Source organism: Geobacillus sp. BMUD (assembly GCF_013096845.1).
Classification (GTDB): domain Bacteria; phylum Bacillota; class Bacilli; order Bacillales; family Anoxybacillaceae; genus Geobacillus; species Geobacillus vulcani.
This window is the reverse complement of the sequence record NZ_SDLA01000011.1, coordinates 1-98,345: the sequence shown is the minus strand read 5'-3', so window position 1 is coordinate 98,345 and position 98,345 is coordinate 1. Positions and strand designations below refer to the sequence as shown.

Sequence of the window (98,345 nt, the reverse complement as noted above, 5' to 3'; positions counted from 1 at the left end):
TGAGTGTCTTATGCTCTAGCGGCGAAGTGGACACGCCTCAAAGAATAAGGATTGCTTGAAGCAGTCAAACTTCTTTGGAAGCCTCCACTTCAAATTTTCGCTAGAAAATTAAGTGGGGGTAGTTCACAAGCGCGGACAGCGGAAGAGTGAGATGCACGAGGATGGTTTGTCGGCAACTGGGTGTGGGCAGGCGCGCCAAGAATCGTATTTGCGTAGGCGGCAGAGCGCTCCATTGAGGGTAGGGTCTTTTTCACCACCACAATCGATATACATGGCGCTGCTTTTGTCGTTTCTTGTTTCAAAGAATGACGAAAACAAAAAGAATAGAACGCTATTCGTCAAAATTTGTTTGCAGATGGGACGAATGGACTATTTACAAAGGAAGAAAAAAACGGTAAAAATAGAAGTGAGGACGGCAGTTTAGAAAAAAAAGAAAATTCAGTTTATAAGGGGACAGCATCATGGTTTACGATGGAATCATTTTGTCGTTGTTGATCGGCTGGTTTCGCGGCGGCAGCTTCAAAGGTTTGGCTCATATGAAATTGCGCGGCGGTTGGTTGTTTCCGCTGTTGTTGGCGGTGCAGATTGTCGTCTTTTTCCTTCAGGAAAACGTGGCATGGATCGCGAAAATGAGCAACGGCATCTTCCTTCTTGTTTATGTGACCGGATTGGTGTTTTTATGGCTCAACCGCCATCAGCCGGGGTTTCCGGTCATCTTCGCCGGCGTCTTGCTCAACTTTATCGTCATGGCCGTAAATGGTGGACGGATGCCGGTGTCCATCGAAGCCGCCCAATTTCTCGGCCGTGAATACATCGAAGCGTTAAAAGCCGGTTTGTACGGCAAGCACCAGGCGATCACATCCGATACACTTCTGCCGTTTCTCGGCGACATCATTCCGCTGTCTCCGCCGTACCCACGTCAACAAGTCATCAGCATCGGCGACGTCGTGATGAACGTAGGGGCGTTCTTGTTCATCCAGCATCTCATGCTCAGTGCGCCGCGGCATCGAGCAGACGATGCTGAGAAAGAAACCACGGCCGCTCCTGCGAATCAATAAAATATGGGGAGGAATTTATTTATGAAATTAAAACAAACTCTTATCAACCTGTTAATTATTGGTTCTGTGATTATTGCTTTGACCTCTGGTATGAAAGTTGTTTGATAACTTATAAACAGAAAAGGTAGTCAATGTAGATTACCTTTTCTGTTTATATTTTTACATATTTTATTACGAGCTTTATTACTTTTACATAATTTTGTTATTTTACGATAAATTTGTATTTGTTGAGAGTGATTATCATGAATAAAAATAAAGTGTTATCTATTGGTAACAGCCCTTATGCTTTTAGGATCTATATTTTCTGTATAACTTTAGTAGGAATTATAATTTATTCATTTCATGTTGATTCCTTATTTTTGCCTTTAGATAAGTGGGTTATGATTTATGTATTGACAGCATCCGTGTTGATAGTAAACCATTTTTTGATTTATCTTCCTCCAAAAGGAAATTCGATTTCTATGGATTCTTCTATTTATCTAGCATCTTTGTTTATGTTTGGCTTGTCCACAGCGTTGCTTATCTTAGGGCTATTCAGTTTTATATATGCGCTATATAGAAGACGGGTAGAATGGTGGAAGCACTTATATAATTTTTCAATGTATAACTTGATGATTACAAGTGCCTATTACACTTTTCTTGAAACTGGAGGGTCAATTGGCACAACAGGTATACGTAATATTCTACCGTATATAGTGGCTTTAATTGTATACTTTTCAGTTAATATTTTATTGTTATGTTTCTATTTTATTTTTTTAGCTAATCAATTATTTAAAGGGGTTCTTCATTTCGGTTTACTAAAGGAAGTAGGAATGACCTACTCTATAACGTTAATCCTCTCATTAGTATTGTTAGTTTTATTACAAACTGAAAAGTATTTCGGGGTTTTTTTGTTTACGATTTTAATAGTGATGTTGTCAATGGCGTTTAGGAAACTTTTATATTTATATCAAGAAAAATCTAATCAGCTAAATCATGATCATCTAACCGGCCTATACAACCACGGCTATTTCAAAGAAACGCTCAAGCAACAGTTTTCTGACTGCAAGATGCTCAAACAGCCGCTGACGCTGGCGTTTCTTGACTTGGACGATTTTAAAAAATATAACGACCGGAACGGTCATTTGCAAGGCGACCGCTTGTTGACGTTTTTTGGGAAACTGTTGCAAAAAGCGGTGGAAGGGACGAATTTCACGGTCGCCCGCTATGGCGGAGAAGAGTTTGCGATTTTAATGCCCAATACCATGAAAGAAGACGCGTACGTGTTTTTAAACCGGTTGCGCAAAGAAGTGAACGATACATATTTTGAAGGCGTCGAGCATATTCCGTATCGCTGCTTGTCGTTTTCGTGCGGCATCGCTGAGATGGAGAAGGATATGTATGAAAGCGAGGAGCTGATTCATCGGGCCGATCAAGCGTTGTATTACGCGAAGGCGCAAGGAAAAAACAATGTGCAATTGTATGACAAGCACAATATGTGCTTGGATGAGATTAAGTTTAAGCAAGATTTGGAAGCGCTCGAGCAGCAAGTGAAATTTTTTCTTTCCAAAGATGTGTATACATATCGCCATAGCAAACGGGTGTTTAAATATGCGCTCGAATTTGGCAGCCGCCTTGACGGGTTGACCGACCATGAGCGGCAGACGCTCATTTTAGGGGCGCTTATCCATGACATTGGCAAAATTGAAGTGCCGCGCGATATTTTAAATAAGAGCGGAAAGCTGGAAAAGCATGAGTGGGAGATTATCAAAAAGCACGTAACGTGGGGGCGCGAGATTGTGGCGGCGGAGAAGCGGTTTGATGATCTGCTTCCGCTCGTTGAGTTGCACCACGAACGATATGATGGGAAAGGGTATCCGTACGGGCTGAAAGGGGAAGAAATCCCGAAACTGGCCCGCATTTTGTGTATTATCGACTCGTTTGACGCTATGACGACCGAGCGGCCGTACCAGCCGACGAAAACGTTTGAAGAGGCGCTTGAGGAAATCGAACGTTGCGCAGGGACGCAGTTTGATCCGGTGTATGCGGCGAAGTTTATCGCGTTTGTGCGAGAGCGCTATTTGCCGCTGGTGGAAATGCAACAATTGGATTAGGAGGAAGGCACTTGCCGATGGCAAGTGTTTTTATTTTTGGCTTTCCGTGAAAATCCCGCGCCGGCAAGCGGTGATTTTCAATCCTCGGGTGGCGGGCAAACCATTGCCCATGGACCTTTCTGTGAAAAATCAAGCGTTGGTGGGCTGTGATGTTCATGTGCTGGGAGTAGAGAGGAACATTTACTTATGGATGAGGTTTTGATCGATTTTGATTGATTAAATTCTTTATTTGATTGATATTGATAGAAAACGAATGTTTTTGATTGATTTTTTCTCCCTCTTGGCATATGATAGAGTTGTAAGCGATATCGCCGATGATCGGAGGTGGGAATGTGCTGACGGAAGAACGCCACCGCCTCATTTTGGAGCTTTTGGCGCAAAAAGGGGTCATCAAGCTGCAAGAGCTCGTTGACGCTACCGGAGCGTCGGAGTCGACGATTCGCCGTGATTTGACGCAGCTTGAAAATGAAAAGAAACTGCGCCGCGTGCATGGCGGGGCGGCCTTGTTGCAGCAGAAACGCGAAGAGTTAAGCGTATCGGAAAAATCGCTGAAATATATCGAAGAAAAACGGCGGATTGCCGCGCATGCGGCTAGTTTGGTGAAAAAAGGAAACTGCATCTATTTAGATGCGGGGACAACGACGTGGGAAATGATTCCGCACTTGGCTGACAAAGAGGTCATCGTTGTCACGAACGGCGTGATGCATGTCGATCGGTTGCTTGAGCACAACGTGACGACGTATTTGATTGGCGGCATGATCAAGCCGAAAACGAAGGCGTTGATCGGTCGCGGCGCCATCGAGTCGCTGCGGCAGTACCGCTTTGACCAATGCTTCATCGGCGCCAACGGTGTTCATTACGACTACGGCTATACGACGCCGGATCCGGAAGAGGCGTTGGTGAAATATACGGCGATGCAGCTGGCGCAACGTGCGTATGTGCTAGCTGACCATTCGAAGTTGAACGAAAGCGCGTTCGCGAAAATTGCCGATTTGCATGAGGCGGTTTTGATTACCGATCAGTTGGATGAAGATTGGCAGCAGTGGTATCAGGCAAAAACGACGGTAGAGGTTGTGACACCATGATTTACACGTGTACGCTCAATCCATCGGTTGATTATATTGTCCATATGGATGAACTGCGCGTCGGTGAACTGAATCGTGCTTTGAAAACGTTGACATTTCCGGGCGGCAAAGGCATTAACGTGTCGCGTGTGCTCAAACGCCTCGGCGTCGACAGCACGGCGCTCGGGTTTGCCGGCGGATTTACCGGCGCGTTTATCGAAAGCGAGCTCCGAAACGAAGGAATCGCGTGCGATTTCGTTCGTATTCCCGGCCCGACGCGCATCAATGTAAAGCTGAAAGCCGGGATTGAGACGGAAATTAACGGTCAAGGCCCGGTGATCGCCAGCGAGGAGGCTATGCGGCTGACTGCGAAAATCGCGGCGCTTTCCGCTGGTGACGTCCTTGTGCTTGCGGGAAGTGCCCCGCCTTCGTTGCCAGTGGAGGTATATGAACAGCTGGCCGCGGAGGCAGCGAAGCGGCAAGCCCGTCTTGTCATCGATACGAGCGGTTCGGCGCTCGAGTCGCTGCTGGCGTATCAACCGTTTCTTGTCAAGCCGAACCATCATGAGCTTGCTGAGCTGTTTGGCGTCTCTGCACTGACGAAAGAAGAAGTCGTCATCTATGGCCGCCGTTTGACCGAGATGGGCGTTCGTCATGTCATTGTGTCGATGGGCGGCGCTGGAGCGTTTTATTTCGGCGAGGAGGCGGAACTGTTTGCCGAAGCGCCCAAGGGAACGGTCAGAAACTCGGTCGGGGCGGGCGATTCCATGGTAGCGGGCTTTTTAGCCGCCCAAGAGAGCGGAAAATCGCTCGAGGAAGCATTCGCCTACAGCGTGGCGGCCGGAAGCGCGACCGCATTTTCCGAGGATTTATGCACGAAAGAAGAAGTGGAAACGCTCGTCGGCCGTGTCCGCATGATGCATTTATAAGAAACAAAGGGGGAGCGCAAAAATGAACATGACCGATTTGTTGACGAAAGAAACGATCATTCTTCAGCTTCAGGCGAAGACAAAGAGCGAAGTGATTGATGAGTTGGCGGCGAAGCTCGCCGAAGCGGGAGCGGTCAGCGATGTCGAGGCGTTCAAACAAGCCATTTGGGCGCGTGAACAACAAAGCACGACCGGCGTCGGCGAGGGCATCGCCATTCCGCACGCCAAAACGGCGGCGGTCAAGCGCCCAGCGGTGGCGTTCGGCCGTTCAGTCGCCGGCATTGATTACGAGTCGCTGGACGGCAAGCCAAGCCATTTGTTTTTCATGATCGCGGCTCCAGAAGGTGGGGAGGAGACGCATTTGCAGGCGCTGGCCCGATTGTCTTCGCTGCTGATGGATGCGTCGTTCCGCGCTCAGCTTGAAAACGCTTCAAGTGAAGAGGAAGTCATCGGTTTGCTGGCGGCAAAAGAGAGCGAAGGGAACGCATCGTCGCCGCAGGCCGCATCGGCTAGCAGCGGCCGGAAGGTGCTCGCCGTCACCGCCTGCCCGACCGGGATTGCCCATACGTATATGGCGGCGGATGCGCTGAAAGCGAAAGCGGCGGAAATGGGGGTGCCGATCAAAGTCGAGACAAACGGCTCCGATGGAGTGAAAAACGCTCTGACCGCGCAGGAGATTGAAGAGGCAACGGCGATCATTGTCGCAGCCGATAAACAAGTCGAAATGGACCGCTTCGACGGCAAACACGTCATTCAAGTGCCCGTCGCCCAGGCGATTCGTCAGCCGGAAAAGCTGATCGAGCAGGCGTTGCGTCAAGACGCACCGATTTATCGGGCGAGCGGCCAGGCGCGAGGCAGCGCGGGAGCGGCGAAGCCGCGCACCGGTTTTTACAAGCATTTGATGAACGGTGTATCGAATATGCTTCCGTTTGTCGTCGGCGGCGGGATTTTGATTGCGCTTTCCTTCACCTTCGGCATTAAAGCGTTTGATCCGAAAGACCCGTCGTATCATCCGTTTGCTAAATTGTTGATGGACATTGGCGGCGGCAATGCGTTTGCGTTAATGGTTCCTGTGCTGGCCGCATTCATTGCCATGAGCATTGCCGACCGGCCGGGGTTTGCGCCGGGGATGGTCGGCGGTTTTCTGGCGGCGAACGGCGGGGCGGGTTTCTTGGGCGGATTGATCGCTGGCTTTCTGGCCGGGTATTTGGTCGTCGGGCTACGCAAACTGTTCAGCCGGTTGCCGCAGTCGCTTGAAGGGATTAAACCGGTGCTGCTCTATCCGGTATTCGGCATTTTCCTCACCGGCGTCATTATGATGTATGTGGTCATCGATCCTGTCAAGGCGTTGAATGAAGGGCTGAAACATTGGCTTTCCGGCATGGGAACCGCCAACTTAGTGCTGCTTGGCGCGGTGTTGGGCGGCATGATGGCGGTCGATATGGGCGGACCGATCAACAAAGCGGCGTATACGTTTGGCCTGGCGATGATTGAAGCTGGCAACTTTGCGCCGCATGCAGCGATTATGGCTGGCGGGATGGTGCCCCCGCTCGGATTGGCGCTGGCGACAACGTTCTTTAAAAAGAAATTCACGAAAGCCGAGCGGGAAGCCGGAAAAACGTGCTATATCATGGGCGCTTCGTTCATTACCGAAGGGGCGATTCCGTTTGCCGCCGCTGACCCGGTGCGGGTCATTCCATCGATTATCGTCGGCTCGGCGGTTGCTGGAGCGTTGACGATGTGGTTCCATATCGGGCTGCCGGCACCGCACGGCGGGATTTTCGTCATCCCGATCGTCAAAGGCAGCGCATGGCTTTATATCTTGGCTATTTTGATTGGTTCCATCGTAACCGCATTGATGGTCGGGTTGTGGAAAAAAGAAGTGGAAGAATAATAGAAGTGGAAGAATAATAGAAGAAGAGGCGTTTCGCCAAAGGCGGAGCGCCTTTTTTGTTATGGAGTTTGCTATTTTTCTTACCAAATTTTCATGACAATGGTCATTTCTCATGATAAAATGAACGGTTGTAAATGAGAGGAGAACCCATGATGAACACATTCTTGCAGCTGAATACGATTTTTATCAGCATATTGATTGAATCGTTGCCGTTCGTTGTGCTCGGGGTGTTTGTTTCCGGAGTCATTCAAATGTTTGTCAGTGAAGAGACCGTACAACGGTGGGTGCCGAAAAACCGCTTTTGGGCCATTGTTTATGCCACGTTGCTCGGGGTGTTTTTCCCTTCATGCGAATGCAGCATCGTGCCGATCACTCGGCGGCTCGTCGCGAAAGGGGTGCCGCTTTACGCGGCGGTGCCGTTTATGTTAACGGCACCGGTCATCAATCCGGTTGTGCTGTTTTCGACGTATATCGCTTTCGGAAGCAGTTGGACGATGGTATTGTGTCGGGCGCTGTTCGCTTGCGCTGTCGCCGCCGCTGTCGGCGCCGTGATGGCAATTCGGCATGAAGGCAGCGAGTTGCGCCATGAGCGGCGTGAGATGCCGATGATGCCCCGTACGTGGAAAGAGAAAATGGTCGGCACCCTGCGCCATACGATCGATGAATTTTTTGCGACCGGGAAGTATTTGATCATTGGGGCGTTCATTGCTTCGGCGATGCAAACGTATGTGAAAACGTCGGCGCTTGTGGCGATCGGCAATGGGAAAGTGGCGGCCTCTTTGGTCATGATGGCACTTGCCTTTGTCCTGTCGCTCTGTTCCGAGGCGGACGCGTTTATCGCCTCGTCGTTTCAAAGCACGTTTCCGTTTCACGCGTTGGCCGCGTTTCTCGTTTACGGGCCGATGCTCGATGTGAAAAATACGCTCATGTTGTTCCAGTCGTTCCGCGCCCGGTTTGTGTGGAAGCTGATTGCTTATATCACGTTGTTCGTGTTTGCTGGTTCGCTATTGATCTAGCAAGGAGGTGGCGGCATGATTCGCATGTATATTTTGCTTGGGTTTGCGTTTTTGTTTTTTCATTTATACATTACTGGAGAGTTGAGCAAATACATTAATATGCGGTATTCGTATATTTCGTTTAGTGCGATGTTTGTGTTTGCTTTTTTAACGATTGTGCAATTTGTGCTGGCAAGCCGCAACGAGGAACCGCGCGATCATGGGGAAGAGTGCTGCGGCCATCACCATCATGAGCCGTCCGCGCGCTGGAAGCGGGCGGTAAATTACCTTATTTTTGTTTTTCCGCTGGCTTCCGCCTTCTTGTTTCCCGTTGCGACGCTAGACTCTGAAATCGTAAAGGCAAAAGGGATTCATGTTCCTGGGATGGCGGCTGACAGCAGCGATCCGTTTGCCCAGCGTCAGTTTTTGCGTCCGGATACGAGCATGTATTATGGGCGGGACGATTATCAAAATGCCATGGAAAAAGAGCTGAAAAAATACGGTCGTCTTGCTCGCTTGCAGTTGAATGATCAAAACTATTTAAATGTCATGGAAACGATTTATCAGTTTCCCGGTGCATTCGCCGCCCGCGACATTGAATTCACCGGGTTTGTCTACCGTGAGGAAACGACGCGCGCCAATGAGGCGTTTCTCCTTCGCTTTGGGATCATTCATTGTGTTGCCGATTCCGGAGTATATGGGTTGCTTCTTCAGTTTCCAAAGACGGTGCCGCTGCAAAATGATGAGTGGGTTCATGTGAAAGGTACGCTATCCACCATGTATTACCAGCCATTTCATATGACGCTTCCGTATGTCAAGGTGACGTCATGGGAGCGGGTGTCCAAACCGAAGGACCCATACGTTTACCGCCAATTCAATGAATAAGAGCGGGCCGCGGACGGAATGGCCCGCTCTTTTCGATAATGTTTCGATCATTCTTTTTACCATGCTTGTTGTTTCTCCGTGGTGACTGCGCCTGTTTGGCTGAACGTATGGTTGAATTGGAAGAGGGCCGTCAACGCTTGGGTGGCATCGATCACCTCGCCGAGCTTCAAGCAAAGCAAGCGCTCCTCTTCCAACCCGCGCCGCCGCCACTCGGTCCATAGGCGGTCGAGCGCCTCTTTCGGCGTGTCATCGGCGAGGCGGAACGCCCCGTAATGCATCGGCACAAACAGGCGGGCCCGGCAGTCCAAAAACGCCTGCACTGCTTCTTCCGGTGTGGTGTGCTGCGGTCCCATAAACCATTCCGGCTCATACGCGCCGATCGGCAAGAGCGCATAGTCGATGGAAAAGCGTTCGCCGATGTCGCGAAAGCCGCGGAAGTAGCCGCTGTCGCCGGCGAAGTAGATGGTGGGGGCGGCGTCTGCCTTGATCACCCATCCGCCCCAGTGCGAGGTGTTCGTGTCCCATAACGTCCGCCGCGTCCAATGTTGGGCGGGAACGAACGTCAAGGACAGACCGCGGAAAGACACCGTTTCCCACCATGACAGTTCGGTGACATGGCGGTAGCCGCGGCGGCGGAATAGGCGGCCGAGCCCCTCGGGCACGAATATGTGCGGGTCGCCGTGCAAACGGCGGAGGCTGCCGAAATGCAAATGGTCATAGTGGCCGTGGGAAATGAGCACAACGTCTACAGGCGGCATCTTATCAAGCGGAACACCGGGAGCCGTCAAGCGTTTGACCGCGCCCATCCAATTCGCCCAGACGGGATCGGTGACGATGGTGATGCCATGAAGTTGAACGACAAAAGTCGAATGGCCGACCCAGCAGAGCTGCGGCCGTCCGTTCGGCTTCTGAAGCCGCTCGTATTGAGGGGGTGAAACATGCGGCACGACATAGGACAAATCTTTTTGTTTTTGTTTCCGCTCCCGCTGCCAACGGCGAAAATCGGCCCATGTTTTGTGCGTCGAGACGCCGTCTAAGTTTTCATAGCGCTTCGCCAACGGTTTCTCACTCCATTTTTTTGCGTTATTATTATTTAGAGTAGCAAACCTTTCTTGCGAAATACAAAATGTTTGCCCAGGCAGGTGGTGGAATGTATGCTTCGTTCGTTTACAATCCGCACAGCAAAGCGGGATGAGATGATCGACATTACTTCATTCGTCGAGGAGACGGTGCGCCAGGCTAACGTGACCGAAGGGGTCGCTGTTGTCTATTGTCCGCATACAACGGCTGGCATCACCATTAACGAAAACGCGGATCCGGATGTCAAGCGCGACATGATGCGCCGCTTTGATGAAATCTATCCATGGGAGCATCCGCTTGATCGCCATATGGAAGGAAACACGGCTGCCCACATGAAAGCGAGCACGGTTGGTGCCTCGCAGCACGTCATCATTCATGAAGGCCGCCTGCTCCTTGGGCGGTGGCAAGGGGTCTATTTTTGCGAGTACGATGGGCCGCGCCAACGCACGTTTTACGTGAAAGTTATTAGAGGATGAAACCATAATTATATTATGTAAATATTAAAATAAGAAAAAACGATGGCTGAATCATATCGTCAGCCAATGGGAGAAAGCATAGAAAAGCCCCGGGCGAATCGTTTGCCCGGGTTTTTCTATTGGCAAAAAGCCGGCTGGCGTCGCAATCTTACGCCAGCGTCGTTAAAATGAGCGGTCCGTTTTTCGTAATGGCGATCGTATGTTCATATTGCGCTGAATACGAGCCGTCGATCGTCCGCGCCGTCCAGCCGTTCGGATCCATTTTGCTTTGCCATGCCCCCATGTTGACCATCGGTTCGATCGTGATGACCATCCCTTCCTTTAAACGCATCCCTTTTCCTTTTTCACCGAAGTGGGGGACATACGGCTCTTCGTGGATCGTCGGGCCGATGCCGTGTCCGGTGAAATCGCGGACGACGGAAAAGCCGTGCGCTTCGACGTACGTCTGAATGGCGTGGCCGATGTCGCCGATTCGATTGCCAAGAACCGCTTGCTCGATCCCTTTATAGAGCGACTGTTCGGTGACGTCAAGCAGCTTTTTCACGTCTTTGCCGACGTCGCCGACGGCGTACGTCCAGGCGGAATCGGCGAGCGCTCCACGCAAATTGACGACAAGGTCGATCGTGACGATATCGCCTTCTTTCAGCGGCTCATTGCGCGGAAACCCGTGGCAAATTTCATCGTTAATGGAAGCGCATGTTGCATACGGATAGCCGCGGTATCCTTTTTGTTCCGGTTTGGCGCCGTATTTGGCCAAAAACGTTTCGACGAACCGGTCGATGTCCATTGTTGTGACGCCCGGTCTGATGCGCTTGGCAATCTCTTGATGACAGGCGGCCAAGAGTTTCCCCGCCTCGTGCATCAATTGAATTTCCCGTTCGGTTTTGACGTGAATCATGCAACTGTCTCCTTTTCCTCGATGTGTTTCGCTTCGATAGTATTGTAGCAAAAAGAACTGTGATGTGAAACCGCGGCGATCCGTTCTGAACTGGGGATCTATTCCAAGATTTCACCCCAAAATAGTATGCGAAAGGGGCGACGAAAGGAAAAGATGACCGAAAAAAAGAAAAGCCCCTTTGATGGGTGGGCATCCAGAACTTCGATATGCTGGTCCTTGTCTGCAAAAGCTTTTACGGCTGGTCTCTGCTATGTCACAAGGCGGCAAACAGCTGTTTTTCTTTATCGGAAATCGCCGCGGAAGAAGGAGACGGTGCGAGCGGCAAATAAATGGACACCGTTGTCCCTTTATGTACTTCGCTTTCGATGAGGATCGTTCCGTTCATCGATTCGACGATGCGGTAAACGACCATCATCCCGAGCCCAGTGCCTTTGGCGCCTTTCGTCGTAAAATACGGTTCGCCAAGTCGATCGAGCTGTTCTTTCGTCATGACGATGCCGGTGTCAGCAATGCGGATGAGCACACGGCCGCTGTCAATGGAGACGAACACTTGCAGGGTCCCGCCGTTGGGCATCGCTTCGATGGCGTTTTTCATCACGTTGAGCAGACATTGGCGGAATTTTTCGCGCTCACCGATGACGGAAAAGGGGGCAAGCGTCGCTTGAATATTGACGCAGCTCATATTGGCGAGCGGGCGGAGAATGTCAATGACCCGCTCGATCTCAAGTTTCACGTTCAGCTTTTCCGGCGTCTCGGGCGCCGGCTTGGCGAACGTTAAGTAATCGGTGATGATCGCTTCCGCTCGATCAAGCTCCTCAATGGCGATGCGCGCATACTGGCGGCGTTTATCGGCAGCGAGCGGCTGCTCTTCGATCAGTTGGATAAACCCACGCGCCGCGGTGAGTGGATTGCGAATTTCATGGGAGATGGAGGCGGCCAAATGGGTGACGGCTTCCATTTTCTCGGCGCGAATCACTCGTTTGCGCAGCGCGATGCTATGATGCATCATTTCCCAGAACGAACAAACGACGAGCATGCTGATGGGCTGCACAAACAAAAAGATGAGTGCCACGGAAGGCGGAGGGGAACCCGCGGCCGCCATCCACTCCGCCATGGCGATGGTCAATAGACCAGAGCCGAAGCTGAGTGAGGTAGCGAGCAACGTGCGCTGTTTGGACGGCATTCGGATGAACCGTTTGGTTAATAAACTGCTCGTTGCAGCGATGGCGATGGAAACGACGGTGGTGACAAAGACACCAGCTCCGCCGAACAGCGCGCGGTAGGCGATCGCCGTAAACGCTAAAACCGTCGCTGCCCCAGCTCCGCCGTACAGACCGCCAAGCCATAACGGAACTTGCCGCAAGTCAAAGATGAAATCACTCTCTGCTCCGACCGGAAGGGTGATGCATAACACGATGACGACGGCGTAACAAATGGTCGGCAAATAAAGGCGGAGCCGTTGTCCTCCCTTCTCCCGATCCATACAGAGGGGAACGAGAAACACCGGCAGAAGGATGAAAAACAAGTTGAGCAAAAAGTCTTTGAAAATATTCAGCATCGCGGCACCTTCTTTCCCATCGTCAAGCTGCATAGGCAGAATTTCTACAAAACTTGCGAATATATTACATTGTAACCGGAAACTGCCCCGCATGTTAAGGTCGAATTCATAGCCTTTTTTTGATATAAATCTTGTTTTTTCGACAAGAGCAGGGAAAAAGAACTATTTTCTATTTATCAGAAAACAACTGTTCATTATTTTTAAATTATTCTGTAATATTTTAATTGTATATATTCTATTGATGGAGGAGGGGTTTTTCTGTCTAAGCGTTCGATCACTTCACTTGTTGCCGCGATGTCCCTCGGCATCGGGCTGTGGACATCTCCGGCGGAAGCACCGAAAGCGGCCAACACCTCCGGCATTCCAGCTGTGAAGCAAGGGGGAGCGATCGATTTTGCGATCGCCAACGACGAGAAGCTGGCGGAGATGTTGAAAAAAAGCGGAACGCTTCGCGCCGATGCGACTCCGGCTGAGGCGGAACAAGCGGTGCGCGACTATTTGCGGCAAAAGGCGGCTCACATGCCGCGGGAGAAGGGGGAATTGTACGAATACGAGAAGAAGCGTGCGGAAGCGCTGCAGGATCAGCAGCGGAAAAACGGCGTGCTGAATGGGAAAGGAAAAAAACTTGGCCAGTCGAAAACAACTTCCGTGCCGTCCGTCCAACCGGAGCCGTGGAACGGAGGCAAGCGAGTCGATCGGGTGCTCGTTTTGCTCATCGAATATCCGGATTTCCCGCACAATCGCATCCAGCCCAATGAAACCGATATGTATTACAAAGACTATACGCGCGAGCACTACGAAGACATGATTTTTGGCGGCGATGACGGCTATTACGAAGGGCCGAACAGCGAGAAACTCATTTCGGTGAAAAAATATTATGAAGAACAATCGGGCGGCAGCTATTCCATTGAAGGAAAAGTGGCGGGCTGGTATCAGGCGAAATATCCGGCCAAATACTACGGCGGCAACGTGCCGGCGCCCGACGGGAACGATGCGAACCCGCGCGCGCTTGTGCGCGAGGCGCTCGCGGCGGCTGCGAAAGATCCGAGCATCAATTTGCGCGAATTTGACCAAGAGGACCGCTATGATTTGGACGGCGACGGCAACACGCGTGAGCCGGACGGCTTGATCGATCATCTCATGATCATCCACTCAAGCGTCGGTGAAGAGGCGGGCGGTGGTTCACTTGGCGGCGATGCCATTTGGTCGCACCGTTGGAATTTAGGATCCGTGTACCGCATTCCGAACACGACGACGGATGTGCCGTATTGGCGCGGTCAACTGGCAGCTTACGATTATACGATCGAGCCGGCCGACGGGGCGGCGGGGGTGTTTGCTCATGAGTACGGCCACGATTTAGGGCTGCCGGATGAATACGATACGATTTACTCTGGTTTAGGCGAGCCGATCGCGTATTGGTCCATCATGTCGAGCGGCAGCTGGGCGGGGCGCATTCCGGGCACTGAACCGACCGGCTTCAGCGCTTGGGCGAAGCAGTTTTTGCAGTCAACTATGCCCGGAAGCAACTGGCTGAGCGGAACAACCGTTGAGTGGAACGAAGTGACACAAAACGGCGTGGAAGTCGTGCTCGATGAAGCGAACACAAAAGGGACGAACAACGATGCCGTGCGCATCAACTTGCCGGACAAAGAAACGGTCGTTACGACCCCGGCCAGTGGTGCTTATGCGTATTTCTCCGGCAAAGGGAACCATTTGGATGTTTCCATGTCCACTGTCATTGATTTGACAAGTGCATCGCAAGCGGTATTGACGTTTGATACATGGTATGCGATCGAGAAAGACTGGGATTACGCCTCGGTAGAGGTGAAGGAGCACGGGGCGGGTGCGTGGACGACCGTCAAAGGAAACATTACAACGACCGACAATCCATATGGGCAAAACCCGGGCAACGGCATTACCGGCGCATCGAACGGTTGGGTGAAGGCCGAATTTGACTTGTCGGCCTATGCGGGCAAAATCATCGATCTCCGTTTCCATTACGTAACGGATGTGGCTGTGTCGGAAGCCGGCTGGTATATTGATAATATTCAAGTGGCGGCAGATGGAACAACCGTGCTTGCGGATGATGCGGAAGGCGGCAGCGCCTTCGCCTTGGACGGTTTCGTGAAAAGCGACGGCATCGTGCGCTCGAAGCATTATTATTTGCTTGAATGGCGCAATCACCGGGGCGTCGATCAAGGGCTGGCTCACATTTTGCGCGGCGGCCGATTGCTGTCGTATGACCCGGGACTTGTCATTTGGTATGTTGACGAAGGATACGACAACAACTGGACAGGCGTTCACCCGGGAGAAGGGTTCCTTGGCGTCGTCGATGCGGACCAGCACACGTTGAAATGGTCGGGCAACACGGCGGCCTCGACGCGCTATCAAGTGCACGATGCGGCGTTCAGCTTGAAAAAAGGCGCACCGTTCCGCGTCGAGATGGGCGGCTCGCAACTGATCGACAACGATGCGTCGCCAATGCCGGTGTTTGATGACAGCCGAACGTATGACAATAAAGGGGCGGCTGACGCCGGACGGAACGTGCCGAATTACGGCTTAAACATTCGCGTGATCGGTGAAAGCGCTGACCGCACTGCGGCGCGCGTGTTGATCTATCGCTGACAAAATCTTGAGGCGCACGGAACGTTTCCGTGCGCTGAATTTTTATCGACATGATTTGTCATCCGCTCGTCGAATTTGTTGATTTTTCTTCGCCCCTTTTTCCGTTGGTCTCTTTTATAATCATATGTAGGAATGTTTGAGAAGGGAGAGCGAATGAATGAAAGAATTGTGCCAACAGCTGTCGGCGTGGATTGCCGAGAAGCAGCCGTTGCGTGTAAAAACCTATCAAGGGGAAGCGGTCGTGCTGCCGGTCAAGTTATACCAGGAAGCCCGTAAATTGTTTGTCTACAACCGTCAAATGCGGCTGATGAATATTCCGTTGGATCGGATCATTTCTGTTGAGCCGACGCGCATCACCGGATCCTTTGATCGCCGGGGAGAGGAAGCTGTCGTACATACTCGCTGAACGGCACGCGCCTTAGGACGCGTGTTTTTTTCATGGCGTTTGAAGCTGTCTATGCCCTACACATTCTTTCGAGGAGGAAGGCAGCCTGTCACAAAGCGCAACGGTTTTGATTGCATAGCCAAACGCCATCTTTTAGAATGGAAAAGATGAACGACTGACCATAGGGGGGATGGACATTGCATGGCAAACGGATTGCCTTGTGCGCCTCACGCAAACTGGATGAAATGACGACTCTTATTGAAAAGCAAGGAGGAACGGCCGTGATCCGCCCGGCGCAAGGGACCGTCTTTTCAAAGGGAAGCGAATTGGGAGAGGAAATGCGAACTGTCATCGCCATGCGGCCGGACTGGATCGTATTTACGACGGGAATTGGCTTTGAGGCGCTGTTGGAAGCAGCCGACAGGGAGGGAATGGATGCTGAATGGCATCGAACGATCAAGGAAGCGAACGTGGCTGCCCGCGGCTATAAAACGGTGACGGCGTTGAAACAAATCGGCGTCACCCCGGTGGCCGCAAGCGAGGACGGGACGACGAAAGGGTTGATTGCTGTTCTTCGCAGGCACGACTTTGCGAACAAGAACGTGGTTGTGCAACTGTACGGCGACACCGCTCCGGCGCTTCGACAATTTTTTCTTGAGCGTGGCGCGTCCTATACGGAACTGCTTCCATACCGGCATGTCGCTCCGGATGAGGAGACGCTTGAGACGCTATACAATGAAGTTGTCGGTCGCGAGGTCGATGCTGTCTGTTTTACATCGGCGATGCAAGTCCGTTTTTTCTTTTCCTTTGCCCGCGAGAAAAAAGAGATCGCCCCGCTGCTTGAGGCGTTCCGCACCGATGTTGTCGCCTGCGCCGTCGGCAAAGTGACAAAAGAGGCATTGGAAGAAGAGGGAGTCCATCGCATCATCGCTCCGGAACATGAGCGGATGGGAGCGATGATCGTGACGCTTGCCCGTTATTTTCAACGATAAGCCCCACTGGGGCTTTTTTTTTTTTTGCTTCAGTGTGTGATATCGCTCACAACAGTCATGGCGCCGCCCACGGTATAATGGAGACAACGCACGGCTCATAAAAAGGAGGAATCGATGATGCATTCATTTTGCCAGATGGGCGGCCCTGAAGGGGTGAAACTATGCGCCGGCCTGGCGCAATTCAAACAAGAACACGGCCGGCTGCGCGTCCAAATGAAGCAGCTGCTTGCCACAGCGGAAGCGATCGGCCAAGGGACAGATGACCGCAACTGGCGTAAGCTGCTCGCCGGGTTAAGGGAAATAGTTGAATCGTTCGTCGCCGCCCTAGATCCGCATTCAGAGCGGGAAGAAAGCGTATTGTTCCCGATGATGGCTCGGTACATCGGGCGGACGACCGGACCTATCGCCGTCATGGAATACGAACACGAACAGGCAAAAGCGCGCCTTTCCATGTTTTTAGAAAAAACCGCCCAGCTGCCGGAGAATATTCTTTTTTGTGGTATAATAGGGAAAACGATCAAAGTTTGAGGGGATTTCGTTGCGATACTCCAGCCATGTCATCGCTACATTATGTCTCGGCGCGGCGGTGTCCGCGCATACCGAGCTGCCGTTTACCGCCGCCTATACGATGGGACTTGCCATCGGCAGCCTTCTTCCTGATATTGACGAGCCGTCTTCGTATGTCGGCCGCCGTTCATTTGGCGTGTCTGGCAAAGTGAAGGAGGCGTTTGGCCATCGCGGCATGACGCATTCGCTCATCGTCTGGGGGGTGCTTGCTGCGCTTGTTTGGCGCGATTCGGCATCGCCATTGGCGGTCGGGTTGGTGCTTGGTTATTTGTTTCATATTATAGAAGACTTTTTTTCCGTTCAAGGGGTGCCGTTGTTTTGGCCGTTTTCGTCCAAGCGGTGGAAAGTGCCGCTGTACCGGACGGGAAAAGGGATGGAAAAAGCATTGGTTGGCGTCGCTTGGATCGGGTTCGTCTATTTTGGCGTCAACGGCTTGTTTCACGAATGGTGGCGGTCATGGTTGTCGATGTGGTAACGGCGCTCGATAAAAAAAGGAAAAAAGAGGAGCGGCGGCGAATATGGTGAAAGGAACGGGATTGACTAGATAAGGGGGAGAGGAAGATGAGCGAACAATACCCGGTGCTCCCTGGCGCCGAGCCGTTTTACGCCGAACATGGGCCGGTCGGGGTGTTGCTCGTGCACGGATTCACGGGCACGCCCCACAGCATGCGTCCGCTCGCTGAAGCGTACGCGAAAGCCGGCTATACCGTTTGCCTGCCGCGCTTAAAAGGGCACGGAACGCATTACGAAGACATGGAGCGGACGACGTTCCACGATTGGATTGCCTCGGTCGAAGGAGGATATGAATGGCTGAAACAACGATGCCAAACCATTTTTGTCACCGGGCTGTCGATGGGCGGGACGCTCACGCTTTATTTGGCGGAACAGCACCCGGAAATCCGCGGCATCGTGCCGATCAACGCCGCCATCGATATTCCGGCCATCCGCGCTGGTCTGACGGCCGGGGGCGAGGTGCCGCGGTATCTTGATTCCATCGGTTCGGATTTGAAAAATCCAGATGTCAAAGAGCTGGCGTACGAAAAAACGCCGACGGCGTCGCTTCTTCAGCTGGCTCAATTGATGGAGCAAGTGAAAAACGAGCTCGGACGCATCACCTGCCCGGCGCTGATTTTCGTTTCCGATGAAGACCATGTCGTGCCGCCCGAAAACGCCGACATCATTTTTCAAGGCATTCCATCGACGGAGAAAGAAATCGTCCGACTCCGAAACAGCTATCACGTGGCGACGCTTGACTACGATCAATCCATCATTATCGAACGATCACTCAAATTTTTCTCCAAGCATGCCAACTAAACACGCGCCTGTTTCCAGCCCGTCCTGTCCAAACAGGGCGGGTCATTTCCTGTTCTGTTGTCGTTATTTTTCTAAAAAAATAGGTGGCTGTTTTTGGCGGCTTGTTCTAAACTAGTGATAGTGAAAAATGATAAAGGAGCTTCATGTTGCATGACGATTGAACAAATTTCGTTGCTCGTTCAAGAAAAGAGAATTATAGAGGCGCTTGACAAAATAAAACCGCATTTGGAAAACGTAGGATTATTCGAGTGGCGGTCGCTCATGGCGTCATGGAATGCGATCGAACCGTTTCGGACGTTCGTCCGGTTGTTTGATTATGCGCTCATGTACCGGCATAGCGGGCTTGTCGCGCGGTACGCCCACCGGAAGTTCAACACGCTGCAGACGCTCGCTTGGGTGTGCGACGAGTGGCTCGAGAACCGCCGGCCGCTCGATGTGGAAGAAGCGCTTGTCCCGCGCCTTACAGAAGCGCTCGAAGGCCGGGTGAAGGAGCCGAGGGAATCGATCGCCCGGGCGGCGTTTGCGTTGGTGCGCGCTTTGCTCGATATGCAGCGGATCGATGAGGCGCGGGAATGGATGGATGTGGTTGCCCGCTATGAGACGGTGCCGATGCATGACAAGTGGGGCTACTTTTATATCGAGACCGGCGACCGGAAGCGCGCCGAACAGGCGGTTCGCGCTGGGATGGATGATCCGGAGCGCGGCGATATGTGCTATTTGTTGCTTTCGGATTTGTACGCTCTGGATGGCCGTCATCAAGAGGCGCTTGCCGTTTTGGAGGAAGGAAAGCGGCGCTTTCCGCAAGTGTTGGCGTTTTACGCTGAGCGTGTACGCCGCCTGCGCGATGTGCGCGCCTACCGCGAGGCGCTCGCGGCGATGGATGAACTTGACCGCCTGAATCCGCTTCATATGCATCGCCGCTATTTTACTCATTTGCGCGCAGAGCTGCATTATCGGCTTGGGGAGTGGGAGAAACTTGAATCGCTTGTGAAAGCGGAGCCGCAGCTTGAAAAAACGCCGTACGCCCGCGCGCTTGGGCGGCAAAGTAAACGGGCGGTGGTGCTGCCGCTTGTGCCGGTCGTGCAAAAGCATAACTATTGCGTGCCGGCGAGTTTGGAAATGATGCTTCGATTGCTTGGATCTCCCCGCACGCAGGATGAAGTGGCCCAACATATTTTTGATGTCCGTGGATCAAAATTGTCCACGACGGTTCGATATTTGGAGGATCTTGGATTTACTTGCCGTTTTTTTATTGGTTCGCCGTTGCGTTGGAAACGGTTGATTGACGAAGGCGTTCCGGTGCTGTTAAGCGTCGATTATGAACAGTCATCGCACGTGCAGGTGCTCTTTGGCTATGACGAGCGGCTCGAGGCGTTTTACGTGCAAGATCCCAATTTATTCGATCCGTTTGTCGTTTCTGAGGACGAGCTTGCCAAATGGTATGCAGGGACGCATTATTTGTCGATTGTTGCGCTTCCCCGGGAAAAAGCGGCGCTCGCCGCCGAGCTCCCCGAAGAGGAAGACCGCTATTTCCGCGAATTGCACGCGTTAGCCGAAAAGATGGATGAGGACGAACAGGCGCATTTCGCCGCGTTTGTCGCCTTTTTGCGCAAGCATGAGCACATCCCGTACACATGGCTGTATGTCATGAAGCATTTTAGCAGCGATGAGGCGAAGCCGCTTGTGTTGGATTACACAGGGCGCGTCTTGAGCGAGTATCCCGAACATAACGACTTGCTGCTGATGGCGGCGAAAGCGTACGTTTACACACAAGAAATGGAGCAGGCTGAAGACGTGCTCAAACGGGTGAAAGGAAAGGCGCAAAGCCCGATTTACCATTATTTGCGCGGCCGAATCGCTTTTTTTGCCAGCCGTTACGAAGAGGCGGCCCGCTATTTTCGCGCCTCGCTCCAGCTTGATACGGACCAACCGGAAGTATGGAGCTATTGGGGGCTTGCCTCGGCGTACGCCGGCCAGATCGAGAAAGGGCTTGTCTCTTCGCGCGTGGCGGTCAGCCTGTATCCAGGCGATTTGTTTATCGAAACGAACCATGGTGTACTGTTGTTCTACGCGAAGCGGTTCGCGGAAGCGCGCGACTGGTTTGACCACCTTGTTCGCCGTGAACGGCGGGATGCCCAGCTTTGGTATGAGCGGGCCCGCTGCGATCAGGAGCTCGGCCGCCGACGCAAGGCGGAACGCGGTTTTTGCGTCGCCAAAACGCTTGACCCGCAGGAACCGTATCCGTATTTGATGTTGGCCGACTTGTATCATGACGCCGGCGATCGGGAAAAAGCGAAAACGGTGCTGGAAGAGGGATTGGCCGCCGCCTGGCGGTTGGCGCCGCTTTACGTCCGCCTTGGCGATCTCTATATGGAGGAAGGAGAGGCGGAACGAGCCGTTTCGTGTTACGAAGAAGCGATCCGCCACGATAGTGAGGACGTGTTCGCCCATCTCGGCTTGGCGGCCGCCCTTGCTGAGCGTGGCGATGCGGAAGCGGCGCGTCGGTATGTAATCGAGCAGCGCACTCGTTTTGCCGACAACAGCGAATATTGCCTCAATGCGGGAAGATGGCTTGTCGCCCATGGCTTCGCCGAGGAAGAGGAAGAGCGGAACACAGCGCTTTCGTTGTTGGAGGAAGGGTTGCGCCTTGCCGAGTTTGATGCGGAAGAAGCGTATGAGTTTTATCTTGAGCTGTTGACAACGCCGATTCTTTTCGAACGCGGACGGACATTTTTGGAGCAGCTTGTGTCGACACGCCCGAAACTCGCTTCGGCCTATTCCGCCCTTGGCGTCCTTTATGAACGGCAAGGACGGCCGTCCAAAGCCATGGATGTTTACCGGGAAGCCGCCGCCATGGGCCATGCGCTTTCCTTCTTCCGGCTGGCGGAGCTGTGCGCCTCGCTTGGCCGCTACGAAGAGGCGAAACAACATTATGAAGCGTGTCTCAAAGCCGATCCGTCGTTCGCCCCCTGCCATTTTCGCTTAGCTGCGCTCTATGAGGCGGAGGGAAACGAAGAGCGGCAGCACGCGCATTTGCTTCAGGCGGTTCGTCTTGCCCCGCTGCGTGTGGATATCGAACAACTCGCAGCGATCATAGAGCCTTCAGCGCTGCTTCAGGCATTGGCCGATGCCCGTCCGCATGCAGGTGAGGCTTGGTATTATGACAGCCTCGGATACGTCTATGAAGCGCTCGGACGCCGCGATCAAGAAAAGACGGCGGTCGAGAAGGCGCTTGCCCTTGCGCCGGATGACCGTGAAGTGCTCCGTCATTGGGCCCGTGTGCTCGGCCGGCAAGGGCGCACGAAAGAGGCGGTCAAGCTGCTTGAACAGCTGATCGCTCGGCATCCTGACGACGAATCGTTGTATCCGGCGTACGTCGCTCTGTTTCCGAAAACGATGCGCGGTTTAGGGAAGCTTCGCCATCGGTTGGAGCGGCTAAAGACAAGCCGCGAGGCGAAAAGCGTTATTTATCGGAACGCGGCCGCCTCTCTCCTTCCGTATTTGGAAGAGGAACGGAACGAAAACGACGAGCCGGTGCGGTGGTGGACAAAAGCGAAAGAATGGATGGGCAGGTTTTCCTTGTTTTCGATCGTCATTGATTTGTATGAGGAGGCGATTCGTCTCAATCCCAGCCATGCGGAAGCCTATGGGCAGCTCGCCCGCCTTTATGCGGCGATCGAGCTGGAGGACGATGCCGTCAAAACGTGGCGCAAAGCGCTTGCCCGCGTTTGGGATCCTTCATTGGCGCGTGAATTCGTCGAACACTTGTTGAAGGCCGATGAGGAGAAAAAGCGCCAAGAGGCCAAGCGGTGGCTTGAGCGGCTAGTGGCTGATGACCCGGACGATATCGAACTGCGCGTGTGGCAGGCGGTCGTTTGGCTTCAAGAAGGGCAGCACGAGAAAGCTGAGCGGCAGCTGCAGGAGATCGTGGCGGAAGAACCGCTCGCCCGTGAGGCGCTCATGTTGCTTGGCGAACAGTATCGGGAAACGGGGCGCGTTCAAGAAGCGGCGTCGCTTTGGGAGCGCTACGCTGATTGGTACCCCGAGGACGAAGAATTTCATATGCACCTGGCGGCTGCTTATGAAGCGGCAGGGTTCATCGATCAGGCGCTCGCGGCAATTGAACGGTGCGTCCACGCGGCTAAAGATGCTCGACTTCGCTATGAACGAGCCCGCTATCTCGCGCTGCTTGGGCGCTTCGATGAGGCGAAGCAAGAGCTTGAGGAGGCGTTAGCGGCCGATGAAAGCGGAGAGCTTGCCATGTTGGCGGCTGACGAACCGGTGTTTCACCCCTTGGGGAGAACGTGATGGATTTTTGCTTTTCTTTTGATGGAAAGTTTGTTATCGTTATGGGAAGAGAAGAACCGTCGGATGAAAAGGAGGTGGACGCATGGAAGCGCCGATCGATTTGCTTGTCTATATGTCGCTTGTCGGCGCGTTATGGATCATCATGAAAGGGCATATGGGCGCGCGTCGAATGGCGGGTTCGCTGTTTTATGAGCCGGCATTGGCTGCGGTTCGCGAGCATGAAGCAGAGGGAGGCGCCAAACGAGCGGTGCTTCCATCGCGCCCGCTGTTTTTGCCGCAGCGGCGGAAAATCCCGATTCGAGAACGAACAAGCCGTGCGGATGAGGATGGAAGGCCCTTTCCTTTATGATGAAACGGCATGATTTTGCAACATGATATAAGGGAGGGCTTTTCATGAAAAAATGGGTATTGGTGCTGCTTGGCGCGGCGTTGCTTCTTTCCGGCTGCAACCGCAACGAACCGATCGACGAACATAGTCAAGGCATTTGGGACCATTATTTTGTCTACCCGATGTCAAAGCTCTTGTTGACGCTTGGCCATTGGTTTGGCGACAACTACGGCATCGCCATTATCGTGCTGACGCTCATCGTCCGGTTTTGCTTGCTGCCGCTCATTTTGAAGCAGTTCCGCGCATCACTCGCCATGCAAAAACTGCGTCCGGAATTGTTGAAGCTGCAAGAAAAGTATAAAAGCAAAGACCCGGAAACGCAGCGCAAGCTCCAGCAAGAAATGATGCAGCTGTATCAAAAGCACGGCGTCAACCCGGCGAGCGGCTGCCTGCCGGTGCTCATTCAAATGCCGATTTTTATGGCGCTCTATTACGCGATTTCGCGGACGCAGGAAATTAAAACGCATTCGTTCTTATGGGTCGAGCTCGGCCATCGCGATCCGTATTTCGTTTTGCCGGTTTTGGCGGCGTTGACGACGTTCATCTCACTCCGCCTGTCGCCATCCATGGCCGAAGAACAAATGCCGCAAATGGCGATGATGTCGTACATCATGCCGGTGATGATCTTTATCGGCGCCAGCTCCGTTCCATCGGCGCTGTCGCTTTATTGGGTCGTCGGCGGCTGCTTCTCGATCATCCAGTCGCTCCTTTTGCGCAGTCAGCTGAAAGCGGCGAAAGCGGCGGAAAACAGCTAGCACACTAGCCAACATCCCCTGTTTGCTTTCCAAACAGAAAAGCAGGCAGGGGATATGTTTGTTTCTCGCCATAGAAAGGTTGGTGAACATCAACGGTTTCCTTGATCGATGAGTGAACGTGGCAAAGCAGCGCCGATGCTACAAGAATGAGGCTAGGAAACGGACGGTTCTTTTCAATCACTGACCTTATCGTGATGCGATGAGAAATCGCTGCAAAGATGATTCGGACAAAAAGCCATGAAGTGAGGGAAGCCCGTTTAGCCGCATGGCCCCGCTCGTTGATGACTTCTGCTTGCCCAGATTTTGCATGCTGGAGTAGAGTAAAAGTATAGCAGCGTCAATGTACAACCTAAACTCGTTTGTTAAACAAATACACGGGAGGGATGTTGATGGAGAGAGCACTTATCATCATCGACTACACGGGTTTCGCATCGTCGTTCACCAGCGGGCGGTGGCGAGTTTTGACCCGGCGGGACACGAATGGGCGCTCCGCCATTTTCGCCATACGTTGGGCGCGGAAATAGTGGAATAATGGAGAAAACATGATAGAATAGACGATGAACGTTCTCTTTTGCTGCGGCGCAGTCATTCGTTGTTGGAGGTTGCAAATTCATGAAAAAATATGCCGACGACAGTCTGATGCTTCATACGGACTTATATCAAATCAATATGGTCGAAACGTATTGGGAAGATCGTATGCATGAGCGCCGCGCCGTGTTTGAGGTGTTTTTCCGCAAGCTGCCGTTTGGCAACGGCTATGCGGTGTTCGCTGGGTTGGAGCGCGTGATTCAGTTTTTGCAACAGTTCCGCTTCTCTGACAGCGACATCGACTATTTGCGCCAAGAACTTGGCTACCGTGATGACTTTTTAGACTATTTGCGGACGCTTCGCTTCACCGGCACGGTCCGTTCGATGCGTGAAGGGGAAGTGGTGTTTGCCAACGAACCGATTATGCGCATTGAGGCGCCGCTCGCCGAGGCGCAGCTCATCGAAACGGCTATTTTAAACATCATCAATTTCCAGACGCTCATCGCCACGAAAGCGTCGCGCATTAAGCATATTCTCGGGGACGAACCGGCTTTGGAGTTCGGCAGCCGGCGGGCGCAGGAGATGGACGCCGCGCTTTGGGGCGCGCGCGCAGCGTATATCGGCGGGATTGAGGCGACATCGAACGTGCGCGCCGGGAAGCTGTTTGGCATTCCGGTCGCCGGAACGCACGCCCATTCGATGATTCAAGCGTATCAGGATGAATACACCGCATTTTTGAAGTATGCACGCCGCCATAAAGATTGTGTCTTTCTTGTCGATACGTATGATACGTTGAAGTCGGGGGTGCCAAACGCCATTCGCGTCGCCAAGGAGTTGGGCGACCAAATCAACTTTATCGGCATCCGCATCGACAGCGGCGACTTGGCCTATTTGTCGAAGGAAGCGCGGAAAATGCTCGATGAAGCTGGATTTCCGAATGCGAAAATTTTTGCCTCAAACGATTTGGACGAAGATACGATTTTAAACTTGAAATCGCAAGGGGCGAAAATCGATGTCTGGGGGATCGGCACAAAGCTCATTACCGCGTACGATCAGCCAGCGCTCGGTGCCGTGTACAAAATGGTGGCGATCGAAAACGAACAGGGAGAAATGGTCGATACGATCAAAATCAGCGGCAATCCGGAAAAAGTGACAACCCCGGGGTTGAAGCGGGTGTACCGCATCGTCAACAAAATCAACCACAAAGCGGAAGGCGACTACATCGCCTTAGAGAGCGAAAACCCGCAGCAAGAAGAACGATTGAAAATGTTTCATCCAGTGTATACATTCATCAGCAAATTCGTCACCAATTTCGAAGCGCGTGATTTGCATGTGACGATTTTTGATAACGGACGGCTTGTGTATACGTCGCCGCCGCTTCCGGACATTCAGGCGTATGCGAAAGAAAGTTTGCGCTTGTTTTGGGAGGAGTACAAACGGACGCTCAATCCCGAGCAATATCCGGTCGATTTGAGCCAGGCGTGCTGGGACAATAAGATGGAAAACATCCGCAAGGTGAAAGAAACGATCGCGCGCATGTCGACGAAAGAGTAACCGGCCGCCGGGCGCGGACAAGTCGAAAGGCGGATCGGCGCTCGCGCGACAGGCGGCGATTGGATGGTGAACCCACCAGGCGTCTCGCTGCACCTCGTTCTCGGCTTGTGGAGCGGCGGATGCGGTGGCAAAGGAAAACGTGTCCCGCGGCGAGGCGAGGCACGTTTTCGTTCATGATGAGGAATGTTTGCTTGCCAGCTGTTTGTCGAGTTCATCGACAAGAGCAGTAAAGTGGCGCAAGACGCGCTCGATCGGTTCGGGGCTTGTCATATCCACTCCGGCCCGCTTGAGCAGACGGATCGGGTCATCGGATGCGCCGGCGCGCAAAAATTGTTTGTACCGCTTTACCGCTTCGCCGCTTTGATCGGTTTTGATATCGCTCACAATGGCGTGCGAGGCCGCGAGCGAAGTGGCATATTTGTATACATAAAAGGCGTCATAAAAATGCGGAATGCGCAGCCAGCCGCGCGCGGCGCCGGGATCGGCAGCGTACGCCGGGCCGTAATACGTTTTGAGCAGGCCAAGCCAAAGATCGTTCAATTCGTCCGCTGTGAGACTGCCGCCTTGGCGCACCTTGTCGTGAATCATTCGCTCAAATTCGGAATACATCACTTGCGTGTACAATGTGCCGCGAATTTGCTCGATTTGTTCGATGAGCAGGCGGAGTTTTTCTTCTTTTGTTTTCGCCTGTTTGTACAAATAATCGAGCATGAGCCATTCGTTCGCCGTTGATGCCACTTCCGCGGTGAAAATCGAATGGCCGGAATAATGGTACGGCTGCGCCTCGTTCGTGTACACGGAATGCATGGCGTGTCCAAGTTCGTGGGCCATCGTCAACACGCTGTCAAGCGAACCGTTGTAATTGAGCAAGATGAACGGATGGGTGTCATACGCTCCGGTGTTATAGCCGCCCGTATGTTTTTTCGGGCGCGGGTAGACGTCCAACCATCGTTCTTGAAACGCACGGTGCACGTGGCGAATATAGTCGGCGCCGAGCGGCTTGAGCCCTTCCATAATGAGCGTCTTGGCCGTTTCAACAGGAATCGGCTTCATTGTTTCACTGACAAGCGGTACGTACAAGTCATAGCTATGGACGCGGTCCAGCCCGAGCGCGCGCCGCCGCAGTTCGACATAGCGGTGAAGCGCCGGCAAGTGGCGGCGGGTGGCGGCGATCAAGTGATCAAACACTTCCTTCGGTACGTCATCGGCGGCAAGGGCGGCGGCGAAGCCGGACGGATAGCGGCGAACGTTCGCATACAATTCATCCGCTTTGACCGAGGCATACAGCGTCGCGGCTGCGGTTTGTTCCAGGGCTTCATAGCTTTTGGCTTTGGCTTCAAACGCCGCTTTTCGATAGCGGCGGTCCGAGTGTTCAAGCATGGCGGCGTATTGATCGTCGGTCAATGTCACCGTTTTTCCGTTCGGCATCTTGACAGACGGCGGCTCATAATCGCCGCGGGCGGCGTGGTCATAAATGTTCTCCGCTTCGCCGAGCGCCGGCGATAGTTTCGCGAGCAGCTGTTCTTCGCGTTTCGTGAGCGTATGCGGTTTTTGTTCGCGCAACTCATGGAAGTAATAGCGGTACGCCTTCAGCGGCTCGCTTGTTTGCAGCTTTCTGAGCGTTCGCTCCGGGAGGGCGAGCAGCTCTGGCTCGATAAACGCTGTTTTCGCCGCATAGTGGGCGGCGAGCGCTTCCACTTTTGCCCCGAGCCGCGCGGCCGTCTTGTCTTCGATGTTCAAGTCGCGTTTTAAATGGGCGTAAAGCGACAGTTTTTCGAGCTTGCGGGCCGTTTGTTCGTTGAGGGCGAACAGTTGGGCGATTGTCTTGGCATCGTCAAGCTTCCCTTCAAACGCCGCCAGTTTCGGCAAGGCGTTTTGCACCGCCTGATAGTCGCGCATCCACTCGTGCTCGGATGGGTAAATGTCAGCTACATTCCATTCGTATGCGGTTTCGGCGGCCGATGTCGGCCATGGGGAGGTCAAAAGAAGCCCGGCGGCGAGCCCAAGGAGCCAGCGCTTCATATTATCACGTCCTTTGCCTGTTTTCCTCTTGTTGGTAGTATGCGCAAGCAGAACGATTTTAGCCAAAAAAAGAAAGGGAGACGATCCATGGAACGAATCCGTTTAGCAGACGATTTGACTTTTTCTCGCCTGATTCACGGCTGTTGGCGGCTCGCCGGCTGGGGCTATTCGGCCGAGCAGCTGCTCGGGCTCATCGAATTTTGCCTTGAGCGAGGCATTACCACGTTTGACCATGCTGATATTTACGGCAACTACACGTGCGAATCGCGCTTTGGCGAGGCGTTGGCGTTACAGCCAAGCTTGCGCGGCCAGATTGAGATCGTGACGAAATGTGGCATTAAGTTGCCATCGAAGTACGGAATGAAGTCGTACGATACAAGCAAAGATCATATCATCGCTTCGGTCGAGCAGTCGTTGCGGAATTTCCGCACCGATTATATCGATGTGCTGCTGATCCACCGCCCCGATCCATTCATGAACCCCGAAGAGGTGGCCGAGGCGTTTTTGCGGCTGAAACAGGATGGAAAGGTGCGCCATTTCGGCGTCTCGAACTTTAAACGTTCGCAGTGGGAAATGTTGCAGTCGTATTTGCCGTTTCCTCTCGTGACCAACCAAATCGAAGCATCGGCGTACCGGCTCGAAAATTTTGCAGACGGCACAGTGGATCTTTGTCTGGAAAAGCGGGTTCCGCCGATGGTGTGGTCGCCGCTCGCTGGTGGAGCGATTTTTTCCGCTGACGATGACCGGGCGGTGCGTCTGCGCGGGACGCTTGAACAAGTGCGGGGCGAAGCGGGCGCTGCGACGATCGATGAAGTGCTGTATGCGTGGCTTCTCGTTCATCCAGCGCGGATGATGCCGATTGTCGGATCGGGAAAACGAGAACGCATCGAGCGGGCGGTGCGGGCGCTGTCTTTGCCGCTTTCCCGCGAGCAATGGTTCGCCATTTGGCAAAGCTCCATGGGGCATGAGGTGCCATAAGGGGAGAAGCCGATGAAAGTCATTATTGCGGAAAAACCGGACCAAGGGGCGACGCTCGCCTCGATTTTTCAGACGAAAAAACGGCAAGGCTATATCGAAATTTTGCCGAATGACTTGTTTCCGGATGGGGCGTATATGACATGGGCGATCGGGCATTTGTTCCAGCTCGCCCCGCCCGAGCGGTACCGCCCGGAGTGGAAACGGTGGACGCTCAACACGTTGCCGATCGTCCCGGAACGGTTCGAGTATGAGATCGAAAAAGCGAAGGCGAAACAGTTTCAAGTGATTAAGGAGTTGCTGCGGAAGCCGGAAGTGACGGAAATCATCCATGCGGGAGACGCCGGGCGCGAGGGGGAGCTCATTGTGCGCAACGTGATCCGCCTGAGCGGCGTTAACAAGCCGATCAGGCGGCTTTGGCTGTCATCGTTGACCCCAAAGGCCATTGCCGAAGGATTTCGCCGCCTGCTCGATGAGCAGACGACGCGTCCGCTCTATGAAGAAGCGTATGCCCGCGCCTGCGCGGATTGGCTCGTCGGCATGAACGCTTCGCGCGTGTACAGCCTGTTGCTGAAAGAGCGCGGGATGAACGATGTGTTCTCCGTCGGGCGCGTGCAGACGCCGACCTTGGCTCTTATTGTCCGGCGCGAGCGGGAAATTGAGCAGTTCCGCCCTGAGCCGTTTTGGGAAGTCGTCGCTTCGTTTGTCATCGGCGATAAGCGCTATGAAGGAAAATGGACGGATGAAAACGGTCAAACGCGTCTCAAGGACGAGGAGATGGCGAAACAAATCGCGGCCTTTTGCCAAGGAAAACGAGCGGAAGTCGCCGACGTCCGCACCGAGCGGAAAACGTATCAGCCGCCGCTGTTGTTCAACTTGTCGACGCTGCAGGCGACAGCGAACAAGCTGTACCGCTTCTCGCCGAAAAAAACGCTCGATGTGCTGCAATCGCTCTACCAAAAAGGAATCGTTTCGTACCCGCGTTCTGATTCGATGCATGTGACTAGGGGAGAGGCGGAAACGTTCCCGGCCATTTTGCAAAAGCTGTCGTCGTTTCCGGCGTACGCTTCGTATTTTCCGCTGCCGCGGCCGTCGATTTTACAGAATAAACGTTATGTAAACGAGAAAAAAGTGACCGACCACTACGCGATCATCCCGACGGAACAGGTCGTTGACCTGGAGAAGCTGTCGGCCGACGAGCGAAAAGTGTACGATTTAGTCGTCCGCCGCTTGATCGCCGCCCACCACCAAGCGGCGGTCATGGATTATACGACCGTCACGACGTTGGTTGACGGTCGGGCTCGCTTCGTTTCGAAAGGAAGGCAAGTCGTTGAGGAGGGGTGGCGCACCGTCATCCGTCCGCATGAGGAGGAGAAAGATGCGGTGCTGCCCCCGCTCGAGCGGGGCGAAGCGGGGGAGGCGGCCGCTGTCAAGGTGAAAGAAGGGAAAACCGAGCCGCCGAAACGGTATACGGAAGGCGAACTCATCACCTTGATGAAAACGGCGGGAACATTTTTGGACGACGAGGAGCTGGAAAAAGTGCTCGCCAAAACGGAAGGGCTCGGCACGGAAGCGACAAGGGCGGCGATCATTACGATGCTGAAGGAACGAAAATACATTGAAGTAAAAAATAACCTCGTCCATCCGACGGAAAAGGCGAAAGTATTGATCGAGGCGCTTGGCGGCACGATTCTCGCCTCGCCGGAAATGACAGCGAAATGGGAGCAGCGCCTAAGCGAAATCGGTGAAGGAGCGGCCTCGCCCGCCGCGTTTATGGAACAGGTGAAAAAGCTGGCGCAAAAAGTGGTCGCTGACGCCATCGCCGCCGCCCCAGCTTGGAATTTCAACGGGGTCGACACCGCCTCGATCCAGCGGACGAGAACGAAAAAAACGATCGGTGAGAAGCTCGGGCCGTGCCCGCTTTGCGGAGGGACCGTCATCGACAAAGGAACGTTGTACGGCTGCGACCAGTACGCGAAAACAAAATGCTCGTTTACGATCTCCAAACGCATTCTCGGCAAATCGATTTCGGCGGCCAATGTGAAAAAGCTGCTGGCAAAAGGAAAAACCAATGTCATTAAAGGATTCAAAAAAGGCGGAAAAACGTTTGACGCTGTCCTTGTGTGGGATGAAAACGAGAAGAAATTGTCGTTTCAGTTTCCGAAGCGGTAATGAAGGCAACAGAGGAAGTAGGGGGCGGGGCGCTTGGCCCAAGGGCGGACCGATGGCGTCCCGCCTTTTTTGCGGGTTACTCCGTTTGCGGCTCTTGAATCCGTTCCATCAGCCGCTCCGGCTCGCTTGGCGCGGCAAAACCGAACCGCTCATACAATCCGTGCGCGTCTTTGGTCGCGAGCATCACCTTGCGGACCGCGGCGACATCGGGATGGGCGAGCACGCATGACAACAGCCATTTCCCGAGCCCATGCCCGCGGTATGCTTCATCGATGAACACGTCGCAGAGATAGGCGAATGTCGCCCCATCGGTGATGACGCGCGCCATGCCGATTTGTGCCTCTTCATGAAAAAGAGAAAAGCAAAGCGAATGGTCGAGCGATTTGACGATCGTTTCCCGGCTGCGCTCATTCGCCCAATACGAGCGAGCGAGAAAGCCGTATACGCGCTCAAGCTGCACGCGACGGCGGTCCGTTGTCACGGTAAACGGTCCGTTTTGGTAGTCGATGATCGTCCACATGATCCGGCCTCCTTTTTCATAAATGATACACCGAATCGGATCAGATGGAAACGATTTTGTTTTTAAACAATAATAATATTATGTAAACTAAAATCCCGGCCGTCTCCCTGAAGGCTAGTCAATGGTCGGGCGGCCGGCGGCAAGCGGCGATGCGAGCTGGGCGGTCGGGATAGTCGGTAAAGATCCCGTCCACGCCCATGGCGCATAGGCGCGCCAGATCGTGCGGCGCATTGACGGTATAGACATGGACGATGAGCCCGCGGCGATGGGCGGCGCGCACTCGCTCTTTGGTGACGGCCGAAAGCGGCAAGCCGATGCCATCGGCGTAGGAGGCGATTTGTCTCAGCCGTTGATCGTTCCAATGTTGCGCCTCCCTTCCGTCGATCAATTGGATGAGCGGAATGCCGCGCGGAATGAGCCGGCGCAGCGCCTCAAGGCTTTTTCGGGAAAACGATTGAAACATGACGCGGTCGGGGCGCAACATGTGATGGCTTTGCAGCAGGTGCGCGACGGCCTTTTCGATGCCGGGCTGTTTCGTTTCGATGTACAACGGGGCTTCCACACGCTCCGCTTTCAACAGCTGAATGACCTCATCAAGCGTCGGGACGCGCTCGCCGGCAAAGCGCGGAGCAAACCACGCCCCAGCATCCAACTTTTTGAGCTCACGAATTGAAAAATCGCTGACCTGCCATGGCGATCGGCGCGGATAGACTGTTTCGGCATTTGTCGTCCGGACGAGTGTGGCATCATGCAAAGCAACGAGCTTCCCGCCTCGGGTTGCCCGCACATCGACTTCGATATAGTCCGCCTGCATGCGGGCGGCGAGGCGGTAGGACGTGAGCGTATGCTCCGGCGCGTGTCCGGATGCGCCGCGGTGAGCGATGATGATCGGTTTCGGGGCGACGGACGGCTGTGCAGCGGTTGATGCGGCGAGGCCGAGCGGCAGGCACAATAACAACAACACATGAAGCCATTGGCGGAGGGCGGCGGTTCGGCGCAACGTCGTTCCCCCCTTTCTGTTTTGCATCATAATGCCCGGATGCGGCAGTTGTAAAGAGTTGGTTAAAACGTGCGGAAAATGCATCTGTATTTTGCCGCATGCAGCAAAATGATATTCGTTTTTTGCGCATAAAGAGCCGATTGGTGCTCCATACTATAAATGGCAATCAACGTTGGGCTATAGCCAAGCGGTAAGGCAACGGACTTTGACTCCGTGATGCGCTGGTTCGAATCCAGCTAGCCCAGCTGAATGGCCGGACGGGGCGGCATTCGCCACGTAGCCGGCAGGCAGAAACGGCTTCCGCCATGTCGTGCGGGGCCGTTTTTTCGTTCGCCGGACAGCGGGAACGAGCAAATACTTTCAACGTCCGGTTGTCTAGCAAGACTCCACATCCGATTTTCGAATATAAACAGCGCCGCAAAAAAAGGCGTAGTCGGCAGGACTTTGGCGAATGGCGGCGAATGCAAAAAGGGAAAGGGGAGAGCGACAATGAAAACAGCCGATTTATGCGATCAATTTTTAGACGAGTTGCAAGTATGCGAGTTGCCGTTCCAATCATATGGCGGAAAACAGATGTTTTCCGGGCCGATTGCGACGGTCGACGTGTTTGAGGACAACGTTCTTGTCCGGGAAGCGCTCGAGACCGTTCCAGCGGGGACGGTGCTTGTCATTGACGGAAAAGGGTCGCGCCGCGCCGCGCTATTAGGCGACCGGCTGGCGCAAATCGCTTGCGAGAGGGGGCTTGCTGGCGTCATCATCCACGGCTGCATCCGCGATTCAGCGGAAATTGGCGCCATGCCGATTGGAGTAATGGCGATCGGCACATGTCCCGTGAAAAGCAAAAAAGAAGGAAAAGGCGCCCGCGACGTTGTGCTCGAGTTTGGCGGCGTGCGCTGGGAGCCGGGCGCATACGTGTACGCCGATGCGGACGGCGTTGTCGTCGCGCGCGAAGATTTGTCAGTCAAAAATGGTTGACGGACGCCCCTAGGTTGTACTACGATGAAAACGGATGCTTGTTCCATGACAGTGTAGATATGGCGAAGAACAAACAAGGTGCCTAAGCCTGCTTAGGGGCTTGGGTGAAAAGGGAAGCCCGGTGAAAATCCGGCACGGTGCCCGCCACTGTGATGGGGAGCTTTGCGGCAGCAAGTCACTGAAGGATGCTTCGGGAAGACGCCGCCAAGCGATGATCCTAAGTCAGGAGACCTGCCTTGTTTGGATCGGACGGATGCCTACGGGACTATAGGCAGACGTGCGGGAGAATGATGGCTGCATAAGGCCTGTTTGGGTCGTTTATGACTTTTGTATACATTTTTCTGCACCTCTGCTGTAGAGGTGCTTTTTCTTTTGCCTGAAACCTGCCCGTCTGTCTGCATCTGAATTCTATCATTCTAGCCAAAAGGGGGGATTCGATGGCGACGTGGGACTTAACAGGGATGAAGCACCATGTGTTCATTTGCAACGGGGGGACGTGCCTCCGTCATGGCGGGGATGACGTCACATTGGCGGTCCGTGAAGAGATCACCCGCCTCGGGCTGGATGACCTCGTTCATACGACACGAACGCGCTGCAACGGCCGCTGCCAGGACGCGTGCGTGATGATCGTCTACCCGGACGGCATCTGGTACCGGCAGATGACGCCGGAGAAGGCAAAAGAGGTCATCCATCGCCATTTGCAAAGCGGCGAGCTGCTTCGTACATGGGCGACGTATGAATATTGTGAAGACGGGTTGGCCCGTCTTGACGGGACGGAGTCGGTTATTGGCATTCAAAAGAGGAGGATGTAATGATGGAATGGGCGAGTTATGCAATGTTAGCGATATTTCTCGGCATGCGTCATGGGATGGACAGCGACCATGTTGCGGCCATTGCGGATATGGTCGGAAGCGAGTCGCGGCGAAGACAGCAGTTGGCACTCGGAATCATGTACGCTATTGGACACGGAGCGATCGTGTTTGTCATGGGGATGGCGGCACTCGTAGTTGGTGCTCGGCTTCCCGAGTCGTCAGCCGCCGCCATTGAGCTCTTAGTTGGTGGTACGCTTGTGCTGCTTGGCGGGATGATGCTTTTTTCTCTTTTTCGGCGGGGTGAGGTGAAAAGCCGGTTTCAGCTCCTTTATGAGTTCGGCTATACGGTTACTCGATGGTTGCGGGGAGGGAGAGAAAGGGGCAGTTGCCGTCCTTTTTCGCATGTTGGTTGGGCTGGCGCCTTGATCATCGGCATCATTCATGGCATTGGCGTCGAAAGCCCGACCCAGCTAGCCATTATCACCCGCGCAGCCGGAAAAGTGCATGTGAGCGCCGCTGCCCTTCAGCTTGGGCTGTTTGTCGCCGGCCTGCTCATGGCGACGATGGCCACAGCGGCTGGATTATCATGGGGATTTTGGAAAGCAAAACAACGGGAACGGCTGTTTTATGTCCTTGGTGCGGTCACAGGGATTTACAGCATATGGTTAGGGATGTCGATGATAATCGAGATATGGAGAGGGGGGCTGTAAAGTGAGCGGCAAACTGCTCATTGTCGGCTTCGGCCCAGGCAGTGTTGACCATATGACGAAGCGGGCCCGCGAAGCGATTGAAGAAAGCGACGTCATCATCGGCTATAAAACGTACATCGAACTGGTGCGCGACTTGATTGTTGGCAAGGAAATCATCAGCACCGGCATGACCGAAGAGGTGAGCCGCGCCCAAGCGGCGGTGAAATGGGCGGAGCGCGGCAAAACGGTCGCCGTCATTTCCAGCGGTGACGCCGGGCTGTACGGCATGGCGGGACTTGTCTACGAAGTGCTGATTGAAAAAGGCTGGACGAAAGACGATCCGATTCAAGTGGAAGTCATCCCGGGCATTTCCGCCATTCACTCGTGCGCCGCTTTGCTTGGGGCGCCGATTATGCACGATGCATGCACGATCAGCTTGAGCGACCATTTGACGCCGTGGGAGCTGATTGAAAAGCGGCTCGAAGCCGCGGCGGCGGCCGATTTTGTCATCGCGCTTTACAACCCGAAAAGCGGGCGGCGCACTAGGCAGATTGTGGAAGCGCAGCGCATCCTGCTCCGCCACCGGGCGCCGACGACACCAGTCGGACTAGTGAAAAGCGCGTACCGTGAGCGGCAGCAGATCGTCCTCACCGACTTGGCGCATATGCTTGACCATGAAATCGGCATGTTGACGACGGTCATTATCGGCAATTCGACGACATTCGTTCACGATGGGCTCATGATCACGCCGCGCGGCTACCAGCGCAAGTATCAACTAACCGCGGCCGTCCAGCCGCTCAAGCCGCATGAGCGGCTGCGCAAAGAAGCGGAGCCGTGGGCGCTTGACCAGACGAGACCGCTGAAAGATGAGGACGAAGGAAGCACGGAGGCGCCGAGGGCATCAGCGTCGTCCAAGGAGGCTGTCCTCGCCGGGGGCAGTCAGGAGGATCGTGCTTTCACCACCTGGGCCACCGCGGTTCGCCCCTCGGTTGTTGCCACGGTCGCGAAGGAGGCCGAGCCAACGCCGCCGGCTTCCGTTTTTTCGAATTTTTCCACATCGCTCGCCAACACAGCAGAACGGCAGCCGGCCGCCGCGTCAAAACGGGTGAAAGAAACAGCCGAAGACGCGCTCGCCGCTTTAGAGAGACGGAAAACAAGACAGACAGCCCCCGTGCTGTTCGAAGCCGCCGTGAGTCCGGGCGTGGCCAATAAACAGTTCACTCCGGAACAGCTCATGGTGCTCGCGGAAGTGGTAGGGCCGGATGGAAAAATGACCTACACACCCGATCATTATATGAAAATCGAACGGGTGACGGAAGATCCGGATGGACTGATCGCCCGGCTCGAGGCCGCCGGACTGATGGTCATGCCGATCGGTGATGTGCTGACGGTGAAGGCATGTGATTTTTGCGACGGGGAGAAAAAAGACGCCATTCCGTACGCGGAGGAATTGGCGCGGCGATTGGGCGGCATGGCGTTGCCGAAAGAGTTGAAGCTCGGCATCAACGGCTGCGGGATGGCGTGCTATGGCGCGGTGCGCGAAGACATCGGGCTTGTGTATCGGAAAGGGAAATTTGATTTGTTTTTGGGTGGAAAAACGGTCGGCCGCAACGCCCATCCCGGCCAGCTCGTTGCGGAAGGCATTCCTCCGGAGGAGATGGTGGCGGTTGTGACGGACATCATTGAGCAGTACAAAGAACACGCCCATCCGAATGAACGATTTCATAAATTTTTTGCCCGTGTGAAACAAATCGGCCGCTTTTCGCACGAAGAGGCCAAGACGGCGACGATGATCGAAACGCCGGCATGCGGCGAGTAACCGTCAGATTGAGCGACACGAAAGAGAGGAGAACGAACATGAGAGCTATTTTGTTTGTCGGCCATGGAAGCCGCGACCCGGAAGGGAACGAGCAAGTGGTGCAGTTTGTTGAGCGGCTGCGGCCGCGCCTTGCCGCTTCCTTTCATGTCGAAACGTGCTTCCTTGAATTTGGCCGTCCGTCGATCGGCGAAGGAATCGAACGTTGCGCCGAAGCCGGGGCAACGGAAGTGGCGGTTCTTCCGCTCATTTTATTGCCGGCTGGTCATTCGAAGCTGCATATCCCGGCGGAAATCGACGAGGCGAAAGCACGCTACCCGCATATGGTGTTCCGCTACGGCCGCCCCATCGGCGTTCATGAGCAGACGTTTGTGATTTTGCGCGAACGATTGCAAGAAATCGGCGAACGGCCGGAGCAGCCGGACGACGGAACGGCGGTCATTTTGCTCGGCCGCGGCGGAAGTGACCCGGATGCAAACAGCGATTTGTATAAAATCGCGCGCTTGTTTTGGGAACAGACCGATTATGCGCTCATTGAGCCGGCGTTTATGGGCGTGACCACCCCGTCGCTCGATGATGCCGTCCGCCGCTGTTTGGCTCTTGGAGCGAAACGGATCGTCATCTTGCCGTATTTTTTGTTCACCGGCGTGCTCATCAAGCGGCTCGAGCGGCAAGTGGCGCAGTACCAAGCTGAGCACTCGCATATCTCATTTGCGCTTGCCGGCTATTTCGGCTTTCATCCGAAGCTGGAGGCGATCGTGCTTGACCGCCTCAACGAGGTGCTCGGCCAAGCGGTGGCGATGAATTGCGATGTCTGCCAATATCGGCTGCACGCCGCCCACCATCATCACCACCATCACCATCATTAAAGGAGGAAAGCGTCGATGATTTTGATGTTAGCCGGAACAAGCGATGCCCGCGAATTGGCGGTGATGATTCGGCATGCTGGCTATGATGTCGTTGCGACGGTCGTCACCGACCACGCGGCCGAACAGCTCCGGTCGGCTGGCATTCGCGCCCATGTCGGCCGCTTGGATGCGTCCCAGCTTGCCGAGCTGGCCCAAGCTGAGGGGGCCAAAGCGATCGTGGATGCGAGCCATCCGTTTGCCGAAGAAGCGTCGAAAAACGCCATGCAAGCGGCGGCCGCTGCCGGATTGCCGTACATCCGCTACGAACGGCAGGCGTCCTCGTTTTCATCCGAGAAGGTGACATTTGTCGACAGCTATGAAGAAGCGGCTGACTTGGCGGCGGAAAAAGGCGGCGTCGTGATGTTGACGACCGGCAGCAAAACGCTCGACATTTTTGCCGCGAGGCTCATCGGGCGGCCGAACGTCAAGGTGATCGCGCGGATGCTGCCGCGAAAAGACAATCTCGACAAATGCGAGCGGCTCGGGTTTTCCCAAGAGCAGATCGTCATGATGCAAGGGCCGTTTACAAAAGAGCTCGATCGGGCGCTCTACCGCCATTTCGGTGTCACGGTCGTCGTCACGAAAGAAAGCGGCAAAGTCGGGTTTGTCGATGAGAAAATCGCCGCCGCGGAGGAGCTCGGCATCGAGGTCATCGTCATCCGCCGTCCGCGGTTGCCATACGGCATCGTACACCACGATTTTGCCGGCGTGCTCGAGGCGTTGAAGCAGCACGCGCCGCTTCCAACCGTGTGAAGAAAGGGCTTCTAGCGGCCGCTCATGCAAGCGATCATAAGGAAGAAAGGAGAAAATTGGAATGGAATTCCATACCACATTTCGTCCGGCGACGGTGCAGCCGGAACAAATTGAAGCGCGCAGCTTTCAAATCATTGACGAAGAGATCGGCGAGCATTCGTTTACGGAAGAACAATACCGAATCGTTCAGCGCGTCATCCATGCCTCAGCTGATTTTGAGCTGGGAAAAAGCCTCCTTTTCCATCCGGATGCCATTCGTTCAGGCATTGACGCCATTCGCCAAGGCAAGCCCGTCGTCGCCGATGTGCAGATGGTGCAAGCTGGCGTCAATCAAGCGCGCCTTGCGAAATTCGGGAGTTCGGTGCGCGTGTATATTTCCGATGAAGACGTCATCGCCGAAGCGAAGCGGCTCAATACGACAAGGGCGATCATCGCCATGCGCAAAGCGGTGAAAGAAGCGGAAGGCGGCATTTTTGCCATCGGCAACGCGCCGACCGCGCTGTTGGAGCTCATTCGCCTCATCAAAGAAGGAGAGGCGCGGCCCGGATTGGTAATCGGCTTGCCGGTCGGATTCGTTTCGGCGGCGGAATCGAAAGAAGAATTGGCGAAGCTCGATGTGCCGTTTATCACCAACCGCGGCCGCAAAGGAGGAAGCACGGTGACCGTCGCCGCCTTGAACGCTTTATCGCTGCTGGCCGAGCGAGCGTGACGCACGATGGAAACAAAAAAAACACTGCGTGAAGGGTATACGACCGGATCGTGCGCAACAGCCGCCACGAAGGCCGCGCTCAAGGCGCTTATCACGGGCGAGGCCCAGACGGAGGCGACGATCCGTCTGCCGATCGGGCGGGTGGTGACCTTTTCGCTTGCCTCTTGTTCGTTCAATGGTGAAACGGCGACGGCGGCCGTTGTGAAAGACGGCGGCGATGATCCGGATGCGACGCATGGCGCGCTCATCGTTTCCACTGTTTCGTGGACTTCGTCGCCGGGCGTTCATATCGATGGCGGTGAAGGGGTCGGGCGCGTCACCAAACCCGGCTTGCCGGTGCCGGTCGGGGAAGCGGCGATCAATCCCGTGCCGCGCAAAATGATTCATGAAGCCGTCAACGAAGTGCTCAAGCAACACGGCATCGACCGCGGGGTGAACGTTGTCATTTCCGTGCCGGGCGGCGAAGAGATTGCGAAAAAAACGTTGAATGCTCGTCTTGGGATCATCGGCGGCATTTCGATTTTAGGGACGCGCGGCATCGTCGTTCCGTTTTCCACTGCCGCTTATCGGGCGAGCATCGTGCAGGCGCTTCAAGTGGCGAAAGCGAACGGCTGTCGCCATGTCGTCATTACGACCGGGGGGCGGAGCGAGAAATACGCCATGCAAGAATATCCCCATTTGCCGGAAGAAGCGTTTATTGAAATGGGCGACTTTGTCGGGTTTACGCTCAAACAATGCAAACGTCTTGGCATTAGGACGGTGTCGATGGTTGGGATGATGGGAAAATTTTCGAAAGTCGCCCAAGGGGTGATGATGGTGCACTCGAAAAGTGCTCCGGTTGACTTCGGTTTTTTGGCAGCGCTCGCTCGACAAGCCGGGGCTTCCGAGGAGCTGGTTGACGCCGTGCGAGGGGCGAATACGGCGGCGCAAGTCGGCGACATGATGCAAGAAGCCGGTTGCACGAAGTTTTTCGAGTTGTTGTGCGCGGCGTGCTGCCAGGCGGCGCTCAACGAAGTCGGAGGTGGTCTGACGGTGGCTGCGTCCATTTACACGATGAACGGACAACGATTAGGAAAGGCGGTGCTGTTGGATGGCGACGATGAAGTTGATCGGAGTGGGAGCTGACGGGCCAGCGAGCCTTCCCGATCTATATCAGCGCTGGATCATGGAAAGCGAGCTGCTCGTCGGTGGCGAACGGCAGCTGGCGATGTTTCCGGCATATCAAGGAGAAACGATCGTGATTCGCAGCGGGCTGAGCGAGCTCGTCGAGCGACTCCGTCATGAGACGCGCCGGACGGTTGTGTTGGCTTCCGGTGATCCGCTCTTTTATGGAATCGGCAGCTATTTGGCCGGCAAATTGCCGATCGACGTGTATCCGGCCGTCAGCTCGGTGCAATGGGCGTTTGCCAAAATGGGGGAATCATGGCAGGATGCCGCGTTCATCAGTGTGCACGGCCGGCCGTTGACTGGACTCGCCCAACGCATTGATGGACAGCGCAAAGTGGCCATTTTAACCGATGAGACCAATTCGCCGGCTGTGATCGCCCGCTACTTGCTTGAATACGGCATGACGGAGTATGAGGCGTTTGTCGGCGAGGAGCTCGGCGGACCGAATGAGCGTTGCCGGTTTTTCAAGCTAGAAGAAATGGTGGAAGCCGAGTTTCTTCCATTAAATATAGTCGTGCTGCGGAGGACGGCGCCCAGTCCTTCTTGGCCGCTCGGCATTGAGGATGACGAGTTTTTTCAGCGCAAACCAGACAAAGGGTTGATTACGAAAAAAGAAGTGCGCGTGCTCAGCTTGAGTGCTTTGCGCTTGCGCCCGGACAGCGTCGTCTGGGATATCGGCACGTGCACCGGTTCGGTGGCCATTGAAGCGGCGAAAATCGCCCGCGACGGGGCAGTGTTTGCGATTGAAAAAAATGAACACGATGTGGAGATTTGCTGGCAAAACTTGCGCAAATTCCGCGTTGACATCACGCTTGTGCACGGCAAGGCCCCTGATCGGCTTGATGAGTTTGCTGACCCGGATGCCATCTTTATCGGCGGCACGTCAGGCGCGATGGCGCCGCTGTTGGACGTCTGTGCGAAACGGTTGAAGAAAAACGGGCGCATCGTGATCAACGCGGCGACGGTTGAGACGCTTGCCGAAGCGGGCCGCGAGCTGCGCAGCCGTGGGTTTCATGTTGACATCACGCTCGCGCAAGTGTCGCGAAGCAAGCCGATTTTAGAGTTGACGCGTTTTGAGGCGCTCAATCCGGTGTATATCATAACAGCCAAGCGGGAGGGAGACGAATGACCGGCACGTTGTACGGCGTTGGCGTCGGCCCGGGCGATCCTGAGCTCATGACGGTGAAGGCGTATCGCCGCCTGAAAGAAGCGGACGTCATCGCGTATCCGAAAAAGGGACGGCAAAGCAAAAGTTATGCGGAACAAATCATTGATGCGTATTTTGCCCCAGAGGAAAAACGGCGTCTCGGCTTGCATTTTCCAATGACAAAAGACTCAGCAGTGCTTGAGCCGAAGTGGAACGAGGCGGCGGACGCCATCTGGTCGGAACTGGCGGCCGGACGCGATGTGGCGTTTGTGACCGAAGGCGATCCGCTGCTGTACAGCACGTTCATCCATTTGATGCGCGTGATGGAACAGCGTTATCCAGAAGCGCCGATTGAAGTCATCCCAGGGGTCAGTTCGGCGAACGCTGCCGCCGCTCGGCTGCGTCTGCCGTTGGCGGATGGGGATGAAACCGTGGCGATCGTGCCGGCGCGCGATGATTATGAGGCGATGAAAGCCGCCCTTCTTCGACACGATTGCGTCGTTTTTTTTAAGGTGGCGAAAGTGATCGATCTCCTGATCGACTTGCTGCGCGAGCTCGATTTGCTTCAGCGCGCCGCCGTCATCACGAAGGTGACGTCCGGCGAGGAAGTGGTGTGGAACGTTGAGGAATTGGACGGCGCGTCGCTGGAATATTTGACATTGATGGTGGTGAGAAAGTGAAGCTGTATATCGTAGGGGCGGGGCCGGGAGCGCCGGACTTGATCACCGTCCGCGGCGCCGAGCTTTTGGCTGCGGCGGATGCCATTTTTTACACCGATTCGTTGGTGAGCGAGGAATTGATTGAACGCTACCGGAAGCCGGATGCTGACGTTTTTCATACCGCCGGCATGCATTTAGAAGAAATGGTCGCGGCGATGGTGGAACAAGCGAAACAAGGCCGGCTTGTCGTGCGTGTTCATACCGGTGATCCATCGATTTACGGGGCAACGCTTGAGCAAATCGCTTTGTTGAAAGAAGAAGGAATGGAAGTGGAAATCGTCCCCGGCGTCAGTTCGGCGTTTGCCGCCGCGGCAGCTGTGCAGTCGGAGCTCACCGTCCCGGAATTGACGCAAACCGTCATTTTCACCCGCGCTGAGGGGCGGACGCCGATGCCGCCGCGCGAGAAATTGCAAGAACTGGCCAAACATCATTGCACCCTTGTCCTCTTTTTAAGCGCAACGTTGGCAAAAAAAGTAAGAGCGGCGCTCCTTGAAGCGGGCTGGAGCGGTGAGACGCCCGTCGTGATCGTCTATAAGGCGACGTGGCCGGATGAGATGGTGATTCGCTCTACCGTTGCCGCCATGGCTGACGATATGCGGCGCCATGGCGTGACGAAACACGCGATCATGTTGGCCGGTTGGGCGCTCGATCCTCATGTTCATGAGCGCGGTTACCGTTCGAAGCTATACGACCGCACGTTTACGCATGGATACCGGAAGGGGGAGAAGTAAGGTGGGCACTGTTGCCGCCAACAACGAAAGAAACGGCGCCTATGCCGTCGTGGCCATTACAAAACACGGGGTTGAGATCGCCCGACGTCTTGGCGGTGCTCTTGCGGGAGCGGACGTTTATTATACGGATAAATTCGCCCGCGGCGATGAAGCCAAGTATGGGATCCGCCTGTTTTCCGGCAACGTTAAGACGCTGCTGCCGGAACTGTTCGCCCGCTACGACGGCCTTATTTGCATCATTTCGCTTGGCGCCGTCGTGCGGATGATCGCCCCGCTCTTAAAAGACAAAAAGACCGATCCGGCGGTTGTTGTCATCGATGATAAGGCGGAGCATGTGATCAGCGTGCTGTCCGGTCATTTAGGCGGGGCGAACGACTTGACGCGGCGCGTCGCTGCGATTCTTGGCGCCCGCCCGGTGATTACGACCGCTTCTGACGTGCAGCAGACGATCGCCGTTGATTTGTTCGGCCGCGAGTTTGGCTGGGAATGGGAGTCGGATGACAAACTGACGCCGGTGAGCGCTGCGGTCGTGAACGAAGAGCCGGTGGCGATCGTGCAAGAGTCGGGGGAACCCGATTGGTGGCCGGAGGGGCGGCCGCTGCCGAAAAACATCACCGTGTACGGCTCAATCGCGGAGGCGCTTGCCGCTCGTCCGGCGGCCGCGCTTGTGGTCACCCATCGTCTGCTTGAGCCGGAAGAAGAGGCGATTTTGCAAAATGGTGTGCTGTACCGCCCGAAGGTGATCGCCCTTGGCATCGGCTGCAACCGCGGCACATCGGCTGATGAAATCGAAGCGGTCATCCTCGAGACGCTCAATGAGCTGCGTTTTTCGCTCAAAAGCGTCAAAGCGCTGTGCACGATCGACCTGAAAAAAGACGAGCCTGGGCTTCGCGAAGTTGTCGGCAAATACGGCTGGGAGTTCGTCACGTACACGCCAGAGGAGCTGAACACGATGCCGATCGAAGCGCCGTCCGAGACCGTCTACCGCTACACCGGCGCGTATGGGGTGAGCGAGCCGGCGGCGAAATTGTACAGCGGGGCCGAGCGGATGGCGCTCGTGAAAAAGAAATCGGGCAATGTGACGATTTCGGTGGCGTTGATTCGCCATGGACGAGGAAAGGGGAGCGAGTCATGCGACGATTGGTCATCGCCGCCCCGGGAAGCGGCGCCGGCAAAACAACGGTGACGCTTGGCTTGATGGCGGCGCTGAAGCAGCGAGGATATACGGTGCAAGGGTTTAAATGCGGTCCGGACTACATCGACCCGACTTACCATACGGCGGTCACCGGCCGGCCGGCGCGCAACTTGGACAGCTGGATGATGGGAAGCGAAGCGGTCAAAACGGTGCTCGCCAACGGCTGTCAAGGAGCGGATATCGCCATCATCGAGGGGGTGATGGGGTTGTTTGACGGGAAACAGCCGCTCTCCGATGAAGGATCGACGGCGGAGATTGCGGTGCTGACGAAAAGCCCGGTGCTGCTTGTCGTTGATTGTTCCGGCATGGCCCGCAGCGCTGCCGCCATCGTCCGCGGCTTTCAGACGTTTCGTCCCGATGTGCACATTGCTGGCGTATTTGCCAACCGTGTCGGCAGCGAAGGGCATTTCCGGCTCGTCAAAGCGGCGGTCGAGCAAACGTGCGGAGTGCCGGTCATCGGGTTTCTTACGCAAGACGAAGCGTTGGCGCTGCCGGAGCGCCATTTAGGGCTTGTGCCGTCGGTGGAGCGCGGCGAGCTGGATGCGTTTTTTGCCGAACTGGGCCGGAAGGTTGCACAGGCGGTCGATTGGGATGCTTTGCTTCGCATCGCCGACGCCCCGCTGCTTCGGGAGCCGCGCCCGCTCTTTCGACCGGTCCGGCGCTATCGGGTGCGTCTTGCTGTCGCGAAAGACGCCGCCTTCCATTTTTACTATCCCGAAAATCTGGAGATGCTTTCTGCCTGCGGCGCGGAGCTTGTCTACTTTTCCCCGCTCGCCGGCGAACCACTTCCGGATGGGGTGAACGGCTTGTACATCGGCGGCGGGTTTCCGGAAGAGTTTGCCGCCGTGCTTGCCAAGCAAACTGCGGTCAAACAGTCGATCCGCGCCGCCATCGAACGCGGGGTGCCGACGCTCGCCGAATGCGGTGGGTTTATGTTTCTCACGGAACAGCTTGTCGCGACGGACGGCACGGCCTATGAGATGGCCGGCGTCATTCCGGGGCGGGTCGTGATGAAAACGAAGCTTGCGGCCCTCGGGTACCGTGAAGTGCACGGAAGAAGAGGAAACTTTCTTTTGTCGGAAGGGGAGCGGGCGCGCGGCCATGAGTTTCACTATTCCGTGTACGAACCGCGGGGCGAGGTGCCGTTTGCCTACGAAACGAGCGGCCGGAAAGGAACAAAACCGGATGGTTATTTGGCGCACCGTCTTGTCGCCGGCTACGTCCACTTCCATTTTGCGTCCGCCCCGGCGATGGTCGAGCGGTGGCTCGCCGAATGTGAGAAGGTGACCGCCAATGGGTAAGGCGTTGCCAATCATGTTTCAAGGCACTCATTCCGATGCCGGCAAAAGCGTGATCGCCACCGCCTTTTGCCGCCTGTTCGCCCAAGACGGCTGGAAGACGGCGCCGTTCAAGTCGCAAAATATGTCGTTAAACTCCTATGTGACGCCGGACGGGAAAGAAATCGGGCGGGCGCAAGGCATTCAAGCCGAAGCGGCTGGCGTGCCGGCCCGCGCCGAGATGAACCCGATTTTGATTAAGCCAAGCCGCGAACATGAAGCGCAAATCGTTGTGCTCGGCAAACCGTACGGCAATATGCAGGCGTTCGCTTATCGGAACGAGTTTTTCCATCAAGGGCTGGTCGTCATCCACCAGTCGCTTGAAACGTTGATGAACGAGTATGACCGAATTGTCATGGAAGGAGCGGGAAGCCCGGCGGAAGTCAACTTAAACGACCGCGAGCTGGTCAACATGCGCATCGCCCGTCTCGCCAACGCCCCGGTCGTGTTGATCGGCGATATTGAGCGGGGCGGGGTGTTCGCGAGCCTCGTTGGGACGCTGGCGCTGCTTGAGCCTGAAGACCGAAAGCGGGTCATTGGCGTCATCATTAACAAGTTTCGCGGCGATGTGGCGCTATTGCAGCCGGGGCTTGATTGGTTTGAGCAACATACTGGCGTGCCGGTGCTCGGCGTCGTCCCGTATTTGCCCGATTTGGCGATCGATGCTGAAGATTCGCTGGCGCTTGAACGGTTTGCCGCATCGTCCGACGATCATAGGGCGATTGATATTGCGGTGATCCGCTGTCCGAAAATCGCCAATTTCACCGACATCGACCCGCTGTTGGCAGAACCGGACTGCCGCGTCCGGTTGGTGACGCACGCCGCCGAACTTGGCGAGCCGGATGTGATCGTGCTTCCCGGCAGTAAAAACACGATCGAAGATTTGATTTATATGAAAAAACGGGGGCTCACCTCCCGCATCGTGTCACTTGCTAGTGAGGGGAAAACAAAAGTCGTCGGTTTATGCGGCGGCTACCAAATGCTTGGCGCCGTCATCCGCGATCCATATGGAGTGGAAACGCCGCTTCCGGAAGTCGCGGGGCTCGGGCTGCTTCCGGTGGAGACAACGCTCGAGCGGACGAAAATCACGGTCCGTTCCGAAGGAGTGCTTACATGGGAAGGCGAGCGATTTGCCGTGCAAGGATACGAGATTCATATGGGCCGCTCGGCGCCGCTTCCTGGTTATGCGCCGCTCATTGAAGCGGATGGCCGCCATGAAGGGGCGAAGCGCAGTGATGAGCGGGTGCTGGGCACGTACATGCATGATTTGTTTCATAATGATGCGTTCCGCACCGCGTTTCTCAACAGTATTCGCCGCCACAAAGGAATCGCTCCTTCTGGCGTCCGGCTCTTTCGATCGCTCAAAGAAAAGGCGTTTGACCGGCTTGCCGCCCATGTCCGCGAGCATGTCGACGTCGGGCGGATCGAACAGATGATGCGTCAATTTCAGCAACAATGAGCGATATGGAAAACGATCATTGCGGTATGGATGAACGGGCGAAACTGACCGTTTTTACAGGACCTGCGAGCGAGAAAGCCCGCTCCTTTAGGGGTGGGATGAAAGCGAGCCGTTTTCTTATAACGGTATTCTGTAATCGCCGCAAGGAGGTGAATCCATGACCACGATCACACGTTCGGTCTCCCGTCGCGCTAAGGCGTGACGAAGGAAAGCTGCTTTTTCGTTCCCACAATCATAGACGAGAAAGGAGGAAGCGCATATTCCCGCTTGATGGGGAATATTGTGCGTTCATGATGAATGTTTCAATCCCACCGATCCGCTGCGAAATGGTTGAACAAGCGCGTGCCTATATTGATCAATTGACCAAACCACCCGGCAGCCTTGGCCGGCTTGAAGAAGTGGCGGCTGAGCTCGCTGGCATGACCGGGGAGCTTCTCCCGCGCGTCACTCCGCCCGGAGTGCTTGTGTTTGCGGCCGATCATGGCGTCACCGAAGAAGGGGTGTCTGCCTATCCGGCCGAAGTGACGGCACAAATGGTGCACAATTTCGCGAATGGCGGAGCGGCGATCAACGCCTTCAGCCGGCAAATCGGCGCGTTGCTTCAGGTGATCGATGTCGGTGTCGCCGCACCGATCGCTGATGAACGCGTTATTCAGAAAAAGGTGCGCCCAGGAACAAACAATTTCGCCAAAATGGAAGCGATGACGACGTCCGAGGCTGAACAGGCGCTTTCCGTCGGTTATGAACAGGCGGCGTCCATCATTGAACAAGGCGTCCGCACGCTCATTGTCGGCGAGATGGGCATCGGCAATACGACCGCCGCGAGCGCCTTATTGGCTGCGTTGACCGATGAGCCGCTTGAGCGCATCGTTGGCAAAGGAAGCGGGATTCGGGAAGAGAGATTGGCTCATAAACGGGACGTCATCCGACGGGCGCTTTTGCTTCATCGACCGGATCCAGCGAAGCCGCTCGAATGGCTGGCGAAAATTGGCGGGCTGGAGATCGCGGCGATGGCCGGAGCGATGTTGGCCGCGGCTGAGCGGCGCATTCCGATCTTGCTTGATGGCTTTATTTGCACGGTGGCTGCCCTTGTGGCCCGCCAATTTGCCCCCAACGTCGCAGAGTATATGATCGCTGGCCATCGTTCGCAAGAGCCGGGCCACAGCATTGCCCTTCGTTTGCTTGGGAAAGAGCCGCTGTTGGATTTGCACATGCGCCTTGGCGAAGGAAGCGGAGCCGCTGTGGCGTTTCCACTCTTAGTGTCGGCAACAGCGATGATGAATGAGATGGCGACGTTTGCGTCCGCAGGCATTTCGACGGTTGAGGAGAAAGGGGAGAGACAAGCATGACCGTCGGCAAAGTGTATTTAGTCGGCGCTGGTCCGGGGGATGAAAAGCTCATCACGGTTTACGGCCGCGAATGCCTGGAACGGGCGGATGTCGTCGTTTACGACCGGCTCATCAACCGGAAGCTGCTGCGCTATGCGAAGCCCGGCGCCGAGCTTCTTTACTGCGGTAAAGAGCCGGGAAAACATGACACGGTTCAAGAACAAATTCATGAGTTGCTCGTTCAGCATGCGCAACAAGGAAAGACGGTCGTCCGTTTAAAAGGCGGCGATCCATGCGTCTTTGGCCGCGTTGGTGAAGAGGCGGAAGTGTTGGCGAAAGCCAGGATTCCGTTTGAAATCGTTCCAGGGGTGACATCCGGCATCGCTGTGCCGGCGTACGCTGGCATTCCCGTCACCCACCGTGATTACGCCGCCTCGGTGGTGATGGTCAGCGGACATCGGAGCGAGCGGATTGACTGGGAGGCGCTCGCCCGCGGATGCGATACAATCGTCGTGTACATGGGGGCGGCCAACTTGTCGGATATTTGCGGCCGGCTGATGGCGGCCGGAAAGCCGGCGAATACGCCGGCGGCCATCATTGAATGGGGGACGACCGAGCGGCAGCGCACGGTAGCGGTGACGCTTTCGACGCTGTCAGACGAGGCGGAAAAGGCGGGCATTTCCCATCCGGCCATCATCATCATCGGCGATGTCGTTCGTCTGCGTGAGACGCTCCAATGGTTTCCGGAGCGGCAAGGGGGCATGGTCGATGCCGACGCCTCGTCGTAGCGGGCGGGTCATCGTTTATACGGGCGACGGAAAAGGAAAAACGACAGCTGCTTTTGGCTTGGCGCTGCGCGCCGTCGGCCGAGGAATGCGAGTCGCTGTGCTGCAGTTTATCAAGTCGCCCGAGCGCACGTATGGCGAGCAGTTGGCCTTGCAGCGTCTTGGCGTCGACGTCCGTCAGCTCGGCGCCGGCTTCACATGGACGAAAACGCCGGAGGTGCACCGCGAAGCGTTGCAGCGCGCTTGGACGGTGGCGAAAGAATATGTCCATTCCGGCCGGTATGACGTCATCGTGTTGGATGAATTGAACAACGCCTTGGCGATTGATCGGTTTCCGGTTGGTGATATCCTATCGGTCAACGATGTGCTGGAACTGATCCGCACGCGTCCGCCGGAGCTGCACCTTGTCATCACGGGCCGCGCGGCGCACCCCGAGCTGATGGCGGCTGCCGATATCGTCACGGAAATGAAGCTAGTCAAGCATGATTATGAACAAGGAAGGACCGCGATGAAAGGGATTGAATTTTAGAAGCAAAAAAGCGGCGAAAAAACGGCCGCTTTTTTTGCAGGTTAGGCATGTTCATCGGTTTTGTCATTTTGGATTTTGTTTTGCCGCCGCCCTTTGCTGTTGTCGCCGGAAACCGGGCCGTCGAGCAGCGCCATCGGATCCTGCGTCGGCGTGTTTTGATTCCGGCTTCCTTTATTTGGCCGCTTCGTCACGATTCCCACCTCCTTTTAGGCGCTATCACTCCATCATTAGTATAGGCTGTTCACATATTTTTATCATAAGTGGGAGAGCGTTCAAGCGAATTCGGCAAAAAAAAACGGGGAGTGCTTTTACGGCGTCCTCCCACGTGCAAGCCGGCCGGATGCTGGCAAACACGGCGGCCAAGGCGAACAGGTTAGTAAGCGTAACCGCCGAAAGCGGCACCGACAATAATCAACAAAATAAACAAGACGACGATCAAAGCAAATCCGTTGCCATGCCAAGCGCCCATCCCGATTCACCTCCCAATCAAGCCTACAATATGATATGCAGCGCCGGCGCGAATGGTTGGGGAATTTGTCGATGGGCGACAAAAATAAGAAAAGCGCCTTGCTAGAACAGCGAAGGCGTTTTTCTGCTGACATTTCCTTTATTCCGCAAGACAGCATCATCGACCGGTTTGTCAAGCGGGACGTTTTTCAGCTGACATGTTCCTTATTCCCACTCGTAAGGCGTCTCTTGATAGACGTAATAGTTCAGCCAGTTGATGAACAGCAAATTGGCGTGCGAACGCCATGTATTGAGCGGCATCTGGCTCGGGTCGTCGTTTGGAAAATACGATTCCGGCGGTTGGATGGGCAGCCCTTTCGCCAAATCACGTTCATACTCCTCTTTCAGTGTCGTGGCGTCATATTCCGGATGGCCGGTCAAGAAAATTTGCCGCCCGTCGTTCGAGGCGACGAGGCAAACGCCTGCTTTTTCAGCCATCGATAAAATCGTCAGCTCCGGCACCTTTTCAATGTCTTCGCGCTTGACATCCGTATGGCGCGAATGCGGCATGCGGAACACGTCATCGAAGCCGCGCAACAGTTTGACATTTTTCACTTCCACCGTATGGTTGAACACGCCGAAACATTTTTCCGGCAACGGATATTTCGGAATCCCGTAATGGTAATATAAGCCGGCTTGCGCACCCCAACAAATATGTAAGGTCGAGGTGACGTTGTTTGTCGTCCATTCCATAATCTCCGTCAACTCGTCCCAATACGTGACTTCTTCAAACGGCAATTGCTCGACCGGCGCTCCGGTGATGATCATCCCGTCGAACTTTCGATGGCGAATGTGCGGGAAAATCGTGTAAAATTGCTCTAAATGGTGTTTGCTTGTCGTTTTCGGCTCATGGGTCGCCGGGCGCAAAAAGGTGACGTTCACTTGCAGCGGCGAGTTACCGAGCAGCCGCAGCAGCTGCGTCTCTGCTTTTTCTTTTTCGGGCATCAAGTTTAAAATGACGATGTTGAGTGGACGGATGTCTTGCGAGTAAGCCCGTTCTTCGTCCATGACGAAAATGTTTTCCTGTTCGAGTATTTCCTTCGCCGGCAAGTCTTTTGGAATGTTGATTGGCAATGGTGTCCCCTCCGTTTCTGTCTCGTTACTAAATACCTTAATTATAAAAACTTTGCCAACATTCTTCAATTGCTTTTTTTGATTTGAAACCGCTCGTGAACAAAAAGGGGGAATCGCGATTGGATCCGACGGCGTTTGATAATTTAAAGACGGTGCTGGAAGGTGCTGTGTACGACGCGGACTTGCAAGGGCGCATCGCCGTGGTCGATCGCCGCGACCTTGTCGATTTGGCCCGTTTGTTGCGGGAGTACGCCATTTCATTTCGGCTCAATGATGCGCCGGATCCGTTCGTCGTCTGCACTGCGCGGCTTTCGCTTGATTTTGCTGAGCTGGCCAACGAGCGGCTCTATCGCGGCCAAGCCGGCTGCCGACTCGCTCTTCTGTTTACCCTTCCGGTTCGCCGTTCGTCCGTTTGTACGTTCATTGAAGGAACACTGCGGACGATTTGGGGCCAGGAGCGAATCATCCGACAAACGCTCCGCTTTCCATTTCCGCATGAACGCGGTCCGTATGAAAATGAAGCCGTGGTCGAGTTTGCCCGCCTCATTTATGAGGACAATGCTGCTGATTTGCCGGCGATGGTGCCGTATATGATTTCGTCGCTCGAGCAGCTGCAATCGTTTGTTGGACAGTAGCGATGCAAAAAGTGGAAACAAACGATGAAATCCGCTATGATGGGAATGAGGTGAAAAATCATGAGTGTATATCAATTTAGCGCCAAAACGATTCGTGGTGAGGAACAACCGCTTTCCGTCTATCAAGGCAAGGTGCTGTTGATTGTCAACACGGCGAGCCGTTGCGGTTTTACGCCGCAGTATAAAGAACTGCAAGAGCTGTATGACGACTATCGCGATCGCGGGTTTGTGGTGCTCGGCTTTCCGTGCAACCAGTTTGGCGGCCAAGAGCCGGGGACGGAAGAGGAAATTGAGCAATTTTGCCAGCTCAATTATGGCGTGACGTTCCCGTTGTTTGCGAAAGTGGATGTGAATGGCGATCACGCCCACCCGCTGTTTCAATATTTGAAAGAGCAAGCACCGGGGGCATTGGGAACAAAAGCGATCAAATGGAACTTTACGAAGTTTTTGGTCGACCGCAACGGCAAGGTTGTCGCTCGTTTCGCCCCGCAAACGAAGCCGCACGAGTTGAGAAAGGAAATTGAAAAGCTGCTGTCAAACAAGGAGGGGTAACGCTTGCGCATTCAAGCGATTGAACCGACGCCAAGCCCGAACACGATGAAAATCTTGCTTGATGAAGAGTTGCCACCCGGCATGCGCCATAACTATAAATCGGACAACATCAGTGAAGCGCCGCCGCTTATTCAAGCATTGCTGCGCATTGACGGGGTGAAAAGCATCTACCATGTCGCCGACTTTTTGGCGATTGAGCGCCATCCGAAATACGACTGGCGCGACATTTTGGCGAACGTGCGCGAAGTGTTCGGTGAGGAAGCGGATGACGGCACCGAGGCAAAGCCGAAAGGAAACGAACACTTCGGCGAAGTGAAAGTGTTCGTGCAAATGTTGTATGGCCTGCCGATGCAAGTGAAGCTTGTCGACGGGGAGCGCGAACACCGCATCGGGCTGCCGAAACCGTTTATGGACGCGGTCATTGAGGCGCAAAAATACGCGGGAAATGTCGTGCTTGAGCGAAAATGGGTCGAAAAAGGAGTGCGCTACGGCACGTTTGAGGAAATCGGCCGCGAAATCGTCGATGAGCTGTCGGCCGCCTATCCGCCCGAGCGGCTCGAGCGGATCGTCAACATGTTCCGCCGCGGCGAGCAGGAAAAAACGGTGCAAAAGCGTCCAAGCCTCAAAGTGACGAGCGAGATGCTCGATGACCCGGACTGGCGCAAACGGTATGCCGCGCTCGAACAGATGGCTGAGCCGACCGAGGACGATATCCCGGTGTTGGCGAAGGCGCTTAAGGATGAAAAAATGGCCATCCGTCGTCTGGCAACAGCATATCTTGGCATGATCGGCGGAAAAAAGGTGCTTCCGTATTTGTATGAAGCGTTAAAAGATCCGGCCGTTGCGGTCCGCCGCACCGCCGGCGACTGTTTGTCCGACATCGGCGATCCGGAGGCCATTCCGGCCATGATCGAAGCGCTAAAGGACGAAAGCAAGCTCGTCCGTTGGCGCGCGGCCATGTTTTTGTACGAGGTTGGCGACAAATCGGCGCTCGCGGCGTTAAAAGCGGCGGAAAACGATCCGGAGTTTGAAGTGAGCTTGCAAGTGAAAATGGCCATTGAACGGATCGAAGGAGGCGAAGAAGCGAAAGGCTCCATCTGGAAGCAAATGACGGAGAGCCGGAAGAAAGGAAACGAAACGGAACAGTAAAACAGGCGCGCCCATCGGTGCGCCTGTTTTTATGATCGAAAGGGGTGCCGATTATTCTTCAATTTCATTACTATTAAAATGGGATTTTAAATTTTTTCGCTTCTCCAGCTGCGGATTTGTTTCTTAGAAAAGAGTGTTTTCAACAATGGTGAAGCCTTGGAGAGAGCTCCAAGGCTTGGCTCGTCATTCCCTGAAATATTGTTCGATAAAATCTTTAACAAGAGGAGAGAGTTCGTTTGGCAATGCATGAAGAGGGAAAAATTTTACCTCAAGCGATTCTTCCCCGTCTTCTTTCAGTTCTCCACCGCGGATATCACGGGTGAGATAAACAACAGTGACTGGGTAATATTGATCTCCATTAGGCAGCCGAACAAAATATTTTTTTCCAGAAAACACATCGACTAGTTCCAGTTTGCCGATTTCCAGCCCTGTTTCTTCCCACACTTCCCGCCGGGCTGCTTCTTCTGCGGACTCCCCCAACTCCAACAAACCGCCGGGCAGTCCCCATAAGCCGTCGCGGCGTTTCTGCAATAAAATCCGTCCGCATTCATCGGTGACAGCGACCCCGGCTCCCGCCAAGATGATCGGCCGGGTTCCAATGATTTTTCGCAGTTCTTCAATGTATCCCATGTGCACGCTCCTTTCATGGCCATCGATGGCTTAGTATATGTTTGGTCGCTGACAATGGCCGCGGCGGTTGATAGAAAGCGAAACGAAATCGCTCGTTTGATGGCGGCCAAACGGGTGTGTTTAGCCCCGTTTGTTCTGAATGATGCCGTTTAGAGACATGCGGCAGTGGACGGTTCTCTTCATTGATTTTTCAAACGAAAATATAGTATGCTGATAGCGCAGCGATGATGAATGTGGAGGGATGAGGGCAATGTCAATGGCTTACGAAGACTATATGCGCCAGCTTGTGCAGCCGATGCGCGATGAACTTGTCCGCGCCGGTTTCCGCGAATTGCGCACAAGCGAAGAAGTCGAGCAGTTTATGGAACAAGTGGAAGGAACGACGTTTGTCTTTGTCAACTCGGTGTGCGGCTGCGCCGCTGGATTGGCGCGCCCGGCGGCGACGCAGGCGGTGCTGCGGAGCGAGAAAAAGCCGGATCATTTGGTGACGGTGTTCGCCGGCCAAGATAAAGAGGCGACGGCGAAAATGCGCGAGTACTTTGTCGGTTATCCGCCGTCTTCGCCGTCGATGGCGCTCTTAAAGGGGAAAGAAGTTGTTCACTTCATTCCGCGCGAAGACATCGAGTTTCACTCGATGGAGGACGTGATGGAAAATATTTTGGCTGCGTTTGACCAATATTGCGGCTGATGCGGTGCGAGTGAGGAGCGAACGGCGCGGCGTTGATTCGCTTTCGTTCCGCATACAGCAGCGCGCCGGCGGGAACGATAAAGACGGAGGTGATCGGCGTGCCGAAGCGGAAAAAAGACCGTTCGAAAACGGGCGTCAGCGCCCCGGATGTCAGAGGACAAGGCACGACGCAAACGGAAACAGGCGCTTATGAGCTTGACTCCGCCCGCAAAAAAACGAAAGTGGACTAAAAAAGGAGCTCCCGATGTGGAGCCCCTTTTTCTTTGCCCCTGTTAGGCATTGGCGATGCAGCTGTAAATGAAATACAACAACGTAATGAGACTGGCCGCAAAAAAGACTGTGTTCACGCTCCGTTTTCCCGCCTTTCTGTCTATATTTTCCCCGATAACATATGATACACTATTCATATAACATAGTATATACCAACAAAAGCAAAAAGAAAATGCAGTTTTTGTCTTGTCAAGGGAGAGAAGATGAAATGAAAAAAGCGAAACGAATGAACGCGTTTTCGGCATCGATTTTCGCCGAGTTGACGGCGTATCGTCAAAAGCGGCGCCACCTTGATGATGAGTGGATCGACTTGAGCGTTGGCAGCCCGGATTTGCCGCCGGCGCCGTTTGTGCGTGAGGCGATCGCCCGCTACGCCAATGAACCAAACGCGTATGGCTATACATTAAAAGGCATTCGCGAGTTTCATGAAGCGGTCGCCGATTATTATCGGACGGCGCATGGCGTCGTGCTCGATCCGGAGACGGAAGTGACGTACGTCATCGGATCGCAGGATGGGCTTGTGCATTTGCCGATGGTGTTCGCCGACCCGGGCGATGTCATTCTGCTGCCGGATCCCGGATATCCAGCGTATGCGGCGGGAGTGGCGATGGCTGAGGCGGAGCCGTATTTCCTTCCTCTTCGAAAAGAACGAGGATTTTTGCCTGATCTTGCCGCCATTCCGGAGGAAGTCGCCAAACGGGCGGTGATGCTCTTTTTAAACTTCCCCGGGAACCCGGTTCCGGCCCTGGCGACAGAGTCATTTTACCGCGAAGTGGTCGAATTTGCGAAGCGGTACGATCTCCTCGTTGTTTCCGATTTTGCTTACGGCGAGCTGTATTATGACGGAAACAAACCGGTGAGTTTTCTTTCTGTTCCAGGCGCAAAGGACGTTGGCGTGGAGATCAATTCGTTGTCAAAAAGCTATCATATGGCCGGCTGCCGTGTCGGCTACGTATGCGGCAATGCCGAGGTGATCCGCGCCTTCGCTGAATTCAAATCAAATTTGGATTACGGCATTTTTTGGCCGCTGCAAAAAGCCGCCGCGGAAGTGCTCCGCCATGGCGCCGGTTTTTGCGCTGAGAGCCGCATGATTTATCAAGCGCGCCGCGATGTGCTCGTGGAGGGACTCGCTGACATCGGTTGGACGGTTGACCGTCCACAAGCCGGCATGTTCGTGTGGGCGAAAATTCCGGAAGGATGGACGTCGCTTTCGTTTGCGAAGGCGCTCATCGACCAAGCCGGCGTCGTTGTGACGCCTGGGCACGCGTTTGGGCCGAGCGGCGAAGGGTATGTGCGCATCGCCCTTGTCCAGCCGGAAGAAGTGTTGCGCCGGGCGGTCGCCAAATTAAAAGCGACCGGCTTGTTCGCGTCTTCAGCCGCTGAGCGGCGGTAACGGGAGGTGAAGGTGATGAAACTGCCGTCTTGGCTGCGAAAAGCGCTTGTTGCCGCCATTACCGTTTCCACGTTTGGACTCGTCACGCCGCCCGCCTCATTGCTTGCCGCCAAAGAGCCGCCGTCAGACGATGCCTCGTCTCCCGACTGGCAGCACAGTCCAGTCGGTCGTGCCGATGAAGCCGGCTCCTTGACGCGCGCTCAATTCATTGAGCAGACGATAGAAAAGGCCGTTGCCCAGTCCCATGAAAAATTCGGTCGCAAAATCGCTCCGGTTATTGAAGAGGAGTTTCGCGCCGTCATTTTGCCGCGCATCGAAACGGTGATCGCCGAGCTTGCCGAGCGTTATCCGGAAGACGAACTCCGCTATTTGGCGGTTTCAGAAAATCCGTCCGGCGGGCAAGGGGAGCGCATGTTTCACTTGTATCGGGCCGATACGGGAGAAGATCTGATCCGCTTTCACGTCCGCCGCGAGCATCCGCCGCAAGATGGCTATTGGTTTCAGTTCCACTATCACACTTGTGAGGACGGCTTTCAAGCCCATCATGAGCTTGGGAAAATTTACTGGTCCAAAAATACGCCGCCGAACTGGCGTACATAATCACCTGCGGTTCTTTCCTGATTTTGCGCATTTTTCCCCGCTTCGTTCTATGATATGATTTTCATAGATTGAAAGAAAAAGAAGCGGGGGAAACCATGATGAAACGGCTGCTCATGAGCTTGCTGGCGGCGCTGTTCGCGATTCCGCTTCTATCGCTTTCGCCGTACCCGGCCGCCCACGGCGTGCTTCTTCAAGAAAGTGGCCTTGATCTTCGGAGCATTCCGTCCCGTGACGTGCTCGGCCGCATCGTTATCGTGCCCGAGACAGCGTTTCCGGCTGCGGAGGCGAACAAGACTTTTCAGACGCTTGCCCGCATTGATCGAAGCATTTTGGAGCAGGCGGCTGCTCATCATATTTACATCCAGCTGTTGACAGGCCCTATTACGAATGAACCGACAGCTCGCCACTTGCGTGGGAAAACCCCGCGCGGCTATGCGCCGGGATCCAAAACATGGGATGACGTGCCGGGCATCGGCGGGTCGCATTTAGTGCTCGTCCGCCTCGGCCATAGCGAAAAAGGAAAAGGGCACGGCTCGGTCAATTTGGAGTTGCATGAGTTTGCTCATTCGCTCGATTACATCGTATTTGACCGCATTCATGAAACGGACGAATTTCAAGCGATTTGGCGGGAGGAGGCGCCGCGGCTCTTTCCGGGTGAATCTTATTTTTTGACTTATCCGGAAGAGTATTTTGCCGAGGCGTTTGCTTATTATTACGCAAGCGAAGAGACGCGGCGAACGTTGCGGGCGGCAGCGCCGAACACATATGCGTTCATCCGTGGACTCGCGGAACGGGCCTCATAGAAGGCTCTTTTTTTTCGTGATGAGAGCGGTGCTTTATGGTATGATAAAGCGTGAGGTGAGAACATTGCGGCAATATTTGCAGTTATTGGAGGATATTTTGGAAAACGGCGTCGAAAAAGAGGACCGCACGGGCGTCGGCACGCTGTCGGTGTTTGGCCGCCAGCTCCGCTTCAACTTGCGGGACGGATTCCCGCTCGTGACAACGAAAAAGTTGCATATCCGCTCCATCATTTATGAACTGCTCTGGTTTTTAAAAGGCGATACGAATGTCCGCTATTTGCAGGAGAACGGCGTGACGATTTGGGACGAGTGGGCGGATGAAAACGGCGATCTCGGTCCCATTTACGGCGCGCAATGGCGGTCGTGGAAAGGAGCAGATGGGAAAACGATCGACCAGATCGCCTGGGTCGTTGAGGAGATCAAACGAAATCCGAATTCGCGCCGGCTGCTGGTGAGCGCATGGAACGTGGCGGAGCTGGATGAAATGAAGCTGCCGCCATGCCATTATGCGTTTCAATTTTATGTCGCAAACGGTCGGCTGTCGTGCATGTGGCAGCAACGCTCCGTCGATACGTTTTTAGGACTGCCTTTTAACATTGCCAGCTACGCGCTGTTGACGCATATGATCGCCCAGCAATGCGATTTAGATGTCGGCGAACTCATTTTCACCGGCGGCGACGTCCATTTGTACAAAAACCATCTTGAGCAAGCGAAACTGCAGCTGACGCGCGAGCCGCGCCCGCTGCCAAAGCTCGTGATCAAGCGGAAGCCGCCGTCCATTTTCGACTACGAATACGACGATTTCGAGATTGTCGGCTATGACCCGCATCCGGCGATTAAAGCACCGGTGGCGGTGTAAAGGAGAGGGGCGGCATGATTTCGCACATTGTGGCGATGGACGAAAACCGGGTGATCGGCAAAGACAACCGCTTGCCTTGGCATTTGCCGGCCGATTTGGCGTATTTTAAACGGGTGACGATGGGCCATGCCATCGTGATGGGGCGCAAAACGTTTGAGGCGATTGGCCGCCCGCTTCCCGGGCGGGAAAATATCGTCGTGACGCGCAACCGCTCGTTTCGCCCGGAAGGCTGCGTTGTGCTTCATTCGCTTGAAGAGGTCAAGCAATGGACCGCATCGCGCGCCGATGAGGTGTTTATCATCGGCGGGGCCGAACTGTTTCGGGTGACAATGCCGATTGTCGACCGGCTGTATGTGACGAACATTTTTGCTTCCTTCCCCGGCGATACATTTTATCCGCCCATTTCTGACGATGAATGGGAAATTGTTTCCTATACGCCAGGAAGGAAAGACGAAAAAAATCCGTATGAACACGCCTTTGTCATTTATGAGCGGAAAAAGGCGAAATAGATGAGACACGGGCATGGATATGCGTTTGTCGTTGGCGTACGAAATGTTTGCGGAGACAGCCCCAAAATGGGGCGTCTTTTTGTTTGGGATCCGAACATTTTGAAAACGTCTGCGTCAATGTTTCTGCATAGAAGCGGGGCGAAGAAGGAACGATAATCAATAGAACTACAATGGAAATGGAGGAAGACGATGAAACATATCGTTCCGTTTGTCGTCAAGCTCGCCGCTTGGAGCGTCGTCTTGTTTTCGCTGTTTACGATCTTTAACGCCCCGCTTTCCTTGATTTCGCTCATGACGATGGTGACGGCGCTTGTTTCTTATATCATCGGCGATCTGTTCGTGTTGCCGCGCGTCGGCCATTTTGTCGCCGCCGCTCTTGACGTGCCGCTTTCCTTTTTGCTTATTTGGCCGGTCAGCTTTGCCCTCATTGCCCCGTCCGTCAACATGGCGTACGGCGCGTTTTTCAGCGCCTTGGCGATCGGGGCGGTTGAAGCGTTTTTCCATTTGTATATGGAAAACCATGTGCTTGAAGAAGCGGGGCGGGAAGAAGCGCACCGCTGGTATGATGAAGGAAGATGGGCGACGGAATTTGCCGAGGAAGAAGAGTTCAAAAAAGAGGAGGACGACCGGGCGTAGCGCCGGTCGTTTTTTCTGGCCGCTTGCGCATTAAGAAGTATATAGACTTCCATGACGAAACATTTTCGTCACCATCGGAAGGATGAAAATGTCCTTATGTTGAATGCTGGAACTCTACGCATTTTGGAATTCGAGTATTTTCAGGATAGATGCAACGAAGAAGTTGAACGATCTTTGATGAAAAAGCGGTTTGTCCATTTTCGACTGTCGAAGCAAGCCTGTGGCTTGTCTCCATCACGCCTTGGCATGACGGAAGACCGAACAACCGCCTGCTTCACAGACCCATCGATGGGTCTGGAAGCGGGTGACCCGACAGTTGATCCAATCCTCGGTAAAAGCTGCAAATAGGAAAGCTTCAAATGGCATCTAATATAGTTCGCCGCACCTATGCTGCGCAATTCGCCGCGTTGCGGTCTGACAGGACGGCTAGGGTGAGGGGTCGAGCAGGAAGGACAGCGTTCATCGGATGGCGTCAGGCCAAAAGCGCGAATCTGGCCGGCGGAAGCGTCCAGTATCCGGTAAAGCGGGGCCATCGCGATGTTCACGAGTCCGCTTCCCCTCATCCTCATAAAACTTTTCGAAAATTCCCTTTTCTTTTTGCGAATTTGTGATATAATCTACAAATCAAAGACAACTTAGAAAAGAAAGGGAACGAGAGCATGGAACAACAGCTGAAACGGAAGCAAGGGGCGGTATACGTCGAGGACATTTTGATCGCGTATCATACGTTGAAGGATGTTGTTTTCCATACGCCGCTGCAAAAAAACCCGCTGTTATCCGAGCGTTACGGGTGCAACGTTTATTTAAAGCGCGAGGATTTGCAAGTCGTGCGCTCGTTTAAGCTGCGGGGGGCGTACAACCGGATGAAGCATTTAACCGATGAGGAGCGGCGCAACGGAATTGTATGCGCCAGCGCCGGCAACCATGCCCAAGGGGTGGCCTATTCATGCCGGGCGCTTGGCGTGCATGGGAAAATTTATATGCCGGCGACGACGCCTCGGCAAAAAGTGTCGCAAGTGCAGCTGTTTGGCAAAGACATGGTCGAGATCGTCCTTGTCGGCGACACGTTTGATGATTCATACAACGAAGCGGTGAAATGCGCCGAAGCGGAAGGACGGACGTTCATTCACCCGTTTGATGATGAATACGTCATCGCCGGACAGGGGACGATTGGCGTCGAGGTGCTCAACGACTGCGATGAACCGATCGACTTTTTGTTCGCCAGCATTGGCGGCGGGGGATTGATGGCCGGGCTGGGAACGTATGTGAAAAGCATTTCTCCGTCCACCAAAGTCATCGGCGTCGAGCCGGCCGGCGCCCCGTCGATGAAAGCGGCGCTCGAGCGCGGACATGTCGTAACGCTTGCGGAAATCGACAAGTTTGTGGACGGGGCTGCCGTCAAGACGGTCGGGGAAAAGACGTTCGCCTTATGCCGCGGGGTGCTTGATGACATTGTCGTTGTTCCGGAAGGGAAAGTGTGTACGACGATTTTGGAGTTGTACAACGAAAACGCCATTGTCGCCGAACCAGCGGGGGCGTTGCCGATCGCGGCGCTTGATTTTTACAAGGAACAAATCCGCGGCAAGACGGTCGTCTGCGTCGTCAGCGGTGGCAACAACGACATTGACCGGATGCAGGAAATCAAAGAGCGCTCGATGATTTACGAAGGACTGCAACACTATTTCATCGTCAACTTCCCGCAGCGGGCCGGGGCGCTGCGCGAGTTTTTGGATGAAGTGCTTGGTCCGACGGATGATATCACCCGGTTTGAATACACGAAGAAAAACAACAAAGAAAGCGGACCGGCGCTCGTCGGCATCGAGCTGAAACGGCGCGAAGACTACGCACCGCTCATCGAGCGGATGAAGAAAAAAGGCTTCCCGTTCCAAGAGGTCAACAAAGACCCGAACTTGTTCCATCTATTGATTTGACGAAAAAAGTCGGAACAAATTCGCCGCATTCCGACATACTTTTTCACCGGATTGGTGTATAATAAAAATAAATCGGTGAAAAAGAGGATTGATATTTTGCTATTCAAAAGCCTCGAGTTCAAAAACGCATATGGACAGAAGGTCAAGATTATCGAAATTCCTGTATTGGAGGAAGAGAACACATACCGATTCATGATCCAACTGCGCTTGGAGGCGTTTATTGCAAAAGTGTATCGGTCGAGAACGAACCGTTCCGTTTACTCGTTCCGCGAACATTTGAAGAAAGTGCTGAAATGGCCGGTATATGAACAGATCTTTAAAGAAACGGTGCTAAAGCATAATGCATGACCGTTGTTGTTTTGCCCTTGGCGGCAAAACAACTTTTTTTGTGGGATTTTCGTTGGTTTCATTATATAATGGAAACGAGATGACGTCGGGTAAAACAAAGCGGTGCAGGCAGAAAGGAACGAACGATCGATGTGGAAACGAATGATGATGATCGCGGCCATTTGTTTGCTCGCTGCATGCGGAAAAACGATTCCGGATGCGAAAAACTGGCCGGTGGAGGACTTTACGTTTGTCGATCAGACGGGCAAGCCGTTTGGGCTTCGCGACTTAAAAGGAAAAGTGTGGGTTGCGGATTTTATTTTTACAAACTGCGAGACCGTTTGTCCGCCGATGACGGCCCATATGGCTAAACTAAAGCAAATGGCAAAGAAAGAAGGACTGGATGTCGAGTTTGTCTCCTTCAGCGTTGATCCGGAAGTCGACACGCCGGAAAAACTGGCAGCGTATGCGAAACAATTTACAGATGACCTATCAAACTGGCATTTGCTTACCGGATACAGCCCGGCCGAGATCAGCGAGTTGGCGCAAAAAAGCTTTAAAACGATTGTGCAAAAGCCGGCCAATGACGACCAAGTCGTGCATGGCACCAGTTTTTATTTGGTCGGGCCAGACGGAAAAGTAGTTCAGACGTACAGCGGCGTACAAGATGTGCCATACGAAACGATTTTAGAGCATATCAAAATCGTGCAGTCGTCGCAATGAGGCAAAAACGGCTACCGCCTTTTTGCCTTCTTTTCGTTTTTCCCCTGTTGCGGCAAAAGGCAGGTGTCAAACAATGAAACGGTGGGGATGGTTGTTGTGCTGCTGGCTGCTCGCCGGATGCGTGTCGCTTTCGACGGGCGGAAAGCCGGAGCGCCCGCATGAAGCCGCCGTCAAGCAGACGGAAGCAAAGCCGCTTCCGAAAGATATTCATTTGGTCGCTTTAGGCGATTCGTTGACAGAAGGAGTGGGGGACGGCGAAGGGAAAGGAGGCTATATTGGCCGCCTTGTCCCGCTCCTTTCGGCAGAAGATGGGGTTCGGACGGCCACCGTGACGAATTTAGGAAAGCGCGGTCGGCGCATCGCGGAGCTGGAGCCGGTGATCAACGCTCACCAAGATGAGCTCAAACGGGCGGATTTGATTTTGCTGACGATTGGCGGCAACGATGTGATGAACGTCGTCCGCTCGCACTTTTTAGACTTGTCGCGCCAGCGGTTTCAGCAAGCCACGGAAATATTTGCCGACCGACTGGACCATCTATTGATCTCGTTGCGCACGATTAATCCGGATGCGGTCATTGTGCTTGTGGGCCTATACAATCCGTTTTCCAGCACATTGCCGACCATTTCGGAAATCGATGACGTCATCGCCGAATGGAATCAAGCGAGCGCGGCGGTGCTTTCACAGTATGAGCGAACGATTTTTGTCGATATCCAAGACATTTTTGCTGACCGCGATGATTTGCTCTACCGCGATGAATTTCATCCGAATGCCGCAGGATACGAACAGATTGCCATACGGGTGTATGAAGCGTTAAAGGAACGAAAAGAATGGTGGATAGGGAGATTGCTGCAATGAATTGGAAACGAGCGTTTTGGATGTTGGCGGCTGTCAACGCCGCGGTTCTTGTTTGGGCTGTCGCTTGGCTGTTCGAGCCCGCTTCACCGGTGAAGTGGCCGGCGCGCCCGGACGTGGAAGGGGCTTCGTTTACGGTATACTCGAAGAAAGAGCATTTGAACGCCGTCATTAACGACTATTTGGCGGAAAAAACGAAAGACCATCCGCTCCGGTACGATGTTTGGCTTGCCGACCGCGTCTATGTTTCAAGCGAAATCCCGATTTTAGGCCGTCCGGTCGAACTCGTCGTCTCGTTTGTGCCAAAAGTAGTCAAAGGAGGGAATGTCGAGCTCACAGAGCCGATGATTTCGCTTGGCGATTGGAAGCTGCCGGTGACGTATGTGCTTCGCTACTTGCAAAAGCACGCCCCGCTGCCCGATGAAGTGGCGATTGACCCGGAGCACACCCGCGTCTACGTCGCGCTCACGGGCATTCGCTTTGGCAACGGCTATCAAGTGGCGGCCAAAAAAATCGATTTGGCCGCCGATGAGATCGTGTTTACCTTAACGATTCCGACGAAGCAGCACCAGTAAAAAAGACTGTCCGCGTGTGCAGGACAGTCTTTTTTGCGGTTAGGAGCTTCTTTGTCACCCGCTTTTCCGATGCTTCAGATGAGACGCAACCCTTTTGGGTAAAAGTTTTTCACCGTTCCTTTCACTTCTTTCCCCCAGGCGAATGGAAATCCATCCACGGTCACGAGCAGCCAACCGCGATCGCCGCCCGTGGACAGCGTCTCCCCGCGCCAATAGCGGACGATTTCCTCGCTTGTGCTTGCCAGATCCAGCACATGTCGTGCTTCTTCCGTCCGCAGCGATAACGCGAGGGCGTGATTCGGCTCCAGCCGCTCTTTTTTTACTTCACCCAAGTGCAATCCAGCGCGCACGACTTTGATGCCAGATAAATCCGGACAGCGCTCCGGCAACAACACGAAATGTGCTCCAAACGAGGCAAATGTGCCGTCTCGCTCTGTCCGCAATGCCTCTTGTTCAAACTGGCGATACAGGCGAAGGGCAGTTTTTGGCGCGCTCGATTTCGCCCACCTCCCCCGCCAAGACGGGGTGGGCCGCTGTTTTTGGAGTTTGGCGACAAAATGCCCTTCCCCTTTGACGCGGTGCGGCCAAAGGCGGGCGGCGTGTGCGAGATCAAATCGATTCGTTTTCGTCCACTCCGGCCGCCCCGGCTCGATGCCGCCGATTTTCGCAATCGGCAACAACTGCAAATCCTCGTACGTCTCAAGCAGCCATTCAATCGTTTGTTCGTTTTCTTCGGGAGAGAACGTGCACGTCGAGTAAACGAGAATGCCGCCTTCTTTCAGCATCGCATAGGCGCTTTCCAAAATGCGCCGCTGTCTGGCCGCACATTCTTCCACATAAGCCGGACTCCAAAAGGAAACGGCTTCTTCCTCTTTGCGAAACATGCCTTCGCCGGAACAGGGGGCGTCGACCAAAATTTTGTCAAAAAAGCCTGGAAACCGCTCGGCAAGCGCCTCAGGAGTTTCATTGACGACAATCGTGTTCGCCAAGCCGAACCGTTCGACGTTCTCCGCGAGCGCTTTGACCCTCTTCGGATGGATTTCATTGGCCATCAGCAACCCTTTGTTTTCCATCATCGCGCCAAGTTGGGTTGTTTTTCCCCCGGGAGCGGCGCATAAGTCAAGCACCATTTCTCCAGGCTCAGGGTGCAGCGCCTCAGCGACCGCCATGGCGCTCGGCTCTTGAATGTAATACAGGCCGGCCGCGTGGTATGGATGTTTTCCTGGTTGTTCATTCCGCTCATAATAAAACCCGGTCGGGCAAAACGGCACCGGGGAAAGGGAAAAGGGCGCCGTTTTTGTCCATGCGTCCGGGTCGGTTTTCAACGGATTGACGCGCAAGCCGTTCGTTTTTTCCTGCTCATAGACGGTGAAAAACTCATCCGCTTCTTCCTGAAGCAGCGTTTTCATCTTCGCAACAAACGATTCGGGCAGTCTCAACGCAACAAACTCCTTTCTCGGCGTATCATCATGGGCGCACGAGTGTTTAAAAAGCACAGCATCATATGGCTGAACACAAGTTTTTCTGACCCCTCCCTCGAACAAGAACGCCGGCGGAAAAGATGGAAACAGTGCTTTCTCAAATCGTTTTTATTGGTTCATCAACACGTCTGTCATGAGCGTTTGCCTGGCCATTTCACTTTCGGCTCCGTTTTGTTCAAGATGCGTTGAATGTTGGCGCGATGACGGTAAAAGATAAACGAGGCGAGCAACAACACCGCCGCCGTCAACGGGATGTCGTCCGTGAAAAAGACGGTGTACACGACCGCATACAGCGCGGCGGTCATCGATGACAGCGAGACGTAGCGCGAAATCGCCAAGACAACAAGAAACACAGCGATGAGCGACAAAAAGAACAACGGCGAATAAAACAGCATCACCCCGCCCGATGTCGCCACCGCCTTGCCGCCGCGGAATTTGGCGAACACCGGGTACATATGGCCGACGACAGCGACCGCACCGGCTAACAGCGGATGAACAGGGACGGAAAAAAACATCGGCAAGCTCGCCGCCAGTGTTCCTTTTAGCATGTCACCGACAATGACGATCGTTCCCGCTTTCGCCCCAAGCACGCGGAACGTGTTCGTTCCCCCAAGATTGCCGCTTCCATGTTCGCGGATGTCGATTCCGTAGCCGATCTTTCCGACAAGAAGGCCAAACGGAATCGAACCGAGAAGATAAGCAAGAAGCAAAATCAGTGCAGTCATGAAGCCCAACACCCTTTACTCAACAAGTTTGTGCATGTTTCTATTTTACCATGCATGATAGAAAACGGTAGACAGGAATTTTGCATTTCAAGGACATAGCCGCTAAACTGAAAAGAAGAAACGGGCTGTCGGAAAGTTCGTCCGACTCCGGACAGATGAGAAAGGAGCGACCATGATGAAAACGACGGTTGTATGGAACGGAAACATGTCATTCAGCGGCCAAAGCGCCTCCGGTGTGGTGATCCCGATGGATGCCGCGAAGGATGTCGGCGGCAACGATTCGGGCGCGCGGCCGATGGAGCTTTTGCTTCACGCCTTAGCCGGTTGCACCGGCATTGATATCATCCTGATCTTGCGCAAAATGCGCCTGGATGTCCGGGCGTTTTCGATGGAAGTGGAAGGAACGCGCGCCGATGACCACCCGAAGCGGTTTACAGAGATTCATATCCATTACGCCCTTGAAGGCGATTTGCCGGAAGAAAAAGTTGTCCGCGCCATCCGGCTGTCCAAAGAAAAATATTGTTCTGTTTCCCATTCGTTAAACGCTGCCATTACAGCGAGCTATTCGATCAACGGCGTGCGCGGGAAGGAGACGATCTAACAAGGAGGAGGGTTTGACGTTCATGGCCGTTTCGTGTGGCATAGCGCCGGATGACCATATGATGAACAAGGTGTTCCGATCGTTTGCGGAACACCTTTTTTGTGTTAGAACAGATAACGGTGATCAGTCGTTTGGATGGATGCCCTGCCGATCCGCTTTCTTTCAAGTTATGCCCGATAGGCGGCGCGCCAAAAAACTTTGTCCTCATACTTGACACCGATCTTTTAATTGTTATAATTTTTAACATAAATACGTTAATTTTTATTACGCAAAAGGTTGAGGGGGCGGCGGGAAGTGAAAAAAATTGAGGCCATCATCCGGCCGGAGAGATTAACCGATACCATTAAAGCATTGAAACAAATCGGGATTACCGGGTTCACCGTTTCGCAGGTTGTCGGCCGTGGGAAACAGAAGGATACACAAGGAGTGTATCGGGGAAAAAACTACAAAGTGACGCTCCATCCGAAAGTCAAACTTGAAATTGTTCTGTCCGACTATATGGTCGAGCGGACGATCCAATCGATTGTGGCCGCTGCGCAAACCGGCGAAGACGGGGACGGGAAAATTTTTGTCTATCCGGTGCTGGAAGCGTACAACATTCGCACCGGCACGCTTGACTTTGATATTGATGAACTGGCGGAAAAACGGGAGGGACGGGCATGATGGAACATGTGAATGCTGTATGGATCGTCATCGCGGCCGCCATGGTGCTGTTTATGGAAGGCGGATTCAGCTTGCTGGAAGCAGGGTTGGTGCGGACGAAAAACGCCGTCAATGTAACAATGAAAATTTTCGTTGATTTGACCATCGGAGCGCTAGCGTTTTGGCTCATTGGCTTTGGGCTGATGTTCGGAGATGATGCGTTCGGCTGGATCGGCACCACGCTGTTCGGAACACCGGAAGCCATCTCTTTGTCTGTTCCGCTGCCAAGCGCGGCATTTGTTCTATTCCAAATCGGGTTTGCCGTAGCGTGTGTGTCAATTATTTCCGGAGCAGTCGCCGAGCGGATGAATTTTAAGGCATACATTGTGACGGTTCTTCTTGTTTGCGCTGCCGTTTACCCATTATCAGGCCATTGGATTTGGCATAGTGACGGCTGGTTGGCGAAACTCGGGATGAAAGATTTCGCAGGGTCAGCAGCGATTCATGCGCTCGGCGGTTTTGCGGCGCTGGCGCTCGCCAAGCGGCTTGGACCGCGAAAAGGGCGGTTCAACTCGGACGGCAGTGTGAACGTATTTGCGCCGAGCAATATTCCGCTTGCTTCGGCGGGGGCGTTCATTTTATGGTTTGGCTGGTTTGCGTTTAATGCGGGCAGTACACTCGATGCGTCCAATGAAGCGCTGGCGTCGATCGCCCTCAACACAATGTTGTCAGGGGCAGCCGGGGGCACGTCGGCGCTCCTCGTGACGATGAAAAAGTACGGAAAAGCCGATCCAAGCATGGTCATGAATGGTGTGTTGTCCGGTCTGGTGGCCATTACGGCCGGCTGTGCGTTCGTCTCGCAATGGAGCGCGGTGCTGATCGGTCTGGTGAGCGGCGTCATCGTCGTCTATGCGACGCTGTTGGTCGATGCGTTGAAAATCGACGACCCGGTCGGTGCGGTGGCGGTCCATGGGTTTAATGGGGTGTTTGGCACGCTCGCCGTCGGTTTGTTCGACTCGACGCAAGGATTGTTGACGACCGGCCATGTGTCGCTGTTCACCACCCAACTGCTTGGCGCGTTGACCGTCGTCATTTGGGGCTTTGTCAGCGGTGCGCTCATCGCCAATGTGTGCGACCGCACAGTTGGGCTGCGGGCGACAGAGCGCGAGGAAGAAGAAGGGCTTGATATGGCGTACCACGGCATTCCAGCTTACAATGAACTCGAACGGTTTGCCGATCTCCCGGGCGGGTTGTACGATTTTGAGGAGACGACCGGCATTCGTGTTGCTCCGTTAAACAATAAAAACGCCGTCGGATAAGATTGCAGAGGTTGTTCGAAAAGGCCTGCCTGATGGCCTTTGGCGGACAGCCTCTTTTTCTATTTTTCTAATTTACAAAAAATTTACAAAAAAGAATCCTTTTGTCCCTATTATTCTACTTATTCATAAAGATATAATCGGTAGATGAAGGAAAGATACACAGGGAAGGAGACGAAACGATGAAGGGTTCGGAACGATGGGGAAAACGAATGTTGTCGGCATTGACGGCAGCCGCTGTATTGGCGGCAACGCCGGTTGGGGCGGCAGGGAACGGGAAAAGCAAAGGAAAGCCGCCTGCTTCTTCGCACCGTTATATTGAGGTGCAGCTCCTCGGAATCAACGATTTTCACGGTCAGCTCAACGTGACGAGAAAAGTCGGCGGGCGGGAAGTCGGGCGAGCGGATTATTTGGCCGCTTATTTGAAACAGCGGGAGGCAGAAAACAAAAACACGCTGCTCGTCCATGCCGGCGATGCGGTCGGCGCCAGCCCGCCGGTATCGGCGCTGTTGCAGGACGAGCCGACGATCGAAGTGCTGAACAAACTCGGCTTTGACGTCGGCACCCTTGGCAACCATGAGTTTGATGAAGGAGTAGCGGAAATGCTCCGCCTGATCCATGGCGGTTATCACCCGGCGACCGGCGATTTCTCTGGGGCGGATTTTCCGTACGTGAGCGCCAACGTCGTTGACAAAGAAACGAAACAACCGATTCTTCCGCCGTACGTCATTAAGCGGGTCAACGGCATGCCAATCGGGTTCATCGGGGTGACATTGACAGATACACCATCGATCGTGACACCGAGCGGCGTCGCTGGGGTGGAATTCATCGACGAAGCGACGGCGATTAACAAAGCCGTGCGGGAACTGAAGAAAAAAGGGGTGCGCACGATCGTCGTTCTCGCCCATAACCCAGGTGCATCCAATCCGGATGGAACAAACGCAAGCGGAGAAATCGTCGATATCGCCAAAACGGTCGATGATGAAGTCGATGTGATTTTCGCCGGTCATAACCATGCCTATTTAAATGCGGTGGTGGACGGCAAGCTGCTCGTTCAGTCGTATTCGTACGGCACGGCGTTTTCTGATGTCGATCTGAAAATCGACCCGTGCACAAAAGATGTCGTGGCGAAACAAGCGGAAATCGTGACGACGTATCATGACGGCATCACGCCGGATCCGGAAATCCGGGCCCTCGTCGAAAAATATGAAGCGAAAGTCGCGCCGCTTGTCAACCAAGTCGTCGGCACGGCGGCTGAAACGATCACCGACGAGCAAAACGCGAGCGGCGAGTCCGCTTTGGGCAATTTGATCGCCGATGCCCAGCGGGCGGCGATGAACACCGATTTTGCCTTTATGAACCCGGGCGGCATTCGCGCGGATATTGAACAAGGTGAGGTAACGTGGGGAGAGCTGTACAACGTTCAGCCGTTCAACAACCAGCTCGTGAAAATGACGCTCACCGGCGCGCAAATCCGCGAGCTTTTGAATCAACAATGGCAGCCGACACAAACGCGTATGCTGCAAATCTCCGGCCTCCGCTATACATGGAGCGCCAGCAGACCGGCAGGGAACAAAGTCGTCGACATTCAGCTTCTTGATGGCACACCGCTGAATCCGAACGGCGAGTACACGGTGACGGTCAACAGCTTCCTCGCCGACGGTGGCGATGGGTTCACGGTGCTGACGCAAGGGACGAACCGCGAAGTAGGGCCGGTCGATTTGGATGCTCTCGTCTCGTACATTCGCGGCCTTGCGCAGCCGTTTTCGGCACGGATTGAGGGGCGGATCAACCGCCTTCCGTAACACGTGTTGACTCAAGGCGAACGCTCGCCAAGCGAATGAAGAAGGTGTCCCCCAAAGGCCCGGGGACACCTTTTCTTCGCTTCGAATGGCGGGGTTGCTGCCGCTTGTGCTTGAACGACCGAAAACAGATCGTTCAAGCGATTGGTTTCCGCAGATCAAGATGATTTTTGCTCGAATAGCTTGATGATCTCGACGATCACTTCGGCCGCTTTCACCATATTGTCGGCGGAAATGTATTCGTAGCGGCCGTGGAAGTTTTCGCCGCCGGCGAAAATGTTCGGCGTCGGCAGTCCCATATAGGAGAGCTGCGACCCGTCCGTGCCGCCGCGGATCGGTTTCACCTTCGGCTCGATGCCCAAGTTCGTCATCGCTTCGTGGGCGATGTCAACAATGTGGCGCACCGGTTCGATTTTTTCGCGCATGTTGTAATATTGGTCGTTGATTTCGAGCGTGATTCGATCGGTTCCATATTTTTGGGCGAGCGAAGCCGCGATGTCTTTCATTTTCGTCTTCCGCGCTTCAAACTGTTCGCGGTCAAAATCGCGGATGATGTAATGGAGCTTCGTTTCCTCTACACTGCCTTGGAACGAAAGCAAATGGTAAAACCCTTCATATCCTTCTGTATGCTCGGGCGCTTCGTTCGCTGGCAGCTGTTGCTGGAACTCCATGGCGATTTTGATCGAGTTGATCATTTTTCCTTTCGCCGTGCCCGGATGGACGTTTTTGCCTTTGATCGTGATTTTTGCTTCCGCCGCGTTGAAACTTTCGTATTCCAATTCGCCGAGCGGCCCGCCATCGACCGTGTAGGCAAATTGGGCGCCGAATTTGGCGACGTCAAACTTGTGCGGACCGCGGCCGATTTCTTCATCCGGCGTAAAGGCGACGCGCACTTTGCCGTGTTTGATGTCCGGATGCTGAATGAGGTAGTGCATCGCCGCCATAATTTCCGCGATTCCCGCTTTATCATCGGCCCCCAATAGCGTTGTTCCGTCCGTTGTAATGAGCGTATGCCCTTTGTAGTGGGCAAGCTCCGGGAAATCGTTTGGCGACAAGATGATGCCTTGTTCCTTGTTTAACACGATGTCGCCGCCGTCGTATGAGTCGATCAATTGCGGGTTGACGTTGGCCCCGGTAAATTCCGGCGCGGTGTCCATATGAGCCAAAAAACCGATCACTGGCACGTTTTTGTCCGTATTGGCCGGCAATGTCGCCATCACGTAGCCGTTTTCGTCGACCGTCACTTCTTCCATCCCGATCGCTTTCAGCTCCTCGACCAGCATGTTCGCCAACTCCCATTGTCCTTGAGTCGACGGGCACGTATCGCTTTCTGGATCGGATTGAGTGTTGATTTTCGCGTAGCGGATGAAGCGTTCGATGAGTTCGTGTTTCATTGGTTCATCTCCTTATGTACAAGTTTTTCTGGATGAGCGAATCATTCCGCCGATGCAGTAAGAAAAAAGAGGCGGTTCCCGTTTTATTTTACCATAGGCGGCTTCAAACGGTAAAAAAGAGGGGGGCCATTTCCATGCCTAATAATGGATGTGATCCCCATCATTCACCGGGGGGATCAACACGAGGATCGTCTTAAAAATTTTATACCGCTAAACTTGACGGGTATGGGGACCATTTCCTGCTTGGCGCTATGGTGCCCCAAAGTTGGCGTACGGCCGCTTCCATTACAGGCGCCGGTGGCAGAGGACGGTTATGGTATAATGAAAAGGCCAGTGCCTCGTCAGGAACGCGAACGTAGGTGCTTTCTGCCTCGTGCGGATGAAACAAACGGAAAGGAGAAGCCAAACGATGCGATTCAGCTATGTGTCCCATCTGTATTGCCCCAAATGTGCACGTACATATGATGTCGATCAAGTTCATCAACTTTGCGAATGCGGCTCGCCGCTTTTGGTCGCCTATGATTTGGAGGCGATGCGCCAAGAAGTGGTGAGGGAAGTGCTCAAGGAACGCGAACCGAGCTTATGGCGATATCATGAGTTGCTGCCGGTGAAACGCCCGGAACATATCGTGTCGCTCGGTGAAGGGATGACGCCGCTCGTGCCGATGCCGCGCTTAGGGAAGGAAATCGGCATTGAAGCGCTGTACATGAAAGACGAGGGGGTTATTCCAACAGGGACGTTTAAAGCTCGCGGGGCGGCGGTCGGAGTTTCCAAGGCGAAAGAACTGGGCGTCAAACAGCTCGCGATGCCGACCAACGGCAATGCGGGAGCGGCGTGGTCGCTGTACGCGGCGCGGGCGGGCATCCGCGCGACGGTCGTCATGCCGGTCGATGCGCCGGAACTGACGCGAAAAGAATGCGCCATCGCTGGGGCGGAGTTGTATTTCGTCAACGGCCTCATCAGCGACGCTGGGCAAATCGTGGCGAAAGCGATCCGCGAATACGGGTGGTACGATGCTTCTACATTAAAAGAACCCTACCGGATTGAAGGGAAGAAAACGATGGGGCTTGAGATCGCCGAGCAGTTCTCTTGGCAGCTTCCGGATGTCATTTTGTACCCGACCGGCGGCGGGGTCGGAATTATCGGCATTTACAAGGCGTTCAAAGAACTGAAAGCGCTCGGCTGGGTGGACGGCAAGATGCCGCGGCTGGTCGCCGTGCAGGCTGAGCATTGCGCGCCGATCGTGAAGGCGTGGAACGAGAAAAAGCGCGAATCGGAGTTTTGGCCGAATTCCCATACGGTGGCGTTTGGCATCAATGTCCCGAAAGCGCTCGGCGATTTCCTTGTGCTTGAGGCGGTGTATGAAACGGACGGCTGCGCCATTGCGATCAGCGATAAGGACATTTTAGCGGAACAGCGGGCGGTGGCGAAACTGGAAGGGGCGTTCATTTGTCCGGAAGGGGCGGCGGCGTTTGCCGCGGCCCGCAAGCTGCGCGAGAGCGGCTGGATTCGCGACGGGGAGACGGTCGTCGTACTCAACACGGGGACGGGATTGAAATACGCCGATTTGATTCAAGTCGCCCCGCCGGTGCTCGAGCCGGGGGATGTGCTTCCAAAGGAGAATGGATAAATTGGCGGAGTAGGATAACGTGGGAAAAAAAGCGGCATCGAAAAAAGGCATGCTGCTTGGACTGGCGGCGGGAACAGCGACAATGGTTCTGATCATGAGCGTGCTGAACTACTACGTTTTTTTGCCGGCGTATACGCTTTTTCTCGGCGCTCCGGCGATGAGTGCGCCGGAAACAAAAGCATTGGTCATTTCTGCGATTTTGCCGTTTAACGCGGCAAAAGGAGTGCTTATGGCGGTTGTGTTTATGCTTCTCTTTTTGCGTCTTCGCCCGTGGCTACAAAAACAGGCTGTCGCACGCCGGGCAGCATAGCGAAAAAACGAGGGGTTCTGTTCCAACCCCTCGTTTTTTCATTTCTGCTGTCGATGAGTGGGGAGATTCGATTCTCTTCACCAAAACCGAAACTTGGATACCGATTCGGCGAACCGCTCTTCTTTAAACGGATTGGCGGTCATCGAATAACCGCGCTCTTCCCAGTAGCCCGGCTCGTCCTTTTTCATGAAGCGGATGCCGGACGCCCATTTCGCCCCTTTCCATAAGTAAAACGTCGCCGGCGGAATAAAGCGGAGCGGATAGCCGTGCTTCGGCGAGATGTCTTGCCAATCGTGATGCTTGTCTTTCCAGCGGTAGACAAACAGTGCATCATCGCCCATCAACGCGTCAAGCGGCAAGTTCGCCGAATAGCCAAACCGGTCGCCGTTTAAATATCCGTAAATTTTCACGTATTTGACATCGGGATGCAGCTCCACAAAGCGCAAAAATTCGCGGAAGGCGATGCCTTCGAACGTCGTGTCGAATTTTGACCACGTCGTTACGCAGTGCATATCCACGGTCGAAATCGTCTTCGGCAGCCGCATCACTTCCCCATATGACAGCGACACTTCCTCTTTCACGTCACCGAACAGCCGAAAATTCCACGTCGCTTCATCAAATGAGTATACGTCTCCTTCGTGCAAAATCGGCCATTTTTCCGTTTCAAATTGGCCAGGAGGGAGTTGTTTCGACATAAGCAGCCACTCCTTTATGATTGATGATCGAACATCAGCGCAAGGGAAGCGAACAGACGTCATTTTCCTTTGTTGCCGGCATTGCCGTCCGCCCAATGGACCATGGGTCATGCTCATCGGTTTTGTCGGCCGGCATGACGTCCGTTGTTTTTCGGTGGCAACGGCTTCTCCCCGCATCGGGCATCAGGGCTGGAAGATCCAACACGGTTCTCCCTGTTTTTCCATTATATCATATCCGAAAGAAAGGATGGGCGCTTCCGTTTTTCTGACGTCGAGGAAGCGGAGGTTGGCGAACGTAAAGATGGAGAAAGGAATGGAGGAGTCATTTTGCCATGAAGCCAAGTTGGACACGGGAAATTTTCGTAAATATTTATTGATTTTCTACTTTTCTCAATTATATAATGATAATAACAAATTTTACCATGATCATGGGCAATGCTTTTGCCGCCTTCCCTGTTATGACCGCTGGAATCGCGGTCCCGCTGCTGATTCAACAATTTGGCGTCGACGCGAATCATGTCGCCGCTCTCGGGATGTTTTCCGGCTACTGCGGCACGTTGATGACGCCGATGGCAGCGAATTTCAACATCGTTCCCGCCGCCTTGCTTGATCTACGAGATCAACATCATGTCATTCGCGTGCAAGTGCCGACCGCGCTCATTCTTTTGGCGTTTAACATTGTGGCGATGTATGTGGTCACGCTCATGGACTTATAAAGTCATGATCAAAAGGGGATGGAGATGCGATGAAAACCGTACTTGTCACCGGATTTGCGCCGTTTGGAGGAGAAACCGTGAATCCATCGCTAGAGGCGATCAAGCCATTAGCCGGTTGGAAAACCGATACGTATACGGTTGAGACAAGGGAGATTCCAACGGTGTTTGGCAAAGCGATTGAGACGTTGTATGCCGCGATGGAAGACGTGGTTCCTGATCTTGTCATTTGCGTTGGTCAAGCGGGAGGACGGCCTGATCTTTCGATTGAAAGAGTGGCGCTCAATGTGAATGATGCGCGCATTCCGGGTAATGAAGGCAATCAGCCGATTGACACGCCGATTGTTCCCAATGGTCCGGTCGGTTATTGGTCCACATTGCCGGTCAAGGCGATGGTCCATGAGTTAAGACGGCACGGTATACCGGCTTCCGTCTCGCATACGGCTGGAACGTTTGTGTGCAATCACCTGTTTTATGGACTCATGCACTATATCGCTGAGTCGCAACGGCCCATTCGAGGAGGGTTCATCCATATCCCGTATTTGCCGGAACAAGCCGCCCGTCATCCAGGGCAGCCGAGCATGGCGTTGGAAACGGTGGTGAAAGGATTGCGGATTGCGATCGACGTCGCATTCCGGCAGGAGGAAGATATCGCAACGAGCGAAGGATCGATCTGTTAAGGAAAGAGCAGCGAGCGCCGCATCGGAAACACGAACGGTGCTGTATCCTTCACCTCTCGGCATCAATCGGGCCAAGCAAAAGCGATCGCCATCGAGGGGGAAGGCGAAGCGGCCATCGCCACGGCGAACGTTTCGCCTATGCCTGCTGTTCCAAGCGTGCGTTTCAGCGCCCGGCCTGATTGATCTTTGCAACGTTTTTTCGCTGGATGGAAGAGAAGAAATAAACACGCCGAGATTGGGAGAAAAAACATAAATATCTCAGTAAGCTTAAACAGCGGCTTTGTAAGAGGGGTCGCTGTTTTCTTTATATTGTTAAATTTTCCTATATTCAGGTATAAATCATCCGTATTTTATGAATTATGTTGTTATTCATTCGCATGATAAGAATAAGGTTGAATGTAGGAAAAGAATCCTGAAACTGTAAAATTCCTAAAGAACCATTTGTATGATATATTAGAAAATAGATAATAATAAAAACATAAAAAATGTTGTTTTTTGTAGGTTTCATAAACTTATTTAGATAAGGATGGATTGCTATAATGATAAAACATGGCCAATTGGATATGATGTGGGTGGGGAATGAGAGACAGGCACATATTTTAAAACTTGTCGAGGAATTTGGGTCAGTTCGGGTGGCGGATATGAGCAAAAAATTTAACGTAACCGAAGAGACGATTCGCAGAGATCTTGAAAGGTTAGAAAAGGAGGGGTTGATAAAACGGGTACACGGAGGAGCGATATCCATAAAAAAAAGTCAAACAGAAATTCCGTTTTTTAAACGTCAATCGATTAATATAAAAGAAAAACAAGCAATAGCACAAAAAGCGGCAACTTTTATTGAAAACGGTGATATTATTGCTTTGGATGCTAGTACTACCTCACTACAGATGGCGAAATATATCCAAGATAAAGAGATTACGGTGATCACAAATTCGATTGCCGTAACGTTGGAGTTAGCTGGAAGAGAAGAAATCACCCTGATTACTATAGGAGGCTATCTTTTAGATAAATCGATGTCATTTGTTGGGATATCTGCTCAAAAAGTTATCGATGATTATCATGTGGATAAGTTATTTTTCTCATGCACTGGATTTGATGTGCAGAGAGGAATTAGCGAAGCTCACGAAATGCAGGCTCAGACAAAGAAAAAATTTATTTCTATATCGGATCAACTTTTTTTGCTTGCTGATCACAGCAAATACGGGACAAAATCATTGATTCGTGTAGCTAATTTGGAGGATGTTGATTATTTAATTACGGACGACAAAATGTCTGTGAATGATATGAGAAGTATCAGAAGTTTAGGGGTCAATGTTGTTCTGTCTTAACAAAGACTCACCTCCACAAAAAACAAACACACTTAAACTTATTTTTTTGTTTTTTTAATTTTAAAATCAAAAAAAATAAAAAATATAATGTTGAAAAACAAAAATGAGTTAATTATAATAATAATCAAACAATATAGAGGTGAGAACCTTTGGAAGACCAATATGTATTTGGAATAGATTTTGGCACTGAATCCGCTAGAGGTGTACTAGTAAGTGTGAAATTAGGGGAAGTCGTCGCCTCAGCTGTCTCCTATTATCCTCATGGGGTAATCACGGAAAGGCTACCTGAATCTGGACAACCACTTGAGGCCGATTGGGCACTTCAGCATCCAAGAGATTATTTATATGTACTAAAAGATATAGTAAAACAATGTTTAAAAGGTTCAGGGATTAACGTTCAAAATGTGATAGGTATTGGAATCGATTTTACTGCAAGTACAATTCTACCTATTTTTAAAAATGGGATTCCTCTTTGTTTTGATCAGAAATACAAAAGAAACCCACATAGCTGGGTTAAGTTATGGAAGCATCATGCAGCACATAAACAAGCTCAGCTTATCAACAAAGTAGCATTCAAGAGAAACGAGCCCTTTTTGCGCAGATATGGAGGGGAAATATCTGAGGAGTGGATGTTGCCTAAGATTTTGCAGATATTGCATGAGTCCCCAGAAATTTATGAGGCTGCTGATAAATTTATCGAAGCCGGGGACTGGGTTGTCATGCAGTTGGTTGGAGAAGAAAAACGGAGTTCGTGTATGGCGGGATATAAAGGGATATGGAGTAAGCATGAAGGATTCCCATCTAAGGAATATTTGAAATCCGTTCATCCGCGCCTCGAAAATTTAATTGATGAGAAATTATCGGGCGATATTTATCCAATCGGTTCAAGAGCAGGTTTTCTATCTCAAAAAATGGCTTCGGAATTAGGATTAACTGAGAATGTCGCTGTATCTGTTGCAATTATTGATGCCCATGCTGCCTTGTTGGGTGCTGGAATAAATAAACCTAGAATCATGGTTATGGCGATGGGAACATCGATATGCCATATGTGTGTGGATAAAAAAGAAATTTTTGTACCAGGGATCAGCGGTGTAGTTGAAGATGGTATTCTGCCTGGTTATTTTGGATACGAAGCTGGACAGAGTGCCGGAGGAGACTTATTATCATGGTTTGTCAAAAATGGTGCACCCGCCCATTTGATGAGAGAAGCAACATCGGAGATGATGTACCGCGTTTTGGAAGAAAAAGCATCCCACCTCCGACCAGGAGAGAATGGGTTGTTGGCGCTCGATTGGTGGAATGGCAATCGTTCTGTTTTGAAAGATCCGAATCTCACAGGGCTTATTGTTGGTTTCACTTTGCAAACCAAACCAGAGCATATATATAGAGCACTGATGGAATCTCTCGCTTTTGGCACAAAGAAGATTTTAAACGTTTTTATTGAAAACGGTATCAATATAGATGAAATATATGCATGTGGAGGCTTGGCGGAAAAAAATAAGCTATTGATGAAATTGCTTGCAGATATAACAGGTAAAAATGTGCACGTTGTGACATTACCACATACATGTGCTATGGGAGCAGCTGTGCTTGCTGCTGTTGCGGCAGGGAAAACAAGAGGAGGATGGGATACGATTGAGGAGGCCCAGCGCCATATGATTCACTATGAACCTATCATTTACGAAGTAAATGAAGAAAATAGAAAGATCTATCATCAATTATTTATCCAATACGAGTTTTTGTATGATTATTTTGGAAGAGCAAAGTTGATGAAAAACCTTTTGTCTATTAAAAGTGGAAACTTGCCTGAGGGGAGATAGTGCGTGATTTTAATCGGCCCATCTCTTATGTGTGCTGACATGGGAAATCTCAGGGATAATGTCATTCGTTTAGATAGAGCAGGAGTTGACTATTTTCATTTTGATATTATGGATGGGAAATTTGTTCCGAACTTTACAATGGGGCCGGATATGATTCGAGCTCTAAGGAATTCTACAAACAAACCGTTTGATGTTCACCTAATGATTGAAAGGCCGGAAGAGCATTTGGGATTATTTATTGATGCTGGAGCGGATATGATCTCAGTTCATGTCGAAGCCACACCTCATCTCCAAAGGACATTGAAAAAAATTCGTGATAGTGGCTTGAAGGCAGGGGTAGCATTAAATCCATCGACCCCTATTTCCACCATTGAATACGTTTTGGATACGGTAGACTATATTACAGTGATGACGGTCAATCCGGGGTTTGCTGGACAAAAATTTATCCCTTTAATGAAGAAAAAAATTAGCAAACTGAAAGAGTTGATCACAGAGGCAGACTATGATGTGAATATTCAAGTAGATGGAAATATAGGGTATCAAACAATGCCAGAGGTTTTACAAAATGGAGCAAATATGCTAGTCTTGGGAACCTCATGTCTATTTAAGCAGGAACTGACTTTAGAAAATGCAGTTCTTAGGCTAAGACGGTTTATTGATCGTTTTCAGATGCAATCGAGTCTAAGATCAAAGGAGAAATAAGGAAATGGCTGATATTGTCGTCGTTGGAAGTATAAACATTGATATAGTAGCTCTTACAGATCGATATCCTAGCCATGGGGATACGGTTTTTGGAAAAAAAATCGAGCTGCTGCCAGGAGGGAAAGGGGCAAATCAGGCGACGGCATGCGCTCGTCTGGGGAAAACTGTCCATATGGTCGGCGCTATCGGAAAGGATTTGTATGGGGAGATTGTGTTAAAGTCGTTACAAAAAAGCAAAGTTGACACAACCTATGTAAAACGTATAGAAGATAGCCCAACAGGTTGTGCCATTATTACTATTGATCGTACAGCTGAGAACACCATGCTTGTGGTCAAAGGGGCGAATGATCAGCTACGGGTTGCAGATGTATGCGACGCTTTTTCTGGTATGTCCAACAGCCAAGTTCTATTAGTTCAAATGGAAGTTCCAGAAGAAATAGTCATTCAATCTATGATTGAAGCAAAAAAGAAGGGTATGTTTGTGATTCTTGATCCTGCGCCAGCTGATGGGATTACGGTGCGTGCGTTAGAATATGCTGATTTAATTATCCCAAACCGTCAAGAGACAAAGGAATTAACTGGAATTGATGTAGTATCGGTGGACACAGCATATGAAGCCGCCAAATGTTTTGAGTTAATGGGAGTAAAAAAGTTGATTATTAAAATGGCTGATAAAGGTTCATTGGTCTGCAATGACGGAAAGTTTGAGTATATCGACGCTGTTCCAGTAACCCCAGTAGATACTGTTGGAGCGGGTGATTCCTACGCGGGTGCACTGGCATGTGCTATTGTTGATGGGGAGGATCTTGTAAGCGCTGCACAATTTGCGACCATCGTTGGTGCATTGAAGGTGACGAGGTTAGGTGCACAAGTTGGTATTCCGACTCTTGAGGAAGTAGATGAGTTCTGTAAAGAAAGGAATCTTATGTACTATAAGTTGAAGAAAGAGAATGAGCAAGAAGAAAGCGAATGGTTGATGTGAGACGAAAGGGGAAGGACTATGTCTGAATATTTATTGAGGATGAATCGTATTAGCAAAACGTTCCCTGGAGTTAAAGCGCTTGATGAGGTCAGTCTCGAGGTGAGACGTGGTGAAGTTCATGCTTTAATTGGAGAAAATGGCGCTGGGAAATCCACACTTATTAAAATATTGGCAGGAATTTATCAGCCGGATCCTGGTGGGGAATTTCACTTTGAGGGGCAGAAGGTGCATATAAAAAGGCCATTAGATGCGACTTTGAAGGGTATATCGGTTATCTATCAAGACTTAAGCTTATTCCCCAACTTATCAGTAGCGGAAAATATATGTATAGGAAGAGATAGCAACAGCAAGTCATGGAAAAAAATAAACTGGAGAAAAGTCAGGGGGATAGCGGAGAAAGCGCTAGCAGAACTTGATGTTCATCTTGATTTAGACATTCCAGTTGAACGTTTAAGCATTGCTCAACAACAGCTCGTTGAGATTGCAAGGGCTATTGCATTTGATTCTAAGCTCATTGTGATGGATGAGCCGACATCGTCGTTATCCTCGGGAGAAGTTGAAAAGCTCTATAGAGTAATAAATAATCTTAAACAAAAAGGAATTTCTATTATATTTGTCAGTCATAAATTAAAAGAACTATTTACCGTTTCCGATCGGTTTACTGTTTTGCGGGATGGCAAATACGTTGGAACATTTTTGAAAGAGGAACTTGATGAGGAAAAACTTATTACTTTAATGGTCGGACGCAAAGTCCAGTATGAGAGAAATCAAAGAGCTAGAAAGATAGGAAATACAGTCTTAGAAGTGAAGGGGTTATCAAAGGAAGGGAATTTTAAGGATATTTCTTTTGAGTTAAGAGAAGGAGAAATTTTGGGGATTACCGGTCTGGTTGGATCAGGAAGAACGGAACTTGCCCAAGCGATATTTGGAATTAATAGACCTTATACAGGTGAAATTAAAATTAACGGAAGAACAGTAAATATAAGGTCACCGGAAGATGCAGTGAAAATGGGAATCGCCTATATTCCTGAAAGTCAAAAAACTCAAGGGCTTATTCTACGGCAATCAATTATTAATAATATCTCTCTGCCCATTTTGAAAACGTTTCGAAATATGCTTGGTTTAATTAATCGTAAAAAGGAAGTTGATTTAGCCCACCACTATATGAAAACGCTTGATGTCAGACCACCCATACCGGAAATGGCTGTGGGCCAGTTGTCAGGTGGAAACCAGCAAAAGGTTGTCATTGGAAAATGGCTTTCAACCAAACCGAGAGTTTTAATTGTTGACGAACCGACGAACGGCATTGATATTGGGGCTAAAACAGAAATTCATCAACTTCTTCGTCAGCTTGCCTCAGAAGGAATAGGGATTATTGTAATCTCCTCGGAACTCCCGGAGATTTTAGCGGTAAGTGATCGAGTTTTAGTCATGAGACATGGGAGAATAGTGGGTGAACTAGGAATTCAAGAGGCCACCCAGGAAAATATTATGAACTATGCGTTACTCGGAGCAAAGCAACAGACAAACTACGAGTATTCAGTAACATACGTAGCAGATAGGGAGGTGCAAATGTGAAGGCTGTTTTTAAATCGAAAGAAATCAGTATTGCAGTGATTGTAATTATGCTTTCTATAGTGCTGTCATGTATCAGTCCTGTATTTTTAACATTTGATAATATTCTTGATATTATGAAAGGAAGTGCTGTTCTCGGCATTTTAGCTGTAGGGATGACACTAGTCATTATAACCGGGGGGATCGATGTATCGGTAGCGGCGGTAACCAGTGCTGTTTGCGTAATTATTGGAAGACTTTTGTTGATCCTTCCAGACAATCTAATATCACTTCTTCTTTTATTTTTCATTGCTCCTTTACTCGGAGCAGTGCTGGGGGGAATCAATGGTTTTCTTGTGTCCAAAATTCAGATTCCAGCTATTGTAGTAACGCTTGGAACAATGAGTATGATTAATGGGTTAGTTTTGTATATCACCAACGGTCAATATTTAAATAGCACAAACTTCCCACAAATCTTTATTGAATTTGCCAATTTTAAAATTTTTGGAGTATCTATTCTCATTTTAATATTTCTTGTTGTTGCGCTTTTAACTTGGTTTATTTTGAAATACACCGTTATTGGCCGTGAAATTTTAGCGGTTGGTGGAAACAAGGAATCAGCCATAAGGGTTGGTATTAACTTTGATAAAGTTCAAATTTTCGTCTTTGCCTATATGGGATTTTTAGCTGGGATTGCAGCCATTGCACAAGTCGCTTACACAAAGGCAGTCGACCCAAACGGCCTAGTTGGATTCGAACTTTCAGTTATTGCAGCCGTTGTGTTGGGCGGTGCCAATATTATGGGGGGACGCGGAACAATTTTAGGAACATTTTTAGGGGTTTTGTTGTTGGGGATTATGCAAAATGGTCTCATTTTAGCACGAATTGATACTTTTTGGCAAAAAATAGTAATTGGAACTATTATTCTTATTGCTGTTTCATATGATCACATTCAATATAAACGGACCAAAGACAAACTGTCAAAAATTGAGGTAGAGTCATAGAAAGGAGGGAACATACAATGAGAGTGTTATCAAAAGAAAACATATTAGGGTTGATTGCTGTGGGATTGTTTGGGGTTATGGCGATTATAGCCCCAGGATTTTTAAGTATGGAGAATCTAAATAATATGATGTTCCAGTTACCTGAGTTCGGATTAATCTCCTTGGCCATGATGATTGTCATTATAACAGGAGGTATTGATTTATCCATCACTTATACTGCAGCGCTAGCTGGAGTGGCGATTGCCATCATGCAGAGCCATGGTTATTCCATGATTACAGCCATACTTGTCGGCATCTTCGTTGGTTTAATTTGTGGTTTTGTTAACGGATTTGTTATTTCAAAAATCGGTGTATCACCGATTCTTGTCACGCTAGGAACGATGGTTTTATTTGAGGGGGTGATATTAAGTATAACTAAAGGGAATTCGATTTCTGGTTTTAGTGAAGCTTATGGATTGATAGGAAATGGTTACTATCTTGGGTTAGTTCCGCTGTCTATGATCATCTTCGTTTTATTTGCCATTTTCACCGCCATTCTTCTAGGAAAAACAAACTGGGGAAGATGTGTGTACATGATTGGAAGTAATCCTATTGCTACTCTTTTTTCAGGAGTTAACAATAGCAGGGTTCTTCTGAAAGTCTACCTTTATGCTTCATTCCTTGCAACGATAGCAGCGATTATTATGACTTCAAGATACAATATGGCTAAGGTGGACCTTGGGTCTTCCTATCTTCTGCAAAGCGTGGCCGCTGCCGTTTTAGGAGGGACAGAAATACAAGGGGGGTATGGGAAAGTAGCAGGGACCATCTACGCGGTCATCATTTTTCAAGTACTTTCCAACGGATTGAACTTGCTTGGTGTTCCGCGCGCCATTGTTAATGTTATTATGGGTGCAATTCTCATTTCTGTTCTTGTAATCAATTTTATTAAAGTGAAGTTAGAACAAAAGAAAAAACTACAGGCTACTTTGTAGAACACGAAGTTATTCTGACTAATTTAGTGGGATTAACGATAAAACTTTACTAATGTAAAGGGGGAACTTTACGTGAAGTTGAAAAAAGTTCTAGCACCACTGATTTCACTTATTCTTTTAGTTGGTTTTCTTGCAGGCTGTGTTTCCGAAAATGCTGGAACTAACAACAATCAAGCTGGCGAAAATAAGGAAACCAACAACGGCAAATTAAAAATCGCTGTAGTCCCAAAACTTGTTGGTATTCCTTATTTCAATGCAGCAGAAAAAGGAGCAGTGCAAGCTGGAAAAGATTTAGGGGTCGATGTTATTTATACTGGCCCAACAGAAGCAGATGCTGCTCAACAAGTTAAAGTCATCGAAGATTTAATCAGCCAAAAAGTAGATGTGATTGCAGTCGCTCCCAATGATCCTGCTTCTTTGACACCAGTATTGAAGAAAGCAAAAGAACAGGGAATTAAAGTCATGGACTGGGATACACCAGCGGACCAGTCTGTTGTGGAATTATCAGTTCACCAAATTGATGATGAGGCCTACGGTCGCCATATTGCTAAGACATTAGTCGAAAAGATGGGAACTGACAAAGGAGAAATCGCTATCCTAACCGGCGGACTTTCCGCAGCCAACTTAAATGCTTGGATTGATGCTGCCAAGAAGGAATTACAAGAGAATTATCCGAACATCAAACTGGTTACAGATAAAATTGCTACAGATGAAAAACAACAAGTTGCTTATCAAAAAACACTCGATTTAATTAAATCATATCCGGATTTAAAAGGTATTATGGCATTTTCGACTCCAGCTCCATTAGGTGCTGCTCAAGCCATTCAAGAAAAAGGTTTACAAGACAAGATTGCTGTTGTCGGTACAGCGTTGCCTAAAGATTCTAAGCCTTTCTTAGAAGACGGTTCACTGGATGTTGCTATTTTATGGGAACCAAACAAACTAGGCTATTTAACCGTCGCCCTTGCGAAAGATTTAGCTGAAGGAAAAAAACCTAAAAATAATCAAAATGTGGAAAACGTAGGAACGATCGAAGTGCGTGAGGATGGCAAAACAGTAATTATGGGGCCTCCGACTGATTTCACTGCAGAAAACGCTGGGAACTATGATTTCTAAAATTCATTAAAAGGTATCTTAAACCAGCTGGTTTGAGATACCTTTTTTGAACACTCTTTATGAAGTGCATTGATGAATAACCTTTTTATGTCTGACAAAGACTTCTAAAAACAAAAACAAACAAATTTATTCAAAAAATATCAAAAATACATTATAATATTCTTGATAAAAAATAGAAAAGGTGGCGAAACAAAATGGTGCGAAACCGTTGGAATGACAACAAAGCGGCGCAACTTCCAAAAGGTCTCGAGGAGCTCGTCTACCGCTCCAATTTGATCGGTTCTGACCGATCGGTATGCAACTGGGGTGGGGGAAATACGTCCATGAAGACGATTGAAAAGGATTTCCGCGGCCGTGAGATTGAAGTGATGTGGGTGAAAGGGAGCGGCTCCGATTTAGCGACAATGAAAGCGCAGCACTTCACCGGGTTGAGACTTGAGGATATCCGTCCGCTTATGGAGCGCGAGGAAATGTCGGATGAAGAAATGGTCGAATATTTGTCCCATTGCATGATCGATCGCAAACATCCGCGTCCATCGATTGAAACGTTGCTTCATGCGTTTTTGCCGTTCAACCATGTTGATCACACGCATCCGGACGCCATTATTAGCATTTGCTGTGCCGATAACGGAAAGCAAATTGCTGAAGAGATTTATGGGAATCGTTTTGTTTGGGTTCCGTATGTGCGGCCGGGCTTTACATTATCCAAAATGATTGCCGAAGGAGTCAAAAATAACCCCAATGCCGAGCTGGTGTTGATGGAAAAGCATGGACTGGTGACGTGGGGAGAAACGGCGAAAGAATGTTATGAAAAAACGATTTCGATCATTAACGAAGCGGAAGAGTATATTCAAGCGCGCATCGATAAAGAGCGAGTGTTTGGTGGGCAAAAATATGAGGCGCTTTCGCCGGAGAAACGGAGAGCGTTGTTCGCTGAAGTGCTGCCGGTCATCCGCGGGGCAGTCAGCGAGCAAAAACGGATGATCGTCACCTATGACGATAGCGATGATGTGCTGCAGTTTGTCAATAGCTATGCTGCGCCGATCCTTTCACAAGTCGGAGCGGCTTGTCCGGATCATTTAGTACACACAAAGCGTGTGCCGCTCTATGTTGACTGGGATCCCCAGTCCGGCGATGTCTCACAACTCATCGAAAATGTAAAAGAAGGAATTGGGAGATTTAAAGAAGAATATAAAGCCTATTTCGAACGTAACAGACAAGAAGGCGACCAAATGTTTGAACCGGCACCACGCGTCATTTTGATTCCAGGCCTTGGCATGGTCAACACCGGAAAAAGTTTAGCCATGGCGAAGGTTAGCGGCGCGTTGTACCATCGGGCGATTGCGGTAATGAGAGGGGCCACGGCTCTAGGAAACTTTGTTTCATTAAATGAAGAAGAATCGTATCAAGTGGAATATTGGCCACTGGAGCTATATAAGTTGACGCTCGCTCCACCGGAAGCGGAATTTTCGCGGAAAGTCGCTTTGGTTACAGGCGGAGCGGGAGGCATCGGCAGTGAAACGTGCCGACGGTTGGCGGCAGAAGGCGCACACGTCGTTGTAGCGGATTTGAATATCGAAGGAGCGGAGAAAGTTGCCGCTGAACTCAATGAGACGTATGGGGAAGGAAGAGCATTGGCGGTCCGGATGGATGTGACAAACGAAGAGGACGTGAGACAGTCGTTTGCTGAAGCGGCACTCGCCTACGGGGGAGTGGACATTGTTATCAATAACGCGGGATTGGCGACATCGAGCCCATTTGATGAAACAACATTACAGGAGTGGAATCTAAACATCAACGTTCTTGGCACTGGTTACTTCCTTGTCGCTCGCGAAGCATTCCGGCAAATGAAACAACAAGGAATCGGCGGAAGCATGGTATTTGTTGGCTCAAAAAACTCCGTGTATGCTGGCAAAAATGCCGCTGCCTACAGCGCGGCGAAGGCATTGGAAACGCATTTGGCCCGCTGCATTGCCGCCGAGGGAGGACAATACGGCATTCGTGTCAATTCGGTGCTTCCGGATGCCGTCTTACAAGGGTCGGCCATTTGGAATTCGGCGTGGCGCGAGGAGCGGGCGAAAGCGTACGGTATTGAACCGGATGAGTTGGAAGAATATTACCGAAAGCGGACGACATTGCTCGTTAATGTGTATCCAAAGGACATCGCTGAAGCAATTGCCTTTTTCGCCTCGTCGAAAGCGGAAAAAACGACCGGATGCATGCTCACGGTTGACGGTGGTGTGCCGGCTGCATTTCCTAGATGATGATGGATGGAAGCGTGAAGGGATCCCCCTTCACGCCGTTTGTCAAAGATACGGGAAGCGTTTGCGGAGGGGAACGTAATGATCGAATGCTGCTTAGCTGTTGATATTGGTGCATCGAGTGGTCGAGTGATGGCGGGATGGATCGAAGGTGAATGCATTCAACTTGTTGAAGTGCACCGCTTTGCCAACAAGATGATTCAAAAAGGAAGCCATTTTTGTTGGGATGTCGCTTATTTATTTAATGAAATGAAAAAAGGCATTCAATTGTGTCGAGAAAAGGGATTACGGCCGACAAGCATCGGCGTCGATACGTGGGCCGTCGATTTCGTGCTGTTGGACGCACATGACCGTCTAGTCACCGATGCGGTCGCTTACCGTGATCCGCGCACCGACGGCATGATGGAAAAGGTATTTGAGATTATTGAAAAAGAGCGGTTGTATGAACGAACCGGCATTCAATTTCAAAAGTTCAACACGATTTATCAATTGTACGCCTTAAAACAAGAAACACCGGATGTATTGGAACGGGCGCAAACATTTCTTATGCTCCCCGATTATTTTCATTACCTTTTTACTGGTCAAAAAACGAATGAATATACGAACGCGACGACAACCCAGCTTGTCAATGCACAGACAAAAACATGGGATGTGGAGTTGTTGCGGGAGCTGGGGCTGAAGGAAACGATGTTCCAACCGTTGCAGTTGCCCAAAACGGTACTCGGCCCGCTGCGCAAGGACATCGCAGCAGAGCTTGGCGTTGAAATGAATGTCATTTTGCCGGCTACCCACGACACAGCATCAGCCGTCGTTGCCGTGCCGGAACTTGACGATACGATTTACCTTAGCTCGGGAACGTGGTCGTTAATCGGAGTGGAACGGGCCGAGCCGATTTGCTCGCCACAGGCGCGCGGCTATAATTTTACGAACGAGGGCGGACTCGATTACCGGTTTCGGTTTTTAAAAAATATTATGGGAATGTGGATGATTCAAGAAGTACGACGAAATGAAGGAAACAAACATTCGTTTGCTGAGCTAGCAGAGTTGGCTCGCGCGGAACGCGATTTCTATTCGACCGTGGATGTCGATGATGAGCGGTTTTTGAAACCTGACAACATGATTGCCGCTATTCAAGCGTATTGCCGGGAAACAAATCAGCCGGTGCCCGAAACGTTGGGGCAAGTCGTGAAGTGTGTATTTGATAGTTTAGTTGTCAGTTATCAAAAGGCGATAGCCGAAATTGAAGAAACAACCGGACAGACATTTGGTCAAATCAATGTGATTGGCGGTGGCTGCCAAAATGAATGGTTGAATGAGATGATCGCCAATACTACTGGCAAGACTGTCTATGCTGGTCCCGTCGAAGCGACGGCTATCGGAAACATGATTGCCCAATGGTTGGCGCTCGGAAAAATCAAGACATTGGAACAGGCCCGGAAGCTTGTCCGCCAGTCGTTTCCGTTGAAAACATTTGTTCCGAAAAAAGGGGAGTGACGATATGGTCCGTGACCAATTTGATGAAGCAAAACAAGCGTATGAACAGTGGGGGATCAATGTCGATGAAGCGTTGCGCACGTTAGAGAAAGTATCGATTTCTATTCATTGCTGGCAAGGTGATGATATTACCGGCTTTGAGACGCAAAAGCGAGAGTTGTCCGGTGGGATCGATGTCACGGGCAATTATCCTGGCAAGGCACGTACACCAGACGAGTTGAGACAAGACTTGGACAAGGCGCTATCTTTAATCCCTGGAAAACATCGCGTCAACTTGCATGCCATTTATGCGGAAACGAAGGGCAAGACAGTCGAACGTGACGAATTGGCCCCAGAACATTTTGAGAACTGGGTTGAGTGGGCGAAGGAACGCGGAATCGGATTGGATTTCAATCCGACGCTCTTTTCTCATGAAAAAGCCGTTGATGGCTTGACGTTATCCCATCCGAACGAGGAAATTCGCCAATTTTGGATTCGTCATTGCATCGCCAGTCGGAAAATCGGGGCCTATTTCGGTGAGAAACTCGGCACGCCATGTTTAACGAACATTTGGATTCCCGACGGTTACAAGGATATTCCAAGCGACCGACTGACTCCAAGACAACGACTGAAAGACGCACTTGATGAAATTTTTGCCGAACCGATTGATGAGGCATACAACCTCGATTCCGTCGAAAGCAAGCTGTTCGGCATCGGCTCGGAAGCATATGTTGTCGGATCACATGAATTTTATCTCGGCTATGCCTTAACTCGCAATAAAATCTACTTGCTCGATACGGGTCATTTCCATCCAACCGAGACGATTTCGAATAAAATTTCCGCGCTTATGCTTTATTTTGATAAACTAGCGTTACACGTCTCGCGTCCGATGCGCTGGGATAGCGACCATGTCGTTGTGCTTGACGATGAACTGCGGGAGATCGCCCTTGAGCTTGTCCGTAACAAGGCGCTCGACCGAGTCATGATCGGACTTGACTTTTTCGATGCCAGCATCAACCGGGTGGCAGCGTGGGTCATCGGTACGCGGAATATGATTAAAGCGCTGTTGTATGCGCTCTTGTTGCCGCACGACCATTTGAAGCGGCTGCAAGAAGAAGGACGATTCACCGAGAGGCTCGCGTTGATGGAAGAGTTTAAGACTTATCCATTTGGTGCAGTATGGGATGAGTATTGCGCGGCGATGGGAGTGCCGGTAAGAGAGCGGTGGTTGGTCGAAGTTGAGCAGTATGAAGCGGAAGTTTTACGGAAACGGTGACTTTTTCCATTGGATCATAGATGGGCTGGTTAGGCATACGCCTTGGCTAGCCCGTCAAATTTCCTGACAGTTCAAGTATCAAAAGAAAGCGGGAAGAAATATGAGGTTTATTTTCGGAATATTCAGTTTTATAAGTCGCCAGGACAACATTCGGATCAGATATTTTCTTCTTATGATCGGCATGTCTATCCCTCCTCTTCTCTTGCTAGGGTTTATTTCTTTTCATATTGCCAAAAATACATTAATCGAAAATCAACGGCAAACCACAACAAAACAGCTGCAAACATCCAGTCATGTAGCAGATTTGCTGTTTCAAAACATCATTAACATGGAACGTCTGATCTCATGGAATCGTGATGTCCGCAATGAACTTGTGAATAGCGCGGAGTACACGAATGTTGATCGTGGTAGACTGGACCAAGACACGACACGAAAAATTGAAAATTTAATTTCAAGCTATTTCATCGATACTCAGTATATTGATTCCATCTGTTTATTTAATAACCGCTATCGTTCCGTTTGTTATGGAAATCCGAGCAGTAGTGGAAAATATGGAAGAGGTGGTACACATCCAGAGATTGCTCAATCTCCATGGTATCAACGAAGTGTAGAAGCGCAAGGAAGACCAGTATTTTTTGGTTATAATGTCCTCAATAAGGAGCAATCTAGCACTACATTTTCATCTGTGAAATTATTAAAAGATCCACAAAATGTGTTTGATCCAAGGAAAATCGGTTTATTGGTTGTCAATATTAGAAAGGTGATGTTTCAGCGGGTATTTCCCGAGGAGAAACGTTTTGAATGGGCGATACTTGATTTGACTGACGATAATGAAGGAAAAGAGGTTTTTAACAATGTTCCCCCTTTTCTGCTAGAGTTTCAACGAATGGATTCGAAACCCTTTCCTCACCAATTGCGGAGAAAGGGATACCTTATTAGCAGTTATCAAAATGAAACGACACAATGGTTTTTTATCCAGACGATCAAAGAAAAGGACTTGCTGAAACAAGCACGCCAAATTGGACTAGCTACCGCTTTGATTTCGTCTGTTCTTGGATTGACGGCTTTGTTTTTTGCCTTCTTTGCATCGGGAAAGGTGGCTAAGCCACTAATCCATTTGCGTGAAATTTTTCAAAAAGTGATGGTGGAAAATCAGCAATTAAATGAACAACTAATTCGTGCCCAATTAGAAAAAAAAGAGGCGGAGTTAAGAGTTCTTCAAGCACAAATTAAACCGCATTTTTTGTATAACACACTGGATTCCATCTATTGGATGGCCGTACTGAAGAATCACCACGAAATTGCGCAAATGGCGGTCGCCTTGTCAGAAAGTTTCAAGTTGAGCTTAAATCAAGGCGAAGATATGATTCCCGTTTCAAAAGAATTAGAACATATCCACCATTATATGACCATCCAAAACTTTCGATATCAACACCGTTTTCAGTATATCGAACAAGTAGATCCGGATGTTATGATACAAAAAATTCCAAAACTATTGCTTCAACCTTTGGTTGAAAATGCGATTTATCATGGATTAGAACCAAAAATTGGCCCAGGGACTGTTGAGGTCATCGGAAAAATGGTAGATGGATGGACTGTTTTTGTCATTCGCGATAATGGGGTCGGAATAGCGGACATGATGCTTATCGAACAAGGATTTGGTTTACGAAACGTGAGGGAAAGGTTGGTGTTATGTTACGGACCAGATAGTGTATTGAGGATATCCAGTCAAGTGAACGAAGGAACAACGGTCGAGATCAAATTTCGTCCGAAAACGGGAGGTGATGACAAGTGTTAAAAGCAGTCATTTTTGATGACGAGTACATTGTTCTTCAAGGATTACAAACGATGATTAATTGGAATGAATACGGAATTGAATTGGTAGGCACAGCAACAAACGGAAAAGATGCCTTGGCATTGTTTGAAGCGGCCCGACCTAATATCGTTTTTACAGATATTCGCATGCCGGGGATGGACGGACTAGAAGTGATTGAGAAAATCCTAGCTGCCGAGCCGGATACCATTTGCATCGTTTTCAGTGGTTTTCATGAATTTGAATATGTCAAAAAGGCGCTGAAACTCGGAGTTGTAGATTACTTGGAAAAACCGATTACCATTCCGGTAATCGAGGAAGCTATTAAACGAACGATAGAGAAAATCGAACATCGTCAAAACCTCTCGCTTCTTCAATCCAGATGGAATGATGTGAGAGCGGAGTTGTTGGAAAAAGCTACGTTTGATTTGTTGCTGCTAGGAAAAGAAGCGGTGCCAAAATGGAGAGAAAGTTTTGGGGAAGAAGTTGAACGCGTAAAGGGGGTGACAGTGCTCGCTACGTTTCACCATGGATGGTTTCTACCTGAGCACGATTCATACAAAGTTGTTCACCTCCGAAATGGGAAGGAGCATGTCTTCGTTGTTTTTCATTTGACACATTCGAATGGGGAGATATGGGAAAAATGGATAGCAGACTTCGAAAATGAGAAATTTGTTATTGGAGCAGGAAAAACATATGAATATTTAGAAGAGGCTACAAAAAGTTATCAAGAGGCATTGCAAGCGCTTCGTTATGGACAGTTTATGCAAGAAAACGGTTTGCTTCGGTTTGAGGATATTGGAGGAAATCCAAATATTCCGATGGATCTACCAGAACAAGAAGAAAGAATGATTTTTTGCATGCGTTCTGGAGATCGAAAAGGGCTTAGGAAGCAGATTCAATGTTTTCTGAAGCAGCTTGATGAACAGCGGTTAAATCCCGATATATTGGAACGGGAACTGTTGAAAATGATTTATCTTGCCTTGGAAGTGGCGAAAGAGGTTCACAAAGACATTATTGTCATCAACGATCCGCATTATTTGCCGCACGTCGATATTCGAGTGATCCGTACAAAAGAAGATCTGTACCGGTGGTTTCAGGAGCAAATCGAGAAAATTATGGAGTGGATGCTTGCCGCGCGCCGGGAAGTCAAGCATGAGGCTGTTGCGAAAGCATGTGATTATATTGAGAAGCATTATTTTTGCGATTTGACATTGCAAGAAGTGGCGGAATATGTGGGCATGAATCCTACTTATTTTAGCTTGCTGTTTAAAGAAGAAATGGGGCAATCGTACATTAAGTATTTAACAAAAGTGCGAATGGAACAGGCGAAGAAGCTGTTGCAGGAAGGAGAAAAAGTCGGGGAAGTAAGCGAGAAGGTTGGTTATCATAGCTACCGCCACTTTTCGGAGCTGTTTAAAAAATATACCGGCATGAAACCAGGCCAGTATCGGGATGCTTTTTATCAATAGGTGAAAAAGCAACCTCGCTGTATTAACAAACAAAAGCGAGGTTTTTTGTATGATTGCACAATTTAATCGATTTTCATTCACCTACCAAACATGATGGATTAGGGAAGCAGTTATAATCAATATACAAAAAAGTTCCCCACTCTGGCATGAAAATGACGGATTAAGGCGGCGCATTTTCACAGCCCAACCTGATTGCTTACTCTAAAAAAAACGTACATAATCCCAAAAAATCAATCAATTACGAAATTAAATGAAAACACTTACAATAAAGTTAAGACAACGATGTATAAATCATTGAATCGCTAACACAAAAAGGGGGAACTTGCATTGAAAACAAAAGGCAAACTATTAGCTATTCTATGTTCAACTGCTCTATTTGCAGGTGTATTATCGGGTTGCAGCGGAGGTAAAGAAAGTGGCTCAAATGAGACAAAATCCAATGAAACAACGCTAACTTTGCTCACTGATAATGAAGATCTTGCGATGATTGAGGCGCTGAAAACCATTTCAGAGGAATTTGAAAAGAAATATCATATTAAAACGGAATTTGAAACTCGTCCAGGTGGGGCGGAAGGCGATAATTTGGTCAAGACGCGTTTGGCTACAGGAGATATGACCGACTTGATGGTCTATAATTCTGGTTCTCTTTTGCAAGCTTTAAATCCAGAGAAAAATTTTGTCGATCTTTCCAACGAACCATATATTGATAAACTTGAAGATTCATTTAAAAAATCAGTCACCGTAAACAATAAAGTGTACGGTGTACCGCTTGGGAGCTTTGCCGCTGGCGGTTGGTTATACAACAAAAAAGTGTACCAGGAGCTCGGACTTTCCGTTCCGAAAACATGGGCAGAACTTATGGCCAACTGTGAAAAAATTAAAGCTGCGGGCAAAACAGCAGTGATTGGCACATATAGACATACTTGGACATCGCAAATTGTTTTTTTGGCCGATTTTTATAATGTACTTGCACAAGAGCCGACGTTTGCTGAAGATTACACTGCCAATAAAGCAAAAATCGCCACAACACCTGCTGCGTTAAAAGGTTTTGAAAAGTTAGAGGAAATATACAAAAAAGGCTACATGAATAAAGATTTTAACGCAACGACATACGAAGACGGATTGAAAATGCTGGCGGAGGGCACAGGAGTTCATTACCCGATGATTTCCTTTGCTTTGCCAAACATTGAAAAGTTGTATCCAGATAAAGTGAATGATATTGGGTTCTTCCCGCAGCCAAGTGATAGTCCTGACATTAATGGGATTACAGTATGGTCACCAGATAGTATTTATATTAACAAAGCAAGTGAGCATGTAGAAGAGGCGAAAAAATGGCTTGAATTTTTCGTATCGGAAGAAGCGCAACAAATCTTTTTCTCTAAAGTGAAGCCTTATGGCCCAGCGGCAATTAAAGGAATTCAACTGCCTGATGATACGTACACAGCCGTAAAAGACATGCTTCCATATTTTGAACAAGGCAAGACAGCACCTGCCCTTGAATTTTTGAGCCCAGTTAAAGGCCCCAATCTTGAACAAATTACGGTTGCTGTTGGCAGTGGACTCAAATCGGCCAAAGAAGGGGCTGAGTCATACGATAAAGATGTTGAAAAACAGGCGAAACAGCTTGGTTTAAAGGGCTGGTAATTTACGGAGTATTCAAACTCAAGGCCCTGTCACACGAACGACAGGGCTTTCTCTACCTAGAGGCGAAAGAGGGGATTGACGGGATGAATCCGTTAGCGAGTCGCGCATATACGTATTGGTTTATCGTTCCGGCTGGTATTATTTACTTTGTTTTTTTTCTGTTTCCAACACTGATGTCGTTTTTCTTCAGCATGACGTGGTGGTCACTGACAGATTGGAAATTTATTGGATTTGATAACTTTAAGATGTTTTTAACAGAGGAATCGTTAAATATTGGCTTTCGGAATACAATCATTTATGCAGTTGTTACTTGTTCTTTAAAAGTGATTCTTGGTTTGATGCTGGGAGTGTTTTTAAGTTCGAAACTTCGAACAGTCGGATTTATTCGTTCGATGGTGTTTTTTCCATCGCTTCTCAGCACCATTGCGGTTGGGATGGCCTTTATGGGCATGATGCATCCATCCAAAGGATTGATTAACCTCACTTTAAAAGCGATTGGAATTGTTGGACCGGACTGGCTCGGCGATACGAGAATCGCTCTTTTGTCCGTGGCACTTGTTGATGTGTGGAAAGGAGTCGGAATCGCAACGGTGATTTTTATTGCCGGGATTATGTCGATTCCACGTGATTATTATGAAGCGTTGATGATCGATGGAGGAAATGCGTTCCAACGGTTTTGGAATATTACGTTGCCGCTCAGCCGGCCTGCGATGAATTCAGTGATCATTCTTTCCTTTATCGGTGGCCTCCGTTCTTTTGATTTGATTTGGGCAATGACAAAAGGGGGGCCTGGATTTAGCACGGATTTAATTGCCTCAATTATTTATAAACAGTATCAAGCAGGTTTTTATGGGCTCTCGACAGCGGGGAATGTGATTTTATTCTTGCTTGTTTCTGCACTGGCGTTTCCGTTATATGTCTATTTGAACCGAAAAGAGGTGAACTTGTAATGAATAACTTAGCAAACGAACCAGCGGAACTTTTTACTGCTTCCGAAAGACGTAAGGGCTGGGCAAGAAAGCGAATGCAGAAAATCGCCATCGAATGTGTCGCTGTGTTATTGACCTTGGTTGTGTTCGGCATCCCATTTTACTTTGTCATCATCAACGCGGTGAAGAATGCACAAGAATCTTCATTATTAAATATGGCATGGCCGAGCTCATTCCACCTTATAGAAAATATGCGGGAGGTGTTGGCGGCGCAAGATGGAATGATCATTCGCGCTTTCTTTAACAGTCTTATGATTACGGCATTTTCGATTGTTCTTCTCATTTTTCTTGGTGCCATGGCCGGATATGTATTGCACCGAAAGAAAAACAAAGCAACATCGTTTTTTGACTTTTTGATTCTTGTTGGGCTTATTATTCCTCCAGCGGTTGTACCAACCATTTGGGTGCTGAACGAAATCGGTTTGTTTAAAACGATGCCGGGAATCGTGCTCGTTGAAGTAGCACTCAATCTGCCGTTTACCGTGCTTCTTTATAAAAATTTTATGGCAACCATTCCAAAGGAAATTGATGAAGCTGCATTGATTGATGGCTGCGGTCGCTTCCGTCTATTTTTCTCGATTATTTTTCCGCTGTTAAAACCGGTTTCGGCGACAGTCGTTGTGTTGACGACAGTAGGAATTTATAACGACTTTGTCAATCCGTTGTATTTTTATCCAGGTAAGGAAAACGCCACATTGCAACTGACGCTATACAACTTTTTTAGCATGTACAATACACAGTGGAATTTGCTGTTTACCAATATTCTCTTAATTTCGCTTCCACCATTGATTTTGTTCATTTTCTTCAATAAGAAAATCGTTGACGGTATGGTTGCGGGTTCAATCAAGTGATAGATGATCCAATTTTTCATTTCATAGGAGATGGATGATGAAAAAGTATATTGTGTCTGATGTTAGCGGTACGAAAGTAAAAAACGGAGTGATGTTAGAGGATTATACGAGTCTTTCCAAGGCCTACCCAATGTCAACATTTAGAGCTGTTTTGAGCAGACATGTAAATTATCACTTTATTTCCGCACAAAAAAGACTCTTTTTTGCACATTCCTTCGGAATATCCCTCTCCCCCTTTCCGAAAGAATGTGCTAAATTTTTTGTGAATTATTTCGGAATGGGACATGGG

89 protein-coding genes, 1 tRNA gene, 4 pseudogenes and 1 riboswitch are annotated in these 98,345 nt (G+C 51.5%); of the genes and pseudogenes, 80 read left to right on the top strand and 14 right to left on the bottom strand.

Annotation, left to right across the window (positions count from 1 at the left end; genetic code table 11):
* Nucleotides 1–461: 461 nt before the first annotated feature.
* The 7 genes from ETC05_RS12700 to ETC05_RS12670 all read left to right on the top strand — a co-directional run bounded on the left by ETC05_RS12700 (nucleotide 462) and on the right by ETC05_RS12670 (nucleotide 8,918).
* Nucleotides 462–1,058: a DUF5317 domain-containing protein gene (locus tag ETC05_RS12700; RefSeq protein WP_031409310.1), complete on the top strand. Its 597-nt coding sequence runs from the start codon at nucleotides 462–464 to the stop codon at nucleotides 1,056–1,058.
* Nucleotides 1,059–1,300: 242 nt separating this feature from the next.
* The gene (locus ETC05_RS12695) at nucleotides 1,301–3,151 is read left to right on the top strand and encodes a diguanylate cyclase (RefSeq protein ID WP_171661162.1); all 1,851 of its coding nucleotides are present in this window, start codon (nucleotides 1,301–1,303) and stop codon (nucleotides 3,149–3,151) included.
* 332 nt (nucleotides 3,152–3,483) lie between these two features.
* Nucleotides 3,484–4,236 carry a DeoR/GlpR family DNA-binding transcription regulator gene (locus ETC05_RS12690; RefSeq protein ID WP_031409314.1) on the top strand — a complete coding sequence of 251 codons (753 nt, stop codon included), beginning with the start codon at nucleotides 3,484–3,486 and terminating at the stop codon, nucleotides 4,234–4,236.
* Nucleotides 4,233–5,144 (top strand): 1-phosphofructokinase, encoded by a 912-nt coding sequence (pfkB, locus tag ETC05_RS12685; protein ID WP_031409316.1) that lies wholly within the window; start codon nucleotides 4,233–4,235, stop codon nucleotides 5,142–5,144. The genes ETC05_RS12690 and pfkB overlap by 4 nt, the downstream gene beginning before the upstream one ends.
* 22 nt (nucleotides 5,145–5,166) lie before the next feature.
* Nucleotides 5,167–7,038: a PTS fructose transporter subunit IIABC gene (locus ETC05_RS12680; RefSeq protein ID WP_171661161.1), complete on the top strand. Its 1,872-nt coding sequence runs from the start codon at nucleotides 5,167–5,169 to the stop codon at nucleotides 7,036–7,038.
* Nucleotides 7,039–7,187: 149 nt separating this feature from the next.
* Entirely contained in the window at nucleotides 7,188–8,054 is an 867-nt protein-coding gene (locus tag ETC05_RS12675; RefSeq protein ID WP_171661160.1) for a permease, read from the top strand.
* Between the two features lie 15 nt (nucleotides 8,055–8,069).
* On the top strand, nucleotides 8,070–8,918 hold the full coding sequence (locus ETC05_RS12670) for a TIGR03943 family putative permease subunit (protein WP_171661159.1): 849 nt from the start codon (nucleotides 8,070–8,072) through the stop codon (nucleotides 8,916–8,918).
* A 56-nt stretch (nucleotides 8,919–8,974) separates the two neighbouring features.
* Here ETC05_RS12670 and ETC05_RS12665 read toward each other — a convergent pair whose 3' ends face one another.
* Nucleotides 8,975–9,976 carry an MBL fold metallo-hydrolase gene (locus ETC05_RS12665; RefSeq protein ID WP_171661158.1) on the bottom strand — a complete coding sequence of 334 codons (1,002 nt, stop codon included), beginning with the start codon at nucleotides 9,974–9,976 and terminating at the stop codon, nucleotides 8,975–8,977.
* 96 nt (nucleotides 9,977–10,072) lie between these two features.
* Here ETC05_RS12665 and ETC05_RS12660 point away from each other — a divergent pair, with 96 nt between their 5' ends.
* Complete coding sequence (locus tag ETC05_RS12660; RefSeq protein ID WP_171661157.1) at nucleotides 10,073–10,474, top strand: secondary thiamine-phosphate synthase enzyme YjbQ; 402 nt, start codon at nucleotides 10,073–10,075, stop codon at nucleotides 10,472–10,474.
* 148 nt (nucleotides 10,475–10,622) lie between these two features.
* Here ETC05_RS12660 and map read toward each other — a convergent pair whose 3' ends face one another.
* Complete coding sequence (map, locus tag ETC05_RS12655) at nucleotides 10,623–11,372, bottom strand: type I methionyl aminopeptidase (RefSeq protein ID WP_171661156.1); 750 nt, start codon at nucleotides 11,370–11,372, stop codon at nucleotides 10,623–10,625.
* 253 nt (nucleotides 11,373–11,625) lie between these two features.
* Nucleotides 11,626–12,930: an ATP-binding protein gene (locus ETC05_RS12650; RefSeq protein ID WP_171661155.1), complete on the bottom strand. Its 1,305-nt coding sequence runs from the start codon at nucleotides 12,928–12,930 to the stop codon at nucleotides 11,626–11,628.
* A gap of 258 nt (nucleotides 12,931–13,188) precedes the next feature.
* Here ETC05_RS12650 and ETC05_RS12645 point away from each other — a divergent pair, with 258 nt between their 5' ends.
* From ETC05_RS12645 to ETC05_RS12600, 11 genes and pseudogenes are all read left to right on the top strand, one after another.
* Nucleotides 13,189–15,555, top strand: coding sequence for an immune inhibitor A domain-containing protein (locus ETC05_RS12645; RefSeq protein WP_033842344.1), 2,367 nt, complete (start codon nucleotides 13,189–13,191; stop codon nucleotides 15,553–15,555).
* A gap of 157 nt (nucleotides 15,556–15,712) precedes the next feature.
* On the top strand, nucleotides 15,713–15,961 hold the full coding sequence (locus ETC05_RS12640) for a hypothetical protein (RefSeq protein WP_031409333.1): 249 nt from the start codon (nucleotides 15,713–15,715) through the stop codon (nucleotides 15,959–15,961).
* Nucleotides 15,962–16,137: 176 nt separating this feature from the next.
* A complete protein-coding gene (locus tag ETC05_RS12635) occupies nucleotides 16,138–16,932 on the top strand; it encodes a uroporphyrinogen-III synthase (protein ID WP_171661154.1) in 795 nt (264 codons plus the stop codon).
* 117 nt (nucleotides 16,933–17,049) lie between these two features.
* Nucleotides 17,050–17,421: pseudogene (locus tag ETC05_RS12630) on the top strand (hemerythrin domain-containing protein); the annotation flags it as partial.
* Between the two features lie 49 nt (nucleotides 17,422–17,470).
* Complete coding sequence (locus tag ETC05_RS12625; RefSeq protein WP_031409339.1) at nucleotides 17,471–17,974, top strand: metal-dependent hydrolase; 504 nt, start codon at nucleotides 17,471–17,473, stop codon at nucleotides 17,972–17,974.
* A gap of 86 nt (nucleotides 17,975–18,060) precedes the next feature.
* Complete coding sequence (locus tag ETC05_RS12620; protein ID WP_171661153.1) at nucleotides 18,061–18,813, top strand: alpha/beta hydrolase; 753 nt, start codon at nucleotides 18,061–18,063, stop codon at nucleotides 18,811–18,813.
* A 150-nt stretch (nucleotides 18,814–18,963) separates the two neighbouring features.
* A complete protein-coding gene (locus tag ETC05_RS12615) occupies nucleotides 18,964–23,121 on the top strand; it encodes a bacteriocin-processing peptidase family protein (RefSeq protein ID WP_171661152.1) in 4,158 nt (1,385 codons plus the stop codon).
* Between the two features lie 82 nt (nucleotides 23,122–23,203).
* Entirely contained in the window at nucleotides 23,204–23,470 is a 267-nt protein-coding gene (locus ETC05_RS12610; RefSeq protein WP_171661151.1) for a hypothetical protein, read from the top strand.
* 44 nt (nucleotides 23,471–23,514) lie between these two features.
* Nucleotides 23,515–24,264, top strand: coding sequence for a membrane protein insertase YidC (gene yidC, locus ETC05_RS12605; protein WP_031409347.1), 750 nt, complete (start codon nucleotides 23,515–23,517; stop codon nucleotides 24,262–24,264).
* Between the two features lie 421 nt (nucleotides 24,265–24,685).
* Nucleotides 24,686–24,796: pseudogene (locus ETC05_RS17710) on the top strand (cysteine hydrolase family protein); the annotation flags it as partial.
* 80 nt (nucleotides 24,797–24,876) lie between these two features.
* A complete protein-coding gene (locus ETC05_RS12600; protein ID WP_171661150.1) occupies nucleotides 24,877–26,346 on the top strand; it encodes a nicotinate phosphoribosyltransferase in 1,470 nt (489 codons plus the stop codon).
* A 171-nt stretch (nucleotides 26,347–26,517) separates the two neighbouring features.
* Here the strand turns inward: ETC05_RS12600 and pepF are convergent, their stop codons facing one another.
* Nucleotides 26,518–28,368, bottom strand: a complete 1,851-nt coding sequence (gene pepF, locus ETC05_RS12595) for an oligoendopeptidase F (protein WP_171661149.1) — start codon at nucleotides 28,366–28,368, stop codon at nucleotides 26,518–26,520.
* An 87-nt stretch (nucleotides 28,369–28,455) separates the two neighbouring features.
* On the opposite strand from pepF, the gene ETC05_RS12590 reads away from it, so the two are divergent.
* The gene (locus tag ETC05_RS12590; RefSeq protein ID WP_171661148.1) at nucleotides 28,456–29,346 is read left to right on the top strand and encodes an aldo/keto reductase; all 891 of its coding nucleotides are present in this window, start codon (nucleotides 28,456–28,458) and stop codon (nucleotides 29,344–29,346) included.
* Between the two features lie 12 nt (nucleotides 29,347–29,358).
* Nucleotides 29,359–31,515 (top strand): DNA topoisomerase III, encoded by a 2,157-nt coding sequence (locus ETC05_RS12585; protein ID WP_171661147.1) that lies wholly within the window; start codon nucleotides 29,359–29,361, stop codon nucleotides 31,513–31,515.
* 76 nt (nucleotides 31,516–31,591) lie between these two features.
* Here the strand turns inward: ETC05_RS12585 and ETC05_RS12580 are convergent, their stop codons facing one another.
* Both ETC05_RS12580 and ETC05_RS12575 read right to left on the bottom strand, forming a co-directional pair.
* A complete protein-coding gene (locus ETC05_RS12580) occupies nucleotides 31,592–32,035 on the bottom strand; it encodes a GNAT family N-acetyltransferase (RefSeq protein ID WP_031409356.1) in 444 nt (147 codons plus the stop codon).
* Between the two features lie 118 nt (nucleotides 32,036–32,153).
* The gene (locus tag ETC05_RS12575; RefSeq protein ID WP_253264012.1) at nucleotides 32,154–33,035 is read right to left on the bottom strand and encodes a glycerophosphodiester phosphodiesterase family protein; all 882 of its coding nucleotides are present in this window, start codon (nucleotides 33,033–33,035) and stop codon (nucleotides 32,154–32,156) included.
* Nucleotides 33,036–33,208: 173 nt separating this feature from the next.
* Here ETC05_RS12575 and ETC05_RS12570 point away from each other — a divergent pair.
* From ETC05_RS12570 to cobO, 18 genes are all read left to right on the top strand, one after another.
* Nucleotides 33,209–33,280 (top strand) — tRNA-Gln (locus ETC05_RS12570).
* Between the two features lie 244 nt (nucleotides 33,281–33,524).
* Entirely contained in the window at nucleotides 33,525–34,010 is a 486-nt protein-coding gene (gene rraA / locus ETC05_RS12565) for a ribonuclease E activity regulator RraA (RefSeq protein ID WP_171661146.1), read from the top strand.
* Nucleotides 34,011–34,069: 59 nt separating this feature from the next.
* Nucleotides 34,070–34,263, top strand: a riboswitch (cobalamin riboswitch).
* A gap of 184 nt (nucleotides 34,264–34,447) precedes the next feature.
* Nucleotides 34,448–34,822 (top strand): (2Fe-2S) ferredoxin domain-containing protein, encoded by a 375-nt coding sequence (locus ETC05_RS12560; RefSeq protein WP_031409362.1) that lies wholly within the window; start codon nucleotides 34,448–34,450, stop codon nucleotides 34,820–34,822.
* 2 nt (nucleotides 34,823–34,824) lie between these two features.
* Nucleotides 34,825–35,532, top strand: coding sequence for a HoxN/HupN/NixA family nickel/cobalt transporter (locus ETC05_RS12555; protein ID WP_237746911.1), 708 nt, complete (start codon nucleotides 34,825–34,827; stop codon nucleotides 35,530–35,532).
* Between the two features lies 1 nt (nucleotide 35,533).
* Nucleotides 35,534–37,330 carry a precorrin-3B C(17)-methyltransferase gene (gene cobJ, locus ETC05_RS12550; RefSeq protein ID WP_171661145.1) on the top strand — a complete coding sequence of 599 codons (1,797 nt, stop codon included), beginning with the start codon at nucleotides 35,534–35,536 and terminating at the stop codon, nucleotides 37,328–37,330.
* 38 nt (nucleotides 37,331–37,368) lie between these two features.
* A complete protein-coding gene (locus ETC05_RS12545; protein WP_171661144.1) occupies nucleotides 37,369–38,196 on the top strand; it encodes a sirohydrochlorin chelatase in 828 nt (275 codons plus the stop codon).
* A gap of 15 nt (nucleotides 38,197–38,211) precedes the next feature.
* Nucleotides 38,212–38,988: a precorrin-6A reductase gene (gene cobK, locus ETC05_RS12540; protein WP_031409370.1), complete on the top strand. Its 777-nt coding sequence runs from the start codon at nucleotides 38,212–38,214 to the stop codon at nucleotides 38,986–38,988.
* Between the two features lie 61 nt (nucleotides 38,989–39,049).
* Nucleotides 39,050–39,697, top strand: a complete 648-nt coding sequence (locus ETC05_RS12535; RefSeq protein WP_031409372.1) for a precorrin-8X methylmutase — start codon at nucleotides 39,050–39,052, stop codon at nucleotides 39,695–39,697.
* 6 nt (nucleotides 39,698–39,703) lie between these two features.
* Nucleotides 39,704–40,822 (top strand): cobalt-precorrin-5B (C(1))-methyltransferase, encoded by a 1,119-nt coding sequence (locus ETC05_RS12530; RefSeq protein ID WP_031410596.1) that lies wholly within the window; start codon nucleotides 39,704–39,706, stop codon nucleotides 40,820–40,822.
* A complete protein-coding gene (cbiE, locus tag ETC05_RS12525) occupies nucleotides 40,788–41,993 on the top strand; it encodes a precorrin-6y C5,15-methyltransferase (decarboxylating) subunit CbiE (RefSeq protein ID WP_171661143.1) in 1,206 nt (401 codons plus the stop codon). Before ETC05_RS12530 ends, cbiE begins: the two co-directional genes overlap by 35 nt.
* Nucleotides 41,990–42,691 carry a precorrin-2 C(20)-methyltransferase gene (gene cobI / locus ETC05_RS12520; protein WP_171661142.1) on the top strand — a complete coding sequence of 234 codons (702 nt, stop codon included), beginning with the start codon at nucleotides 41,990–41,992 and terminating at the stop codon, nucleotides 42,689–42,691. Before cbiE ends, cobI begins: the two co-directional genes overlap by 4 nt.
* Nucleotides 42,688–43,461: a precorrin-4 C(11)-methyltransferase gene (cobM, locus tag ETC05_RS12515; RefSeq protein WP_031409378.1), complete on the top strand. Its 774-nt coding sequence runs from the start codon at nucleotides 42,688–42,690 to the stop codon at nucleotides 43,459–43,461. The genes cobI and cobM overlap by 4 nt, the downstream gene beginning before the upstream one ends.
* Nucleotide 43,462: 1 nt before the next feature.
* Nucleotides 43,463–44,647 (top strand): cobalt-precorrin 5A hydrolase, encoded by a 1,185-nt coding sequence (locus tag ETC05_RS12510; protein WP_171661141.1) that lies wholly within the window; start codon nucleotides 43,463–43,465, stop codon nucleotides 44,645–44,647.
* Nucleotides 44,593–45,957 carry a cobyrinic acid a,c-diamide synthase CobB gene (locus ETC05_RS12505; protein WP_171661140.1) on the top strand — a complete coding sequence of 455 codons (1,365 nt, stop codon included), beginning with the start codon at nucleotides 44,593–44,595 and terminating at the stop codon, nucleotides 45,955–45,957. The genes ETC05_RS12510 and ETC05_RS12505 overlap by 55 nt, the downstream gene beginning before the upstream one ends.
* Entirely contained in the window at nucleotides 45,950–47,452 is a 1,503-nt protein-coding gene (locus ETC05_RS12500) for a cobyric acid synthase (protein WP_171661139.1), read from the top strand. The genes ETC05_RS12505 and ETC05_RS12500 overlap by 8 nt, the downstream gene beginning before the upstream one ends.
* Before the next feature lie 290 nt (nucleotides 47,453–47,742).
* Nucleotides 47,743–48,801 carry a nicotinate-nucleotide--dimethylbenzimidazole phosphoribosyltransferase gene (cobT, locus tag ETC05_RS12495; RefSeq protein ID WP_171661138.1) on the top strand — a complete coding sequence of 353 codons (1,059 nt, stop codon included), beginning with the start codon at nucleotides 47,743–47,745 and terminating at the stop codon, nucleotides 48,799–48,801.
* Complete coding sequence (gene cobA, locus ETC05_RS12490; RefSeq protein WP_171661137.1) at nucleotides 48,798–49,568, top strand: uroporphyrinogen-III C-methyltransferase; 771 nt, start codon at nucleotides 48,798–48,800, stop codon at nucleotides 49,566–49,568. Before cobT ends, cobA begins: the two co-directional genes overlap by 4 nt.
* Complete coding sequence (gene cobO, locus ETC05_RS12485) at nucleotides 49,549–50,094, top strand: cob(I)yrinic acid a,c-diamide adenosyltransferase (RefSeq protein WP_171661136.1); 546 nt, start codon at nucleotides 49,549–49,551, stop codon at nucleotides 50,092–50,094. Before cobA ends, cobO begins: the two co-directional genes overlap by 20 nt.
* Nucleotides 50,095–50,135: 41 nt before the next feature.
* On the opposite strand, the gene ETC05_RS12480 is transcribed toward cobO, so the two are convergent.
* The 3 genes from ETC05_RS12480 to metA all read right to left on the bottom strand — a co-directional run bounded on the left by ETC05_RS12480 (nucleotide 50,136) and on the right by metA (nucleotide 51,675).
* On the bottom strand, nucleotides 50,136–50,285 hold the full coding sequence (locus ETC05_RS12480) for a hypothetical protein (protein WP_167333003.1): 150 nt from the start codon (nucleotides 50,283–50,285) through the stop codon (nucleotides 50,136–50,138).
* A 182-nt stretch (nucleotides 50,286–50,467) separates the two neighbouring features.
* On the bottom strand, nucleotides 50,468–50,563 hold the full coding sequence (locus ETC05_RS12475) for a YjcZ family sporulation protein (RefSeq protein ID WP_171661135.1): 96 nt from the start codon (nucleotides 50,561–50,563) through the stop codon (nucleotides 50,468–50,470).
* Nucleotides 50,564–50,766: 203 nt separating this feature from the next.
* Nucleotides 50,767–51,675, bottom strand: a complete 909-nt coding sequence (metA, locus tag ETC05_RS12470; RefSeq protein WP_031409392.1) for a homoserine O-acetyltransferase MetA — start codon at nucleotides 51,673–51,675, stop codon at nucleotides 50,767–50,769.
* A gap of 119 nt (nucleotides 51,676–51,794) precedes the next feature.
* Between metA and ETC05_RS12465 the strand changes: the two genes are divergently transcribed.
* Genes ETC05_RS12465 through ETC05_RS12455 form a run of 3 tightly spaced genes read left to right on the top strand, consistent with a single transcriptional unit; the run spans nucleotide 51,795 to nucleotide 54,011 of the window.
* Nucleotides 51,795–52,310, top strand: a complete 516-nt coding sequence (locus ETC05_RS12465; protein ID WP_171661134.1) for a hypothetical protein — start codon at nucleotides 51,795–51,797, stop codon at nucleotides 52,308–52,310.
* A gap of 60 nt (nucleotides 52,311–52,370) precedes the next feature.
* A complete protein-coding gene (locus tag ETC05_RS12460; protein WP_171661133.1) occupies nucleotides 52,371–52,862 on the top strand; it encodes a glutathione peroxidase in 492 nt (163 codons plus the stop codon).
* 3 nt (nucleotides 52,863–52,865) lie between these two features.
* Complete coding sequence (locus ETC05_RS12455) at nucleotides 52,866–54,011, top strand: conserved virulence factor C family protein (protein WP_031409398.1); 1,146 nt, start codon at nucleotides 52,866–52,868, stop codon at nucleotides 54,009–54,011.
* Nucleotides 54,012–54,194: 183 nt separating this feature from the next.
* On the opposite strand, the gene ETC05_RS12450 is transcribed toward ETC05_RS12455, so the two are convergent.
* Complete coding sequence (locus ETC05_RS12450; RefSeq protein ID WP_031409400.1) at nucleotides 54,195–54,641, bottom strand: NUDIX hydrolase; 447 nt, start codon at nucleotides 54,639–54,641, stop codon at nucleotides 54,195–54,197.
* 250 nt (nucleotides 54,642–54,891) lie between these two features.
* On the opposite strand from ETC05_RS12450, the gene ETC05_RS12445 reads away from it, so the two are divergent.
* The 13 genes from ETC05_RS12445 to ETC05_RS12385 all read left to right on the top strand — a co-directional run bounded on the left by ETC05_RS12445 (nucleotide 54,892) and on the right by ETC05_RS12385 (nucleotide 64,808).
* Nucleotides 54,892–55,329, top strand: coding sequence for a BrxA/BrxB family bacilliredoxin (locus ETC05_RS12445; protein ID WP_013523798.1), 438 nt, complete (start codon nucleotides 54,892–54,894; stop codon nucleotides 55,327–55,329).
* A 98-nt stretch (nucleotides 55,330–55,427) separates the two neighbouring features.
* Complete coding sequence (locus tag ETC05_RS12440; protein ID WP_071880211.1) at nucleotides 55,428–55,559, top strand: YuzL family protein; 132 nt, start codon at nucleotides 55,428–55,430, stop codon at nucleotides 55,557–55,559.
* A 248-nt stretch (nucleotides 55,560–55,807) separates the two neighbouring features.
* Entirely contained in the window at nucleotides 55,808–56,992 is a 1,185-nt protein-coding gene (locus tag ETC05_RS12435) for an LL-diaminopimelate aminotransferase (protein ID WP_171661132.1), read from the top strand.
* A gap of 21 nt (nucleotides 56,993–57,013) precedes the next feature.
* Nucleotides 57,014–57,592 carry a YpjP family protein gene (locus ETC05_RS12430; protein ID WP_031409405.1) on the top strand — a complete coding sequence of 193 codons (579 nt, stop codon included), beginning with the start codon at nucleotides 57,014–57,016 and terminating at the stop codon, nucleotides 57,590–57,592.
* A gap of 98 nt (nucleotides 57,593–57,690) precedes the next feature.
* The gene (locus tag ETC05_RS12425) at nucleotides 57,691–58,395 is read left to right on the top strand and encodes an anthrax toxin lethal factor-related metalloendopeptidase (protein WP_031409407.1); all 705 of its coding nucleotides are present in this window, start codon (nucleotides 57,691–57,693) and stop codon (nucleotides 58,393–58,395) included.
* A 64-nt stretch (nucleotides 58,396–58,459) separates the two neighbouring features.
* Complete coding sequence (gene thyA, locus ETC05_RS12420) at nucleotides 58,460–59,254, top strand: thymidylate synthase (protein WP_031409409.1); 795 nt, start codon at nucleotides 58,460–58,462, stop codon at nucleotides 59,252–59,254.
* 14 nt (nucleotides 59,255–59,268) lie between these two features.
* Nucleotides 59,269–59,763, top strand: coding sequence for a dihydrofolate reductase (locus ETC05_RS12415; protein ID WP_031409411.1), 495 nt, complete (start codon nucleotides 59,269–59,271; stop codon nucleotides 59,761–59,763).
* A 189-nt stretch (nucleotides 59,764–59,952) separates the two neighbouring features.
* Nucleotides 59,953–60,399 carry a YndM family protein gene (locus ETC05_RS12410; RefSeq protein ID WP_031409413.1) on the top strand — a complete coding sequence of 149 codons (447 nt, stop codon included), beginning with the start codon at nucleotides 59,953–59,955 and terminating at the stop codon, nucleotides 60,397–60,399.
* A gap of 659 nt (nucleotides 60,400–61,058) precedes the next feature.
* Nucleotides 61,059–62,330, top strand: a complete 1,272-nt coding sequence (ilvA, locus tag ETC05_RS12405; protein WP_031409417.1) for a threonine ammonia-lyase IlvA — start codon at nucleotides 61,059–61,061, stop codon at nucleotides 62,328–62,330.
* 96 nt (nucleotides 62,331–62,426) lie between these two features.
* Complete coding sequence (locus ETC05_RS12400) at nucleotides 62,427–62,678, top strand: YpmP family protein (RefSeq protein ID WP_031409419.1); 252 nt, start codon at nucleotides 62,427–62,429, stop codon at nucleotides 62,676–62,678.
* 129 nt (nucleotides 62,679–62,807) lie between these two features.
* Entirely contained in the window at nucleotides 62,808–63,380 is a 573-nt protein-coding gene (locus ETC05_RS12395; protein WP_171661131.1) for an SCO family protein, read from the top strand.
* A gap of 73 nt (nucleotides 63,381–63,453) precedes the next feature.
* Nucleotides 63,454–64,236, top strand: a complete 783-nt coding sequence (locus tag ETC05_RS12390) for an SGNH/GDSL hydrolase family protein (RefSeq protein WP_171661130.1) — start codon at nucleotides 63,454–63,456, stop codon at nucleotides 64,234–64,236.
* On the top strand, nucleotides 64,233–64,808 hold the full coding sequence (locus ETC05_RS12385; RefSeq protein WP_171661129.1) for a YpmS family protein: 576 nt from the start codon (nucleotides 64,233–64,235) through the stop codon (nucleotides 64,806–64,808). The genes ETC05_RS12390 and ETC05_RS12385 overlap by 4 nt, the downstream gene beginning before the upstream one ends.
* A gap of 74 nt (nucleotides 64,809–64,882) precedes the next feature.
* On the opposite strand, the gene ETC05_RS12380 is transcribed toward ETC05_RS12385, so the two are convergent.
* Nucleotides 64,883–66,247, bottom strand: a complete 1,365-nt coding sequence (locus tag ETC05_RS12380; RefSeq protein ID WP_171661128.1) for an RsmF rRNA methyltransferase first C-terminal domain-containing protein — start codon at nucleotides 66,245–66,247, stop codon at nucleotides 64,883–64,885.
* 173 nt (nucleotides 66,248–66,420) lie between these two features.
* Complete coding sequence (gene plsY, locus ETC05_RS12375) at nucleotides 66,421–67,014, bottom strand: glycerol-3-phosphate 1-O-acyltransferase PlsY (protein ID WP_171661127.1); 594 nt, start codon at nucleotides 67,012–67,014, stop codon at nucleotides 66,421–66,423.
* A gap of 175 nt (nucleotides 67,015–67,189) precedes the next feature.
* Here plsY and ETC05_RS12370 point away from each other — a divergent pair, with 175 nt between their 5' ends.
* From ETC05_RS12370 to ETC05_RS12355, 4 genes are all read left to right on the top strand, one after another.
* Nucleotides 67,190–67,615, top strand: coding sequence for an OsmC family protein (locus ETC05_RS12370; RefSeq protein ID WP_031409431.1), 426 nt, complete (start codon nucleotides 67,190–67,192; stop codon nucleotides 67,613–67,615).
* A 294-nt stretch (nucleotides 67,616–67,909) separates the two neighbouring features.
* Entirely contained in the window at nucleotides 67,910–68,278 is a 369-nt protein-coding gene (locus tag ETC05_RS12365; RefSeq protein ID WP_051870821.1) for a P-II family nitrogen regulator, read from the top strand.
* Complete coding sequence (locus ETC05_RS12360) at nucleotides 68,275–69,576, top strand: ammonium transporter (protein WP_031409437.1); 1,302 nt, start codon at nucleotides 68,275–68,277, stop codon at nucleotides 69,574–69,576. Before ETC05_RS12365 ends, ETC05_RS12360 begins: the two co-directional genes overlap by 4 nt.
* 179 nt (nucleotides 69,577–69,755) lie before the next feature.
* On the top strand, nucleotides 69,756–71,378 hold the full coding sequence (locus tag ETC05_RS12355; protein ID WP_171661126.1) for a bifunctional metallophosphatase/5'-nucleotidase: 1,623 nt from the start codon (nucleotides 69,756–69,758) through the stop codon (nucleotides 71,376–71,378).
* 155 nt (nucleotides 71,379–71,533) lie between these two features.
* On the opposite strand, the gene pepT is transcribed toward ETC05_RS12355, so the two are convergent.
* Entirely contained in the window at nucleotides 71,534–72,769 is a 1,236-nt protein-coding gene (gene pepT, locus ETC05_RS12350; RefSeq protein ID WP_171661125.1) for a peptidase T, read from the bottom strand.
* Nucleotides 72,770–73,178: 409 nt separating this feature from the next.
* On the opposite strand from pepT, the gene ETC05_RS12345 reads away from it, so the two are divergent.
* Together ETC05_RS12345 and ETC05_RS12340 are read left to right on the top strand one after the other, a co-directional pair.
* Nucleotides 73,179–74,399, top strand: a complete 1,221-nt coding sequence (locus tag ETC05_RS12345) for a threonine synthase (protein WP_031409443.1) — start codon at nucleotides 73,179–73,181, stop codon at nucleotides 74,397–74,399.
* A 28-nt stretch (nucleotides 74,400–74,427) separates the two neighbouring features.
* A pseudogene (locus ETC05_RS12340) lies at nucleotides 74,428–74,709 on the top strand (ECF transporter S component); the annotation flags it as partial.
* A gap of 77 nt (nucleotides 74,710–74,786) precedes the next feature.
* Here ETC05_RS12340 and ETC05_RS12335 read toward each other — a convergent pair.
* The gene (locus ETC05_RS12335; protein WP_171661124.1) at nucleotides 74,787–75,404 is read right to left on the bottom strand and encodes a sulfite oxidase-like oxidoreductase; all 618 of its coding nucleotides are present in this window, start codon (nucleotides 75,402–75,404) and stop codon (nucleotides 74,787–74,789) included.
* A 395-nt stretch (nucleotides 75,405–75,799) separates the two neighbouring features.
* On the opposite strand from ETC05_RS12335, the pseudogene ETC05_RS12330 reads away from it, so the two are divergent.
* The 19 genes and pseudogenes from ETC05_RS12330 to ETC05_RS12240 all read left to right on the top strand — a co-directional run.
* Nucleotides 75,800–76,120: pseudogene (locus ETC05_RS12330) on the top strand (5-oxoproline transporter, DUF979 family subunit); the annotation flags it as partial.
* Between the two features lie 29 nt (nucleotides 76,121–76,149).
* On the top strand, nucleotides 76,150–76,797 hold the full coding sequence (pcp, locus tag ETC05_RS12325) for a pyroglutamyl-peptidase I (protein ID WP_171661123.1): 648 nt from the start codon (nucleotides 76,150–76,152) through the stop codon (nucleotides 76,795–76,797).
* Between the two features lie 539 nt (nucleotides 76,798–77,336).
* Complete coding sequence (locus ETC05_RS12320) at nucleotides 77,337–78,125, top strand: DeoR/GlpR family DNA-binding transcription regulator (RefSeq protein ID WP_171661122.1); 789 nt, start codon at nucleotides 77,337–77,339, stop codon at nucleotides 78,123–78,125.
* A 149-nt stretch (nucleotides 78,126–78,274) separates the two neighbouring features.
* The gene (locus tag ETC05_RS12315) at nucleotides 78,275–79,945 is read left to right on the top strand and encodes a ribulokinase (protein WP_171661121.1); all 1,671 of its coding nucleotides are present in this window, start codon (nucleotides 78,275–78,277) and stop codon (nucleotides 79,943–79,945) included.
* Nucleotides 79,946–79,948: 3 nt separating this feature from the next.
* Nucleotides 79,949–80,647 (top strand): ribulose-phosphate 3-epimerase, encoded by a 699-nt coding sequence (gene rpe / locus ETC05_RS12310; protein WP_171661120.1) that lies wholly within the window; start codon nucleotides 79,949–79,951, stop codon nucleotides 80,645–80,647.
* Between the two features lie 4 nt (nucleotides 80,648–80,651).
* Nucleotides 80,652–81,629: a ribokinase gene (gene rbsK / locus ETC05_RS12305; protein ID WP_171661119.1), complete on the top strand. Its 978-nt coding sequence runs from the start codon at nucleotides 80,652–80,654 to the stop codon at nucleotides 81,627–81,629.
* Between the two features lie 18 nt (nucleotides 81,630–81,647).
* Complete coding sequence (locus tag ETC05_RS12300) at nucleotides 81,648–83,207, top strand: sugar ABC transporter ATP-binding protein (protein WP_171661118.1); 1,560 nt, start codon at nucleotides 81,648–81,650, stop codon at nucleotides 83,205–83,207.
* Nucleotides 83,204–84,187 (top strand): ABC transporter permease, encoded by a 984-nt coding sequence (locus tag ETC05_RS12295; protein ID WP_171661117.1) that lies wholly within the window; start codon nucleotides 83,204–83,206, stop codon nucleotides 84,185–84,187. The genes ETC05_RS12300 and ETC05_RS12295 overlap by 4 nt, the downstream gene beginning before the upstream one ends.
* Nucleotides 84,188–84,204: 17 nt before the next feature.
* Entirely contained in the window at nucleotides 84,205–85,161 is a 957-nt protein-coding gene (locus ETC05_RS12290) for an ABC transporter permease (protein ID WP_171661116.1), read from the top strand.
* 72 nt (nucleotides 85,162–85,233) lie between these two features.
* A complete protein-coding gene (locus ETC05_RS12285) occupies nucleotides 85,234–86,277 on the top strand; it encodes an autoinducer 2 ABC transporter substrate-binding protein (RefSeq protein WP_171661115.1) in 1,044 nt (347 codons plus the stop codon).
* Nucleotides 86,278–86,471: 194 nt separating this feature from the next.
* Entirely contained in the window at nucleotides 86,472–88,541 is a 2,070-nt protein-coding gene (locus tag ETC05_RS12280) for a bifunctional aldolase/short-chain dehydrogenase (protein ID WP_171661114.1), read from the top strand.
* Nucleotides 88,542–88,619: 78 nt separating this feature from the next.
* Nucleotides 88,620–90,032, top strand: a complete 1,413-nt coding sequence (gene rhaB / locus ETC05_RS12275; RefSeq protein ID WP_171661113.1) for a rhamnulokinase — start codon at nucleotides 88,620–88,622, stop codon at nucleotides 90,030–90,032.
* Nucleotides 90,033–90,036: 4 nt separating this feature from the next.
* On the top strand, nucleotides 90,037–91,287 hold the full coding sequence (gene rhaA, locus ETC05_RS12270) for an L-rhamnose isomerase (RefSeq protein ID WP_171661112.1): 1,251 nt from the start codon (nucleotides 90,037–90,039) through the stop codon (nucleotides 91,285–91,287).
* A gap of 100 nt (nucleotides 91,288–91,387) precedes the next feature.
* The gene (locus ETC05_RS12265) at nucleotides 91,388–93,085 is read left to right on the top strand and encodes a cache domain-containing sensor histidine kinase (protein ID WP_171661111.1); all 1,698 of its coding nucleotides are present in this window, start codon (nucleotides 91,388–91,390) and stop codon (nucleotides 93,083–93,085) included.
* Nucleotides 93,079–94,572, top strand: coding sequence for a response regulator (locus ETC05_RS18225; protein WP_171661110.1), 1,494 nt, complete (start codon nucleotides 93,079–93,081; stop codon nucleotides 94,570–94,572). The genes ETC05_RS12265 and ETC05_RS18225 overlap by 7 nt, the downstream gene beginning before the upstream one ends.
* A gap of 327 nt (nucleotides 94,573–94,899) precedes the next feature.
* A complete protein-coding gene (locus ETC05_RS12255) occupies nucleotides 94,900–96,216 on the top strand; it encodes an ABC transporter substrate-binding protein (RefSeq protein WP_171661109.1) in 1,317 nt (438 codons plus the stop codon).
* Nucleotides 96,217–96,299: 83 nt separating this feature from the next.
* Nucleotides 96,300–97,166, top strand: coding sequence for a carbohydrate ABC transporter permease (locus ETC05_RS12250; protein ID WP_171661108.1), 867 nt, complete (start codon nucleotides 96,300–96,302; stop codon nucleotides 97,164–97,166).
* A gap of 74 nt (nucleotides 97,167–97,240) precedes the next feature.
* A complete protein-coding gene (locus ETC05_RS12245; RefSeq protein WP_171661163.1) occupies nucleotides 97,241–98,056 on the top strand; it encodes a carbohydrate ABC transporter permease in 816 nt (271 codons plus the stop codon).
* Between the two features lie 37 nt (nucleotides 98,057–98,093).
* The coding region (locus tag ETC05_RS12240) for a hypothetical protein (protein ID WP_171661107.1) at nucleotides 98,094–98,345 on the top strand (252 nt) is incomplete at its 3' end.

Bases quoted from the DNA above. Each gene is read 5' to 3' on its own strand.
- ETC05_RS12360 (WP_031409437.1), top strand. From the start codon at position 68,275: ATGATGGAACATGTGAATGCTGTATGGATCGTCATCGCGGCCGCCATG.
- pepF (WP_171661149.1), bottom strand. From the start codon at position 28,368: ATGAAGCGCTGGCTCCTTGGGCTCGCCGCCGGGCTTCTTTTGACCTCC.
- ETC05_RS12695 (WP_171661162.1), top strand. From the start codon at position 1,301: ATGAATAAAAATAAAGTGTTATCTATTGGTAACAGCCCTTATGCTTTT.
- ETC05_RS12670 (WP_171661159.1), top strand. From the start codon at position 8,070: ATGATTCGCATGTATATTTTGCTTGGGTTTGCGTTTTTGTTTTTTCAT.
- ilvA (WP_031409417.1), top strand. From the start codon at position 61,059: ATGGAACAACAGCTGAAACGGAAGCAAGGGGCGGTATACGTCGAGGAC.
- ETC05_RS12370 (WP_031409431.1), top strand. From the start codon at position 67,190: ATGAAAACGACGGTTGTATGGAACGGAAACATGTCATTCAGCGGCCAA.
- ETC05_RS12415 (WP_031409411.1), top strand. From the start codon at position 59,269: ATGATTTCGCACATTGTGGCGATGGACGAAAACCGGGTGATCGGCAAA.
- ETC05_RS12280 (WP_171661114.1), top strand. From the start codon at position 86,472: ATGGTGCGAAACCGTTGGAATGACAACAAAGCGGCGCAACTTCCAAAA.
- rhaB (WP_171661113.1), top strand. From the start codon at position 88,620: ATGATCGAATGCTGCTTAGCTGTTGATATTGGTGCATCGAGTGGTCGA.
- ETC05_RS12335 (WP_171661124.1), bottom strand. From the start codon at position 75,404: ATGTCGAAACAACTCCCTCCTGGCCAATTTGAAACGGAAAAATGGCCG.
- ETC05_RS12445 (WP_013523798.1), top strand. From the start codon at position 54,892: ATGTCAATGGCTTACGAAGACTATATGCGCCAGCTTGTGCAGCCGATG.
- ETC05_RS12660 (WP_171661157.1), top strand. From the start codon at position 10,073: ATGCTTCGTTCGTTTACAATCCGCACAGCAAAGCGGGATGAGATGATC.
- plsY (WP_171661127.1), bottom strand. From the start codon at position 67,014: ATGACTGCACTGATTTTGCTTCTTGCTTATCTTCTCGGTTCGATTCCG.
- cobA (WP_171661137.1), top strand. From the start codon at position 48,798: ATGACCGTCGGCAAAGTGTATTTAGTCGGCGCTGGTCCGGGGGATGAA.
- cobK (WP_031409370.1), top strand. From the start codon at position 38,212: ATGATTTTGATGTTAGCCGGAACAAGCGATGCCCGCGAATTGGCGGTG.
- ETC05_RS12680 (WP_171661161.1), top strand. From the start codon at position 5,167: ATGAACATGACCGATTTGTTGACGAAAGAAACGATCATTCTTCAGCTT.
- cbiE (WP_171661143.1), top strand. From the start codon at position 40,788: ATGGCGACGATGAAGTTGATCGGAGTGGGAGCTGACGGGCCAGCGAGC.
- map (WP_171661156.1), bottom strand. From the start codon at position 11,372: ATGATTCACGTCAAAACCGAACGGGAAATTCAATTGATGCACGAGGCG.
- ETC05_RS12650 (WP_171661155.1), bottom strand. From the start codon at position 12,930: ATGCTGAATATTTTCAAAGACTTTTTGCTCAACTTGTTTTTCATCCTT.
- ETC05_RS12640 (WP_031409333.1), top strand. From the start codon at position 15,713: ATGAAAGAATTGTGCCAACAGCTGTCGGCGTGGATTGCCGAGAAGCAG.
- ETC05_RS12265 (WP_171661111.1), top strand. From the start codon at position 91,388: ATGAGGTTTATTTTCGGAATATTCAGTTTTATAAGTCGCCAGGACAAC.
- cobT (WP_171661138.1), top strand. From the start codon at position 47,743: ATGATGAATGTTTCAATCCCACCGATCCGCTGCGAAATGGTTGAACAA.
- cobO (WP_171661136.1), top strand. From the start codon at position 49,549: ATGCCGACGCCTCGTCGTAGCGGGCGGGTCATCGTTTATACGGGCGAC.
- ETC05_RS12450 (WP_031409400.1), bottom strand. From the start codon at position 54,641: ATGGGATACATTGAAGAACTGCGAAAAATCATTGGAACCCGGCCGATC.
- yidC (WP_031409347.1), top strand. From the start codon at position 23,515: ATGAAAAAATGGGTATTGGTGCTGCTTGGCGCGGCGTTGCTTCTTTCC.
- ETC05_RS12600 (WP_171661150.1), top strand. From the start codon at position 24,877: ATGAAAAAATATGCCGACGACAGTCTGATGCTTCATACGGACTTATAT.
- ETC05_RS12435 (WP_171661132.1), top strand. From the start codon at position 55,808: ATGAAAAAAGCGAAACGAATGAACGCGTTTTCGGCATCGATTTTCGCC.
- ETC05_RS12345 (WP_031409443.1), top strand. From the start codon at position 73,179: ATGCGATTCAGCTATGTGTCCCATCTGTATTGCCCCAAATGTGCACGT.
- pepT (WP_171661125.1), bottom strand. From the start codon at position 72,769: ATGAAACACGAACTCATCGAACGCTTCATCCGCTACGCGAAAATCAAC.
- ETC05_RS12530 (WP_031410596.1), top strand. From the start codon at position 39,704: ATGGAAACAAAAAAAACACTGCGTGAAGGGTATACGACCGGATCGTGC.
- rbsK (WP_171661119.1), top strand. From the start codon at position 80,652: ATGGCTGATATTGTCGTCGTTGGAAGTATAAACATTGATATAGTAGCT.
- ETC05_RS12545 (WP_171661144.1), top strand. From the start codon at position 37,369: ATGAGAGCTATTTTGTTTGTCGGCCATGGAAGCCGCGACCCGGAAGGG.
- ETC05_RS12425 (WP_031409407.1), top strand. From the start codon at position 57,691: ATGAAACGGCTGCTCATGAGCTTGCTGGCGGCGCTGTTCGCGATTCCG.
- pcp (WP_171661123.1), top strand. From the start codon at position 76,150: ATGAAAACCGTACTTGTCACCGGATTTGCGCCGTTTGGAGGAGAAACC.
- ETC05_RS12385 (WP_171661129.1), top strand. From the start codon at position 64,233: ATGAATTGGAAACGAGCGTTTTGGATGTTGGCGGCTGTCAACGCCGCG.
- pfkB (WP_031409316.1), top strand. From the start codon at position 4,233: ATGATTTACACGTGTACGCTCAATCCATCGGTTGATTATATTGTCCAT.
- ETC05_RS12555 (WP_237746911.1), top strand. From the start codon at position 34,825: ATGGAATGGGCGAGTTATGCAATGTTAGCGATATTTCTCGGCATGCGT.
- ETC05_RS12320 (WP_171661122.1), top strand. From the start codon at position 77,337: ATGATAAAACATGGCCAATTGGATATGATGTGGGTGGGGAATGAGAGA.
- ETC05_RS12580 (WP_031409356.1), bottom strand. From the start codon at position 32,035: ATGTGGACGATCATCGACTACCAAAACGGACCGTTTACCGTGACAACG.
- ETC05_RS12290 (WP_171661116.1), top strand. From the start codon at position 84,205: ATGAGAGTGTTATCAAAAGAAAACATATTAGGGTTGATTGCTGTGGGA.
- ETC05_RS12250 (WP_171661108.1), top strand. From the start codon at position 96,300: ATGAATCCGTTAGCGAGTCGCGCATATACGTATTGGTTTATCGTTCCG.
- ETC05_RS12505 (WP_171661140.1), top strand. From the start codon at position 44,593: ATGCGACGATTGGTCATCGCCGCCCCGGGAAGCGGCGCCGGCAAAACA.
- ETC05_RS12615 (WP_171661152.1), top strand. From the start codon at position 18,964: ATGACGATTGAACAAATTTCGTTGCTCGTTCAAGAAAAGAGAATTATA.
- ETC05_RS12610 (WP_171661151.1), top strand. From the start codon at position 23,204: ATGGAAGCGCCGATCGATTTGCTTGTCTATATGTCGCTTGTCGGCGCG.
- ETC05_RS12675 (WP_171661160.1), top strand. From the start codon at position 7,188: ATGATGAACACATTCTTGCAGCTGAATACGATTTTTATCAGCATATTG.
- ETC05_RS12585 (WP_171661147.1), top strand. From the start codon at position 29,359: ATGAAAGTCATTATTGCGGAAAAACCGGACCAAGGGGCGACGCTCGCC.
- ETC05_RS12355 (WP_171661126.1), top strand. From the start codon at position 69,756: ATGAAGGGTTCGGAACGATGGGGAAAACGAATGTTGTCGGCATTGACG.
- ETC05_RS12390 (WP_171661130.1), top strand. From the start codon at position 63,454: ATGAAACGGTGGGGATGGTTGTTGTGCTGCTGGCTGCTCGCCGGATGC.
- ETC05_RS12245 (WP_171661163.1), top strand. From the start codon at position 97,241: ATGCAGAAAATCGCCATCGAATGTGTCGCTGTGTTATTGACCTTGGTT.
- ETC05_RS12560 (WP_031409362.1), top strand. From the start codon at position 34,448: ATGGCGACGTGGGACTTAACAGGGATGAAGCACCATGTGTTCATTTGC.
- rhaA (WP_171661112.1), top strand. From the start codon at position 90,037: ATGGTCCGTGACCAATTTGATGAAGCAAAACAAGCGTATGAACAGTGG.
- ETC05_RS12410 (WP_031409413.1), top strand. From the start codon at position 59,953: ATGAAACATATCGTTCCGTTTGTCGTCAAGCTCGCCGCTTGGAGCGTC.
- rraA (WP_171661146.1), top strand. From the start codon at position 33,525: ATGAAAACAGCCGATTTATGCGATCAATTTTTAGACGAGTTGCAAGTA.
- cobI (WP_171661142.1), top strand. From the start codon at position 41,990: ATGACCGGCACGTTGTACGGCGTTGGCGTCGGCCCGGGCGATCCTGAG.
- ETC05_RS12620 (WP_171661153.1), top strand. From the start codon at position 18,061: ATGAGCGAACAATACCCGGTGCTCCCTGGCGCCGAGCCGTTTTACGCC.
- ETC05_RS12300 (WP_171661118.1), top strand. From the start codon at position 81,648: ATGTCTGAATATTTATTGAGGATGAATCGTATTAGCAAAACGTTCCCT.
- ETC05_RS12535 (WP_031409372.1), top strand. From the start codon at position 39,050: ATGGAATTCCATACCACATTTCGTCCGGCGACGGTGCAGCCGGAACAA.
- ETC05_RS12395 (WP_171661131.1), top strand. From the start codon at position 62,808: ATGTGGAAACGAATGATGATGATCGCGGCCATTTGTTTGCTCGCTGCA.
- ETC05_RS12460 (WP_171661133.1), top strand. From the start codon at position 52,371: ATGAGTGTATATCAATTTAGCGCCAAAACGATTCGTGGTGAGGAACAA.
- ETC05_RS12700 (WP_031409310.1), top strand. From the start codon at position 462: ATGGTTTACGATGGAATCATTTTGTCGTTGTTGATCGGCTGGTTTCGC.
- ETC05_RS12500 (WP_171661139.1), top strand. From the start codon at position 45,950: ATGGGTAAGGCGTTGCCAATCATGTTTCAAGGCACTCATTCCGATGCC.
- ETC05_RS12475 (WP_171661135.1), bottom strand. From the start codon at position 50,563: ATGGGCGCTTGGCATGGCAACGGATTTGCTTTGATCGTCGTCTTGTTT.
- ETC05_RS12590 (WP_171661148.1), top strand. From the start codon at position 28,456: ATGGAACGAATCCGTTTAGCAGACGATTTGACTTTTTCTCGCCTGATT.